The sequence below is a fragment of the Microbacterium sp. GXF7504 genome, from assembly GCF_054798235.1.
This window is the reverse complement of sequence record NZ_JBSJZI010000002.1, coordinates 1-111,991: the sequence shown is the minus strand read 5'-3', so window position 1 is coordinate 111,991 and position 111,991 is coordinate 1. Positions and strand designations below refer to the sequence as shown.

At 71.8% G+C, this 111,991-nt stretch carries 114 protein-coding genes, 1 tRNA gene and 1 rRNA gene (1 of these 116 cut by a window edge); 26 read left to right on the top strand and 90 right to left on the bottom strand.

Annotated features, from left to right (window positions below):
* Window positions 1–294, bottom strand: partial view of a nucleoside deaminase gene (locus ACWAUO_RS04615; RefSeq protein WP_460773470.1) — the 5' portion only. It extends 297 nt beyond the left edge of the window; 294 of the gene's 591 nt are visible here — the first part of the coding sequence; it begins with the start codon at window positions 292–294; its stop codon lies beyond the left edge, outside the window.
* A gap of 163 nt (window positions 295–457) precedes the next feature.
* Here ACWAUO_RS04615 and ACWAUO_RS04610 point away from each other — a divergent pair, with 163 nt between their 5' ends.
* Entirely contained in the window at window positions 458–973 is a 516-nt protein-coding gene (locus ACWAUO_RS04610; RefSeq protein WP_460773468.1) for a hypothetical protein, read from the top strand.
* A gap of 146 nt (window positions 974–1,119) precedes the next feature.
* On the opposite strand, the gene ACWAUO_RS04605 is transcribed toward ACWAUO_RS04610, so the two are convergent.
* Window positions 1,120–2,112, bottom strand: coding sequence for a PHP domain-containing protein (locus ACWAUO_RS04605; protein ID WP_460773467.1), 993 nt, complete (start codon window positions 2,110–2,112; stop codon window positions 1,120–1,122).
* Between the two features lie 45 nt (window positions 2,113–2,157).
* Here ACWAUO_RS04605 and ACWAUO_RS04600 point away from each other — a divergent pair, with 45 nt between their 5' ends.
* Entirely contained in the window at window positions 2,158–3,081 is a 924-nt protein-coding gene (locus ACWAUO_RS04600) for a 5'-3' exonuclease (RefSeq protein ID WP_460773465.1), read from the top strand.
* Window positions 3,082–3,142: 61 nt separating this feature from the next.
* Here the strand turns inward: ACWAUO_RS04600 and trpD are convergent, their stop codons facing one another.
* Window positions 3,143–4,204, bottom strand: a complete 1,062-nt coding sequence (gene trpD, locus ACWAUO_RS04595; RefSeq protein WP_460773464.1) for an anthranilate phosphoribosyltransferase — start codon at window positions 4,202–4,204, stop codon at window positions 3,143–3,145.
* A gap of 172 nt (window positions 4,205–4,376) precedes the next feature.
* On the opposite strand from trpD, the gene ctaE reads away from it, so the two are divergent.
* The 6 genes from ctaE (at window position 4,377) to ACWAUO_RS04565 (ending at window position 10,497) form a co-directional block, all read left to right on the top strand.
* Entirely contained in the window at window positions 4,377–5,003 is a 627-nt protein-coding gene (gene ctaE, locus ACWAUO_RS04590; protein WP_460773462.1) for an aa3-type cytochrome oxidase subunit III, read from the top strand.
* Between the two features lie 15 nt (window positions 5,004–5,018).
* On the top strand, window positions 5,019–5,822 hold the full coding sequence (gene qcrC / locus ACWAUO_RS04585; RefSeq protein WP_460773461.1) for a cytochrome bc1 complex diheme cytochrome c subunit: 804 nt from the start codon (window positions 5,019–5,021) through the stop codon (window positions 5,820–5,822).
* 39 nt (window positions 5,823–5,861) lie between these two features.
* Window positions 5,862–6,917, top strand: a complete 1,056-nt coding sequence (qcrA, locus tag ACWAUO_RS04580; protein ID WP_460773459.1) for a cytochrome bc1 complex Rieske iron-sulfur subunit — start codon at window positions 5,862–5,864, stop codon at window positions 6,915–6,917.
* The gene (gene qcrB, locus ACWAUO_RS04575; protein ID WP_460773458.1) at window positions 6,914–8,716 is read left to right on the top strand and encodes a cytochrome bc1 complex cytochrome b subunit; all 1,803 of its coding nucleotides are present in this window, start codon (window positions 6,914–6,916) and stop codon (window positions 8,714–8,716) included. The genes qcrA and qcrB overlap by 4 nt, the downstream gene beginning before the upstream one ends.
* Window positions 8,717–8,833: 117 nt before the next feature.
* Entirely contained in the window at window positions 8,834–10,015 is a 1,182-nt protein-coding gene (hpxO, locus tag ACWAUO_RS04570; protein WP_460773456.1) for an FAD-dependent urate hydroxylase HpxO, read from the top strand.
* Window positions 10,016–10,086: 71 nt separating this feature from the next.
* A complete protein-coding gene (locus tag ACWAUO_RS04565; RefSeq protein WP_460773454.1) occupies window positions 10,087–10,497 on the top strand; it encodes a rhodanese-like domain-containing protein in 411 nt (136 codons plus the stop codon).
* Window positions 10,498–10,508: 11 nt separating this feature from the next.
* Here the strand turns inward: ACWAUO_RS04565 and ACWAUO_RS04560 are convergent, their stop codons facing one another.
* The 6 genes from ACWAUO_RS04560 to ACWAUO_RS04535 all read right to left on the bottom strand — a co-directional run bounded on the left by ACWAUO_RS04560 (window position 10,509) and on the right by ACWAUO_RS04535 (window position 16,391).
* Window positions 10,509–11,306 carry a PP2C family protein-serine/threonine phosphatase gene (locus ACWAUO_RS04560; protein ID WP_460773453.1) on the bottom strand — a complete coding sequence of 266 codons (798 nt, stop codon included), beginning with the start codon at window positions 11,304–11,306 and terminating at the stop codon, window positions 10,509–10,511.
* A 5-nt stretch (window positions 11,307–11,311) separates the two neighbouring features.
* Window positions 11,312–11,746, bottom strand: coding sequence for a cytochrome c oxidase subunit 4 (locus tag ACWAUO_RS04555; RefSeq protein WP_460773451.1), 435 nt, complete (start codon window positions 11,744–11,746; stop codon window positions 11,312–11,314).
* Between the two features lie 3 nt (window positions 11,747–11,749).
* Complete coding sequence (ctaD, locus tag ACWAUO_RS04550) at window positions 11,750–13,507, bottom strand: aa3-type cytochrome oxidase subunit I (protein WP_460773449.1); 1,758 nt, start codon at window positions 13,505–13,507, stop codon at window positions 11,750–11,752.
* A 2-nt stretch (window positions 13,508–13,509) separates the two neighbouring features.
* Window positions 13,510–14,391 (bottom strand): aa3-type cytochrome oxidase subunit II, encoded by an 882-nt coding sequence (gene ctaC / locus ACWAUO_RS04545; RefSeq protein WP_460773448.1) that lies wholly within the window; start codon window positions 14,389–14,391, stop codon window positions 13,510–13,512.
* 158 nt (window positions 14,392–14,549) lie between these two features.
* The gene (locus ACWAUO_RS04540; RefSeq protein WP_460773446.1) at window positions 14,550–14,915 is read right to left on the bottom strand and encodes a HesB/IscA family protein; all 366 of its coding nucleotides are present in this window, start codon (window positions 14,913–14,915) and stop codon (window positions 14,550–14,552) included.
* Window positions 14,916–14,978: 63 nt separating this feature from the next.
* Window positions 14,979–16,391, bottom strand: a complete 1,413-nt coding sequence (locus ACWAUO_RS04535) for a M20/M25/M40 family metallo-hydrolase (protein ID WP_460773445.1) — start codon at window positions 16,389–16,391, stop codon at window positions 14,979–14,981.
* A 46-nt stretch (window positions 16,392–16,437) separates the two neighbouring features.
* Between ACWAUO_RS04535 and ACWAUO_RS04530 the strand changes: the two genes are divergently transcribed.
* Complete coding sequence (locus ACWAUO_RS04530) at window positions 16,438–17,007, top strand: DUF3043 domain-containing protein (protein WP_460773443.1); 570 nt, start codon at window positions 16,438–16,440, stop codon at window positions 17,005–17,007.
* Window positions 17,008–17,231: 224 nt separating this feature from the next.
* Here the strand turns inward: ACWAUO_RS04530 and ACWAUO_RS04525 are convergent, their stop codons facing one another.
* From ACWAUO_RS04525 to dnaE, 5 genes are all read right to left on the bottom strand, one after another.
* Window positions 17,232–18,266, bottom strand: a complete 1,035-nt coding sequence (locus ACWAUO_RS04525) for a quinone-dependent dihydroorotate dehydrogenase (protein ID WP_460773442.1) — start codon at window positions 18,264–18,266, stop codon at window positions 17,232–17,234.
* Window positions 18,267–18,294: 28 nt separating this feature from the next.
* Complete coding sequence (gene nrdR / locus ACWAUO_RS04520) at window positions 18,295–18,774, bottom strand: transcriptional regulator NrdR (RefSeq protein ID WP_460773441.1); 480 nt, start codon at window positions 18,772–18,774, stop codon at window positions 18,295–18,297.
* A gap of 12 nt (window positions 18,775–18,786) precedes the next feature.
* Complete coding sequence (gene hisD / locus ACWAUO_RS04515) at window positions 18,787–20,088, bottom strand: histidinol dehydrogenase (protein ID WP_460773439.1); 1,302 nt, start codon at window positions 20,086–20,088, stop codon at window positions 18,787–18,789.
* Window positions 20,089–20,152: 64 nt separating this feature from the next.
* Window positions 20,153–21,415 (bottom strand): hypothetical protein, encoded by a 1,263-nt coding sequence (locus tag ACWAUO_RS04510; RefSeq protein ID WP_460773437.1) that lies wholly within the window; start codon window positions 21,413–21,415, stop codon window positions 20,153–20,155.
* 86 nt (window positions 21,416–21,501) lie between these two features.
* Complete coding sequence (gene dnaE / locus ACWAUO_RS04505) at window positions 21,502–24,972, bottom strand: DNA polymerase III subunit alpha (protein WP_460774351.1); 3,471 nt, start codon at window positions 24,970–24,972, stop codon at window positions 21,502–21,504.
* 131 nt (window positions 24,973–25,103) lie between these two features.
* Here dnaE and ACWAUO_RS04500 point away from each other — a divergent pair, with 131 nt between their 5' ends.
* Window positions 25,104–25,577, top strand: coding sequence for an NUDIX hydrolase (locus ACWAUO_RS04500; RefSeq protein WP_460773435.1), 474 nt, complete (start codon window positions 25,104–25,106; stop codon window positions 25,575–25,577).
* Here ACWAUO_RS04500 and ACWAUO_RS04495 read toward each other — a convergent pair.
* The 20 genes from ACWAUO_RS04495 to ACWAUO_RS04400 form a co-directional block, all read right to left on the bottom strand.
* Window positions 25,574–26,146 (bottom strand): GNAT family N-acetyltransferase, encoded by a 573-nt coding sequence (locus tag ACWAUO_RS04495; protein ID WP_460773434.1) that lies wholly within the window; start codon window positions 26,144–26,146, stop codon window positions 25,574–25,576. The genes ACWAUO_RS04500 and ACWAUO_RS04495 overlap by 4 nt on opposite strands.
* 40 nt (window positions 26,147–26,186) lie before the next feature.
* Entirely contained in the window at window positions 26,187–27,107 is a 921-nt protein-coding gene (locus ACWAUO_RS04490; RefSeq protein WP_460773432.1) for an RluA family pseudouridine synthase, read from the bottom strand.
* 2 nt (window positions 27,108–27,109) lie between these two features.
* A complete protein-coding gene (gene lspA / locus ACWAUO_RS04485) occupies window positions 27,110–27,679 on the bottom strand; it encodes a signal peptidase II (protein ID WP_460773430.1) in 570 nt (189 codons plus the stop codon).
* A gap of 5 nt (window positions 27,680–27,684) precedes the next feature.
* On the bottom strand, window positions 27,685–28,287 hold the full coding sequence (locus ACWAUO_RS04480) for a DivIVA domain-containing protein (protein WP_460773429.1): 603 nt from the start codon (window positions 28,285–28,287) through the stop codon (window positions 27,685–27,687).
* Between the two features lie 104 nt (window positions 28,288–28,391).
* The gene (locus ACWAUO_RS04475) at window positions 28,392–28,694 is read right to left on the bottom strand and encodes a YggT family protein (protein WP_460773427.1); all 303 of its coding nucleotides are present in this window, start codon (window positions 28,692–28,694) and stop codon (window positions 28,392–28,394) included.
* 6 nt (window positions 28,695–28,700) lie between these two features.
* The gene (locus ACWAUO_RS04470; protein WP_460773426.1) at window positions 28,701–29,165 is read right to left on the bottom strand and encodes a cell division protein SepF; all 465 of its coding nucleotides are present in this window, start codon (window positions 29,163–29,165) and stop codon (window positions 28,701–28,703) included.
* 31 nt (window positions 29,166–29,196) lie between these two features.
* Window positions 29,197–29,904 (bottom strand): YggS family pyridoxal phosphate-dependent enzyme, encoded by a 708-nt coding sequence (locus ACWAUO_RS04465; RefSeq protein WP_460773425.1) that lies wholly within the window; start codon window positions 29,902–29,904, stop codon window positions 29,197–29,199.
* Window positions 29,901–31,058, bottom strand: a complete 1,158-nt coding sequence (gene ftsZ / locus ACWAUO_RS04460; RefSeq protein WP_460773423.1) for a cell division protein FtsZ — start codon at window positions 31,056–31,058, stop codon at window positions 29,901–29,903. The genes ACWAUO_RS04465 and ftsZ overlap by 4 nt, the downstream gene beginning before the upstream one ends.
* Before the next feature lie 218 nt (window positions 31,059–31,276).
* Window positions 31,277–32,266: a cell division protein FtsQ/DivIB gene (locus ACWAUO_RS04455; protein WP_460773421.1), complete on the bottom strand. Its 990-nt coding sequence runs from the start codon at window positions 32,264–32,266 to the stop codon at window positions 31,277–31,279.
* 4 nt (window positions 32,267–32,270) lie between these two features.
* Window positions 32,271–33,677, bottom strand: a complete 1,407-nt coding sequence (gene murC / locus ACWAUO_RS04450) for a UDP-N-acetylmuramate--L-alanine ligase (protein ID WP_460773420.1) — start codon at window positions 33,675–33,677, stop codon at window positions 32,271–32,273.
* A gap of 58 nt (window positions 33,678–33,735) precedes the next feature.
* Window positions 33,736–34,812, bottom strand: a complete 1,077-nt coding sequence (locus tag ACWAUO_RS04445) for a UDP-N-acetylglucosamine--N-acetylmuramyl-(pentapeptide) pyrophosphoryl-undecaprenol N-acetylglucosamine transferase (protein ID WP_460773418.1) — start codon at window positions 34,810–34,812, stop codon at window positions 33,736–33,738.
* Window positions 34,813–34,821: 9 nt separating this feature from the next.
* Entirely contained in the window at window positions 34,822–36,027 is a 1,206-nt protein-coding gene (locus ACWAUO_RS04440; protein WP_460773416.1) for a peptidoglycan glycosyltransferase FtsW, read from the bottom strand.
* Window positions 35,981–37,510, bottom strand: a complete 1,530-nt coding sequence (gene murD / locus ACWAUO_RS04435; RefSeq protein ID WP_460773415.1) for a UDP-N-acetylmuramoyl-L-alanine--D-glutamate ligase — start codon at window positions 37,508–37,510, stop codon at window positions 35,981–35,983. The genes ACWAUO_RS04440 and murD overlap by 47 nt, the downstream gene beginning before the upstream one ends.
* Window positions 37,507–38,616 (bottom strand): phospho-N-acetylmuramoyl-pentapeptide-transferase, encoded by a 1,110-nt coding sequence (gene mraY, locus ACWAUO_RS04430; RefSeq protein WP_460773413.1) that lies wholly within the window; start codon window positions 38,614–38,616, stop codon window positions 37,507–37,509. The genes murD and mraY overlap by 4 nt, the downstream gene beginning before the upstream one ends.
* Window positions 38,613–40,025 (bottom strand): UDP-N-acetylmuramoyl-tripeptide--D-alanyl-D-alanine ligase, encoded by a 1,413-nt coding sequence (locus tag ACWAUO_RS04425; RefSeq protein WP_460773411.1) that lies wholly within the window; start codon window positions 40,023–40,025, stop codon window positions 38,613–38,615. Before ACWAUO_RS04425 ends, mraY begins: the two co-directional genes overlap by 4 nt.
* Before the next feature lie 19 nt (window positions 40,026–40,044).
* The gene (locus ACWAUO_RS04420) at window positions 40,045–41,826 is read right to left on the bottom strand and encodes a peptidoglycan D,D-transpeptidase FtsI family protein (protein ID WP_460773409.1); all 1,782 of its coding nucleotides are present in this window, start codon (window positions 41,824–41,826) and stop codon (window positions 40,045–40,047) included.
* Between the two features lie 4 nt (window positions 41,827–41,830).
* Window positions 41,831–42,430: a hypothetical protein gene (locus tag ACWAUO_RS04415; RefSeq protein ID WP_460773407.1), complete on the bottom strand. Its 600-nt coding sequence runs from the start codon at window positions 42,428–42,430 to the stop codon at window positions 41,831–41,833.
* The gene (gene rsmH / locus ACWAUO_RS04410; protein ID WP_460773406.1) at window positions 42,427–43,380 is read right to left on the bottom strand and encodes a 16S rRNA (cytosine(1402)-N(4))-methyltransferase RsmH; all 954 of its coding nucleotides are present in this window, start codon (window positions 43,378–43,380) and stop codon (window positions 42,427–42,429) included. The genes ACWAUO_RS04415 and rsmH overlap by 4 nt, the downstream gene beginning before the upstream one ends.
* Before the next feature lie 102 nt (window positions 43,381–43,482).
* Window positions 43,483–43,914 carry a division/cell wall cluster transcriptional repressor MraZ gene (mraZ, locus tag ACWAUO_RS04405; RefSeq protein ID WP_460773404.1) on the bottom strand — a complete coding sequence of 144 codons (432 nt, stop codon included), beginning with the start codon at window positions 43,912–43,914 and terminating at the stop codon, window positions 43,483–43,485.
* Between the two features lie 231 nt (window positions 43,915–44,145).
* On the bottom strand, window positions 44,146–44,511 hold the full coding sequence (locus ACWAUO_RS04400; RefSeq protein ID WP_460773403.1) for a DUF3040 domain-containing protein: 366 nt from the start codon (window positions 44,509–44,511) through the stop codon (window positions 44,146–44,148).
* 65 nt (window positions 44,512–44,576) lie between these two features.
* Here ACWAUO_RS04400 and ACWAUO_RS04395 point away from each other — a divergent pair, with 65 nt between their 5' ends.
* A complete protein-coding gene (locus ACWAUO_RS04395) occupies window positions 44,577–45,671 on the top strand; it encodes a polyprenyl synthetase family protein (protein ID WP_460773401.1) in 1,095 nt (364 codons plus the stop codon).
* Window positions 45,672–45,713: 42 nt separating this feature from the next.
* On the opposite strand, the gene ACWAUO_RS04390 is transcribed toward ACWAUO_RS04395, so the two are convergent.
* Entirely contained in the window at window positions 45,714–46,061 is a 348-nt protein-coding gene (locus ACWAUO_RS04390) for an Rv2175c family DNA-binding protein (RefSeq protein WP_460773400.1), read from the bottom strand.
* 144 nt (window positions 46,062–46,205) lie between these two features.
* Here ACWAUO_RS04390 and ACWAUO_RS04385 point away from each other — a divergent pair, with 144 nt between their 5' ends.
* Together ACWAUO_RS04385 and pknB are read left to right on the top strand one after the other, a co-directional pair.
* Window positions 46,206–47,183 (top strand): LysM peptidoglycan-binding domain-containing protein, encoded by a 978-nt coding sequence (locus ACWAUO_RS04385; RefSeq protein ID WP_460773399.1) that lies wholly within the window; start codon window positions 46,206–46,208, stop codon window positions 47,181–47,183.
* 56 nt (window positions 47,184–47,239) lie between these two features.
* Window positions 47,240–49,195, top strand: a complete 1,956-nt coding sequence (gene pknB, locus ACWAUO_RS04380) for a Stk1 family PASTA domain-containing Ser/Thr kinase (RefSeq protein WP_460773397.1) — start codon at window positions 47,240–47,242, stop codon at window positions 49,193–49,195.
* 162 nt (window positions 49,196–49,357) lie between these two features.
* Here the strand turns inward: pknB and ACWAUO_RS04375 are convergent, their stop codons facing one another.
* The 3 genes from ACWAUO_RS04375 to ACWAUO_RS04365 are packed head-to-tail and all read right to left on the bottom strand — an operon-like array spanning window position 49,358 to window position 52,362.
* Window positions 49,358–50,695, bottom strand: a complete 1,338-nt coding sequence (locus tag ACWAUO_RS04375) for a class II 3-deoxy-7-phosphoheptulonate synthase (RefSeq protein ID WP_460773396.1) — start codon at window positions 50,693–50,695, stop codon at window positions 49,358–49,360.
* Between the two features lie 4 nt (window positions 50,696–50,699).
* Entirely contained in the window at window positions 50,700–51,407 is a 708-nt protein-coding gene (locus ACWAUO_RS04370; RefSeq protein WP_460773394.1) for a lysophospholipid acyltransferase family protein, read from the bottom strand.
* Window positions 51,408–51,411: 4 nt separating this feature from the next.
* On the bottom strand, window positions 51,412–52,362 hold the full coding sequence (locus ACWAUO_RS04365; protein ID WP_460774350.1) for an ROK family glucokinase: 951 nt from the start codon (window positions 52,360–52,362) through the stop codon (window positions 51,412–51,414).
* 147 nt (window positions 52,363–52,509) lie between these two features.
* Between ACWAUO_RS04365 and ACWAUO_RS04360 the strand changes: the two genes are divergently transcribed.
* Complete coding sequence (locus ACWAUO_RS04360) at window positions 52,510–54,342, top strand: AMP-dependent synthetase/ligase (RefSeq protein WP_460773393.1); 1,833 nt, start codon at window positions 52,510–52,512, stop codon at window positions 54,340–54,342.
* A 61-nt stretch (window positions 54,343–54,403) separates the two neighbouring features.
* On the opposite strand, the gene def is transcribed toward ACWAUO_RS04360, so the two are convergent.
* The 3 genes from def to ACWAUO_RS04345 are packed head-to-tail and all read right to left on the bottom strand — an operon-like array spanning window position 54,404 to window position 59,714.
* Window positions 54,404–54,895, bottom strand: coding sequence for a peptide deformylase (gene def, locus ACWAUO_RS04355; RefSeq protein ID WP_460773391.1), 492 nt, complete (start codon window positions 54,893–54,895; stop codon window positions 54,404–54,406).
* A gap of 7 nt (window positions 54,896–54,902) precedes the next feature.
* Window positions 54,903–56,267 (bottom strand): MinD/ParA family ATP-binding protein, encoded by a 1,365-nt coding sequence (locus ACWAUO_RS04350; protein ID WP_460773389.1) that lies wholly within the window; start codon window positions 56,265–56,267, stop codon window positions 54,903–54,905.
* A 39-nt stretch (window positions 56,268–56,306) separates the two neighbouring features.
* On the bottom strand, window positions 56,307–59,714 hold the full coding sequence (locus ACWAUO_RS04345; RefSeq protein WP_460773387.1) for a pyruvate carboxylase: 3,408 nt from the start codon (window positions 59,712–59,714) through the stop codon (window positions 56,307–56,309).
* Window positions 59,715–59,816: 102 nt separating this feature from the next.
* On the opposite strand from ACWAUO_RS04345, the gene ACWAUO_RS04340 reads away from it, so the two are divergent.
* Window positions 59,817–60,632, top strand: a complete 816-nt coding sequence (locus ACWAUO_RS04340; RefSeq protein ID WP_460773385.1) for a ParA family protein — start codon at window positions 59,817–59,819, stop codon at window positions 60,630–60,632.
* Between the two features lie 151 nt (window positions 60,633–60,783).
* Here ACWAUO_RS04340 and ACWAUO_RS04335 read toward each other — a convergent pair whose 3' ends face one another.
* From ACWAUO_RS04335 to ACWAUO_RS04325, 3 genes are all read right to left on the bottom strand, one after another.
* Complete coding sequence (locus ACWAUO_RS04335; RefSeq protein ID WP_460773383.1) at window positions 60,784–61,329, bottom strand: MerR family transcriptional regulator; 546 nt, start codon at window positions 61,327–61,329, stop codon at window positions 60,784–60,786.
* Window positions 61,330–61,426: 97 nt separating this feature from the next.
* Entirely contained in the window at window positions 61,427–62,116 is a 690-nt protein-coding gene (ftsR, locus tag ACWAUO_RS04330; RefSeq protein ID WP_460773381.1) for a transcriptional regulator FtsR, read from the bottom strand.
* A complete protein-coding gene (locus ACWAUO_RS04325; protein WP_460774348.1) occupies window positions 62,116–62,568 on the bottom strand; it encodes an FHA domain-containing protein in 453 nt (150 codons plus the stop codon). Before ACWAUO_RS04325 ends, ftsR begins: the two co-directional genes overlap by 1 nt.
* Before the next feature lie 196 nt (window positions 62,569–62,764).
* Between ACWAUO_RS04325 and ACWAUO_RS04320 the strand changes: the two genes are divergently transcribed.
* A complete protein-coding gene (locus tag ACWAUO_RS04320) occupies window positions 62,765–63,118 on the top strand; it encodes a hypothetical protein (protein ID WP_460773380.1) in 354 nt (117 codons plus the stop codon).
* A 2-nt stretch (window positions 63,119–63,120) separates the two neighbouring features.
* On the opposite strand, the gene ACWAUO_RS04315 is transcribed toward ACWAUO_RS04320, so the two are convergent.
* Entirely contained in the window at window positions 63,121–63,282 is a 162-nt protein-coding gene (locus ACWAUO_RS04315) for a hypothetical protein (protein WP_460773378.1), read from the bottom strand.
* On the opposite strand from ACWAUO_RS04315, the gene ACWAUO_RS04310 reads away from it, so the two are divergent.
* The 3 genes from ACWAUO_RS04310 to lpdA are packed head-to-tail and all read left to right on the top strand — an operon-like array spanning window position 63,275 to window position 65,671.
* A complete protein-coding gene (locus tag ACWAUO_RS04310) occupies window positions 63,275–63,562 on the top strand; it encodes a hypothetical protein (protein ID WP_460773376.1) in 288 nt (95 codons plus the stop codon). The two genes, ACWAUO_RS04315 and ACWAUO_RS04310, sit on opposite strands and share 8 nt — an antisense overlap.
* Window positions 63,563–63,604: 42 nt before the next feature.
* On the top strand, window positions 63,605–64,261 hold the full coding sequence (locus ACWAUO_RS04305; protein WP_460773375.1) for a copper resistance CopC family protein: 657 nt from the start codon (window positions 63,605–63,607) through the stop codon (window positions 64,259–64,261).
* Window positions 64,262–64,270: 9 nt separating this feature from the next.
* The gene (lpdA, locus tag ACWAUO_RS04300; protein WP_460773374.1) at window positions 64,271–65,671 is read left to right on the top strand and encodes a dihydrolipoyl dehydrogenase; all 1,401 of its coding nucleotides are present in this window, start codon (window positions 64,271–64,273) and stop codon (window positions 65,669–65,671) included.
* Between the two features lie 61 nt (window positions 65,672–65,732).
* On the opposite strand, the gene ACWAUO_RS04295 is transcribed toward lpdA, so the two are convergent.
* Window positions 65,733–66,353, bottom strand: coding sequence for a CYTH domain-containing protein (locus tag ACWAUO_RS04295; protein ID WP_460773372.1), 621 nt, complete (start codon window positions 66,351–66,353; stop codon window positions 65,733–65,735).
* A complete protein-coding gene (locus ACWAUO_RS04290) occupies window positions 66,350–66,589 on the bottom strand; it encodes a response regulator (protein ID WP_460773370.1) in 240 nt (79 codons plus the stop codon). The genes ACWAUO_RS04295 and ACWAUO_RS04290 overlap by 4 nt, the downstream gene beginning before the upstream one ends.
* Before the next feature lie 56 nt (window positions 66,590–66,645).
* On the opposite strand from ACWAUO_RS04290, the gene ACWAUO_RS04285 reads away from it, so the two are divergent.
* Window positions 66,646–67,377 (top strand): glutamine amidotransferase, encoded by a 732-nt coding sequence (locus ACWAUO_RS04285; protein WP_460773369.1) that lies wholly within the window; start codon window positions 66,646–66,648, stop codon window positions 67,375–67,377.
* Here the strand turns inward: ACWAUO_RS04285 and ACWAUO_RS04280 are convergent.
* The 7 genes from ACWAUO_RS04280 to ACWAUO_RS04250 form a co-directional block, all read right to left on the bottom strand.
* On the bottom strand, window positions 67,336–68,064 hold the full coding sequence (locus ACWAUO_RS04280; RefSeq protein ID WP_460773367.1) for an NAD(P)H-hydrate epimerase: 729 nt from the start codon (window positions 68,062–68,064) through the stop codon (window positions 67,336–67,338). The two genes, ACWAUO_RS04285 and ACWAUO_RS04280, sit on opposite strands and share 42 nt — an antisense overlap.
* Entirely contained in the window at window positions 68,061–69,089 is a 1,029-nt protein-coding gene (locus tag ACWAUO_RS04275) for a YhjD/YihY/BrkB family envelope integrity protein (RefSeq protein ID WP_460773366.1), read from the bottom strand. The genes ACWAUO_RS04280 and ACWAUO_RS04275 overlap by 4 nt, the downstream gene beginning before the upstream one ends.
* A 61-nt stretch (window positions 69,090–69,150) precedes the next feature.
* Window positions 69,151–69,636 (bottom strand): prepilin peptidase, encoded by a 486-nt coding sequence (locus tag ACWAUO_RS04270; RefSeq protein ID WP_460773364.1) that lies wholly within the window; start codon window positions 69,634–69,636, stop codon window positions 69,151–69,153.
* 3 nt (window positions 69,637–69,639) lie between these two features.
* Window positions 69,640–70,428, bottom strand: coding sequence for a glycosyltransferase family 2 protein (locus ACWAUO_RS04265; protein WP_460773362.1), 789 nt, complete (start codon window positions 70,426–70,428; stop codon window positions 69,640–69,642).
* Window positions 70,429–70,475: 47 nt separating this feature from the next.
* Complete coding sequence (locus ACWAUO_RS04260; RefSeq protein ID WP_460773361.1) at window positions 70,476–71,378, bottom strand: L,D-transpeptidase; 903 nt, start codon at window positions 71,376–71,378, stop codon at window positions 70,476–70,478.
* A gap of 47 nt (window positions 71,379–71,425) precedes the next feature.
* Window positions 71,426–72,421 (bottom strand): aldo/keto reductase, encoded by a 996-nt coding sequence (locus ACWAUO_RS04255; protein ID WP_460773359.1) that lies wholly within the window; start codon window positions 72,419–72,421, stop codon window positions 71,426–71,428.
* A 79-nt stretch (window positions 72,422–72,500) separates the two neighbouring features.
* Entirely contained in the window at window positions 72,501–73,523 is a 1,023-nt protein-coding gene (locus ACWAUO_RS04250; RefSeq protein ID WP_460773358.1) for an FUSC family protein, read from the bottom strand.
* A gap of 31 nt (window positions 73,524–73,554) precedes the next feature.
* Between ACWAUO_RS04250 and ACWAUO_RS04245 the strand changes: the two genes are divergently transcribed.
* The gene (locus ACWAUO_RS04245) at window positions 73,555–73,854 is read left to right on the top strand and encodes a hypothetical protein (RefSeq protein ID WP_460773356.1); all 300 of its coding nucleotides are present in this window, start codon (window positions 73,555–73,557) and stop codon (window positions 73,852–73,854) included.
* Here ACWAUO_RS04245 and ACWAUO_RS04240 read toward each other — a convergent pair whose 3' ends face one another.
* From ACWAUO_RS04240 to ACWAUO_RS04230, 3 genes are read right to left on the bottom strand one after another with little or no spacing between them, the layout of a single operon-like run.
* Window positions 73,855–74,934, bottom strand: coding sequence for a hypothetical protein (locus ACWAUO_RS04240; protein ID WP_460773355.1), 1,080 nt, complete (start codon window positions 74,932–74,934; stop codon window positions 73,855–73,857).
* 9 nt (window positions 74,935–74,943) lie between these two features.
* Window positions 74,944–76,677 (bottom strand): DEAD/DEAH box helicase, encoded by a 1,734-nt coding sequence (locus ACWAUO_RS04235; protein WP_460773353.1) that lies wholly within the window; start codon window positions 76,675–76,677, stop codon window positions 74,944–74,946.
* 31 nt (window positions 76,678–76,708) lie between these two features.
* Entirely contained in the window at window positions 76,709–77,230 is a 522-nt protein-coding gene (locus tag ACWAUO_RS04230; RefSeq protein ID WP_460773351.1) for a hypothetical protein, read from the bottom strand.
* 199 nt (window positions 77,231–77,429) lie between these two features.
* Here ACWAUO_RS04230 and ACWAUO_RS04225 point away from each other — a divergent pair, with 199 nt between their 5' ends.
* The gene (locus ACWAUO_RS04225; protein ID WP_460773350.1) at window positions 77,430–78,332 is read left to right on the top strand and encodes an oxygenase MpaB family protein; all 903 of its coding nucleotides are present in this window, start codon (window positions 77,430–77,432) and stop codon (window positions 78,330–78,332) included.
* Here ACWAUO_RS04225 and ACWAUO_RS04220 read toward each other — a convergent pair.
* The 16 genes from ACWAUO_RS04220 to ACWAUO_RS04145 all read right to left on the bottom strand — a co-directional run bounded on the left by ACWAUO_RS04220 (window position 78,292) and on the right by ACWAUO_RS04145 (window position 93,634).
* The gene (locus ACWAUO_RS04220; protein WP_460773348.1) at window positions 78,292–79,512 is read right to left on the bottom strand and encodes an NAD(P)/FAD-dependent oxidoreductase; all 1,221 of its coding nucleotides are present in this window, start codon (window positions 79,510–79,512) and stop codon (window positions 78,292–78,294) included. The genes ACWAUO_RS04225 and ACWAUO_RS04220 overlap by 41 nt on opposite strands.
* Complete coding sequence (locus tag ACWAUO_RS04215) at window positions 79,509–79,847, bottom strand: non-heme iron oxygenase ferredoxin subunit (RefSeq protein WP_460773346.1); 339 nt, start codon at window positions 79,845–79,847, stop codon at window positions 79,509–79,511. Before ACWAUO_RS04215 ends, ACWAUO_RS04220 begins: the two co-directional genes overlap by 4 nt.
* A 192-nt stretch (window positions 79,848–80,039) precedes the next feature.
* Window positions 80,040–80,717 (bottom strand): SDR family NAD(P)-dependent oxidoreductase, encoded by a 678-nt coding sequence (locus ACWAUO_RS04210; RefSeq protein WP_460773344.1) that lies wholly within the window; start codon window positions 80,715–80,717, stop codon window positions 80,040–80,042.
* A gap of 104 nt (window positions 80,718–80,821) precedes the next feature.
* Window positions 80,822–82,438 (bottom strand): AMP-binding protein, encoded by a 1,617-nt coding sequence (locus tag ACWAUO_RS04205; protein ID WP_460773343.1) that lies wholly within the window; start codon window positions 82,436–82,438, stop codon window positions 80,822–80,824.
* A 116-nt stretch (window positions 82,439–82,554) separates the two neighbouring features.
* Window positions 82,555–83,865, bottom strand: coding sequence for an alpha/beta fold hydrolase (locus tag ACWAUO_RS04200; RefSeq protein WP_460773341.1), 1,311 nt, complete (start codon window positions 83,863–83,865; stop codon window positions 82,555–82,557).
* Between the two features lie 106 nt (window positions 83,866–83,971).
* Entirely contained in the window at window positions 83,972–84,466 is a 495-nt protein-coding gene (locus ACWAUO_RS04195) for a MarR family winged helix-turn-helix transcriptional regulator (RefSeq protein WP_460773340.1), read from the bottom strand.
* Window positions 84,463–84,948 carry a glutathione peroxidase gene (locus ACWAUO_RS04190; protein WP_460773338.1) on the bottom strand — a complete coding sequence of 162 codons (486 nt, stop codon included), beginning with the start codon at window positions 84,946–84,948 and terminating at the stop codon, window positions 84,463–84,465. Before ACWAUO_RS04190 ends, ACWAUO_RS04195 begins: the two co-directional genes overlap by 4 nt.
* A gap of 220 nt (window positions 84,949–85,168) precedes the next feature.
* On the bottom strand, window positions 85,169–85,891 hold the full coding sequence (locus tag ACWAUO_RS04185) for an ABC transporter ATP-binding protein (protein WP_460773337.1): 723 nt from the start codon (window positions 85,889–85,891) through the stop codon (window positions 85,169–85,171).
* Window positions 85,888–86,646 (bottom strand): ABC transporter ATP-binding protein, encoded by a 759-nt coding sequence (locus ACWAUO_RS04180; RefSeq protein WP_460773335.1) that lies wholly within the window; start codon window positions 86,644–86,646, stop codon window positions 85,888–85,890. Before ACWAUO_RS04180 ends, ACWAUO_RS04185 begins: the two co-directional genes overlap by 4 nt.
* Complete coding sequence (locus tag ACWAUO_RS04175) at window positions 86,643–88,640, bottom strand: ABC transporter permease (protein WP_460773334.1); 1,998 nt, start codon at window positions 88,638–88,640, stop codon at window positions 86,643–86,645. The genes ACWAUO_RS04180 and ACWAUO_RS04175 overlap by 4 nt, the downstream gene beginning before the upstream one ends.
* Before the next feature lie 47 nt (window positions 88,641–88,687).
* A complete protein-coding gene (locus ACWAUO_RS04170; protein ID WP_460773332.1) occupies window positions 88,688–89,977 on the bottom strand; it encodes an ABC transporter substrate-binding protein in 1,290 nt (429 codons plus the stop codon).
* Between the two features lie 50 nt (window positions 89,978–90,027).
* Window positions 90,028–90,327 (bottom strand): hypothetical protein, encoded by a 300-nt coding sequence (locus tag ACWAUO_RS04165; RefSeq protein ID WP_460773331.1) that lies wholly within the window; start codon window positions 90,325–90,327, stop codon window positions 90,028–90,030.
* 31 nt (window positions 90,328–90,358) lie between these two features.
* A complete protein-coding gene (locus tag ACWAUO_RS04160; RefSeq protein WP_460773329.1) occupies window positions 90,359–90,907 on the bottom strand; it encodes a flavin reductase family protein in 549 nt (182 codons plus the stop codon).
* Between the two features lie 5 nt (window positions 90,908–90,912).
* The gene (locus ACWAUO_RS04155; RefSeq protein WP_460773328.1) at window positions 90,913–91,926 is read right to left on the bottom strand and encodes an amidohydrolase family protein; all 1,014 of its coding nucleotides are present in this window, start codon (window positions 91,924–91,926) and stop codon (window positions 90,913–90,915) included.
* Window positions 91,923–92,522: a TetR/AcrR family transcriptional regulator gene (locus ACWAUO_RS04150; protein ID WP_460773326.1), complete on the bottom strand. Its 600-nt coding sequence runs from the start codon at window positions 92,520–92,522 to the stop codon at window positions 91,923–91,925. The genes ACWAUO_RS04155 and ACWAUO_RS04150 overlap by 4 nt, the downstream gene beginning before the upstream one ends.
* The gene (locus ACWAUO_RS04145) at window positions 92,519–93,634 is read right to left on the bottom strand and encodes an LLM class flavin-dependent oxidoreductase (protein WP_460773325.1); all 1,116 of its coding nucleotides are present in this window, start codon (window positions 93,632–93,634) and stop codon (window positions 92,519–92,521) included. The genes ACWAUO_RS04150 and ACWAUO_RS04145 overlap by 4 nt, the downstream gene beginning before the upstream one ends.
* Window positions 93,635–93,946: 312 nt before the next feature.
* Here ACWAUO_RS04145 and ACWAUO_RS04140 point away from each other — a divergent pair, with 312 nt between their 5' ends.
* Window positions 93,947–95,239, top strand: a complete 1,293-nt coding sequence (locus tag ACWAUO_RS04140) for a glycosyltransferase (RefSeq protein ID WP_460773322.1) — start codon at window positions 93,947–93,949, stop codon at window positions 95,237–95,239.
* A gap of 55 nt (window positions 95,240–95,294) precedes the next feature.
* Here the strand turns inward: ACWAUO_RS04140 and ACWAUO_RS04135 are convergent.
* Window positions 95,295–95,368: transfer RNA gene (locus tag ACWAUO_RS04135), tRNA-Pro, on the bottom strand.
* A 197-nt stretch (window positions 95,369–95,565) separates the two neighbouring features.
* Between ACWAUO_RS04135 and ACWAUO_RS04130 the strand changes: the two genes are divergently transcribed.
* Genes ACWAUO_RS04130 through ACWAUO_RS04120 form a run of 3 tightly spaced genes read left to right on the top strand, consistent with a single transcriptional unit; the run spans window position 95,566 to window position 97,261 of the window.
* Entirely contained in the window at window positions 95,566–96,171 is a 606-nt protein-coding gene (locus ACWAUO_RS04130; protein ID WP_460773321.1) for a GNAT family N-acetyltransferase, read from the top strand.
* The gene (locus ACWAUO_RS04125) at window positions 96,168–96,884 is read left to right on the top strand and encodes a lysoplasmalogenase family protein (RefSeq protein WP_460773320.1); all 717 of its coding nucleotides are present in this window, start codon (window positions 96,168–96,170) and stop codon (window positions 96,882–96,884) included. Before ACWAUO_RS04130 ends, ACWAUO_RS04125 begins: the two co-directional genes overlap by 4 nt.
* A complete protein-coding gene (locus ACWAUO_RS04120; protein ID WP_460773318.1) occupies window positions 96,881–97,261 on the top strand; it encodes an RNA-binding S4 domain-containing protein in 381 nt (126 codons plus the stop codon). The genes ACWAUO_RS04125 and ACWAUO_RS04120 overlap by 4 nt, the downstream gene beginning before the upstream one ends.
* A gap of 266 nt (window positions 97,262–97,527) precedes the next feature.
* Here the strand turns inward: ACWAUO_RS04120 and ACWAUO_RS04115 are convergent, their stop codons facing one another.
* The 16 genes from ACWAUO_RS04115 to rrf form a co-directional block, all read right to left on the bottom strand.
* A complete protein-coding gene (locus tag ACWAUO_RS04115; protein WP_460773316.1) occupies window positions 97,528–98,427 on the bottom strand; it encodes an NUDIX domain-containing protein in 900 nt (299 codons plus the stop codon).
* A 50-nt stretch (window positions 98,428–98,477) separates the two neighbouring features.
* The gene (der, locus tag ACWAUO_RS04110; RefSeq protein ID WP_460773314.1) at window positions 98,478–100,001 is read right to left on the bottom strand and encodes a ribosome biogenesis GTPase Der; all 1,524 of its coding nucleotides are present in this window, start codon (window positions 99,999–100,001) and stop codon (window positions 98,478–98,480) included.
* A complete protein-coding gene (gene cmk, locus ACWAUO_RS04105; protein ID WP_460773313.1) occupies window positions 99,991–100,689 on the bottom strand; it encodes a (d)CMP kinase in 699 nt (232 codons plus the stop codon). The genes der and cmk overlap by 11 nt, the downstream gene beginning before the upstream one ends.
* Window positions 100,682–101,803 (bottom strand): prephenate dehydrogenase, encoded by a 1,122-nt coding sequence (locus tag ACWAUO_RS04100; RefSeq protein WP_460773311.1) that lies wholly within the window; start codon window positions 101,801–101,803, stop codon window positions 100,682–100,684. Before ACWAUO_RS04100 ends, cmk begins: the two co-directional genes overlap by 8 nt.
* A gap of 8 nt (window positions 101,804–101,811) precedes the next feature.
* Window positions 101,812–102,588 carry a pseudouridine synthase gene (locus ACWAUO_RS04095; protein WP_460773310.1) on the bottom strand — a complete coding sequence of 259 codons (777 nt, stop codon included), beginning with the start codon at window positions 102,586–102,588 and terminating at the stop codon, window positions 101,812–101,814.
* The gene (gene scpB, locus ACWAUO_RS04090; RefSeq protein WP_460773308.1) at window positions 102,585–103,157 is read right to left on the bottom strand and encodes an SMC-Scp complex subunit ScpB; all 573 of its coding nucleotides are present in this window, start codon (window positions 103,155–103,157) and stop codon (window positions 102,585–102,587) included. The genes ACWAUO_RS04095 and scpB overlap by 4 nt, the downstream gene beginning before the upstream one ends.
* Window positions 103,147–104,007, bottom strand: coding sequence for a segregation and condensation protein A (locus ACWAUO_RS04085; RefSeq protein WP_460773307.1), 861 nt, complete (start codon window positions 104,005–104,007; stop codon window positions 103,147–103,149). Before ACWAUO_RS04085 ends, scpB begins: the two co-directional genes overlap by 11 nt.
* Window positions 103,991–104,824, bottom strand: coding sequence for a ParA family protein (locus ACWAUO_RS04080; RefSeq protein WP_460774347.1), 834 nt, complete (start codon window positions 104,822–104,824; stop codon window positions 103,991–103,993). The genes ACWAUO_RS04085 and ACWAUO_RS04080 overlap by 17 nt, the downstream gene beginning before the upstream one ends.
* A gap of 161 nt (window positions 104,825–104,985) precedes the next feature.
* Window positions 104,986–105,909 (bottom strand): site-specific tyrosine recombinase XerD, encoded by a 924-nt coding sequence (gene xerD / locus ACWAUO_RS04075; protein WP_460773305.1) that lies wholly within the window; start codon window positions 105,907–105,909, stop codon window positions 104,986–104,988.
* Between the two features lies 1 nt (window position 105,910).
* Window positions 105,911–106,501: an NUDIX domain-containing protein gene (locus ACWAUO_RS04070; protein ID WP_460773304.1), complete on the bottom strand. Its 591-nt coding sequence runs from the start codon at window positions 106,499–106,501 to the stop codon at window positions 105,911–105,913.
* On the bottom strand, window positions 106,498–108,207 hold the full coding sequence (locus tag ACWAUO_RS04065) for a CTP synthase (RefSeq protein WP_460773302.1): 1,710 nt from the start codon (window positions 108,205–108,207) through the stop codon (window positions 106,498–106,500). The genes ACWAUO_RS04070 and ACWAUO_RS04065 overlap by 4 nt, the downstream gene beginning before the upstream one ends.
* A 14-nt stretch (window positions 108,208–108,221) precedes the next feature.
* Window positions 108,222–109,913 (bottom strand): DNA repair protein RecN, encoded by a 1,692-nt coding sequence (gene recN / locus ACWAUO_RS04060; RefSeq protein ID WP_460773301.1) that lies wholly within the window; start codon window positions 109,911–109,913, stop codon window positions 108,222–108,224.
* Window positions 109,910–110,845: an NAD kinase gene (locus tag ACWAUO_RS04055; RefSeq protein WP_460773299.1), complete on the bottom strand. Its 936-nt coding sequence runs from the start codon at window positions 110,843–110,845 to the stop codon at window positions 109,910–109,912. The genes recN and ACWAUO_RS04055 overlap by 4 nt, the downstream gene beginning before the upstream one ends.
* Window positions 110,842–111,642: a TlyA family RNA methyltransferase gene (locus ACWAUO_RS04050; RefSeq protein WP_460773298.1), complete on the bottom strand. Its 801-nt coding sequence runs from the start codon at window positions 111,640–111,642 to the stop codon at window positions 110,842–110,844. Before ACWAUO_RS04050 ends, ACWAUO_RS04055 begins: the two co-directional genes overlap by 4 nt.
* Window positions 111,639–111,815, bottom strand: a complete 177-nt coding sequence (locus tag ACWAUO_RS04045) for a hypothetical protein (RefSeq protein ID WP_460773296.1) — start codon at window positions 111,813–111,815, stop codon at window positions 111,639–111,641. Before ACWAUO_RS04045 ends, ACWAUO_RS04050 begins: the two co-directional genes overlap by 4 nt.
* Window positions 111,816–111,911: 96 nt before the next feature.
* A 5S ribosomal RNA gene (gene rrf / locus ACWAUO_RS04040) occupies window positions 111,912–111,991 on the bottom strand; the annotation flags it as partial.

Here is a 111,991-nt window from a genome sequence, read left to right as displayed (position 1 = left end):
GTCCCATCGGCCGAGCGCCGTCTGCGCGAGACTCAGGGTCGTCACCTCGGCGTGCATCGACGTGATGCCGGTCGCGAGGACGACGTTCACCCCCGCCGAGACGAGTTCCCCGGTCGCCGCGTCCACCACGATCGCCGCGAACGGCCCGCCGCTGCCCTCACGCCAGTTGCGGTCGGCGAGCGCGTTGACGAGGTCCATCCGCTCCTCCAGGGTCGGCAGGACCGTGGGGAGCGTGTCCAGCTCGGCAGTGAGCCAGGCGGGCAGGGATGCGGAGAAACCGGTGACGAGTGACATGGGCAGCATCCTGACCGACCCACGTGTCGGGACTGTTACGGCGTCGTGGCGCGCGCGCCCGCCGTCCGGAGCGCCCCGGTGTGGCCGGATCGGTGCGCGCCCGGTCAACCGGCGGGCGCGCACGGTCACGGCGCCGGCGACCCCGCGCACCACCATGGGGACCGTGACGGAGATCCTGCACCTCTGGGCGCTCGCACCGGCGGCCGTCGGGGCATGCTGCCTGGCCGCGGACCGACGCCGCGTGCGCATGCCGGAGCTGGCCGCATCGACCGTCATGCTCCTGGCCATGCTGGACATGGCGACGATGCGGCTGGTCGCCCCCGTGTTCGGCGCGGCGGCGCTGTTGACCACGGCGATGGCGCTCGCCGCGGTGCGGAGCGCGCGTCGCCGCGGCCGGGCGCACCGGGCGGACGCGATGACCCTGCACACCGGGCTGGGGATCGTCGTCATGGCGGTGCTGCTGCTCGTCCCGCATGCCGGCACGGCGGCCTCCGGCGGTGGCCATGCGCACGGCGGGGACCCTGCAGCGTTGACGGCCTCGGTGGCACTGGCCGCCCTCGTCTACGCCGGGTGGTCCGGGGTCGCGGCGATCCGTCGGCATCCGCCGCTCGACCGGGTGCAGTATGCCGCGATGGGCGCCTCCGTGCTGGCGATGATCCTCGCCGTCGGGGTCGGCTGAGACGCCGGGCGACGTTCCGTCAAGCCCTTGGGCGCGGGACGGATGCGGTGTGGGGTCGACGCATGAGCACCGCAGATCCGCACCCCGCCCCCGACGACCCCACCCTCCCGCCGATCCACGAGCCCGCCGAGGACGACGAGGACTGATCACCGGTCCCGGTCGAGCCAGTCCCGCAGCCGCGACAGCGGCCAGGTCGTGACGATCCGCTCGGCCGGGATACCGGCCGCCTCGGCCCGCGCGGCGCCGTGGTCGAGGAGCGACAACTGTCCGGGCGCGTGCGCGTCGCTGTCGATCGAGAACAGGCATCCCGCGTCCAGTGCGATCCGGATGAGGTCGTCCGGCGGATCCTGCCGCTCCGGCCGCGAGTTGACCTCGACCGCGACACCGTGACGTGCGCACGCGGCGAACACCGCCTCCGCGTCGAACTCCGACTGCGGCCGGGTCCCGCGGCTCCCCTCCACGAGCCGCCCGGTGCAATGCCCCAGGACGTCGGTGTGCGGATGCTGGACCGCTCGCAGCATCCGTGCGGTCATCGGCCGCCGGTCCATCCGCAGCTTCGAGTGGACGCTCGCGACCACGACGTCCACGCGCTCCAGCAGGGCGTCCTCCTGGTCCAGCGCACCGTCTTCGAGGATGTCCACCTCGATCCCGCCGAGCAGGGTGAACCCGTCGCCGGTGAACCCGGGGACGAGCTCCAGCTGTTCGGCGAGCCGCTCGGCGCTCAGCCCGTTCGCCACCCGCAGCCGCGGCGAATGGTCGGTGAGCGCGAGGTATTCGTGGCCGAGCCCACGGGCCGCGCCCACCATGTCGGCGATCGGGGTGAGTCCGTCCGACCAGTCGCTGTGCGCGTGCAGGTCGCCCTTCAGCTCCGCCCGCAGTCCGCTCGCCACCGCACCGGTGCGGGCGCGGAGGTCGACGAGGTACGCCGGCACCTCCCCCGCGAGCGCCTCCTCGATGACGGTCAGTGTGCGATCGCCGATCCCCGGCGTGCGTCGCAGCCGGTCACGGTCACGCAGCTGTGCCGGCGTCATCCCGGCGATCGCATCCGCCGCGGCGCGGAACGCCTTCGACCGGTAGCGCGAGGCACGCTCCCGCTCCAGCAGCGTCACGATCTCGGTGAGCGCCTCGAGGGGGTCCATCGACTCAGTCTGCCCCCGCGGACGCCGTCGTGACAGGATGAGCCCGTGACCGACCGTCTCATGCTCCTCGACTCCGCGTCGCTGTACTTCCGGGCGTTCTACGGCGTGCCCGACTCGATCAAGGCCCCGGACGGCACGGCCGTGAACGCGGTGCGCGGGATGCTGGACATCGTTGCGAAGCTGGTCTCCACGTACCGGCCGACGCACCTGGTCGCGTGCTGGGACGACGACTGGCGCCCGCAGTGGCGCGTCGACCTCATCCCCTCGTACAAGGCGCACCGGGTCGTCGAGGTCGTGGCTGCGGGGCCCGACGTCGAGGAGGTGCCCGACCCGCTCGAGGCGCAGGTGCCGATCATCCGCGAATCGCTGGAGCTGCTCGGCATCCCGGTCGTCGGGGTCGCCGAGCACGAGGCGGACGACGTCATCGGTACGCTCGCGACCGGTGCCGGCATGCCGGTCGACGTCGTCACCGGCGACCGCGACCTGTTCCAGCTCGTCGACGACGACGCCGAGGTGTCGGTCGTCTACACCGCACGCGGCATGAGCAAGCTCGAGACCGTCACGGATGCGACCGTCCTCGCGAAGTACGGCGTGCACGCCGCGCAGTACGCCGACTTCGCCGCGCTCCGCGGCGACCCCTCCGACGGGCTCCCCGGCGTCGCCGGCATCGGCGAGAAGACCGCCGCGACCCTGCTCGCCGCGCACGGCGACCTCGCCGGCATCATCGCCGCCGCCGAGGCGGGTGAGGGCATGTCCTCCGGGATGCGGGCGAAGCTCACCGCCGCCGCGGACTACCTCGCGGTGGCGCCGAAGGTGGTCGCCGTCGTCCGCGACCTTCCGATCGAGCGGCCCGAGGCGCGCCTGCGCCCGCTCGCCGACGAAGCCGCGGCGGAGGCGTTCGCGGACCGCTGGGGCGTCGGCTCCGCGTTCGACCGCGCCGCGCTCGCGATCGCCGGCATCGCCGCCTGAGCCCGCGACCGCGACCGGTGTCGCCTGCGGACGGCGACGTGACCGGCCGCGACGGCCGTCGTCAGGCCGCGAAGGAGCGGGTGGTCTCCACCCACTGCGAGAGCTTCGCCTCGGCCGCGCCGGAGTCGATCGCCTCGGCGGCCGCATCCTTCGCCTCGGCGAGACGCTCGAGGATCGGGCGCTGCGACTGCGTCGGCTCCTGGAAGAGCCGGTAGGCAACGAGGCCCGCGGCCGTGTTCAGCAGGACGATGTCGCGCACCGGCCCCGGTTCGCCGGCGAGCACCCGCCGCACCACGCCGGCGTTGTGCTCCGGGTCGCCGCCGATGAGGTCGGCCATGTCCGCGAGCGGGATGCCCAGGTCCCGCGGGTCGATGTCGTGCTCGTGCACGTCGCCGAGCGAGACCTCCCACACGCGGCTGTGACCGGTCGTGGTGAGCTCGTCCAGGCCATCATCGCCGCGGAACACGAGCGCCGTCGCGCCGCGGGTGCGGAACACGCCCGTGATGAGCGGCACCCGGTCGAGCTGCGCGACGCCCACCGCGTTCGCCTCCGCACGCGCCGGGTTGCAGAGGGGGCCGAGGAAGTTGAAGACGGTCGGGATGCCGAGCTCGGCGCGCGTCGGACCGGCGTGCCGGAACCCGGGGTGGAACGCGGACGCGAACGCGAACGTGATGCCGGCGCGCGACAGGGTCTCGGCGACCGCCTCGGGCGACAGGGCGAGGTCCACGCCGAGGGCGCGGAGCACGTCGGACGACCCGGATGCAGAGCTGGCGGCCTTGTTGCCGTGCTTGACGACCGGCACCCCCGCCGCGGCCGCCACGATCGCGGACATCGAGGAGATGTTCACCGTGCCGAACCGGTCGCCGCCGGTGCCGACGATGTCGAGCACGTGCGAGTCGACCGGCAGCGGGAGGGCCGACTCGAGGATGGCGTCGCGGAAGCCGACGATCTCGTCGACCGTCTCCCCCTTCGCCCGCAGCGCGACCAGGAACGCCGCCAGCTGCGACGGGGTCGCCTCCCCGGCCATGACCTGCCGCATCGCCCACGTCGACTCCGACACACTGAGGTCGTCCCCCTCGAGGAGGGAGGTCAGGAGCGCGGGCCAGCTGTACAGGTCGGTCATGACCGCAATCCTAGTGAGCGCGGGCACGCCGACTTCCGCGGCCCGGCACACGAAACGCCCGACCTCGCCTTCCCCGTGATTCCGCGGCGGGACCGGTCACGCACGCTCGGGGCGACCCGTTTTCGGCGTCCGGATGCAAGAAGCACAGGCAACTATCAGCCATAATGAAAGGGTGACGACCCCAGCGACGTATTCCCAAGCCCTGCGCACGGTCAAACGGCCTGACCCGGTGGCCGTTGGCACGATCGTCTGGCTCGGCAGTGAAGTCATGTTCTTCGCCGGCCTGTTCGCGATCTACTTCACCCTGCGCAGCACCTCCCCGGAGCTGTGGGCGGAGGAGTCCTCGCTGCTGAACATCCCGTTCGCGACCGTGAACACGATCATCCTCGTGCTCTCGTCCGTGACCTGCCAGATGGGTGTGTTCGCCGCGGAGCGCTTCCAGCCCTACCGCACCGGCAAGAGCCCCCTGAAGTGGGGCATGACGGGGTGGTTCTTCCTCACCTTCGCCCTGGGCGCGATCTTCGTGACCGGTCAGGTGTGGGAGTACGCGCAGCTCGTCGCGGAGGGCATGCCGATCAGTGCGAACGCCTACGCCTCGGCCTTCTACCTGACCACGGGCTTCCACGCCCTGCACGTCACCGGTGGTCTCGTCGCGTTCCTCTTCGTGATCGGTCGCGCGTTCGCCGTCAAGAACTTCGGGCGCAAGGAGATGACGACCTCCATCGTCGTGTCGTACTACTGGCACTTCGTCGACGTCGTCTGGATCGCCCTGTTCCTCGTCATCTACTTCCTGCGATAAGTCCGGAGCTCCCTCATGGCACGTTTCAAGAAGCACCGGCAGTCCGGTCGGCGCAGCCCCCTCGCCGCGGCGGCCCTCATCGGGATCGGTCTGCTCATCACCGGCGGCGTCTACGCCGGCGCGTCCGCGGCCGTGGCCGCGACGACCGAGACCGAGCCCACCGCCTCGACCCTCACGGTCGAGGACGGCCAGAAGCTCTTCCAGGCCAACTGCGCCACCTGCCACGGGCTCGACCTGCAGGGCACCGAGTCCGGCCCGTCGCTCTACGGCGTGGGCGAGCTCGCGGTGCACTTCCAGGTCTCCACCGGCCGCATGCCGCTGCAGGCCCAGGCCCCGCAGGCGCCGCAGAAGCCGGTGCAGTTCACGGACGAGCAGATCGAGGCCATCGCGTCCTACGTCCAGGCCGTCGCCCCCGGCCCGTCCTACCCCTCCGAGGAGGTCCTGGACGGTCAGGGCGACGTCGCGGCGGGCGCCGAGCTCTTCCGCATCAACTGCGCCATGTGCCACAACGTCGCCGGCGCGGGCGGTGCGCTCACCGAGGGCAAGTACGCCCCCAACCTGCACCACACCTCCGCACTGAACATGTACGCGGCGATGGTCACGGGCCCGCAGAACATGCCCGTCTTCAACGACATGAACCTCACCCTCGAGGACAAGCGCGACGTCATCTCGGCACTCCTGTGGATGCAGGAGAACCCCTCCCCCGGCGGGTACGCGCTGGGCTCACTGGGTCCCGTCGCGGAGGGCCTGTTCATCTGGATCTTCGGCATCGGCACGCTCATCGCGGTGACGGTGTGGATCACCGCGAAGTCCAACTGACGAACTTTTCACAGACATACGGAACGTACGAGGAGCACCATGGCACACGATGTCGACCCGCTCGAGCATGAGAGGGCTTCCTGGAAGCCGTCGAGCGGTCTTGCCGTGGAGGCGTCCGACCCGGCGGTGAACCCCGGTCTGCCGCCGCATCGGGAGCGCATCACCGACAAGGACCCCGCCGCCATGCAGCGCGCGGTCCGCACCGTCTACACGCTGTTCTACCTGTCGGTCGCAGCGTCCATCTGGGCCGTCGTGGCCTACATGGTCTTCCCGCTGGACGGCACGCTCGCCGCGGTCCACAACAACTCGATGTTCGTGGGTCTCGGCATCGCGTTCGCCCTCCTGGCGATCGGTATCGGCGCGATCCACTGGTCCAAGGCCGTCATGGTCGACAAGGAGTACATCGAGCCGCGTCACGCGACGCGCGGTCGTGACACGACCCGTGAGGGTGCGGTCGCCGCGTTCGCCGCCGCGAACGAGGAGTCGGGCTTCGGCCGCCGCACGATGATCCGCAACTCGCTGTTCGCGGCCGTCGCGGCATCCGTGGTCCCCGGCATCGTCCTCTTCCGCGGCCTCGCCCCCGAGGACGAGAACCCGGTCGAGCTGCTGCAGCACACGATGTGGAAGAAGGGCTCGCGCCTCGCGATCGACCCCACCGGCCGCCCGATCAAGGCGTCCGAGGTCACGCTCGGCTCTGCGTTCCACGTCATCCCCGAGGAGCTCGCGCAGCTGTCGCACCACGAGGGCTACCTCGACGAGAAGGCCAAGGCCATCGTCCTGCTCATGCGCCTGCCGCAGGAGGACCTCATCGAGGCCGAGGACCGCAAGGACTGGTCCTACGACGGCATCGTCGCCTACTCCAAGGTGTGCACGCACGTCGGCTGCCCCGTCGCGCTGTACGAGCAGCTCACCCACCACCTCCTCTGCCCCTGCCACCAGTCGCAGTTCGACGTCGCCGACGGCGCGAAGGTCATCTTCGGCCCGGCCGCCCGTCCGCTGCCGCAGCTGCCCATCACGGTGGACGACGAGGGCTACCTCGTCGCGCAGAGCGACTTCACCGAACCCGTCGGCCCGAGCTTCTGGGAGCGTCATTGAGTACCGCAACCGCCACCTCCGCTCCTGAGCAGAAGAAGGACGCCCCGCTCGGCGGACGCTTCGTCGGAGCGGCCGCGAACTACATCGACGAGCGCACGAGCGTCTCCGGGCTCGTCAAGGAGCTCGGGCGCAAGATCTTCCCGGACCACTGGTCCTTCATGCTCGGTGAGATCGCCCTGTGGAGCTTCGTCGTCGTGCTGCTCTCCGGCACGTACCTGACGTTCTTCTTCCAGGCGTCGATGGCCGAGGTCCACTACGACGGCTCGTACCCGCTCATGCGCGGTGTCGCGATGTCCGCGGCGCTGGATTCGACGCTGCACATCTCCTTCGACCTCCGCGGTGGTCTCCTGGTCCGCCAGATCCACCACTGGGCCGCGCTCGTGTTCGTCGCCGGCATCGGCGTGCACATGCTGCGCGTCTTCTTCACCGGCGCGTTCCGCAAGCCGCGCGAGCTCAACTGGGTCATCGGCTTCGTGCTGTTCGTCCTGGCCATGGGCGAGGGCTTCACCGGCTACTCGCTCCCCGACGACCTGCTCTCGGGCAACGGCCTGCGCATCATCGACGGCATGATCAAGGGCATCCCGCTCATCGGCACCTGGACCTCGTTCCTGCTCTTCGGCGGCGAGTTCCCCGGTGACGCGATCGTCGGCCGCCTCTACACGCTGCACATCCTGCTGCTGCCCGCGATCCTGGTCGCGCTGCTGGCGCTGCACCTCGTGCTGATGATCATCAACAAGCACACGCAGTTCGCCGGTCCCGCCCGCACGAACAGCAACGTCGTCGGCTACCCGATGCTCCCGGTGTACGCCTCGAAGATGGGTGGGTTCTTCTTCCTCACCTTCGGTGTGATCGTCCTCATCGCGTCGCTGTTCACGATCAACCCGATCTGGAACTACGGCCCGTACGACCCGTCCCCCGTCTCCGCGGGTACCCAGCCCGACTGGTACATCGGCTTCGCCGACGGCGCCCTGCGTCTCGTGCCGCCGCACCTGGAGTCGGTGTTCTGGAACCACACCTGGTCGTGGAACATCATCATCCCGCTCGTCGTGCTGGTGCTCTTCATCCTGCTCGTCGCCGTCTACCCCTTCATCGAGGCGTGGATCACCGGCGACAAGCGCGAGCACCACATCGCGCAGCGCCCCCGCAACGCGGCCACCCGCACCGCCATCGGCGCCGCCGGCGTCATCTTCTACGCGGTGCTGTGGGCGGCGGCCTCGTCGGACATCATCGCCACGCACTTCATGCTGTCGATGGAAGGGGTCATCCACTTCCTGCAGTTCAGCCTCATCCTGGGCCCGATCATCGGCTACTTCGTCACCAAGCGCATCTGCATCGCGCTGCAGAAGAAGGACCGCGAGATCGTGCTGCACGGCTACGAGTCCGGTCGCATCGTCCGCCTCCCCGGCGGCGAGTACATCGAGGTGCACCAGCCCGTCGACGAGTACGACCGCTGGAAGCTCATCGACTACGAGACCAACGCCCCGCTGGTCGTGCGGCCGAACGCCAAGGGCAACATCCCGTGGCACGAGAACCTCCGCGCGTCGCTCTCGCGCTGGTTCTTCGAGGACCGCCTGACCCCGCTCACCCAGGCCGAGATCGCCGCCGCCGATGCGCACCAGCACCACGAGCTGTCGCACATGGACGAGGCGGAGCAGGCCGAGATCGAGGGTGCCGCCCAGCGGGCCGCCGAGGACGGCCACCCGACCAACGCGGTCGGCGAGAAGGCCAGCGCCGAGTGGCCCTCCCCCAAGGGGCTGAACGCGGCCAACGACACCGAGGGCGACGCTCCCCGCAGCTGATCCCCGCACGACGAAGGGCGGTCCGGTTCATTCCGGACCGCCCTTCGTCGTTCCCGCGTTTCCGTCGATGTTGATGGCTGTAACATTCCCGGAATGCGTGCCCACTAGCGTGGGGCCGTGCGTTTCATCATCATCGGAGCAGGTATCGGCGGGACCAGTGCGGGCATCGCACTGCAGCGGTTGGGCCACGAGGTCGTCATCTACGACCAGATCAAGGAGAACAAGCCGGTCGGCGCCGCGCTCTCCCTCTGGCCGAACGGCGTCAAGGTGCTGAACTGGCTCGGGCTCCACGACGACATGGTGGCCCTCGGCGGTGTCATGGACACCATGGCGTACGTCGACGGCCACACCGGCGAGGACATGTGCCGGTTCAGCCTGGCACCGGTCACGGCGCGCACCGGCCAGCGTCCCTACCCCGTCGCACGCGCCGACCTCCAGGCGCTCCTCATGGAGCGGTTCGGCATGGACCGCATCCGGCTCGGGATGCGCATGACCGGCGTGTCGCAGACGGAGGACGCCGTCACGGTCACGTTCGAGAACGGCGAGTCCGACACCGCGGACGTGCTCATCGGCGCGGACGGTGCACGCTCGCTCGTGCGCGAGCACGTCCTCGGCGAGCAGCTGGAGCGGGTGTACTCGGGCTACACGAACTTCAACGGCCTCGTCCCGATCGACACGGCGGTGGGCCCCGCCGACCAGTGGACCACCTACGTCGCGGAGGGCAAGCGCGTCTCGGTGATGCCCGTGGCCGGCGACCGGTTCTACTTCTTCTTCGACGTCCCGCAGCCGGCCGGCCTCCCCTACGACCGCTCGGAGGGCACCGCCCCGCTGCGCGCCGCGTTCGACGGCTGGGCCGACGGCGTGCACCGGCTCATCGACGCGATCGATCCCGCGACCTCCCTGAACCGCGTGGAGATCTTCGACATCGACCCGTTCCACACCTGGGTGCGCGGACGCGTCGCGCTCCTCGGGGACTCCGCGCACAACACCGCTCCGGACATCGGACAGGGCGCCTGCTCGGCGCTCGAGGACAGCTTCGTGCTCGGCCTCGTGTTCGCACTGAACACGCTCGGGCCGCAGGACGCACTGCAGCGCTACCAGCGGATCCGCACCGAGCGGGCCGGCGAGCTCGTCCTGAAGGCGCGCAAACGCGGCTGGGAGACGCACGGGTTCGATCCTGCGACCACCGACGCCTGGTACGCCGGGCTGCGCGTCGAGACCGGTGAACACGTCATCGGCGGCATCCTGGGCAACATCGTCGACAGTCCGGTCAACCTCGGCGGCGGCCTCCTCGACTGACGTCCGTTTTCGACGCGTCCGTGTCCGTCCGGCTCCTCGTGGCCGGGCGGACACGCCCGTACCGTGGGGGCATGATCGACGCGCTGCAGTACTTCGAGACCAAACTCGCCTGCGAGACCGACGCTTCCGACGTGTACGCCGCGCAGCGTGCCGGTGAGCGGTTCGCGCTGCTGGACGTGCGCTCCGCGGACGCGTGGGCGCAGGGGCGGGTGCGCGGTGCACGCCACATGCCCTACCGGGAGATCGCGGCCCGCGCGGCGGAGGAGCTCGACCCCGCCGTCGACGTCGTCGTCTACTGCTGGAGCCCCGGCTGCAACGCCGGCGCCAAGGCCGGACGCGAACTCGCCGCCCTCGGCTACCGGGTGCGCGAGATGATCGGCGGCTACGAGTACTGGCGCCGGGAGGGATACCCGGCGGAGACGGATGCGGGTCCGCTCCCCCGCATCCAGGACCCCCTCGTTGGGGTCGTGGCGGGCGACTGAGCGGTGCGCCGTCAGGACGCGCTGACCTCCAGGTCCTCCTGGAACCACTCGTCGGCCGAACCGTGGAACGCAGGCGCCGCCCACGCGTCGTACGCCCCCTCGACGACGTCGCAGACCACGGCGGTCACGTTGTCGCGCGAACCGGCCTCGAGCGCCTCGGCGACGAGTGCACGGGCGGCCGCCTGCGGGCTGCGGTTCCGCAGCAGGGCCAGGCCGAGCTCCTCGTCGTCCAGGTAGTCGCTCACGCCGTCGCTGCACAGCAGCCACCGGTCGCCGGGCACGACGTCGCGCTCGGCCACGGTCACCGGGTCGGCCTCCCCGCCTGCGAACGACGCCGTGATGATGTTGCGTCGCGGGTGGACCGCGGCGGCCTGCGGATCGAGGAGCCCCCGGTCGACGAGCGTCTGCACGTACGAGTCGTCCCGCGTCTGCCGCTCGAGCTGCGCATGCCGCAGCCGGTAGCCGCGCGAATCGCCGACGTGGGCGAGCAGCAGACGGTCGCCGTCGGCGAGGAACAGGCCGGTGAACGTCGTCGCCATGCCGGCGAGCTCCGGGTCGCGACGGACGTGCGCTCCGAGGTCCCAATTCGCCTCGCGCAGGCGCACGGCGAGGTCGTCGACGTCACGGACGCGCAGACCGCCCGCGACGAGCCGGTGGACGAACGCCGCGGACGCGAGGTCCCCGGAGGGCCCACCGCCCACGCCGTCGGCGACGGCGGCACCCCAGGGCGCGCTGAAGGCCGCATCCTGATTCGAGGCACGGATGTGCCCCGTCTCGGAGGATGCGGCCGTCAGAAGCCGGAATCCCATGGACCTCAGCGCGCGAAGTTCCCGCGGTAGTACTCGAAGACCCACCCGACGATGGCCACGACGAAGACGCCGAGTCCGATCGGGACCATCCAGCTGCCGACCGCGAGACCGATCGCGCCGATGGCGACCGAGAAGGCCAGCACGATGGGCCACCAGGACCAGGGGCTGAACTCACCGATCTCCGGGTCGCCGTCGTCGATGTCGGCGGTCAGGCTGTCCTCGGGCAGCAGGCCACCGGCCGCCTTGGCGACACGGGACACGTACCAGCCGATCATCGCGGACATGAACGCACCGAACAGGAGCGCCACGGTGCCGACCCACTCGATCGCGTCGGGCCACGCCATCTCGGGGTTCGCGAGGATGTTCCAGCCCGTGTAGACGATGTCGATGAAGAGGAAGAACCCGAGCAGGAGCCACCAGATACCGATGTTGCTACGCATGGATCACTTGACCTTTCCGTCGGCCGCGTCGACGACCGGGGCATCGGGGGCGTCCTTCGCCGGGCCCACGCCCACCGGCACGGAGGCCTCGGGGTGGTTGAGGTCGAAGGCCGGCCGCTCGCTGCGGATGCGAGGGATGGACGTGAAGTTGTGGCGCGGCGGGGGGCAGCTGGTCGCCCACTCGAGCGAACCGCCGTAGCCCCACGGGTCGTTGACGGTGACCTTGGGCGCCTTCCGCGCGGTGATCCAGACGTTCAGGATGAACGGGATCATCGAGGCGGCGAGGATCATCGAACCGATCGTGGAGACCTGGTTCTCCCAGGTCCAGCCGTCCGCCTCCGAGTAGTCGGCGTAGCGGCGGACCATGCCGTCCACGCCCAGCCAGTGCTGGATGAGGAACGTCATGTGGAAGCCCACGAACAGGATCCAGAAGTGCACGTAGCCGAGACGCTCGTTGAGCATCTTGCCGGTCCACTTCGGCCACCAGAAGTAGAAGCCCGCGAACATCGCGAACACGACGGTGCCGAACACGACGTAGTGGAAGTGCGCCACGACGAAGTAGGAGTCCGAGAGCATGAAGTCCAGCGCCGGCGAGGCGAGGATCACACCGGTGAGGCCACCGAAGACGAAGGTCACCAGGAAGCCGAGCGAGAACACGATCGGCGTCTCGAACGTGACCGAGCCACGCCACATGGTGCCGATCCAGTTGAAGATCTTCACACCGGTCGGGACCGCGATGAGCATCGTCATGAAGGCGAAGAACGGGAGCAGCACGCCACCGGTGACGTACATGTGGTGCGCCCACACCGACACCGACAGGACGGCGATCGCGATCGTCGCGTAGACGAGGGTCTTGTACCCGAAGATCGGCTTGCGGCTGAACACCGGGAAGATCTCCGAGACGATGCCGAAGAACGGCAGCGCGATGATGTACACCTCGGGGTGGCCGAAGAACCAGAACAGGTGCTGCCAGAGGAGCACGCCGCCGTTCTGCGGGTCGTAGATGTGCGCACCGAGCACGCGGTCGGCGGCGGCGGCGAGGATGGCGGCGGCCAGCACCGGGAACGCGATGAGGATCAGGATGCTGGTGATCAGCGTGTTCCACGAGAAGATCGGCATGCGCCACATGGTCATGCCGGGGGCGCGCATCGTGATGATCGTGGTGATGAAGTTCACCGCGCCGAAGATCGTGCCGAAACCGCTGATGCCGAGGCCCAGCATCCAGAGGTTGCCGCCGACGCCGGGTGTGAACGTCGTGCTCGCGAGGGGCTGATACGCGAACCAGCCGAACGAGGCCGCACCCGACGGGGTGAGGAAGCCGGCGACCGCGATGATCGAGCCGAAGAGGAACAGCCAGAACGCGAAGGCGTTCAGACGCGGGAACGCCACGTCGGGGGCACCGAGCTGCAGCGGCAGGATCGCGTTCGCGAAGCCCGCGAACAGCGGCGTCGCGAACATGAGCAGCATGATCGTGCCGTGCATCGTGAACAGCTGGTTGTACTGCTCCTTGGTGGGCACGATCTGCATGCCGGGCTCGAAGAGCTCGGCACGGATGATCAGTGCCATCACGCCGCCCAGGAGGAAGAACAGGAACGACGCGATCAGGTACATGTAGCCGATCGTCTTGTGGTCGGTCGAGGTGACCCACTTGACGATGACGTTGCCCTTGGACTCGACGCGCGAGGAACTGAGCAGGGCCGCCTGACGGGGCGGGAGGGTCGTCGGAGCGCTCGTCTCCTGAGGCGGAAGCGTGGTCGCCATAATCACTCGTCTCCCTTGGAAGAAGCGTCGGTGCCCGGCAGGTTCTGGAGCCGGTCGTACGCGTCCTGGATGTTGCCGGTCTGGCCCTTGTCCCGGAGCGTGTCGAGGTAGTCCTCGTACTCGTCCTCGCTGACGACCTCGACGTTGAAGAGCATCATCGAGTGGTACTCGCCGCAGAGCTCGGCGCACTTGCCGGCGAAGGTGCCCTCACGGGTCGGGGTGAACGACCAGGAGTTGTCCTTGCCGATGTAGAGGTCCTTCTTGTAGAGGAAGTCGATGACCCAGAAGGAGTGGATGACGTCACGCGAGGCGAGGTCGATGCGGACCTTCTTGTCGACGGGCAGGACCAGCGTCGGCAGCGCCTCCTGGTCGATGTTGCCGGCACGGTCGGGCTGCGCCTGGACGCCCATGGTCCAGACCGCGTCGTCGTCCTCGCCGTACTGGAAGTCCCAGGCCCACTGCTTCCCGATGGCCGAGATCGTGACGTCCGGGTCGTCGTACTGCGTCTCGAGGATCGTCTGGTCACGCGCCGTGAAGGCGAAGAAGCCGACGACCAGGATCAGCGGGACGATCGTGTAGAAGATCTCGATCGGCATGTTGTACCGCAGCTGGACGGGCAGGCCGGTCTGGCCCTTGCGCCGGCGGTACATCGCCATCGCCCAGAGCATGAGCGCCCAGGTGATGACGCCCACGGCGAGCAGCACGATCCAGGAGTTGACCCAGAGGGCGGCCACCATGTCGGTGTGGTTGGTCGCGGGCTGGCTCGTCTCCTCGAAGCCCGGCAGGAAGCCGTGCTCTTGGGTGGGAGTGCAGCCGGCGAGGATCACCGCCGCCGCTGCCCCGGTGGGGAGGGCGGCCCAACGCAGTCGACGTTTCGAAGGCACGGTGCACCTTTCAGGGGTCACGGATGAAGCTCCTTCAGTCTAGAGCAAGCTCACACCGGGTTCTGGCCATTCGTTCAGGCCGGACACGCGCGTCGGCGCGGCCGACCCCGGAAGAACCGGGGTCCGACCGCGCCGATGACCGGTGCGCGCCGGGCGCGTCAGTGGAAGCTGTCGCCGCACGCGCAGGACCCCTGCGCGTTGGGGTTGTCGATCGTGAAGCCCTGCTCCGAGATCGTGTCCTTGAAGTCGATGACGGCACCGTCCAGGTACGGGACGCTCATGTCGTCGACGATGACCTCCACGCCGTCGAAATCCACGACCTTGTCGCCGTCCAGGCGGCGCTCGTCGAAGTAGAGCTGGTAGATCAGGCCGCTGCAGCCGCCGGGCTGCACGGCGACACGCAGGCGCAGGTCGTCACGGCCCTCCTGGCCGAGCAGGCGCTGCACCTTCTCGGCGGCCGCTGCGGTGAGCTGCACGCCGTGCTCGCGCGCGGTCTGGTCGACGGTCAGGGTGGTGTCGGTCATGGCTCTCCTCGGGGACGACCGGACGGATGCTGGTCACAACCGATTCTACGCGCGATCGGCGTGTCAGGGCCGGTGGCGATCGATGTTCTCCAGCAGCAGCGCCTCGCTGAGCACCGCACGACGGAAGGTCTCCAGGTGCAGCGACTCGTTGGGGCTGTGTGCCCGGGTGTGCGGGTCCTCGATGCCGGTCACCAGGATCTGCGCGCCGGGGAACGTGCGCACGAGGTCGGCGATGAACGGGATCGAACCGCCCACGCCCACGTCGACGGCCTCCCGGCCGTAGCCCTCGGTGAGGCTCTCCCGTGCGATCGCGGCGGCCCACCCCTCGGTGTCGACGAGGAACGCGTCGCCGCAGTCCACGTCGGAGAACTCCAGCCGCGCACCGAACGGGGCGTGGGCGCGCAGGTGCGCGGCGATCGCCTCGTAGGCCTCGCGGGCGGGCTGTCCCGGCGCGACGCGCGCGCTGACGACGACACGCACCTCGGGCGAGAGCGTGTTGGAGGCCGTCGCCACGGTCGGCGCGTCGATCCCGGTCACGGTGATGGAGGGCTTGTTCCAGATGCGTCCGAGGATCGTCCCGGTGCCGACGGGGTCGACACCCTCGGGCAGACCGGCCTCGGCGCGGAGGGCGGCCTCGTCGTAGGGCGGCGGCGTCGGCGCGTCGCGCTCGGTGAGGCCGGCGACGGCCACGGAGCCGTCCGCATCCCACAGGGTCGCCAGCAGGCGGATGGTCGCCATCATCGCGTCGGGGACCGCACCGCCGAACATGCCGGAGTGGGAGGCGTGGTCGAGGGTGCGGACGGTGAGGGTGAAGCGGGCGTTGCCGCGGAGCGAGACGGTCAGCGCGGGCGTGTCGGTGTCGAGGTTGCCGGAGTCGGCGACGACGATGACGTCGCCCCGGAGCGCCTCGCGGTTGTCGGCGAGGAACTGCGCGAACGAACGGGAGCCGTACTCCTCCTCCCCCTCGATGAACATCGCGAGCCCCAGGTCGAAGTCGTCGCCGAGCGCGTCGCGGAGTGCACGGATCGCGGCGATGTGCACCATGACGCCGGCCTTGTCGTCGGCCGCGCCGCGGCCGTACAGGCGACCGTCGCGGACGGTCGGCTCGAACGGCGGCGAGTCCCACAGCGCCTCGTCGCCGACCGGCTGCACGTCGTGGTGGGCGTACAGCAGCACGGTGGGGGCGCCGTTCCGAGCAGCACGCGTGGCCAGCACGGCGGGCTGCCCGAGTTCGGCGGCGCCGTCGGGCAGCGTCTCGCCGGTGGCGGCGCGCAGCACCCGCACCTCATCGAACACCCCGGTGCCCTCCGCGAGGGCCGCGACCGCCTCGGCGCTGCGCTGCAGCTGCGTCTGGTCGAAGGCGGGCCAGGCGATGGAGGGGATGCGCACGAGCGCCCCCAGGTCGGCGAGGGCGGTGGGGATGCCGGCGGCCGCGGCCTCGTGGACCGCATCCTTCCGGGTGTTCTCGGATGTCATGCGGGTAATCTTAGGAGGCACCCCGACCCGACTTCCGAGGATCCCCGTGGCCAAGACCTCCGCCGAATCCGCATCCGACGACGCCGCCGCCCCGGCACCGGCGAACGGCAAGGGCCGGCCGACGCCGACCCGCGCCGAGCGCGAGGCCGCGCGCAAGCGGCCGCTCGTGCCCGACACCAAGGAGGCCAAGGCGCGCGCGAAGGCGCAGCTCGCCGAGCAGCGCGAGAAGGCGCGGCTCGGCATGGCCGCGGGTGACGACCGCTACCTGACCGCCCGCGACAAGGGCCCCCAGCGCCGGTTCGTGCGCGACTGGGTCGACGGCGGCTGGAACGTCGGCGAGTGGGTCATGCCGATCATGGTCGCGGTCCTGCTGCTGATGTTCGTGAACATCCCGCTCGTGCAGGTCTACGCCTACGCCGTCCTGTGGGCCTTCGTGATCCTCACCGTCATCGACATGGTGATCACCTCCATCCGCGTGAAGAAGGCCGCGCGCCGCAAGTTCGGCGACAACATGGAGAAGGGCCTCGGCTGGTATGCCGCGATGCGCACCGTGCAGATGCGCTTCATGCGCCTGCCGAAGCCGCAGGTCAAGCGCGGCGCCCGCCGCTCCCTCTGACCCGCCGCTCCCCCGCCGTCCCTCCGGGACCGCGAGACAGCAACTGCGCCACGAGACTGCCGACAATGGCAGCAGTCTCGTGGCGCAGTTGCAGTTTCGGCGAGGACGCGTGAGCGGCGGCGGTGGGATGCGGCGGCGACGCGTGAGCGGCGGGATGCGGCGGCGACGCGTCAGCGGCGGGATGCGGCGGCGACGCGTCAGCGGCGGGATGCGGCGGCGACGCGTCAGCGGCGGGATGCGGCGGCGAGCCCGCGGTTCAGCTGCCGCGCCCAGAGCGGGCCGCGGTACAGGAACGCGGTGTAGCCCTGCACGAGCGTCGCACCGGCGGCGAGGCGCTCCTGGACGTCCGCCGAGGTCTCGACCCCGCCGACGGAGATCACGCAGAAGTCCGGGTCCGGCACGGCCTCGCGCACGATCCGCAGCGCCTGCAGTGCACGCTCCTTCAGGGGGGCGCCGCTCAGGCCGCCCTCCCCCGCCGCGGCGACGACGGCCGGATCGGTGCGCAGCCCCGTCCGCGAGATCGTCGTGTTGGTGGCGATGACGCCGGCGAGCCCCAGATCGACCGCGAGCATCGCGACCGCGGCGATCTCGTCGTCGGGCAGGTCGGGCGCGAACTTCACCAGCAACGGGGTCGAGCCGGCGGCGTCGCGGACCGACTCGAGCAGCGGACGCAGCGTCTCGACGGCCTGCAGGCCGCGCAGGCCGGGCGTGTTCGGCGACGACACGTTCACCACGAGGTAGTCGGCGAGCGGGGCGAGCAGCACGGCGCTGCGCACGTAGTCGGTGGTCGCGTCGGCGACGTCGACCACGCGGCTCTTGCCGATGTTCACGCCGAGCACGGGGCGGTTCCGACGCCGGCGCAGCTTCGCGAGGCGCCTCGCCGCGGCGTGCGCGCCCTTGTTGTTGAAGCCCATGCGGTTCACGACCGCGCGGTCCGGGACGAGGCGGAACAGGCGTGGTCGCGGGTTGCCGTCCTGCGGCAGCGCCGTGACCGTGCCGACCTCCACGTGACCGAACCCGAGCGCGTGGAGCCCGGCGGCGCCCTTCACGTCCTTGTCGAACCCGGCTGCGACGCCGAACGGCGAGTCGAACTCCAGGCCGAGCGCACGGGTGCGCAGCGACGGGTCGGGGCGGGTGAGGGCGCGGGCGGCCGCGGAGAACGGCGGGACGCCCAGCATCCGGATCACCGCCATCGCGAGGTGGTGCGCGGACTCGGGGTCCATGCGCGAGAGGACGGTGCGGAAGAGCAGCGGATACATCGTCTGCCAGGCTACCCGCCCGCGGCGCTCACTCCTGCGCGCCGGGCTGGCTGAGCCGGGCGGCACGGTCGGCGCGCAGCTCGGCGATCGAGGATTCGAAGTCCTCGAGCGACTCGAACGCACGGTAGACGCTCGCGAACCGGAGGTACGCGACCTCGTCGAGCTCGCGGAGCGGGCCGAGGATGGCGAGGCCGATCTCGTTCGTGTCGATCTGCGACGACCCGGTCTGACGGACGGCCTCCTCGACCTTCTGGGCGAGGATCGCGAGGTCGGCCTCGGTGACGGGCCGACCCTGGCAGGCCTTGCGGACGCCGGACATGACCTTCTCGCGGCTGAACGGCTCGATGACGCCGGAACGCTTGATCACGTTCAGGCTCGCGGTCTCGATGGTCGAGAACCGACCGCCGCATTCGGGGCATTGGCGACGGCGACGGATGCTGAGTCCGTCGTCGCTGGTGCGGGAGTCGATGACGCGGGAGTCGGGGTGACGGCAGAAGGGGCAATGCATGACAGCGCCAGGTTATCCCTCGAAGCGGGCTTCGACGGCCTCGCCGTGCGCGGGCAGCGCCTCGGCCTGGGCGAGGGTGACGATGTCGTGCCGGACGGCGGCGAGGGCGTCGCGGTCGTACTCGATGACCTGCTGCGGCCGGAGGAACGTCGCCGCGGACAGGCCCGCGGCGTAGCGGGCCTGACCCCCGGTGGGCAGCACGTGGTTGCTGCCCGCGAGGTAGTCGCCGAGGCTGACCGGGGTGTGGTCGCCGACGAACACGGCGCCGGCGTTCACGAACGCCGCGGGGTCGGGGTCGGCGAGGTGGAGTTCGAGGTGCTCGGGCGCGTACGCGTTGCTGAACGCGGTCGCCTGTGCGAGGTCGTCGACGAGCACGATCGCGGACTGCGGGCCGTCGAGGGCCACCGCGACCCGCTCGGCGTGCCGGGTGCGGGGTGCACGGATCGTGATCTCGGCGGTCACCTGCTGCGCGAGCTGCTCCGAGGCGGTGACCAGGACGGCGGACGCCTGCTCGTCGTGCTCGGCCTGGCTGATGAGGTCGGCGGCCACCAGGCGCGGGTCGGCGTGCTCGTCGGCGACGATGAGGATCTCGGTGGCGCCCGCCTCGGAGTCGGTGCCGACGAGCCCGGCGACGGCCCGCTTGGCGGCGGCGACGAAGTTGTTGCCGGGGCCGGTCACGACGTCGACCGGGTCGAGGCCGATGCTCTCGACGCCGTAGGCGAGTGCGCCGATCGCACCGGCGCCGCCCATGGCGTAGACCTCCGTGACACCGAGCAGGTGCGCGGCGGCGAGGATCACCGGGTGCACCCGGCCGTCGAACTCCCGCTGCGGCGGCGACGCGAGCGCGACGACCTCGACACCGGCGACCTGGGCCGGGACGACGTTCATGACCACGCTGGAGGGGTAGACGGCCTTGCCGCCGGGCACGTACACGCCCACCCGCCGGACCGGCTGCCACCGCTGGGTGACGCGGGCACCCGCACCGAGTTCGGTCACGACCGGGCCGGGGACCTGGGCGGCGGATGCGGTGCGCACCCGCGCGATGGCCTCCTCGAGCGCGGCGCGCACCTGCGGGGCGAGCCCCGCGACGGCCTCCTCGAGGTGTGCGGCCGGGACGCGGATGGCGTGCCCGGACGCGCCGTCGAACCGCTCGGCCTGCTCGCGGAGCGCCTCCTCGCCGCGGGCGGCGACGTCGTGGACGATCTGCGCGGCGGTGGTGAGCGCGCTCTCGCGTGCCACGTCGGCACGGGGGACGGCGGCCAGCAGCTCGGCCGGGGACAGGGCCCGACCTCTCAGATCGATGGTGCGCAGCATCCCTCCAGGCTACCGCGCGCGGGCTGGGCGCCCGGTGCGCGCAGCAGCCGCACCGGGCGCGGGATCAGCCGCGGGTGACCCCGGACACGTCGTGGAGGTAGCCGATGCGGCCGTCCTCGTGACGCATCACGAAGACCTCGCCGCGATCCTCGATGACGAGCGCCCACGCGGTGGGGCCGATGCGGAAGATCGGCGCGCCGGACGCGTCCAGCACGTCGCGCTCCTCCGGCGCGAGCACCCAGAACGCCTGCGGCGCGGGCTGCTCCGCCGCCGGCTCGTCCTGCACGGGCTCGGCCTGCACGGGCTCGTCCTGCACGGGCTCGGCCTGCACGGGCTCGTCCTGCACGGGCTGGTCCTGCACGGGCTCGGCCGCGACGTCGTACACGGCGGTCACCGGCTCCGGCTCGAACGCGGACTCGCGCTCGGCCACCGCCTCGGACTCCGCCACGGGTTCGGGCGTCGCATCCGGCTCGAACACCGCGAGCGGGTCGTCCTGCGGGGCGGTCGCCGGCTCGTCCGCGGCGACCGCGGCCGGCTCCGCGTGCGCGGTCGGATCGAGGCGGTCGAGCACGGTGGTCTCGGCCTCCTCCGCGGGGGCGGGCTGCGCCGTCGGAGCCGCGGCGTACGCGGGCTGCTGCCGTCCGTCCCACGCGGGGACCTGCTGCTGGAACCCGGGGCCGGGCTGCTGGAACGCGGGGGCCGGCTGCCCGGACGCGTGCGCACCGGCGCCGGCCGGGGCGGGCGCCGCCGGACGCGGCGGGCGCTTCGCGATCGGGCGCAGCCGGCGCGCGGCCGGGTGCGCGACCGACTCCGGGCGGTGCCGGAAGTCCTCGCGGAGCACCGGCAGCAGCGGCGCGAACACGGTGCAGGCGACGCCGCCGAGCATGAGGATGAACTCGATCCAGATGAGCCAGCTGCCGGCGCCGGTGACGCCGGTGACGATCGCGATCGAGACCTGCTGCCAGACGAACGCGAGCCAGGAGACGGCGGCGACCGAGAACGCGACGGACGCGAACTGGTCGATCCCGAGCGAGCCGACCCGACGGATGCCGTCCGGCGAGAGCCGGCGCAGGACGAGCAGGAAGACCGCCACGGTGGGCACACCGATGGTGAGCACCCAGGAGAGGCCGAGGCCCCACAGCGACGTGCCGCCGCCGAAGACCGGGATGAACGAGAGGACGAAGGCGACGAGCCAGATGCCGCCGATCGCCGTCTCACGGATGGAGAAGGGGCCGACGCCGTACTGCGGGTCGGCCGCGGGGGCGTCCGCGACGACCGGCTCCTCGGTCACCGGCGCGGGGCCGTCCGTGTGCATGTCGTCCGTCATGTCGATTCCTTCCGGGATGCGGGAGACCGGGGCCTCGAAGACCTTCGATCCTAACCGTGCGGGTTCTCCGCCGCCTCAGGCTCTCCTCAGCCGAGGCAGGACGGGCCGAGCAGGCCCTTGAGCTCGCCGTAGAGGTCGGCCGACAGCCGCACCGGGTGCGGGACCTCGAAGACCTTCGCCGTCCCACCGCGGTGCAGCTTCAGCGTCACCTCTGTGTCGCCCCGATGCCGGTGCAGCACGGCCGCGAGTTCGCCCACGACGGTCTCGCTCGCGCGCTGCTCCGGGATCATGAGCACGAGGGGGCCCGATTCGTCCACGGCGCCGAGATCGGGCGCGAACGCGCTCTGCGCGTGCAGGTTCATGCCGTCGTCACGTCGCGAGACGCGGCCGCGCACGGCGAGGATCGAGTCCGCGACGAGCATGGACGCGAACTCGGTGTAGGTCTTGCCCATGAACATCACGGTGATCTCGCCGTTGAAGTCCTCGACGGTGATCATGCCGTACGGGTTGCCGCTCGACTTCGCGACCCGGTGCTGGACGCTGGTCACGAGTCCCGCGATCGTCACCTGCTCGCCGTCCGCGATGTCGTCGGACGCGAGCAGGTCGTGGATGCCGATCGAGGCGTGCTTGGCGAGCGGGATCTCGAGGCCCGCGAGCGGGTGGTCCGACACGTAGAGACCGAGCATCTCGCGCTCGAACGCGAGCTTGTCCTTCTTCGTCCACTCCGGACGGGGCTCCACCTTCGGCGGCGCCGCCTGCTCCTCCGCCTCCCACAGGCTGTCGAAGTCGAACGCGACCGCTCCGGTCGCCTCCTTGCGCTTGAGGTCGACGGCGGCCTCGACCGCTTCCTCGTGGATCTCGTGCAGGGCACGGCGGGTGTCGCCCAGCGAGTCGAAGGCGCCGGCCTTGATGAGCGACTCCACGGTGCGCTTGTTGGCCACGTGCGGCGGCACCTTGTCGAGGAAGTCGTGGAAGGAGCTGAACGGCTCCTTCTCGCGCGCCTGGATGATGCCGTCGACGACGTTCGAGCCGACGTTGCGGACCGCGCCGAGGCCGAACCGGATGTCCTCCCCGACGGCGGCGAAGAAGTTGATCGACGCGCCGACGTCCGGCGGCAGCACCTTGATGCCCATCCGGCGGCACTCGTTGAGGTACACCGCCATCTTGTCCTTGGAGTCGCCGACGCTCGTCAGCAGCGCGGCCATGTACTCCGCCGGGTAGTGGGCCTTCAGGTAGGCGGTCCAGTACGACACCAGGCCGTACGCGGCCGAGTGCGCCTTGTTGAACGCGTAGTCCGAGAACGGCAGCAGGATGTCCCACAGCGCCTTGATGGCGCCTTCGCCGAACCCGCGTTCGACCATGCCGCCGTGGAAGCCCTCGTACTGCTTGTCGAGCTCCGACTTCTTCTTCTTGCCCATCGCGCGGCGGAGGATGTCGGCCTGACCGAGCGAGAAGCCGGCGACGCGCTGCGCGATGGCCATGACCTGCTCCTGGTAGATGATCAGGCCGTAGGTCGTCTCGAGGATGTCCTTCAGGGGCTCCTCGAGCTCGGGGTGGATCGGGGTGATCTCCTGCTGCCCGTTCTTGCGCAGCGCGTAGTTGATGTGCGAGTTCGCGCCCATCGGACCGGGGCGGTAGAGCGCGATGACGGCCGAGATGTCCTCGAAGTTGTCGGGGCGCATGAGGCGCAGGAGCGACCGCATCGGGCCGCCGTCGAGCTGGAACACGCCGAGGGTGTCACCGCGGCTGAGCAGGTCGTAGGACTCGCGGTCGTCGAGCGGGAGGTCCTCGAGCACGAGGGGCTCGCCGCGGTTGGCGGCGATGTTGTCGAGCGCGTCGGAGATGATCGTGAGGTTCCGCAGCCCCAGGAAGTCCATCTTGATCAGGCCGAGCGACTCGCACGCCGGGTAGTCGAACTGGGTGACGATCTGCCCGTCCTGCTCCCGCTTCATGATCGGGATGATGTCGAGCAGCGGATGGCTGGACATGATCACACCCGCGGCGTGCACACCCCACTGCCGCTTCAGGTTCTCCAACCCCAGCGCCGTGTCGAACACGGTCTTCGCCTCGGGGTCGGTCTCGACCACCGCGCGGAACTCGCTCGCCTCCTTGTACCGGGGGTGCGAGGGGTCGAACATGCCGGTGAGCGGCATGTCCTTGCCCATGACCGCCGGCGGCATCGCCTTGGTGAGCTTCTCCCCCATGCTGAACGGGAAGCCGAGCACGCGCCCGGCGTCCTTCAGCGCCTGCTTGGCCTTGATCGTGCCGTAGGTGACGATCTGCGCCACGCGCTCGTCGCCGTACTTCTCGGTCACGTACTGGATGACCTCGGAGCGCCGACGGTCGTCGAAGTCGACGTCGAAGTCGGGCATGGAGACGCGGTCCGGGTTGAGGAACCGCTCGAAGATGAGGCCGTGCTGGAGCGGGTCCAGGTCGGTGATGCGCATGGCGTACGCGGCCATGGAACCCGCACCCGACCCACGACCGGGCCCCACCCGGATGCCGTTGCGCTTGGCCCAGTTGATGAAGTCGGCGACGACGAGGAAGTACCCCGGGAACTTCATCTGCGTGATGACGCCGACCTCGTACTCGGCCTGCTTGCGCACGTCGTCGGGGATGCCGTTCGGGTAACGCTCGTGGAGGCCCTTCTCGACCTCCTTGATGAACCAGGACTCCTCGGTCTCCCCCTCCGGGACCGGGAAGCGCGGCATGTAGTTCGCGCTCGTGTCGAACTCCACCTCGCAGCGCTCTGCGATGAGCAGCGTGTTGTCGCACGCCTCCGGGTGGTCGCGGAAGATCTGCCGCATCTCGGAGGCGGACTTCACGTAGTACCCGTCGCCGTCGAACTTGAACCGCTTCGGGTCGTCGAGGGTCGAGCCGGACTGCACGCACAGGAGCGCGGCGTGCGAGGTGGCGTCGTGCTGGTGCGTGTAGTGCAGGTCGTTGGTGGCGACGAGCGGGATCGAGAGGTCCTTGGAGATCCGGAGGAGGTCGGTCATCACGCGGCGCTCGATCGAGAGCCCGTGGTCCATGATCTCGGCGAAGTAGTTCTCCTTGCCGAAGATGTCCTGGAACTCCGCGGCGGCGGCGCGTGCGGCGTCGTACTGGCCGAGCCGGAGACGCGTCTGCACCTCGCCCGACGGGCATCCGGTGGTGGCGATGAGCCCTTTCGCGTACTTCTGCAGCAGCTCGCGGTCCATCCGGGGCTTGAAGTAGTAGCCCTCGATGCTCGACAGCGACGACAGCCGGAACAGGTTGTGCATGCCCTCGGTGCTCTGCGAGAGCAGCGTCATGTGCGTGTACGCGCCACCACCCGAGACGTCGTCGTCGTTCTGCTCGGGCGACCCCCACCGCACGCGGGACTTGTCGGAACGGTGCGTCCCCGGCGTGACGTACGCCTCGATGCCGATGATCGGCTTGATGCCCTCGGCCTTCGCGGTCTTGTAGAACTCGAACGCGGCGAAGGTGTTGCCGTGGTCGGTGACGGCGATCGCCGGCATCCCCAGCTTCTTCGCCTCCTGCACCATCGGCCCGATCCGGGCCGCCCCGTCGAGCATCGAGTACTCGCTGTGCACGTGGAGGTGAACGAAGGAGTCGGCTGCCACGTGTCGAGTCTACGTTCCGCCCCCGACAGGCGGCCCGGGCCGTGTCGCGCGTCGGCCGGACCGGGCGCCATAGTGTGGGACGCATGGCGACACCCGACTTCATCCTGGAACTGCGCCGGTTCGTCGGCACCCGGCCGCTGTTCCTCACCGGTGTCACGGCCGTGATCGTGCGCGGCGACGAGGTGCTGCTCGGCCGGCGCAGCGACACCGGCGCGCTCACCCCGATCACCGGGATCGTGGACCCCGGCGAGGAGCCCGCCGACGCGGCCGTGCGGGAGGCGCTCGAGGAGGCCGGGGTCGTGGTCCGCGCCGATCGGCTGGCCTGGGTGCACCAGATCCCGCGGGTCACCTACGCCAACGGCGACCAGACCGACTACCTCGACCTCACCTTCCGGTGCAGCTGGGTCTCGGGTGAGCCGCGCCCCGTGGACGGCGAGATGACGGAGGTCGGATGGGCGCCGCTCGCCGACCTGTCGGGCCTGGGCGCCGAGATGCGCGCCCGGGTGCTCGCAGCGCTCGAGGACGGCCCCGCGGCCCGCTTCGAGGGCGGGCGCTAGCGCAGGTCCAGCCGCATCAGGACGCGCGGGAAGCCGTTCAGCACCGACGAGGTGTCGGCGGCCTTCTCGAACCCGGCGCGCTCGAACAGCGCGCGCGTGCCCACATAGGCCATCGTGAGGTCGACCTTCCGGCCGCCGTTGTCGACCGGGTACGCCTCCACCGCCGGTGCACCGAGGTCGCGGGCGGCCTCGACCGCACCCGCCACGAGCGTGTGCGCGATGCCCTGCTTGCGGTGGCCGGGGCGCACCCGCACGCACCAGAGCGACCAGACGTCGAGGTCGTCCACGTGCGGGATGCGCCGGTTCGTCGCGAACGTGGTGTTCGCGCGCGGCTGGAGCGCCGCCCAACCGACCGGCTCGTCGCCGTCGTAGGCGAGGACCCCGGGCGGCGGATCCTCGGCGCACAGCGCGCGCACCCGCTCGCCGCGGGCGGGCCCCGCCAGCGACTGGTTCTCCTTCGACGGGATCCGGTAGGTCAGGCAGAAGCAGACGTTCGACGTGGGGTTGCGCGGCCCCAGCACCGCGGCGACGTCCTCGAACACGGTCGCCGGTCGCACCTCGATGCCCATCGCTCCATGGTGCCGCCGCATCCGCCCGGAGGGAAGCGGTTCAGTCCTCGCGGAGGATGTCGAGCGCCCGTTGCAGGTCGGCCGGGTACGCCGAATGGAACGTCACCCAGTCGCCGGTGAGCGGGTGGGCGAACGACAGCTCGTGCGCGTGCAGCCACTGCCGGATGAGCCCGAGCCGGGCGGAGAGGGTGGGGTCGGCGCCGTACAGCGGGTCGCCGACGCACGGATGCCGGTGGGCGGCCATGTGCACGCGGATCTGGTGCGTGCGCCCGGTCTCCAGGTGCACCTCCAGGAGCGACGCGCCCCGGAAGGCCTCCAGCGTCTCGTAATGCGTGACGGAGTCCTTGCCGTCGGGGGTGACCGCGAACTTCCACGAGTGGTTCGGGTGCCGCCCGATCGGCGCGTCGATGGTCCCGACGAGCGGGTCGGGATGGCCCTGCACCACGGTGTGGTAGATCTTCTCGACTTCCCGCTCCTTGAACGCGCGCTTGAGCGCGGTGTAGGCGCGCTCCGACTTCGCGACGACCATGAGCCCGCTCGTCCCCACGTCCAGCCGGTGCACGACGCCCTGCCGTTCGGCGGCGCCCGAGGTGGCGATGCGGTATCCGCCGGCGGCGAGGGCGCCGAGCACGGTCGGGCCCTCCCAGCCGAGTGAGGGGTGCGCCGCCACGCCGGAGGGCTTGTCGACCACGACGATGTCGTCGTCGTCGTACACGATGCCGAGGTCGGGCACCTCGACCGGGACGACCTCGGGGCCGCGCTTGGGGGTCCAGCCCACCTCGAGCCAGCCGCCGGCGCGGAGCCGGTCGGACTTGCCGAGCACGCGCCCGTCGAGGCTCACCCCGCCGGCGTCCGCGACCTCAGCGGCGAACGTGCGCGAGAACCCGAGGAGCTTCGCGAGCGCGGCGTCGACCCTCGTGCCGTCGAGCCCGTCCGGCACGGGCAGCGCGCGGGACTCCATGCTCAGGCCTCGGGTCCCTGCTCGCCGGCGGTCGCCGTGCGCGACTCGCGCGTCTCGCGCGTGCCGTCCAGGCGCAGCCCGACGAGCACGAGCACGGCGACGGCGATCATCATCGTCACGATGAACATGTCGGCGACGTTGTAGATCGCCGGGGTCGTCCAGAACCACATCCAGGGGGTGGAGATGAAGTCCACCACGTGGCCGACCGCGAACCCGGGTTCGCGGAACAGACGGTCGGTCAGGTTGCCGAGCACACCGCCGAGGAGCAGTCCGAGCACGATCGCCCAGGCACGCGAGCGCACCCGGCGCACGAGCACGACGATGACGACCGCCACCGCTGCGAGGGCGATCGTGAAGACCCAGGTGAACCCGGCGCCGAACGAGAACGCCGCACCGGAGTTGCGGATCAGGTAGAGACCGAAGAAGTCACCCAGCACCGGGACGAGCGTCTCGGAGGGCAGGGTGGAGATTGCGAGGAACTTCGTGAACTGGTCGACGGCCAGCACCGCCACCGCGAGGATCGCGATGAGGGTGCCGGCCGTCGAGAGTCGAAGCGGGCGCCGGGCCGACAACGGGCCTACAGGCCGATCGCCGAGACCGGCGTGCTGCCCGAGGCGTTCGAGCTGGCGTCGAGCTCGCGGAGCTTGCCCTCGATGAGGTCGCGCAGCTGCGAGCGGTAGTCGCGCTCGAACTGGCGGAGCTCGGTGATCCGGCCCTCCAGGACGGTGCGCTCCTTCTCGAGGCGGGCGAGCTCGTCGCGGCCCTTCGCCTCGGCTTCGGCGACGATCGAGGCGGCCTGCGCCTTGGCGTCGGAGATGAGCTGGTCGCGCTGCGCCTTGCCCTCGGCCACGTGCTCGTCGTGCAGACGCTGGGCGAGCTCGATGATGCCGGCGGCGTCGGTGGTCGCGGCGGCGGTGGGCGCCTCGGCGGAGGCGGCGGCCGGAGCCTCCGCGGCGGGCTCAGCTGCGGCCGGCTCCTCGGCGGGCGCTGCGGCGGCCGGGGTCTCACCGGACTCGTACGCGGCGAGCTTGGCCTTGAGCTCCTCGTTCTCGGCGATCGTCTTCCGCCACTCGACGACGATCTCGTCGAGGAAGTCGTCGACCTCGTCGGGGTCGAACCCCTCCTTGAACCGGACGTGCTGGAACTGCTTGGTGACGACGTCATCCGGAGTCAATGCCATGGTGTTCCTCTCGGGGCGTGGCGGCGTGTGCCAGGGGGATGGTGCCCGCAGTACGGGCCGCTTCACGACAGCATAGCCGCGCCGCGGCGACGCTGTCGAAGGGGTCAGAGCGCCGCGAGGGTGCGCGTGACCGACAGCAGCATGAAGCAGAGCAGCATCGTGAGGGCGAATCCGAGGTCGATCGCGACGGGCCCCAGGCGCAGCGGCGGGATGAGACGACGGAACAACCGGATGGGCGGGTCGGTCACGGTGTAGACGAGCTCCGCGGCGACCAGCCCGGCACCCTTCGGGCGCCAGTCACGGTTGAAGATCGGGATGTATTCCAGGACCAGACGCACCAGCAGCACCATCACGTAGATGAGCAGCAGGAGGTTCGCGATCCAGGCGACGGTGCGGACGACCTCCACAGCGGACTACTGCTGCGGGAAGCCTGCGGCTTCCGGGTCCGCCTGGGCGACGGCGCCGTCGCCGGAGACGGCGACGTTCTCGGGCGAGAGCAGGAAGACCTTGCTGGTGACGCGCTCGATGCGGCCGTAGAGACCCAGCGAGAGACCGCTCGCGAAGTCGATGAGGCGGCGCGCGTCGGCGTCGCTCATCTGCGAGAGGTTGATGATCACCGGGATGCCCTCACGGAAGTTCTCGGCGATGATCTGCGCGTCGCGGTACTGCTTGGGGTGGACGGTGAGGATCTCGCTGACCGAACCCACACTCGGCTGGTGCACGACGGCCGGACGGTGCAGCGGCGTGACCGGCGCGGCGGGCTTCTCCACCTGCTCGGTCTTGCGCGACGCACGGGTGGCGGGCTGCTGCTCCTCGAAGGTCTCCTCCTCGTCGGCGAGGCCGAGGTAGACCATGGTCTTCTTCAGGGGGTTCGACATCGCATCCTCCGTTTGCTCGTCTGTTGGAAGGCTATCCGTGGTCGGGGCGCGGACCGGTGATTGCCGAACCGATCCGCAGGTGTGTCGCGCCGGCCGCGACGGCCTCCGCGAAATCGCCGGTCATACCGGCCGAGAGCCAGGTCGCCTCCGGCGCGATCCGGCGCAGTCGCTCGGCGTACCCGTGCAGTCGGGAGAACGCCGAGGCGGGCTCCTCGTCGAGCGGCGCGACGGCCATGAGACCGCGCAGACGCAGCGTGGCGCACGCGCCGAGCACGTGCTCGGCGAGCGGTTCGAGCGCGTCCGGCGCGACCCCGCCGCGACCCGGGTCGTCGGTGAGGTTCACCTGGATGAGCACGTCGAGCGGGCCGCGCGCGTCGTCGACGCCGGCACGCTCGAACGCGTCCGCCACCTTGACCCGGTCGACCGAGTGGACGACGGATGCGGCCTGACGCACCGCGCGCGCCTTGTTCGTCTGCGCCTGCCCGATGAAGTGCCAGCGCAGGCCGAGGCCCGCGAGCTCCGCCGCCTTCGCGGAGAGCTCCTGCTGCCGGTTCTCCCCCACATCCGTCACGCCGAGGGCGGCGAGCCGCTCCACGAGCGACGCCGGATGGAACTTCGTCACCACGATGCGGGTGATCTCCTCGGGGGCACGACCGACCGCCCGGGCCGCCGTGGCGATCCGGGCGTCGATGTCGGCCAGCCGGGCCGCGAGGTCGTCGCCCACGGGCTCCGTGCTCACTTCAGGAAGTCGGGGATGTCCAGGTCGTCGTCACCGAACGCGGAGTCGTAGGACGCCGGCTCGGAGATGCCCGCGGACACCGGGACGACGGGCTTCACGGGCTCCTCCACGGGCGCCTCGGCGGCGGGCTCGTCGGTCTCCACCGGGAGCGGGACGGCGGGCGCGACCGGGCGCGACGCGACGACCGGCTCGATGCGCGGCGAGGGCTCGCCGCCGTCGAAGCCCGCGGCGATGACCGTGACGCGCACCTCGTCGCCGAGGGTGTCGTCGATGACCGTGCCGAAGATGATGTTGGCCTCGGGGTGCGCGGCCTCCTTCACCAGCTGCGCGGCGTCGTTGATCTCGAAGATGCCGAGGTTCGACCCGCCCTGGATCGAGAGCAGCACACCGTGCGCGCCCTCGATCGACGCCTCGAGCAGCGGCGACTCGACGGCGAGCTCCGCCGCCTTGATCGCGCGGTCGGCGCCGCGCGCGGAGCCGATGCCCATGAGCGCCGAGCCCGCACCCTGCATGACCGACTTCACGTCGGCGAAGTCGAGGTTGATGAGGCCCGGGGTGGTGATGAGGTCGGTGATGCCCTGCACACCGGCAAGGAGCACCTGGTCGGCCGTCGCGAACGCCTCGATCATCGAGATGCCGCGATCGCTGATCTCGAGCAGGCGGTCGTTCGGCACGACGATGAGGGTGTCGACCTCTTCCTTGAGCTTCGCGACACCCGCCTCGGCCTGGCTCTGGCGGCGGCGACCCTCGAACGAGAAGGGCTTGGTGACGACACCGATCGTCAGCGCGCCGATGGACTTCGCGATCCGTGCGACGACGGGCGCGCCACCGGTGCCGGTGCCGCCGCCTTCACCCGCGGTGACGAAGACCATGTCGGCACCCGCGAGCGCCTCCTCGATCTCCTCCGCGTGGTCCTCCGCCGCGCGGCGGCCGACCTCGGGGTCGGCGCCCGCGCCGAGGCCACGGGTCAGCTCCCGCCCGACGTCGAGCTTCACGTCGGCGTCGCTCATCAGCAGGGCCTGCGCGTCGGTGTTCACCGCGATGAACTCCACACCCCGCAGCCCCAGCTCGATCATGCGGTTCACGGCGTTGACGCCGCCGCCGCCGACACCGACGACCTTGATCACCGCGAGGTAGTTCTGGTTCTGGCTCATGCCGGCCTCCGTCTCGTCCCGAACCGCTCCGTCACCCGGACCCTGAACCCTCACCCTCAAGTGGAAGGTTAAAGTGTTGCCCGGTATGCAATTCCTTGTTTGAAGGTATGGGCCGCACGCACGGATGCCGGGATGCGGGCGGCGTGTCGCGGAAGAGTTTTCCGCGCGGGTCGCGCCGGGGTCCGAACGCCCCCGGGGCGGCGGGTCTCAGGCGCGGCTCAGCGCACGACGACGGCGCTGGGCGACGACACGTCGTAGGCGCTCGCGCCGGGACGGCCGGCCATGATCCGCTGCAGCACGAGGGCCTTCGTGGCGGAGTCGTCGCCGCTGCCCCACACCACCTCCGCGCCGGCCAGCGTGAGCCGCACGTCGTCCGGGGACGACGCGGTCACAGCGGTGACCTGCGCCCGCAGGTCGGCCGGGAGCGCCCGCATCACCTGCCCCGCCGCGGTGAACGCGTCGGAGGAGAGCCCTCCGGACGCCTCGACCACGGGGTACCCGGCGGGCGGCTCCGGGGTCGTCGCGAGCACCACCCCGGCAGCATCCACCAACGCGTACCCGGCGGGGGTCGCGACGGCGCCGATCGGGGTGCGCTCCACGATGCGCACGACGAGGTCGTGCGGAGGGACCGCTTCGAGGGTGTACGACTCCACGAGCGGGAAGCCGACGAGCGCCGCCTTGATCTCGGACTCGTCGATCGCGGCGAGCGGCGTGCCGATCTGGCCGGACAGCGCCGCCGCGACCTCGTCGGCCGAGAGCTGCGCGGTGCCGACGACCTCGATGCGCTGCAGGGCGAACAGCGGGCTGTACGCGACGCCGACCGTGCCGGCCACGAGCAGCAGCGCGCCCAGCACCCCGACGAGCCACGCCGTGCGGCGCCGACGCTGGCGGGCGGTGAACCGCCGCACCTCTGCGCGCAGCGCACGCCGGCGCGCGCGGCGGGCGCGCCACAGGTCGCGGAGCCCCAGCCGGCGCTCGTCGGACTCCCCCGCGTCGACCGGCGCCGCCTGCGCCCCGGCCTCCGGCGTGCCCGGGACCGCGGCCCCCGGCTCGGGCATCGGGATGAGCGGGGCGATCGGCGCGGTCTCGGTCAGATCGGACGACGCGTCCGCATCCGGGCCCTGCCCCGTCGGGATGATCGGGACGGCCGGCGCCGGGACGTCGTCGCGCCGTCCGCCCGTCGGCGGCAGCGGCGTGGGGCGGCGCATCGGTTCAGCGGCCCGCCGGGGTCGTGCGCGCGAGCGCCTCGAGCACCTGCGGGATGATGCGGTAGACGTCGCCGCAGCCGAGGGTGATGACGAAGTCGCCCTCGCGCGCGACGGATGCGGTGTAGTCGGCCGCCTCCTGCCAGTCCGCGACGAACCGTACGCGGTCGGCGTCGGTGAACGCCTCGCTCACGAGTGCGCCCGTCACGCCCGGGATGGGGTCCTCGCGGGCGCCGTAGACGTCGAGGACCACGGTCTGGTCGGCGAGCCGTTCGAGCACCTCGGCGAACCGGGGCGACATGAGCTGCGTGCGCGAGTACGTGTGCGGCTGGTGCACGGCGATGAGCCGGCCGTTCCCGAGCACGGTGCGCGCCGCCGTGAGCGCGGCCTCGACCTCGGTCGGGTGGTGGGCGTAGTCGTCGTAGACGCTGACCCCGCGCTCGACCCCGTGCAGTTCGAACCGGCGGACGGTCCCGGCGAACCCGGACACCGCGGCCGCCGACGCGGCGAGGCCGTACCCGAGGGTGCGCAGGACGGCGATCGCACCGGCCGCGTTGACGGCGTTGTGCGCGCCCGGGACGCCGAGACGCACCGCGGCGGACTCGCCGCCGGCGGCCACGGTGAACACGACCGGGCCGTCGGTGTCGATGTCGGTGACGCGGACGTCGGCGTCGGCCGCCGTCCCGAAGGTGATGACGTTCGGGTGGCGGAGCGCGCGGTGCACCTCGACGGCGCCCGGGTCGTCCGCGGAGACGACGACGGCCTCGGACGCGGCGTCCGCGAAGCGGACGAACCCGTCGAAGAACGCCTCGCGGGAGCCCCAGTGGTCGAGATGGTCGGGGTCGACGTTGGTGATGAGGGCGACCGCGGTGTCGTACAGCAGGAAGGTGCCGTCGGACTCGTCGGCCTCGATGACGAAGAGGTCGTCGGCGCCGCTGCCGCTGGAGACGCCGAGATCGGCGACCACACCGCCGTTGACGAAGCCGGGGTCTGCGTCGAGGCGGCGCAGCGCGGTGACGATCATGCCGGTCGAGGTGGTCTTGCCGTGCGCGCCCGCGACGGAGACGAGGCGCCGGCCGCGGGTGAGCCAGTGCAGCGCCTGCGAGCGGTGGATGACGTGCAGCCCGCGTTCCTTCGCGGTGACGTACTCGGGGTTCTCCGGCCAGATCGCGCCGGTGTGGACGACCGTGTCGGCGTCGCCGAGCTGTGCCGCGTCGTGCCCGACGTACACCGTCGCGCCCGCCTCCGCGAGCGCACGCAGGGCGGCGCTGTCGGCGCGGTCGGAGCCGGACACGCGGATGCCGCGGTCGAGGAACATGCGGGCGAGTCCCGACATGCCGGATCCGCCGATGCCGATGAAGTGGGCGGCCTCGATGGTCTCGGGGATGGGGAGCGACAGGTCGGGTGTGATCATGACCCGTCAAGTCTAGGTTCGACCGGGTCGCCCCCGGTCCGCCCACGCCGGGGCCCGGTCAGCTGCCCGCGAGCGCCCGGTCGATGAGCGCGACGACGGCCTCGGCGCCGGTGCGGGAGCCCACGGACGCGGCGGCGGACCGCATCCGCTCCAGTCTCGACGCGTCCTGCAGCAGCGGCACCACCTGGGTCCGCACCCGCTCGGCGGTGAACTCGGCGTCGGGGATGAGCTCTGCCGCGCCCGCGGCGACGGCGGACCGGGCGTTCAGCGCCTGCTCGCCGTTGCCGACCGCGTACGGCACGTAGACGGCCGGGATGCCGAGGGCGCTGATCTCGGACACGGTCGCAGCCCCCGACCGGGAGACGATGACGTCGGCGATCGCGAACGCGAGGTCCATGCGGTCCTCGTACGGCCGCTGGACGTACCCGTCGAGGCCGGGGTCCTGCCCCTGCCAGCGGGCACCCGTGAGGTGGACGAGCTGGTGTCCGGCGGCGACCACGTCCGCAGCGGCACCGGTGAAGGCCTCGTTCAGCCGCTGCGCGCCGAGCGATCCGCCGAAGACGAGGAGCGTGGGACGTGCCGGGTCGAGCCCGTAGTGCGCGGCCGCCTCGGGGCGGAGTGCGGCCGGGTCGAGGTCGACGATCTCGCGGCGCAGCGGCATGCCGACCGGCTCGGCGCCGCGCAGCGGCGTGCCCGGGAACGCCACGCCGACCGCGGCGGCGCGGCGGGCGCCGAGCACGTTCGCGAGTCCCGGCTTCGCGTTCGCCTCGTGGACGACGACGGGCACCCGTTCGCGGCGTGCCGCGACGTACGCCGGCGCGGCCGCGTAGCCGCCGAACCCGACGACGACGTCGACGCGGCGGTCGCGGATGTGCCCGCGCACCTGGCCGACCGCCCGCCGGAACGCACCCGGGAAGCGCAGCGCCGCGCCGTTCGGACGGCGCGGGAAGGGCACCTTGTCCACGAAGAGCAGTTCGTACCCGCGGTCCGGCACGAGCCGCGCCTCGAGCCCCTCGCGGGTGCCGAGCACGAGCACCTCGGCGTCGGGTTCACGGGCGCGCAGCACGTCGGCGACGGCCAGCAGCGGGTTGACGTGGCCGGCGGTCCCGCCCCCGGCCAGCAGGTACGTGGTCATCCGTCGAGCCTAACCTCGCGCGGGCACCCGCGTTCGCACCGGCAGCGTGCGCGCGAACGACAGCAGCACGCCCGAGGCGAGCAGCACCGAGACGAGCGAGGTGCCGCCCTGCGACATGAACGGCAGCGGCACGCCGAACACCGGCAGCAGCCGCAGCACGACGCCGACGTTCAGCAGCGCCTGGCCGACGATCCAGATGGTGATCGCCCCGGCGGTGATGCGGATGAACGTGTCGTCGGTCTTGCGGATGATGTGGAACGCGCCCACCGCGTACAGCGCGAACAGCACCAGCACGACGAGGCAGCCGACGAGCCCCAGCTCCTCCCCCACGATCGCGAAGATGTAGTCGTTCGCGGCGGCCGGGAGCCAGGAGTACTTCTCCTTGGAGTTGCCGAGGCCCAGCCCGAAGATCCCGCCGCCGGCAAGGCCCCAGATCCCGTGCAGCGGCTGATAGCAGTCGCCGTAATAGTCGGCGAGGCAGTCCTCGTTGAGGAAGCTGAGGTAGCGCCGCATCCGGTCGGGGCTGGCGATCGCGAAGTACGCCACCCCGAGGCTCACCAGGATCACCGGGAGGATGAAGATGCGCAGCTTCACGCCCGAGAAGAAGAGCGCCGCGAACAGGATCAGCACCAGGATCAGCACCGTGCCGAGGTCGTGCCCGGCGATGACCGTGCCCATCACCGCGACCGCGATGGGCACCGCCGGGATGAACACGTGCTTCCAGTTCGCCAGCAGGGTGCGCTTGCGCGCGAGCACGAAGCCGAGCCAGAGTGCGAGGCTGAGCTTCAGGAACTCCGACGGCTGCGCCTGGAGCCCGGCGATGCTGATCCAGTTGCGGTTGCCGTCGTTGGAGATGCCGAGCGGGGTGAACACCAGCAGCTGGAAGAGGGTCGCCCCGATGAGGACGGGCCACGCCGCCTTCTTCCAGAACGTCACCGGCATCCGGGAGGCGAGGAACATCAGCGGGACCCCGAGCAGCGCGAACAGGCCCTGCTTGACCACGGCGTCGTAGGGGTCCTGCGAGGTGGCCGAGGTCGCGGAGAGGATCATGACCAGGCCGAAGCCGGTCAGCAGCAGCGCGGTCGACGCGATCAGCAGGAACTCGCTGGGGACGGGCGCGAACACCCGGCCGAGCGAGACGCGGGCCGCGAGGCCCCCGCGCTGCGGCTCAGTCCCCGGACCGGGTCGGGTCGGTGTCGTGCTCGCCACCGGCATCCCTCCCGAGTCGTTCCTGCACGGCCCGCGCGAACGAGCGGCCGCGGTCGGCGTAGGACGAGAACTGGTCGAAGGATGCGGCGGCGGGGGCGAGCAGGACCACGTCCCCGGCCACGGCCACCCCGAGCGCCAGCTCGACGACCTGCGCCATGACGTCTTCAGTCTCCGTGTCGTCCACCTCGAACAGCGGGACGTCGGGCGCGTGTCGCGCGAACGCCGCGGTGATGGGGTCGCGGTCGACGCCGATGACGACGGCCGCCTTCGCCGACGGGCCGCGCGCGGCGACGAGCTCGGCGATGTCGACGCCCTTGAGGAGGCCTCCGACGACCCAGATCGCGCCCGGGTAGGCGGTCAGCGACGACGCCGCGGCGTGCGGGTTCGTCGCCTTGGAGTCGTCGACCCACGTGATCCCGTCGGTGACGGCCACGACCTCGATGCGGTGCGCGTCCAGGCGGAACGTGCGCAGCGCCTCACGGATGGCGGCGGGCTCGACCCCGGCGGCGCGGGCGAGGGCGCTCGCGGCGAGGATGTTCGAGACGACGTGCGGGGCGGCGAGCCCGACCGATGCGAGGTCGTCGACGGTCGTCAGCTCGAGCGCCGAGGTGCGCCGCTCCTCGAGGAACGCGCGGTCGACCAGGATGCCCTCGACGATCCCGACCTCGCTCGGGCCGGGCACGCCGAGGTCGAAGCCGATGGCCCGCGCCCCATCGACGACGTCCGCGTCCTCGACCATGCGGAGGGTCGCCGCGTCGGCCTTGTTGTAGACGGCGGCGACGCGGGTGTTGCGGTAGACCGCGGCCTTCGCGTCGCGGTACGCCTCGAAGCTCCCGTGCCACTGCAGGTGGTCGGGCGCGAGGTTCAGGCAGACGCTCGCGAGCGGCGAGACCGCCGCGTCGCTCTGGGCGAGGTACCACAGCTGGTGGCTGGAGATCTCGACCACGAGCACGTCGAACCCGGCGGGGTCGCGGACCGCGTCGAGCACCGGCACGCCGATGTTGCCGCAGGGCGCGGCGCGCAGTCCGCCGGCCACGAGCATCGTGGCGGTGAGCTGGGTCGTCGTGGTCTTGCCGTTCGTGCCGGTGATGAGGATCCACTCGGCGGGCGTCCCGTCGGCGCGGACGACCTTGTCGCGGACGCGCCAGGCGAGTTCGATGTCGCCCCACAGCGGCACGCCCGCATCCGTCGCCCAGGCGATCACCGGGTGCGTGGGCGGGAACCCGGGCGAGGCGATGACGACCTCGGGGTCGTGCGCGAGGAGTTCCGCCGGCACCGCGTCGAGCGGGCCGGTGTGCAGGCGCGCGCCGATGACCGGCAGCAGGCGCTCGTACTCCTCCTCCGACCGCTCGGTCACCACGAGCACGTCCGCACCCAGCTCGGTGAGCGTGTCGGCGACCGAGAACCCGGTCACGCCGAGCCCGAGCACGGCGACCCGCAGGCCCTTCCAGTCGGCGTGCCAGCTGGTCAGCTCGTCGGTCCGGCTCATGCGCGCACGAGCCATTCGACGTAGAACAGGCCGACGCCGGCGAGGGCGAGCAGCCCCGCGATGATCCACATCCGCACGACGATCGTGATCTCCGGCCAGCCGCGCATCTCCAGGTGGTGGTGGAGCGGGCTCATCAGGAACAGTCGCTTGCCGCGGGTGAGCTTGAAGTACCCGCGCTGCAGGATCACCGACCCGGACGCGATGACGTAGACGCCGGCGATGACCGCGAGGAGGATCTCGGTGCGGGTGAGGATCGCGAGCGCCGCAATGACGCCGCCGATCGCCATGGACCCCACGTCGCCCATGAAGACCTGGGCCTTCGGGGCGTTCCACCACAGGAACCCGACGAGCGCACCGATGAAGGATGCGGCGATGATCGCGAGGTCGAACGGGTCGCGGGTCTGGTAGCACGCGGCCTGCAGCCCCTGTTCCAGCGCGGCGAGGTCGCACGGCTGCTTGAACTGCCAGAACGCGATGAGCGCGAGCGCGCTGGTGACGAAGATCGCGGAGCCGGCGGCGAGGCCGTCGAGTCCGTCTGCGACGTTCACCGAGTTCGAGGAGGCGACGCCGATGAAGGCGATCCAGGCGAGGTAGAGGATCCAGCCGATGATCGCGCCGAAGGCCATGAAGGACAGCGCCGGGATGTCGCGGAACAGCGACACGTAGGGGCTCGCCGGGGTCTGCGCGTCGGCGTTCGGGAAGTTCAGCGCGACGATGCCGAAGAGGATGACGACGACGATCTGGCCGAACACCTTGCGCCAGCCGCTGAGGCCGAGGCTGTTCTGCCGCCGCACCTTCATGAAGTCGTCGATGAACCCGACGAGGCCGAAGCCGACCATCATCCAGATGACGAGGAGCCCCGACACGGTCGGCGGGTTGCCGCCGGCGTAGGTGCCGATGAAGTAGCCGACGAGCGAGCCGACGATGAAGATCGTCCCGCCCATGGTCGGGGTGCCGCGTTTGGCGCCGTGGCTCGGATTGTGGATGTCCTCCGGGGTGCGGATGACCTGTCCCCAGCCCCACTTTCGGAACAGGCGCAGGAACACCGGGGTGAGGAAGAGCGTGAACGCCAGCGAGATCGCCGCGGCAGTCAGGAGGGATCTCACGAGAACGATTCTCCCAGACGGTCGCCGAGGAACCGCAGCCCCACGGAGTTGGAGGACTTCACCAGCACACGGTCACCGTCGCGCAGCTCGCCCATGAGGTAGTCGTACGCCTCGTCGGCGGTCGCGAAGAACACGGCCTCGTCGTTCCAGGATCCTTCGGCGACGGCGGCGAGGTACATCCGCCGCGCCTCCTGGCCGACGATGACGATGCGCGGGATCCGCAGCCGGACGGCGAGCTCGCCGATCCGGTCGTGCTCCTCCCCCGCCTGCTCGCCGAGTTCGCTCATGGCGCCGAGCACGGCGACGGCGCGCTGGTCCGGCGCGGTGATCTGCGCGAGGGTGCGCAGGGCCGCCGCCATGGAGTCGGGGCTCGCGTTGTAGGCGTCGTTGATGATGCGCACGCGGTCGGATCCGAGGGGCTGCATACGCCAGCGCTCGGCGAGTTCGACCGACTCGAGCCGCGCGACGGCGGCCGCGGGGTCCACGCCGAGTGCGGTCGCGGCGGCGAGGGCGGCGAGGGCGTTCATCACGTGGTGTGCGCCGAGCACCTGCAGACGGACGGGCAGTCGAACCCCGTCGACGGTCGCGGTGAACGAGGTGCCGGATGCGGTCACCTCGATGTCGTCGGCGCGGACCGCGGCGTCGGCGGCGCGACCGAACCAGCGCACGTCGCAGCCGTGGTCGGCGGCGATCGGCGCCATCTGCCGGACCCGCGGGTCGTCGGCGTTCAGGACGGCGAGCCCGCCCGGGCGCAGTGCCTTCACGAGCTCGGACTTGGCGTGGAAGGTCGCCTCGATGCCGCCGAAGCCGCCCGCGTGGGCGAGACCCACCATGAGGACCACGCCGACGTCGGGGTTCACGAGACCGGCGAGCCGGGCGATCTCGCCCGGCGCACTGGCACCGAACTCGCTGACGAGGAAGCGGGTGTCGCGGGTGACACGCAGCATCGTCAGCGGCGCGCCGACCTCGTTGTTGAACGACGCCCGCGGGGCGACCGTCCCACCCTCGTCCGAGAGGATGCGGGCAAGGAGGTTCTTGGTGGTCGTCTTGCCGTTGGACCCGGTGATGCCCACGATCCGCAGCCGTCCCTCGGCGCGGACCAGGCCGACGACCTCGCGGGCGAGGTCGGCGAGGGCCTGGACGACGTCGGGTACGACGATCTGGGTGACGGGCTCGTCGACCGGGTGCTCGACGACCGCGAGGACCGCACCGTTCGCGACGGCGGCGCCGACGAAGAGGTGGCCGTCGGTCTCCGCACCGGGCTTGGCGAAGAAGACGCCGCCCGGGCCGAGCTGTCGGGAGTCCGTGTCGACGGGGCCGTCGACGAGGGTCTCGGGGGTGTCGGAACCTGCGAGCCGGAGCTCGCCGCCGAGGGTGCGCGCGATGTGGGAGAGGGAGAGTTCGATCATGAGAGCGGTGCCGAACGCATCAACCGGTCTTGGGCAGCAGTTCCGCCACGGAGGTCGACGGGGTGACCCGGAAGGTCTTCAGCACCTGCGTCATGGCCTTCTGGAAAGCCGGTGCGTTGGCCGAAGAAGAGCGTACCGCAGTCGGCTGATCGAGCGTCACGGCGACCACGTACTGCGGGTCGTCGGCGGGGGCGAACCCGATGAGGGTGGTGAAGTACACGCCCTGCTTGTAGGTGCCGTTCTCGGCGATCTCGCCCGTGCCGGTCTTGCCCGCCACGCGGTAGCCGGAGATCTCCACCGACTTCGCGAGGGAGCCCTGGACGAGCACGTTCTCGAGCATCTGCTGCGTCTGGATCGCCGTCTGCGCGCTGAGCACCTGGACCGGGTCGCCGGCGTCGGTCTCCTCGACGGTGCCGTCGGCGAGCGTGCACGAGTCGATGAGGCTCAGCGGCACGCGCAGGCCGTCGTTCGCGATCGTCTGGTAGGCGCCGACGAGTTCCGGCAGCGTCGTGGTGACACCCTGCCCGAAGGCGATGTTGTAGGTGGTCTGGGCGTCCCAGTCGTCGGGGTCGCCGAGGTACCCGGTGACCTCGCCGGGGAAGCCGATGTCGCTGCCCTGCGAGATGCCGAAGGCCTTGAGGTAGTCGTAGCGGGTCTGCTTCGGGAGCTGGACGGAGAGCTTGGAGATGCCGACGTTCGAGGAGTCGATGAGCACGCCCGTCAGCGTGTACAGCGTGTCCGGGTGGTTCGTGGAGTCGGTGACGCGGACGCCCCCGTCGAAGCTCTCCCGGCTCGCCGCCTGGACCGTCGTGTACGGGGTCGCGATGCCGGCGTCGATCGCGATCGCGGCGGAGAGCGCCTTGAACGTCGAACCGGGCTCGAAGGACTCCTTGAAGATGCGGCTGCCGCGGTCCTCCGGGGCGGTCGCGTCGACGTCGTTGGGGTCGACCGTCGGATACTCCGCGGCGGCCCTGACCTCGCCGGTGGCGACGTCGGCGACCATGATCTGCCCGTGCAACGCGCCGAGGTTCTGCGTCTGCTCGGAGATGAGCTGCTGCATGTACCACTGCAGGTCGCGGTCGATCGTGAGCGTGAGGGTGCCGCCGTCGACCGCGGGGGTCTCCCGTTCGGTGCCGGGGATGATCGTGCCGTCGACGCCCTGCTCGTAGGTGACCGAGCCGGAGGTCGCCGTGAGGCACTCGTTCTCGGAGAGCTCGAGTCCGGCGAGCGGCTCGCCGTCCGAGCCCATGAACCCGATGAGGTTGCCGGCGACGGCGCCGTCCGGGTAGGTGCGGGCCGGATGCGAGTACATCGCCAGGAACGGGAGCTTCAACGCGGCGAGGGCCCGGTACTGCTCGGTGGACAGGCCCGTCACGAGCCGGGCGTAGCGCGAGTCCGGGTTCGCCGCGAGGGCGTCGGCGACGATCTGCTGGATCTCCTCGGCGCTCTGCCCGGTGATGGCGGCGATCTCGCCGGCGAGGACCGGCCACTCGACCGTCTCGCGCTCTCCGTCCGGGCGGGTGCGCTCGACCGGGCCGACGAGCATGGGGTCCAGCTGCGCGTCGTACTCGAGGACGCTGCCGGCGAGCGTGCTGCCGTGGACGTCGACGATCGAACCCCGGGTCCCGTACGTCTCCCTGGTGACGCCGATGCCCATCGAGAGCGAGTCGGCGACGTGGTCGTCGGCGTTCACCACCTGGATGTCGATGAGCCGGACCGTGAACACGACCAGGACGGCGAGGACCACGGCCAGTGCGACGACGGTGCGGCGGCGGGGGCTGCGGGTGCTTCTCGTCGTCATGCGTTCAGTGTGTGGCAGGGGTGGGCAGGCCGTCGGTCAGCGGCGGGGGTGTCGCCGGATCGGTCTCGACGACGGCATCCGTCGCCGGGACCGGAAGGCCCTCGACGGTGGCCTGCGGCGCGGTGACCAGCGGCGTCCCGGTGACGAGCGTGTTGGAGACGAGGTTCCGGCCGAGCGCGTCGACGGAGGACGACGCCTCCGACGGCAGCTGCGCGCCCAGGATCGCGCCGTCGCTGAGGCGCAGGTAGCTCGGCGACTCGTTGATGACCATCCCGAGCGCCGCCGCGTTCGCGGCGAGGTACTGCGGCGAGCTGAGTCCGGCGACCTCGTCGTAGAGGATCTGCTTCTGCCAGGTGAGCTCCTTCTGCTGCTGGGTCAGCGAGGAGATCTCGAAGGAGCTCTGGGTGGACAGCACCGACAGCAGCATCTGGGCCGCGGCGATCGCGACCGCGCCGGCCACGGCGAGGATGCCGTAGGCGAGGCGGGGGCGGCGCCGGCGGGCGGGACGTTCGAGCGGCGTGAGGCGGCGGCGCGGGAGGTCCGCGCCCACCTCCGCCGGCAGCGTCCGCGTGTCGTGTGCGAGTGTGCCGGTCACGGCGCTCATGCCGCCTCCCTGATCCGTTCGGCGGCTCGCAGCCGCACCGGCGTGGCCCGCGGGTTGCGGGCGCGTTCCTCGTCGGAGGCGAGCTCGGCGCCCTTCACCAGCAGGCGGAAGGCGGGGGCGTGCTCGGGCAGTTCGACCGGCAGCCCTGCGGGCGCGGTCGAGCTGGACGCGGCGGCGAGCACCCGCTTGACGAGGCGGTCCTCGAGCGACTGGTACGACATGACCACGATGCGACCGCCCGTCGAGAGCAGATCGAGGGCGGCCGGGACCGCGCGCTCGAGCGCCTGCAGCTCGCCGTTGACCTCGATCCGCAGCGCCTGGAAGACCCGCTTGGCCGGGTGCCCGGCGTGCGAGAGCTTGGCCGGCGTCGCGTCGTCGAGGATGCGCACGAGGTCGGCGGAGCGGACGATCGGCGCCGTCGCGCGGGCGGCGATGATGGCGCGGGCGTAGCGGCCGGCGAGCTTCTCCTCGCCGTAGCGCTCGAAGATGCGGCGCAGGTCGCCCTCGCCGTAGGTCGCGAGCACGTCGGCGGCGGTGACACCGGCGGTCTGGTCCATGCGCATGTCGAGCGGCGCGTCCTTGGCGTACGCGAATCCCCGGTCGGCCTCGTCGAGCTGGAGCGAGGAGACGCCGAGGTCGAAGAGCACGCCGTCGACCCGGTCGAAGCCGGCGCCGGCGACCGCGTCGGCGATGCCGTCGTACACCGTGTGCACGAGGGTGACGCGGTCGCCGAAGCGGGCGAGCCGCTCCCCCGCGATCCGCAGCGCGTCGGTGTCGCGGTCCAGGCCGATGACGTGGAGGCCCGGGAACCGCTCGAGCATGGCCTCGGTGTGGCCGCCCATGCCGAGCGTGCCGTCGACCATGACCGCACCGTCGCGGGCGACGGCGGGCGCCAGCAGCTCGACGCAGCGGTCGAGCATGACGGGGATGTGGATGTCGCGGGGATCCATGATGTGTCGGGCTGGCCCTCGGTCCCGATCCCCCTCCGCTTCCGACCTGGCGCCGGGGAAGTGACGTCAGGGTGGAGGCGGCGGGGAGTCGCGACCGAGGGATCAGAACAGGCCCGGGATCACCTCCTGCTCCATCTCCGAATAGATCGACTCGTTGCTCTCGGCGTATGCGTTCCAGGCCGCCGCGTCCCAGATCTCGGCGTGCGCGCCGACGCCCGTCACGACGAGCTCGCGCTCGAGACCGGCGTACGTCCGCAGCATCGGCGGGATCGTGATGCGACTCTGGCCGTCGGGCGTCTCGGCGCTGGCGCCGGAGAGGAACATGCGCAGGAAGTCGCGTGCCTGCTTGTTGGTCAGGGGCGCTTCCCGGATCCGCTCGTGCACCCGCTCGAACTCGGCGGTGCTGAAGACGTAGAGGCAGCGCTCCTGACCGCGGGTGATCACGACACCGTCACCGAGGTCGTCGCGGAACTTGGCCGGGAGGATGACCCGGCCCTTGTCGTCGAGCTTGGGCGTGTGCGTACCCAGAAGCATCCGAGCATCACCCGCCCTCCTTCGTCCGGCCCCGCGAGGTTTCCTCCACTTTACTCCACTTGCCTCCACTTCACTACACAAATGTGCGGTGAATCCCCTCTTCCGCAGGGATACGTCCGCGCGCAGCCGGCGTCGCGCGGATCGCAGACCGATCCATGAACGCCGGGTCAGCGCACGAAAAAGGCGCCGACCCTGTCGGGTCGGCGCCTGAGTGGAGCGGAGTGGAGGGGGTCAGCGCCCCTGCTGCCTGCGATCCCACCGGTCGTTCATGCGGTCCATGAAGGAGGACTGCCGGGGCTTGGCGGTGCGCTGCGCCGGGTCGGTGGCGACGGGGACGTCGCGGCGGGACGGGGTGACGGCGAAGACGACGCCGACGAGCATGACCACGAAGCCGATGACGCTGATGACGATGAGCTGGGTCGAGAGGCCGGCGACGAGACCGCCGAGGCCGGCGAGGACCAGGAGGGAGCCGATGACGATGTTGCGGTAGCTCAGGGCGCGCGTCGAACCACCCGCGCTGACGACGTCGGCGTCGTTGCCCATGAGATGGCGCTCCATCTCGTCGAGCAGTCGCTGCTCTTGTTCGGAGAGTGGCATGCATCCCCCTCGGATGTGGAAAGTGTTCGAATTCTACGCGTCGCCGCCATGACTAGGCTAGGGCCGTGTCGAGCTCCCCGGATGCGATCGAAGCGGTTTCCCAGCGAGTGGACACGTTCTTCGCGTCCGAACGGGCGGCCACGGCCGACTGGGGCCCGGAGGCCGCCGGGTTCCTCGCGGCCGCGCGCGACGGTCTGCAGGGCGGCAAGCGGCTCCGCGCCCGCTTCTGTCTGACCGGCTGGGAGGCCGTCGCCGAGACCCGGGGCCGCACCGACGCCGTGCCGGACGCGGTCGTCGCCGCCGCGGCGTCGCTCGAGGTGTTCCATGCCGCCGCGCTCGTGCACGACGACATCATCGACAACTCCGACACCCGCCGCGGCCGCCCCGCCGCGCACCGGGCGCTGGAGGCCTCGCACGCCGCATCCGGGTGGGCGGGCGACGGCGCCGCGTTCGGCCGCTCCGCCGCCGTGCTCCTCGGCGACCTGCTCGTCGCGTGGAGCGACGACCTGTTCGAGTCCGGACTCGTGGACGAGCCCGCCGCGATCGCCCGGGCCGCACGCGCGGAGTATGCGCGGATGCGACGGGACGTCACGGTGGGTCAGTACCTCGACATCGCCGAGGAGTCGGCGTTCCTCACCTCCCCCGACGAGGAGCACGCCGAGCGGGCACTCCGGGTGGCGTCGCTGAAGTCGGCGCGGTACAGCGTCGAGCAGCCGCTCGTGATCGGTGCCGCGCTCGCGGGAGGGTCCGACGCGCAGCTGGCGGCGCTCCGCGGCTTCGGTCACCCGATCGGCATGGCCTTCCAGCTGCGCGACGACGTGCTGGGCGTCTTCGGCGACGAGTCGGTGACCGGGAAGCCGTCCGGCGACGACCTGCGCGAGGGCAAGCGGACGGTCCTCGTCGCGTACGCCCGCGAGGCGGTCCCGGTCGGGGTGCGGCGGACGCTCGACGAACTCATCGGCGACCCGCGGCTGGACGCGGCGCAGATCCGCTCGCTGCAGCAGACCATCGTGGACTCCGGCGCGCTGGCCCGCGTCGAGGCGCTCATCACCGGCTACGCGAAGGAGGCCGACCGGGCGCTCGCGGGCGCACCGCTCGGCACGCACGCGGTCGGGCGGCTGCGGGATCTCGCGCTGGCTGCGACCGACCGCCGCGCCTGATCGCGGCATCCGCCGTCCGGTGCGGGGCAGCGCGGACGCGGGTCAGATGAGGGTGCGGGCGACCCGGCGGACCTCGCTCTTGCGGCCGGCCAGCAGCGCCGTCAGCGGCGCCGCGCCGATCGTGTCGTCGTAGGCGAGCAGCCAGTCGATCGCCTCGTCGTCGCTGAGCCCGACGTCGCGCAACGCGAACACGGTTCCGCGGAGGGAACCGAGCGGGTGACCGTCGACGACGAACACGGCGGGCACGGCGAACGGGCCGTTCCGGCGCGAGCCGATGAGCTGAGCGTCGTCGATCCGGCGCCGGACGCGGCCGAGCGGTTCCCTGAGCGCCTCCACCAGGTCGGGCATCGTCAGCCAGGTGGTCTCCACGGTCGTGCTGTCTTCGCTCACGCTGCAATCATCCCACGACCGGATGCGGCGGGCACGGAGCCGGTATTCACATCAGCAACATGAGCCACTTCCTTGACATGTCTTCTCGGACCGTGGAAGGGTTGCCGGACCCCCGGAAGGACGCTCCACCACAGGAGGACGCCCATGTTCACGCACGCCCGAAACCGTCTCACCGGCGTCGGCCTCGGCGCCGCCGCCGGCTCCTTGGCACTCACCCTGGCGGGCCCGCCCGCACACGCGGCCGAACCCGCCCCGGCCCTCGCCCGCACCGCCGAGCCGCGCCAGGCGGCACCCCGACCCGCATCCGAGCTCCCACCGCCCGAGGTCACCGTCGTCGACGGCGACACGGTGAGCGCGATCGCCGGCCGCTTCGGACTGCGCACCCAGGACGTCCTCGACGCGAACGGCCTCGGCTGGTCGTCGATCATCCGTCCCGGTCAGGTCCTCCGGCTGGCCGCCACGGCGCCGACCGCCGTCGCACCGCAGTCCGCACCCGCCCCCGCCACGGCCACGGCCACGGCCACCCACACGGTGGTCGCGGGCGACACGGTCAGCGCGATCGCGGCACGGGCGGGCACGACCGTCCCGGCCGTCCTCGCCGCCAACGGACTCGCGTGGGACTCGATCATCTACCCGGGCCAGGTGCTGGCCGTCCCGGCGTCCGCGCCCGCTGCGGCCTCCCCCGCCGCCGAGCCCGCCGCATCCGCGCCGCTCGAGCTCGACGCGGAACAGGTCGGGAACGCGCAGGTGATCATCGCGGTCGGCCGCGAACTCGGCGTCCCCGACCGCGGCATCGCGATCGCGCTCGGCACCGCCATGCAGGAGTCGTGGCTGCGCAACCTCGACTGGGGCGACCGGGACTCGCTGGGACTCTTCCAGCAGCGCCCGTCGACCGGCTGGGGCACGCCCGAGCAGGTGCGGGACCCGTGGCGGGCCGCACGGGCCTTCTACGGCGGACCCGCCGACCCCAACGGCACGGCGACCCGGGGTCTGCTCGACATCCCCGGCTGGGAGTCGATGTCGTTCGCGGACGCCGCGCAAGCGGTGCAGATCTCCGCCTACCCGGACCGGTACGCGGCATGGGAGGCCCCCGCGACGCGGTGGCTCTCGGTGCTCGGCTGACCGCAACGGGCGAGCCGCTCCGCAAGCTCACGGCAGAGGCTCCGTAGACTCTGAGCGTGAACACGAGCCAGCGCGCGGATCCGCTGATCGGCCGCCTGGTCGACGGCCGGTACCGCGTGCGCGCCAGGATCGCCCGCGGCGGGATGGCGACGGTGTACGTCGCCACCGACCTGCGCCTCGAGCGCCGGGTGGCGCTGAAGGTGATGCACGGGCACCTGTCGGACGACACCGTGTTCCAGAGCAGGTTCATCCAGGAGGCCCGGGCGGCCGCCCGCCTCGCCGACCCGCACGTGGTCAACGTCTTCGACCAGGGTCAGGACGACGACATGGCGTACCTGGTCATGGAGTACCTTCCGGGCATCACACTGCGCGAGCTCATGCGCGAGCAGAAGCGGCTCACCGTGCCGCAGACGATCACGATCATGGACGCGATCCTCTCCGGACTCGCCGCCGCCCACCGAGCCGGCATCGTGCACCGCGACGTGAAGCCGGAGAACGTGCTCCTCGCCGAGGACGGCCGCATCAAGATCGGCGACTTCGGACTCGCCCGCGCCACCACGGCGAACACCGCGAGCGGGCAGATGCTCCTCGGCACGATCGCGTACCTCGCGCCCGAGCTCGTCACCCGGGGCAGCGCCGACGCGCGCAGCGACATCTACGCGCTCGGCATCATGCTCTACGAGATGCTCACCGGCGAGCAGCCGTACAAGGGCGAACAGCCCATGCAGATCGCCTATCAGCACGCCACCGACTCGGTACCGCGTCCGAGCGCCAAGAACCCCGGCGTCCCCGAGCAGCTCGACGAGCTGGTGCTGTGGGCGACCGAGCGCTCCCCCGATGCCCGCCCCACCGACGCCGACGAGATGCTGCGGCGTCTTCGCGACATCGAAGCCGAGCTCGGCGTCGCCCCGCAGGTCGCCCGCACGCTCGCGGTCGGCACGGCGGTCGTCGACGACGTCCTCGATTCCGGCGAGCTCACGAAGGCCCTGCCCGCACCGACCGTCACGGGGGTGGTGCCGACCGGCGGCACGGACGTCGACAACGCCGCGCTCCTGCGCACCGCGACCAAGCGCCGGTCCCGCCGCGGCGGGTGGCTCCTCGCGCTCGTGCTCATCCTCGCGGTCGTCGCCGGCGGCACCGGCTGGTACTTCGGCTCCGGTCCAGGCTCGCTGGTCGGCGTGCCCGCCGTCGCCGGGGCCACGTTCGAGGACGCGCAGGCTGCGCTCGGCGAGGTCGGCCTCGTCGCGGAACGCGCCGAGGAGTACCACCTCGACGTGCCCGCGGGCACCGTCATCCGCACCGAACCCGACGGCGGGGCACGCGTGGACAAGGAGTCGACGGTCCGGGTCGTCGTCTCGCTCGGTCCGGCGCCGCACGACCTGCCCGCGCTCGGCGGGCTCCCCCTCGCCGACGCCACCGCAGCACTGCGCGCCGCCGTCGTCACGGTCGGTGAGCCCGACTACGTCTTCACCGACGCCGCGCCCGACACGGTGGTCGCCGCATCCGTCACCCCTCGCGCCGGGGGCGAGGCCGCCGACTGCACCGAGGGGTGCACCGTGCACGAGGGCGACGGCGCATCGCTCACGGTGTCGAAGGGCCCGTTGCCCGACGTCGCCGGGATGAGCGTGACCGAGGCCACCTCCGTGTTGAACGACGCGGGGATGAAGGTCGACGCCGTCGAGGAGTTCAGCGACGGGGTCGCCAAGGGCGACGTCATCGGCATCGCGGACCGCGCCGACGGCGGGAACTGGCGCCCCGGCGAGACGGTCACCCTCCGCGTCTCGAAGGGCCCGGAACCCGTCGAGGTACCGGACGTCCGTGGCAAGAGCGTGCGCGAGGCCGTGACCGCCTTGCAGCGGCTCGGGTTCAAGGTGAACGCCGGGATCGAGGACCGCGATCTTCCGCTTGGCGGCAAGTACTGGGACATCTACCGAGTCGCGGCGACCAACCCGACCGGGGGTACCAGCGCACCGAAGGGCAGCACCATCACCCTCACTCCCACGCTCTTCTGACCCGCCCACACAGCGCCGCGCACGCACGGCTCCGGATGCGGCGACGCCCCCACCGCCGACCCACCCCTGTATCAGCGAGCCACCCCTGTATCCGCGGTGGGAACAGGGGTGGCTCGATGAAAGAGGGGTGGCTCGGCGAGGGGGCGCCGCGCCGGGCCCGGCTCAGCGCTTCTCGAGCTCCTCGGCGACGAGGAACGCGAGCTCCAGGCTCTGCATGTGGTTCAGGCGCGGGTCGCACAGACTCTCGTAGCGGGTCGCGAGGGTCGCCTCGTCGATCTGCTCCGAACCGCCCAGGCACTCCGTCACGTCGTCGCCGGTGAGCTCCACGTGGATGCCGCCTGGGAACGTGCCGACGGCGCGGTGCGCCTCGAAGAAGCCGCGGACCTCGTCCACGACGTCGTCGAAGCGGCGCGTCTTGTACCCGTTCTGCGAGGTGATGCCGTTGCCGTGCATCGGGTCCGTGACCCACAGCGGGGTCGCGCCCGAGTCCTTCACGGCCTCCAGGAGCGGCGGCAGCGCGTCGCGGATCTTCCCGGCGCCCATGCGCGTGATGAAGGTGAGGCGGCCGGGCTCGCGCTCGGGGTCGAGCTTGTCGATGAGCGCCAGCGCGGTCTCGGGGGTCGTGGTCGGCCCGAGCTTCACCCCGATGGGGTTCCGGATCTTGGAGAAGTAGTCGACGTGCGCGCCGTCGAGCTCGCGCGTGCGCTCCCCGATCCACAGGAAGTGGGCCGAGGTGTTGTACGGCGTGCCGGTGCGCGAGTCGATGCGCGTGAGCGGCCGCTCGTAGTCCATGAGCAGGCCCTCGTGCCCGGTGTAGAACTCCACGCGGCGCAGCTCGTCGAAGTCCGCGCCGGCGGCCTCCATGAACTTGATGGCCCGGTCGATCTCGGTCGCGAGGCGCTCGTACCGCTGGTTGGCGGGGTTCGATGCGAAGCCCTTGTTCCAGCTGTGCACCTCGCGGAGGTCCGCGAAGCCGCCCTGCGTGAACGCGCGGATGAGGTTCAGCGTCGAGGCGGCCGTGTGGTAGGCCTGCAGCATCCGGTTCGGGTCGGCCGTGCGGGATGCCTCGGTGAAGTCGTAGCCGTTGACGATGTCGCCGCGGTACGCGGGCAGGGTGACCTCGCCGCGCGTCTCGGTGTCGCTGGAGCGGGGCTTCGCGAACTGCCCCGCCATGCGGCCCATCTTCACGACCGGCATGGATGCGCCGTAGGTGAGCACGACCGCCATCTGCAGCACCGTCTTGATGCGGTTGCGGATCTGCTCGGCGGTGGCGCCGGCGAACGTCTCGGCGCAGTCACCCCCCTGCAGCAGGAAGGCCTGCCCGGATGCGGCGGCGGCGAGCCGGTCGCGGAGGTTGTCCACCTCACCGGCGAACACGAGCGGGGGGACGATGGACAGTTCAGCCGACACGGCGGCGACGGCGGCGTCGTCCTGCCATTGCGGCTGCTGCTTGATGGGAAGGGAACGCCAGTGGTCGAGCGCGTCGAGCAGCGATTGCATCCGCTCAGTCTAGCGGCGCGGCGGAGGCCGGCTGTCCCGCGAGACGGTCCTTCACGGTGCTGGCGTAGACGTCCTCGTACTCCTGGGCGCCCAGGCGCTGCAGTGCGACCATGATCTCGTCCACGACCGAGCGCAGGACGAAGCGGTCGCCCTCGAAGCCGGCGTACCGGGAGAAGTCGAGCGGTTCGCCGATGATCATGCCCACGCGGCCGATGCGCGGCAGCGTGCTGCCGATCGGCATGATCTCGTCGGTGTCGACCATGACGACGGGGATCACGGGCACCTTCGCCTCGAGCGCCATGCGCGCGATGCCGGTCCGCCCGCGGTAGAGCTTGCCGTCGGGGCTGCGGGTGCCCTCCGGGTAGATGCCGAGGAGGTCGCCGCGGCCGAGCGCCTGCAGGCCCGTGTTCAGCGCCGCCTCGGACGCCTTGCCGCCGGAGCGGTCGATGGGGATCTGCCCGGTGGCCTTCATGAACACGCGGGTCGCCCAGCCCTTGAGGCCCCGCCCGGTGAAGTAGTCGCTCTTGGCGAGGAAGGTCATCGGCCGGTCGAGCATGAGCGGCAGGAACACCGAGTCCGAGACGGACAGGTGGTTGCTGGCGATGATCGCGGCCCCACTGGCGGGCACGTTCCGACGGCCCACGATCCACGGCCGGAACACGGCCTTCAGGATCGGGCCGACCAGCACGTACTTCATCAGCCAGTAGAACACCGCATCATCCTCCCGCGGTGAGGGTGCGGCGCGCCAGGTCCGCGGCGCCGATCACGCCCGCGTCGTTCGTGAGCCGCGCGACCGCGAAGTCGGCGACGGGTCGCGAGCCGTACGCGGGCATGTGCGCCGCGAACGCCTCCCGCATGGGGCCCAGCAGGATGTCGCCGAGCTGCGACACCCCGCCGCCGATGACGAAGCGCTGCGGGTCGAGCACGGCGGCGAGGCTGCCGCAGGCGGTGCCGACGGCGACCGCGATCCGGCGGAGCGCCTCACGGGCGCCGGGGTCGCCCTCGGTGACGAGCCGGGAAATCTCCTCCCCCGGGATGCTGCCGTGCGCGTCCTTGACGGCGCGCAGCGCCGCCCCGATGCCGAACGACGCATCCGTGGCGATCTCCTCGGCCTCGTGCTGCAGCGCACGGCCCGAGCCGTACACCTCGAGGCAGCCGCGCTGCCCGCAGCCGCAGGTGCGGCCGTCGGCGACCAGGCGCATGTGCCCGAGCTCGGCGCCGATCCCGTGACCGCCGCGCAGCAGCGTCCCGTCGATGACGACGGCGCCGCCGACGCCGGTGCCGAGGGTGAGCATGACGACGTCGGAGAGGTCCTCCCCCGCGCCGTAGACGTATTCGGCCCAGCCGGCGGCGTTGGCGTCGTTCTCGACGAGCACGGGCACGCCGGTGAGCTGCTGCAGGTGGTCGCGGAGCGGCTCGTCGCGCCAGGCGATGTTCGGCGCGAAGTAGACCTTGGACCGGTCGCGGTCGATGAAGCCCGCCGCGGCGACGCCCGCGACGGCGTCCTCGCCACCGGCGAGGGAGGTGATCATGTCGGCGACGACGTGCTGGATCCCGCTCACGGCCGACGGGGTCGCGACCCGCGCCCGCTCGACGATGCGGCCGTCCTCGTCGACCACGGCGCCGGCGATCTTCGTCCCGCCGATGTCGATCCCTACTGCACGCACCACGTCACCTTTCGTTCGACCAACCCACCTAGCGTAGTCGGCCACCCTCCACGGAAACTCGTGCCACGATGGAGTGGGACTCAGTTCCACCCCATGGCTAGACTCAGGCAGACCACCTGCCCGCCCGGTACCGAAGGAGCTGCCGTCATGAGCGTCGTAGAGTTCGACATCCCCGCAATCGTCCCCGCCGCACCGGACGACAACATCACCGACCTGCTCGAGCAGCGGGTGGCCGCGACGCCGAACGGCGCCCTGTTCGCCGTCCCCGACGGCGACGGCTGGCGCGACATCACCGCCGCCGAGTTCCGGAGCCAGGTGATCACCCTCGCGAAGGGCTTCGTCGCCGCGGGCATCCAGCCCGGCGAGAAGGTCGGGTTCCTCGCGCGCACCACGTACGACTGGACGCTCGTCGACTTCGCCCTCTTCTACGCCGGCGCCGTGATGGTGCCGATCTACGAGACGAGCTCGGCCAGTCAGATCGAGTGGATCCTCACCGACTCCGGCGCGATCGCGTGCCTCGTGGAGACCGCGGCGCACGCCGAGCGCCTCGCCGAGGTGCGGGACAACCTGCCGCTCATCCGCGAGACCTGGCAGATGCAGGCGGGCGACCTCGACCGCATCTCGGCCGCGGGCGCCGAGGTCACCGACGAGGAGATCGAGCGTCGCCGCAACCTCGCCAAGGGTTCCGACATCGCGACCCTCATCTACACCTCCGGTTCCACCGGTCGCCCGAAGGGCTGCGTGCTCGTGCACAGCAACTTCGTCGAGCTCGCCCGCAACTCCGCGCAGGCACTGCACGAGGTCGTGGAGGTGCCCGGCGCGTCGACCGTGCTGTTCCTGCCGACCGCGCACGTCTTCGCCCGCTTCATCGCGATCCTGAACATCCACGCCGGCGTGAAGACCGGTCACGAGCCCGACACCTCGAAGCTGCTCGCCGCGCTCGGTTCGTTCAAGCCGACCTACCTGCTGGCTGTCCCCCGCGTGTTCGAGAAGGTCTACAACTCGGCCGAGCAGAAGGCCGAGGCCGGCGGCAAGGGCAAGATCTTCCGCGCCGCCGCCGCGGTCGCGGTCGAGCACTCCCGTCGGCTGCAGGACGGCGAGAAGATCCCGCTCGGGATGAAGATCAAGTTCGCACTGTTCGACAAGCTCGTCTACGCCAAGCTGCGCACCGCGATGGGCGGCAACGTGAAGTACGCCGTGTCCGGCTCCGCACCGCTGGGCCCGCGCCTCGGGCACTTCTTCCACAGCCTGGGCGTCCACATCCTGGAGGGCTACGGCCTCACCGAGACCACCGCGCCGGCCACCGTGAACCTCGCCACCCGCTCGAAGATCGGCACGGTCGGCCCGGCGATCCCCGGCGTCGGCGTGCGCCTGGCCGAGGACGGCGAGATCGAGGTCCGCGGGGTCAACGTCTTCAAGGAGTACTGGCGCAACCCCGAGGCGACCGCCGAGGCGTTCGACGGCGAGTGGTTCCGCACCGGCGACCTCGGCACGTTCGACAGCGAGGGCTTCCTCACCATCACGGGCCGCAAGAAGGAGATCCTCGTCACCGCCGGCGGCAAGAACGTCGCCCCGGCCGCCCTCGAGGACCCGGTGCGCGCGAACCCGATCGTCGGCCAGGTCGTCGTGGTCGGCGACCGGAAGCCCTTCATCGCCGCGCTCATCACGCTCGACCCGGAGATGCTGCCCACGTGGCTCGCCAACAACGGGCTGGACGGATCCATGTCGCTTGAGGATGCGGCCAAGCACCCGGCCGTGCACGCCGAGGTGCAGCGTGCGATCGACACCGCGAACAAGACGGTGTCCCGCGCCGAGTCCATCCGCAAGTTCACGATCCTGCCCACGCAGTGGACCGAGGCGAGCGGGCACCTGACCCCGAAGATGAGCATCAAGCGCAACGTGATCCTGCAGGACCACGCCGCCGACGTCGAGGCGATCTACGAGGTGCCGGTGAACACCACGAACGTGTCGCTGTCCTGACCGACCGGCAGACGGCGAAGGCCCGGCACCATCGGTGCCGGGCCTTCGCCGTGTGCCGGTGTCAGAACCAGTCGCTCTCGCGCACCTGACGGAGCGCGACGCGGCGGCGCTCCTTGTCGAGACGGTCGAGGTACAGCATCCCGTCGAGATGGTCGGTCTCATGCTGCAGCGCCTGCGCCAGCAGGCCCGCGCCCTCGAGGACGACCTCGTTCCCGTCGACGTCGACGCCGACGACCTTCGCGTACGGGTACCGCATGACCTCGTGCCACAGGCCGGGGACCGAGAGACACCCCTCGCCGGTGAGCCGGGGCTCCCCCGACACCTCGACGAGGACCGGGTTGAGCACGTAGCCGATGTCACCGTCGATGTTGTAGCTGAAGGCGCGCAGGCCCACGCCGATCTGCGGCGCGGCGACGCCGGCTCGGCCGGGGAGTTCGACGGTGTCGACGAGGTCCCGCGCGAGGGCGCGGACACCCTCGTCGAGCTCGGTGATCTCGGCGCTCGGGCTCTTCAGGACGGGGTCGCCGAACAGGCGGATGGGGCGGACGGTCATCGCGCGCTCACGCCGCCGTCGCGGAGGTATCCTGGAGGCCCTCGACCACGGTGGCGGCGAGTTCCCGCGCCGCCTGCCGCGTCTCGCGCTCGAGCTCGGAGAAGACGATGGCGCCGCCCGCCGCGACGAGCGCGTCGTACGGGAGGCGCACGACCGCGCGCACCCGGCTGCGGAAGTGCTCCTCGACCTCGTTCGCGCGCACGAGCGGCGTGCCCGGGCGCGAGGTGTTCAGCACCACGACCGCGCGGCGCGCGAGGTCGGCGTAGCCGTTGGTCTCGAGCCAGGTGAGCGTCTCGGACGCGAGCCGCGCCTCGTCGACGCTCAGGCCCGCGACGATGACGATCGAGTCCGCGGCGTCGAGCGTCGCGTCCATGACCGAGTGCACGATGCCGGTGCCGGTGTCGGTGAGCACGATCGAGTAGTAGTGCGCGGCGAGTTCGGCGACGTCGCGGTAGTCCTCGTCGCTGAACGCGTCGGAGACCCGCGGGTCGGCATCGGAGGCGAGCACGTCCAGGCGCGTCTGGTCGCGGGCCACCATGCCGGAGAGCTCGTTGAAGCCGTGCACGTGGGCGCGCGAACGCGACAGGTCGCGGACGGTCTTGCCGGGGGCGCCGCCGACGCGGTCGGCCAGGGTGCCGCGGTCGGGGTTCGCGTCGACCGCGATGACCCGGTCCTCGCGCGCGTCGGCGAGGGCCATGCCGAGGAGCGTGGTGACCGTCGTCTTGCCGACGCCGCCCTTGCGCGAGAGCACGGCGACGAACCGGGCGCGGCCGTCGAGCGGCGCGGCGATGCGGGCGTCGAGCGCCTTCCGTTCCCGGGCGCGGCGGCTGTCGCCGAGGTTGATGCGGCGGCCGCTGAGCGTGTAGACGAGGCTCGGCCACAGCCCCGACGGTTCGGCCTTGGGCAGGCGCGCCTGCTCGACGAGGCGGCCGTCGGTGAGGAGGTCGGCGCTCTCGCGCTCTGCGTCCCGTTCCCCCACGCGCACGGCGGCGAGGGTGACGGGGGTGGTCTCCGGGTGGTGCCGGCGCAGGGCCGGTGCCGGGGCGGGAGGCTGTTCCGGCGTCGTGGCCGCCGCGGCGGGCTCCGGCTCCGGGGCGGGCACAGCGGGGGCCGGCTCGTCCTCGACGACCTCGGCGTCGTGGACGTCCTCGTCGGGGTGGTGGCGGGTCAGCGACGGCGTGTCGAGGGACGCCGGGGCGTCCAGCACGACGCCGTCGTCCTCGACGAGGTCGTCGTCCTCCGGCTCGGCCGGGAGCACGACCTTCACCTGCGCGGTGTGGGTGCCGAGCAGCGGGATGCCGGCGGCGTCGACGGGCGCCGTCGGCATGTCGTCGGCGCCGTCCTGGGCGGTCGGATCGGGGCGATCAGGCATGCGTGTGTAACTCCAAACGGGCAGAGGGCCCGGTCAAGGCTACTCGGCGCGCCGGACGACGACCAAAAGGTCGCCCGCCTCCACCTGTGCCGTGCCCGGGACGACGAGCCGCTCCACGACCCCCGCGGCGGGGCTCGTGATGGCGGCCTCCATCTTCATCGCCTCGATCGTCGCGACCGGCTGCCCGGCCGCCACGGTGTCGCCGACGGCGACCTTGAGGGTGACCACGCCCGAGAACGGAGCCGCCACGTGCCCGGGGTTCGCCGCATCCGCCTTCTCCGCCTGTCGCGTCTCGACGGCGATGCTGCGGTCGCGCACGAACACCGGGCGCAGCTGCCCGTTCAGCGTCGTCATGACGGTCCGCATGCCCTTCTCGTCCGGCTCGCCGACCGCCTCGAGCCCGACCCACAGCTGCACGCCGCGTTCGATCTCGACGACGTGCTCGGCGCCGGCCGTGAGGCCGTAGAGGTAGTCGGCGGTGTCGAGCACGCTGAGGTCGCCGTAGGCGTCCCGCGCCTCCTGGAAGGCGCGCGTGGGTGCCGGGAAGAGCAGACGGTTCAGGGTGGCGCGCCGGGTGCCGGCGTCGGCGTCGAGCGCGGCCGCATCCTCCTCGGCCAGCGGCGCGACCTCGATGGAGACGTCGCGGCCGGCGAGCACCTTGGACCGGAACGGCTCCGGCCAGCCACCCGGCAGGTCGCCGAGCTCACCCGCCATGAACCCGACCACCGAGTCGGGGATGTCGTAGCGCTGCGGGTGCTCGGCGAAGTCGTCGGGGTCGGCCCGGACCGCGGCGAGGTGGAGGGCCAGGTCGCCGACCACCTTCGACGACGGCGTCACCTTCGGGATGCGGCCGAGGATGCGGTTCGCGGCCGCGTACATGTCCTCGATGAGCTCGAAGTCGTCGGCGAGGCCCAGCGCGATCGCCTGCTGGCGCAGGTTCGAGAGCTGCCCGCCGGGGATCTCGTGGCGGTAGACGCGGCCGGTGGGACCGGGCAGGCCCGACTCGAACGGCCGGTACATGCGCCGCACGGCCTCCCAGTACGGCTCCAGGTCCTCCGCCGCCTGCAACGGGATGCCGGTGTCGCGCTCGGTGTGCGCGAGGGCCGCGACGAGGGCCGACAGGGACGGCTGGCTCGTGGTGCCGGCCATCGGCGCGGCCGCGACGTCGACCGCATCCGCGCCCGCGGCGCTGACCGCGAGGAGCGTCGCGAGCTGCCCGCCGGCGGTGTCGTGCGTGTGGACGTGCACCGGGAGGTCGAACCGCGATCGGAGCGCCTCGACGAGCTTCGCGCCGGCCGCCGGGCGGAGCAGGCCCGCCATGTCCTTGATCGCGAGGATGTGCGCGCCGGCATCCACCATCTGCTCCGCCAGGCGCAGGTAGTAGTCGAGCGTGTACAGCTGCTCCGACGGGTCGAGCAGGTCGGCGGTGTAGCAGAGCGCCGCCTCGGCGACCGCGGTGCCGGTCTCCAGCACCGCGTCGATCGCGGGCCGCATCTGCGAGACGTCGTTCAGCGCGTCGAAGATGCGGAACACGTCGACCCCGGATGCGGCGGCCTCGCGCACGAACGCGTCGGTCACCTTCGTCGGGTAGGGCGTGTAGCCGACCGTGTTGCGCCCGCGCAGCAGCATCTGGATGGCGACGTTCGGGAGCGCCTGGCGCAGCGCGTCGAGCCGCTCCCACGGGTCCTCGCCGAGGAAGCGGAGGGCGACGTCGTAGGTCGCGCCGCCCCAGGCCTCCACCGACAGCAGCTGGGGCGTGAGCCGAGCCACGTACGGGGCGACCGTCACGAGGTCCTTGGTTCGCACGCGGGTGGCCAGCAGCGACTGGTGCGCGTCGCGGAAGGTGGTGTCGGTGACCGCCAGCTCGGTGCGCGCGCGGAGGTCCGCGGCGAAGCCGGCCGGGCCGAGCTCCTGCAGCCGCTGCCTCGACCCGGCGGGGGCCGGCGCCAGCAGGTCGACCGACGGCAGCTTCTCCCGGGGGTCACCGACCTGCGGGTTCGTCCCGTTCGGGGTGTTCACCGTCACGTCGACCAGCCAGTTGAGGATCTTCGAGCCGCGGTCCTTCGACTCGCGGCCGGCGAACAGCCCGGGCCGCTCCTCGATGAACGAGGTGCTGACGTCGCCGGCGACGAAGTCCGGGTCGTCGAGCACGGCCTGCAGGAACGGGATGTTCGTCGAGACGCCGCGGATGCGGAACTCGGCGAGGGCGCGACGGGCGCGGCCCACGGCTGCGCCGAAGTCGCGGCCGCGGCAGGTGAGCTTGGCCAGCATGGAGTCGAAGTGCGGGCTGATCTGCGAGCCGGCGGCGGTCGTACCGCCGTCCAGTCGCACCCCGGCGCCGCCGGGCGACCGGTACGTCGTGATCTTGCCGGTGTCGGGCCGGAACCCCTGCGTCGGGTCCTCCGTCGTGATCCGGCACTGCAGGGCGGCGCCGCGCAGACGGATGGCGTCCTGGGTGAGCCCGAGGTCCGCGAGGCGCTCCCCCGCGGCGATCCGCATCTGCGACTGCACGAGGTCGACGTCGGTGACCTCCTCGGTGACCGTGTGCTCGACCTGGATGCGGGGGTTCATCTCGATGAACACGACCTCGCCCGTTCGGGGGCCCGACGTCTCGAGCAGGAACTCCACGGTGCCGGCGTTCACGTACCCGATCGACTCGGCGAAGGCGACCGCGTAGCGGTGCAGCGACCGCCGGACGTCGTCGTCGAGGTTCGGTGCCGGGGCGATCTCGATGACCTTCTGGTGCCGACGCTGCACGGAGCAGTCGCGCTCGAACAGGTGGACGGTGTGCCCGTCGACGTCGGCGAGCACCTGCACCTCGATGTGCCGCGGGCGCAGCACCGCCTGCTCCAGGAACACGCGCGGGTCGCCGAAGGCGCTCCGGGCCTCACGCATGGCCGCGCCCAGCGCCTCGGCGAGGTCGGCCTTCGCCTCGACCCGCCGCATCCCGCGCCCGCCGCCGCCGGCGACCGCCTTGACGAAGATCGGGAAGCCGATCTCGTCGGACTGGGCGACGAGGGCGTCGACGTCGTCGGACGCCTCCGTGGAGCGCAGCACCGGCACGCCGGCCGCGATCGCGTGCTCCTTGGCCGTCACCTTGTTGCCGGCCATCTCCAGCACGTTCGAGGGCGGTCCGATGAACGTGATGCCGTTCGCCGCCGCCTTCGCCGCGAGCTCCGGGTTCTCCGACAGGAAGCCGTACCCGGGGTAGATCGCGTCGGCACCGCTCTCGACCGCGACGCGGACGATCTCGTCGACGTCGAGGTAGGCGCGGACCGGGTGCCCCTTCTCACCGATCGGATACGCCTCGTCCGCCTTCAGCCGGTGCAGGGAGAACCGGTCCTCCCACGGGTACACCGCGACGGTGCGGGCTCCGAGCTCGTACGCCGCGCGGAACGCACGGATGGCGATCTCGCCTCGATTGGCGACCAGGATCTTGCGGAACATAGACGTGCCTCGCATCCGTCGTTCATTGGCGGAGACCCGCGCTCGACATCGGCGCGCGGGCAGAGTGTGCTCACAGCCTAGGGGAAGGTAACGTGGACTCTCGTGCATGTCCTTTCCGTCAGCTCGCTCAAGGGCGGCGTCGGCAAGACGACCGTGACACTCGGCCTCGCCTCTGCGGCATTCGCCCGAGGTGTGCGGACTCTCGTCGTCGACCTCGACCCGCAGTCCGACGTGTCCACTGGGATGGACATCCAGGTGGCCGGGCGGCTCAACGTCGCCGACGTCCTGGCCAATCCCAAGGAGAAGGTGGTCCGGCAGGCGATCACCGCCAGCGGGTGGACGAAGGTCCACCCCGGCACGATCGACGTGCTCATCGGCAGCCCGTCCGCCATCAACTTCGACGGCCCGCATCCGTCGGTCCGCGACGTGTGGAAGCTCGAGGAGGCCCTCGCCACGGTCGAGGCCGACTACGACCTCGTGCTCATCGACTGCGCCCCGTCGCTGAACGCCCTCACGCGCACCGCGTGGGCGGCGAGCGACCGCGTCGTCGTGGTGACCGAGCCCGGGCTCTTCTCCGTCGCCGCCGCCGACCGGGCGCTGCGTGCGATCGAGGAGATCCGCCGCGGCCTGTCCCCGCGTCTGCAACCGCTCGGCATCGTCGTGAACCGCGTGCGGCCCCAGTCGATCGAGCACCAGTTCCGCATCAAGGAGCTGCGCGACATGTTCGGCCCGCTGGTGCTGTCGCCGCAGCTGCCCGAGCGCACGTCGCTGCAGCAGGCGCAGGGCGCCGCGAAGCCGCTGCACGTGTGGCCGGGCGACTCCGCGCAGGAGCTCGCCGCGGACTTCGACGCGCTGCTCGAGCGCATCATGCGCACCGGCCGGATCGCCCTCCCCGAGGATTCCACCCCCGCATCCTGACCGCCCGCGGCTCGGCCGCCGCCGTGGACCGCGAGACTGCATCCGACCGCCGAGACTGCGGGGTGACCCCGCTGTTTCGGCGACCCGTTGCAGTCTCGCGGTTCAGGCGTGAGCGACCAGCGGACGCCGGAGCGGCGGCGGATGCGGCGGCTCAGGCGGTGCGCTTGGCGCGGCGCGTGGCCAGCTCGTCGGCGGCGTCGGGAGCCTGCGGGTCGACCTCGACGAGCGTCGACTCCACCTCGCGGAGCACCTTGCCGACCGCGATGCCGAACACGCCCTGGCCGCGGCTGACGAGGTCGATGACCTCGTCGTTCGAGGTGCACAGGTACACCGAGGCGCCGTCGCTCATCAGGGTCGTGCCGGCGAGGTCACGGATGCCGGCGGCACGCAGCTGGTCGACCGCGGTGCGGATCTGCTGCAGCGAGATGCCGGTGTCGAGCAGGCGCTTGACGAGCTTGAGCACGAGGATGTCGCGGAAGCCGTAGAGACGCTGCGAACCGGAGCCGTTGGCGCCGCGGACGGTGGGGACCACGAGTTCGGTGCGGGCCCAGTAGTCCAGCTGACGGTAGGTGATGCCGGCGGCGCGGGCGGCCACCGCACCGCGGTAGCCCATCTCGTCGTCCATCTCCGGAAGACCATCGGTGAACAGGAGGTCGGCCGTGAAGACCGGTTCGCCGATCGGTTCGCCTGCGTTCATGCCGGCGGCCTCCCTTTCCAGAGTGTTTCCTCCACGCTAGAGGAGGGTCGGGGGTGGGGCAACGACATCCGCTCCACCGATTCGGCGTGTCGCCCGTTCACCCCTCGAGCCGGTCCAGCGCGGAGCGCACGAGCGCCTCACGCACCTCGGCGAGTCGCCGGGCGAGTTCGGGTGCCACCTCCGCGGCACGGCCGCGCGACGTGGCGTCGGCGCGCCGCCGGAGCGGCGCGACCGCGGACTCGATGAGCGACACGTCGCGCTCCGCGCTCTGCCGGAGCGAGCGCAGGTGACGCGGCTCGATGCCGTGGCGGTCGAGGGCGACCAGTGAGCGGAGCATGGTCAACGCCCGCTCGTCGTATGTGTCGCCTCCGGCGATGAGTCCGAGGCCGATGGCGTCGTTCAGCACCTGGGGCGCGGCACCGGCCTCGCGGAGCAGATCCTCGCGCCGGTACCGCCGCGCGGGCGGCACGATGGAGCGCGGGACGCCGACAGGGGGCGAGGCCGGGGCCTTGCCGGTCTCGAGGTCGTCGAGGTACTCGCGGATCACCTGCAGCGGCAGGTAGTGGTCGCGCTGCAGGGTCAGCGCGAGGCGGAGCCGTTCGAGGTCCTCCGGCGCGAACTTGCGGTACCCGGACTCGGTGCGCCGCGGCTGGACGATCCCCTGCACCTCGAGGAAACGCAGCTTGCTCGAGGTGAGCGACGGGAACTCCGGCGCGAGTCGCGCCAGCACCTGCCCGATGCTCAGCAGTCCCTGCGCGCCGCTGCCCCGCGCGGGAGCCGCCGCCATCAGCCGTCGGCCCGCAGGTCGGCCGGCGAGACGAGGAAGATGAGGCGGAACTTGCCGATCCGCACCTCGGCGCCGTTCTGCAGCGCGGCGCGGTCGACCCGCTCGCCGTTCACGTAGGTGCCGTTGAGCGACCGCTGGTCGACGATCTCGAACGCGGAGCCGACCCGGGTGACCTCGGCGTGACGGCGCGAGACCGTGACGTCGTCGAAGAAGATGTCGGCGTCGGGATGCCGGCCGACCGTCGTCACGTCGGCGTCGAGGAGGTACCGGGCGCCCGCGGTGGGACCGGACCGGACGATGAGGAGTGCGGAGCCGGAGGGCAGCGCCTCGATCGCCTCCATCTCGGCGTCGGTCAGCTCGCTGCCGAAGGGCACGAACGACAGGTCGGAATCGTGCCCGAACGTCTGGGTGGTGTCGTGCGTCGGCACCCGCCCGCCGGGCTCGCGACGGATGTCGGCCGCCGGGGTGTCACGCTGCTCGTCCACGTCGTCCTCCTTTCCTCCAGCCTAACCGATCCGGCGGCCGCGGAAGGAGCCGCGCTCCGGCTCCGGGGACGGGAATGTTGCCGTCTGTGTCGGCGACCGTGCGCGCCGGGGGCGGCGGACGTAGCGTTGCCGACGACCGATCCGAACGAACAGAGAGTCAGCCGTGTTCCACTCCTCCCGCCCCATCCGCCCCGTTCCGGTGCGATCGGCCGCGGAGTGCATGTGCCACGACGGCGGACGCTGCACCTCGTACGATCCGGGCCACGCCCTGCACCTCATCCAGGCGCGGCTGGCCGCGGCGACGCCGTCCGAGTGGACGGACGGGATCGTCGTCGCGACCGACCCGGAACGCGGCACCGTGACGGTGCGCGGGTGGGACGACGCCGTCGAGACGGTGTACGCGAACTCGGCCGGCGCGGCCGACGCGGCATCCGTCGGCACGCCCGTCGCGGTGCACGCCCGCTACCGCGTGCTGGCCGTCGGCAGGTCGCGGTTCAACGTCCGCGAGACCGCCTGAGTTCAGCCGGCCATCGCCGCCTTCATGGCGGTGCAGGCCTCCATGCACGCCTGGCACGCCTGCGCGCACATCATGCAGACGGCGTCGTCGCTGTGCTCCATGCACTCGTCCATGCACTGGCGGCACATCGCGATGCACGCGTCGAGCATGGCCGTCATGGACATCGGCGTCATCCCCTGCATCCGCAGCATCGCGCGCATCATCATGTTGCACATGTCGGCGCAGTTCATGCACGCCGGTGCGCACGACATGAGTTCGGTGGCGCACACGGTGCACGCCTGCTCGCATGCCGCGCACGCGTCGATGCACGCCTGCATCACCGCCATGTCGACCGCCGGCGCGCCGCGCATGGTCATCTGGTCCGACATCGCGTCCATCATCATCGAGTCCATCGCCCGCCCTTTCGTCTGCGCGGGCAGGGGTGCCCGCCTGCGATCAGCGTAGGCGCACGGCATCCGTCCGGGAAGACCACCTAGGCTCCTGCCCGTGATCGTCCGTCATCGTCGTCAGTCCCGTCCGATCCCGTTGCTCGCAGCGCTCCTGTTGGCCGCCGTCGCGGTGCTCGTGCCGCTCCAGCCCGCCGCCGCGCACGACACCCTGCTCGGTTCCGACCCGGCCGCGGGGTCCGTGCTCGAGTCGCTGCCCGCACAGGTGCGGCTCGATTTCAGCGCGGCGCTCCTCTCCGACGGTGGAAGCACCGTGGTCGAGGTGACGGATGCGGCGGGGGCCTCCCTCACCGACGGCGACCCGGTGGTCGAGCAGAACACGGTGACGCAGGCGCTCGAGGGCGACGCGGCCGGGGCCGTCACGGTGCGGTGGCGCGTGGTCTCCAGCGACGGGCATCCGATCTCCGACGAGTTCACGTTCAGCGTCGACGCCCCGGTCGAACCCGCGCCGACGCCCGAGGCGACCGCGCAGGCCCCGGAGCCGACGGATGCGGTGACCGCCGCCCCGAGCGAGACCCCGCTCGTGACCACCACCGCCGGCGACGACGCGGCGAGCCCGCTGCCCTGGCTCATCGGCGGCGGCATCGCCGTGGTCGTGATCGCCGTCGTGGTCGGGCTCCTCGCCGCCCGCGCACGCCAGAGCAGGGACGTCACCGGCGGTCCCGGGGCGGGACGAGCGGGTTCCGGCGGGCGATAGGCTGAGGGCATGCCTCATTACGACGTCGTCATCCTCGGCGCGGGCCCCGGCGGGTATGTCGCAGCGGTCCGCAGTGCACAGCTCGGCCTGTCCACCGCGATCATCGAAGAGAAGTACTGGGGCGGTGTCTGCCTCAACGTGGGCTGCATCCCCTCCAAGGCGCTTCTGAAGAACGCGGAGCTCGCGCACACGTTCGCCCACAAGGCGAAGCTCTTCGGCATGTCGGGCGAGGTCACGTTCGACTACGGCGTGGCCTGGGACCGGAGCCGCGAGGTCGCGGAGGGTCGCGTCAAGGGCATCCACTACCTGATGAAGAAGAACAAGGTCACGGAGTACCAGGGCCGCGGCACGTTCGTCGACGACCACTCCATCGACGTCGCGAAGTCGGACGGCTCGACCGAGCGCGTGACCTTCGACAACGTCATCATCGCCACCGGTTCGACCGTGCGCCTGCTCCCGGGCGTCACCCTGAGCGAGAACGTCGTCACCTACGAGGAGCAGATCCTCTCCCGTGAGCTGCCGGGCTCGATCGTCATCGTCGGCGCCGGCGCCATCGGCATGGAGTTCGCCTACGTCATGTCGAACTACGGCGTGAAGGTGACGATCATCGAGTTCCTCGACCGGGCCCTCCCGAACGAGGATGCGGACGTCTCCAAGGAGATCCAGAAGCAGTACCGCAACTACGGCATCGACATCCTCACCTCCACCAAGGTCGAGTCGGTCGTCGACGGCGGCTCCTCGGTGACGGTCACCTACACCGACAACAAGTCCGGCCAGCAGGGCTCGATCGAGGCCGACAAGGTGCTCATGTCGATCGGCTTCGCACCCCGTGTCGAGGGCTTCGGCCTGGAGAAGACCGGTGTGCATCTCACCGACCGCGGCGCGATCGCGATCGACGACCACATGCGCACGAACGTCCCGCACATCTACGCGATCGGCGACGTCACCGCGAAGCTGCAGCTCGCGCACGTCGCGGAGGCGCAGGCGGTCGTCGCCGCCGAGACCATCGGCGACGCCGAGACCATGACGCTCGGCGACTACCGCATGATGCCGCGTGCCACCTTCTGCTCCCCCCAGGTCGCCTCGTTCGGCCTCACCGAGCAGCAGGCGAAGGACGCCGGCCACGAGATCAAGGTCGCGACCTTCCCGTTCATGGCGAACGGCAAGGCGCACGGCCTCGGCGAACCGGTCGGGTTCGTCAAGCTGATCGCGGACGCGGAACACCTCGAGCTCCTCGGCGGCCACATGATCGGCCCGGACGTCTCCGAGCTCCTGCCCGAGCTGACGCTGGCTCAGAAGTGGGACCTCACCGCGCTCGAGCTCGCCCGCAACGTGCACACGCACCCGACCCTGTCGGAGGCGCTGCAGGAGGCCTTCCACGGTCTCGCGGGCCACATGATCAACTTCTGATCGTCCACACGACGAAGGGGCGGTGCCGGTTTCCGGTACCGCCCCTTCGTCGTGTGCGGGCTCAGCCGCCGAGGGCGCGGGCGAGCTTCGAACCGGATGCGGCGGGGGCACCGCCGGCGGCGACCACAAGCTCGGTGACGGCGGCGAAGAACGCGGCGCGCCAGGCGGGGTCGGCGGGAGCTGAGGGCCCGAGCTCGACCTCCCACTCGCGCCAGGAGTCGACGGCGCCGGTGCGTTCGGCGGTGGCGGTGACGTGGTCGTCCACGACCTCCGCGACGATCCCGCCGTCGGCGTCGGTGAGCGCGTACGCGACACGGCTGTTGCGGATGCGGGCGAGCGGGGTGAACGGCGGCGTCGCCCACTGCGCGATCGCCGTCGCCACTGCATCCGGGACGTCCTCGGTCTCGCCGAGCGGCCAGTGCCATTCGTGCTTGCCGTCCGCGGCGGAGATCTTCACGTGCCAGCCCTCGTCCGGACCGCCCGTGCGGCGCCGCAGCGCGACCCGGGCGCGACCGAGTGCGAGATCGTCGGTGTCCAGGTAGCGGGCGTCGAGCTCGCGCTGCTCCGCCTCCCCCACCGCCGCGATCCCGGGAAGGGTCGTCCAGTCGGGCAGCACGGCCGCGTCGTCGACGTCGAACTTCTCCTCGACCTCGACGGCGCGGGTCGGTGCGCCCTCGCTCACGCGTCGGGGACGTCGTCGATGTCGGCCGCGGTCGGCTCGAGGGGTTCGGTCGACTCGACGTACTGGAACCGTGCCTCGGTCGGGCCGTCGCCGGTGCCGGTGTTGACGTCGTCGCCGACGCGCCGGTAGACGATCTGCCCCTCCCCGTAGGAGGCGATGTACGCGTCGTCCACGGTCTCGTCGAGCGGGATGACCTGCCCGTCGAGCGGGCCTCCGGAAAGTCGTGCGATTGTCATGGCCTCAGCCTAACCACCGGGTCGCGAGCGGGGACCGGCCGTGTACGATTCGGCTCGTGCGACCATTCGTGCTGCTGGCGACCCGTGCCGAGGACGGCCCCGCCGACGAGGAGTACGAGCTGTTCCTGCGCTTCACCGGGCTGGCGCCGCGGGAACTGCGCCGCATCCGCCTGGAGGCGGAGCCGATGCCGCCGCTCGACCTCGACGGGATCTCCGGGGTCTTCGTCGGCGGCGGACCGTTCAACGCGTCGGACCCGCCGGAGCGCAAGTCCCCCGTGCAGCACCGCGTGGAAGCCGAGATCCAGGCGCTGCTCGACCGGGTCGTCGCAGCGGACTTCCCGTTCCTCGGCTGCTGCTACGGGGTCGGCACGCTCGGCGTGCACCAGGGCGCGACGATCGACCGGGCGCATCCGGAGCCGATCTCGATCACCACGGTGACCCTCACCGAGGCCGGACGCGCCGATCCGCTGTTCACGGGCGTGCCGGACGCCTTCGACGCGTTCGTCGGCCACAAGGAGGCGGTCGGCGTGCTGCCCCCGCACCTCACGCTCCTCGCGTCGTCGGCGGCGTGCCCGGTGCAGGCGTTCCGTGCCGGCGCGAACGTCTACGCGACCCAGTTCCATCCCGAATGCGACGCGGACGGCATGACCACCCGCGTGCGCGCGTACGCCGGCTACGGCTACTTCGGGCCGGACGAACTCGGCCTCACACTCGACGCCGTCCGGCGCACCCCCGTCACCGAGCCGTCACGGATGCTGCGGACGTTCGTCGAACGGTACGCGCGCTGACGGTTCGCGGGCGAGCACGATCTCGTCCACCGTCGCGGACCCCGCCGCGGGGACGCCCGTCATGTCGAGGCCGATGTCGACGAGCACCACGATGCCGGCGAACTCCGGACCGCGACCCTCGGCGAGACCGGCCTTGACCGCGCCGAACGTGGCCGTGACGGTCGCCGGCAGCACGAGCTCGTCCGAGACGGCGCCGGTGTCGGGGTGGACGCCGCTCGGCAGGTCGACGGCGACGACGTGGGCACGGCCGACCCGCACGGCGGGCAGCACGGCGGAGACGACTGTCCGCGCGTCGCCCCGGAGCACCGGGTCGCCGGTCGTGCCGATCCCGAGGATGCCGTCGATGACGACCGAGTGCTCCCCCGGGTGCACGTCCCCCGGCTCGCGGAGCCGGACCCCCTGCGACACGGCGGTGTCGATGGCGTGCTGCCGCGCCGCCCCGGCGGTGAGCACGGCGTCGACGCGGTAGCCGGATGCGGCGAGATGCCCGCCGGCCAGGAGCGCGTCGGCACCGTTGTCCCCGCGGCCCGCGAGCACGAGCACACCGCGGTCCGCGGTGATCCCCTCCTCCCGCGCGATGCGGGCGAGGGCGAGGGCGGCGCGGGCCATGAGCGGCTCCCCCGCATCGAGGAGGGGACGCTCGGCCGCCGCGACCTGCGCGGCCGTGTAGCTCGGGACGGTGATCATCCGGCACGCTCCTCGGCCTCAGCCTCGCGGGCGGCGCGCAGCTCGTCGGTCGCCGCCTGCACGGCGATCTCGGCGCGGCGCACGCGTCGCTGCGTCATCGTCGCCGCGCCGTGCCGGGCGTGGACGCGATCCGCCGCGTCCTCGACACCCGTGATGATGTAGGCCGCGGCGATGAGGATCACCTGCGCCGAGAGGTTCAGCCACAGCAGCAGCGCGATGAGCGACGCGAACGTGGCGAGCAGCGGGTTCGACGCCGCACCGCCGACGAACAGGCCCGACAGCGCCTGCAGGACCGTGAGTCCGACGCCGCCGAGGAGGGCGCCCGGCCAGAGGGCGCGGGCCGGCGCCCGCACGCCGGACAGCAGGCGGAAGGCGAGCAGGATCGCCGCGACGTCGAGCGCGAATGTGACCACGAGGGTGACCGTCGTCGTCGCGGCCTGGGCGAGCCACGACAGGGTCGTGAGTCCGAGCCAGCCGAGGAGGGCGTCGACCGACGCGGTGCCGACCACGGTCGCCGCGGCGGACGCGGCGAGGAGGCCGCCGATGAGGAGGGCGAGCAGCAGGTTCCGCAGCAGCACCCACACGAAGAACGTGTCGTCGTGCAGCTGCCCGGACAGGGTCCGCAGTGCCACCCGGAGCGAGCCGATCGCGCCGATCGCGGCGCCCACGAGCCCGACGAGCGAGACGATGCCGGCGAAGGAGAGTCCGACCGGGTGGATGTCGTCGAAGTCGACGATGTCGCCGATGCCGGGCACGGCGGCCTCCACCGCACCGACGAGCGCCTGCCAGGCGTCCGGGTTGCCGGCGAGCCACAGCGCCGCGATCGAGAACCCGAGCAGCACGCCCGCGAACACGCTGAACAGCGTGCGATAGGTGATCCCGTCCGCGAGGGACGGACCGCGGTGGTCGCTGTAGAGCAGGAAGGCGCGGACGAGCTTGCGTTCGAGCGCCCACGCCGTGGCGCGCGCGATGAGGCCGGGGGTGGCGGCGGTCCCGGGGCGGTCGCGGGCGTCTGCTGCGCTCATGCCGTCAGGCTAACCCCCGCCGGAGGGCGGGCGGCGCGGTTGACACGTCCGCGGGCAGGCCCTATCCGAGCGTGGCGTGGAACGCGATGCCGATCCATGCGCCGATCAGCATCCACGGGCCGAACGGGATCGCCGTCCGGCGGTCGGCCCGGCGCACGACGATCGCCACCAGGCTGAACAGCCCGCCGGTGAGGAACCCGGCGAACGCACCCACGAGGAACGGGTCCCAGCCGAGGAAGGCGAGGAGGAAGCCGATGAGGCCTGCGAGCGTCACGTCTCCCCCGCCGAGGCCGCCGGGCTGCACCAGCCGCAGCACCGCGTAGGCGAGGAAGAGCGCCAGCATCCCGAGGCAGGCGCGCAGGAACGCTCCGCCGTCGGACCGCCCGATCGCGGCGATGCCCAGGAGCACCCAGGCCACCGGGTAGGACGGCAGCACGATCGCATGCGGCAGCCGGTGGGAGCGCAGGTCGATGACGGCGAGCACGACGCTCACGGCTGCGAAGGCCCCGTAGGCCGCGAGGAACGCGATGTCGGCGACCGTCGGCATCCGTCACCGCCCGTAGCGGGGCGCGACCCCGTCGCCCCCGTCCCACGCGGCCGGGCCCGATGCCGGTGCGTCGTCGCGGACGGCCGCGCGGAACCTGCCGTCGGGCCAGCTCGCCGCGAAGGTCGGGACGACCCGCCAGACGCGTCGCAGGAGCCCTCGGACCGAGGTGAGGGGTCGCGCGGACACCGGCATCGTGAGCGTGCGGTCCCAGCGGACACCGTCCGACGCGCGCAGGTGGATCGTGAGGTCGAGGTCGTCGTGGATGCGCGGGTGGTCGCGGCGCACGTGCGTGCGCGCCCGACGCCAGATCGCCGTCCGCATGGCGAAGTTCGAGCCGAACACGAGCGGGATGCCGAGCCAGGCACCGACCCACACCCGGCCACCGCCGATGTACCAGCGCGCGCCGAGGTGGGCGCCGATCCGGCCGATGCCGTAGAACTCCGCGCCTCCCGTGAGCACGCCGAGCGACGGGTCGTCGGCGAAGGCGCGTTCGATCCGCTCCAGCCAGTCCGGGTGCGGCCGCGAGTCGGCGTCCAGCCTGGCGATGAGGTCGCCGTCGGCGAGGTCGTAGCCGTGGGCGGCGGCCGGCCAGATCCCGACCTTCGGCTCGTGCGCGACCGTGGCACCGGCGGCGCGGGCGACGGCGGCGCTGTCGTCGGTGCTGCCGTTGTCGACGACGACCACCTCGTCGGCGGGGCGCGTCTGCCCAGCGAGCGCATCCAGGCACGCCGAGAGCATGGTGGCGTCGTCGCGGCACGGGATCACGACGACGATGCGCGGTCGGGTCGTCACAGCGACACTGTAACGAACCGCGCCGCGTGCCGACGCGATCCCCCGGGTCAGCCGACGATGTACACCGGGGTGCCGACCGGAAGCTGCGCGAGCCGGTCGACGGCCGCGCCGTCCAGGCGCAGGCACCCGTTGGAGATGGGGCCGGACCGCGCGTCGTGGTAGTGGAACGCGGTCACCGCCGTCGACGAGCCGTCGAAGCCGGCGAGCGTGGGCGACTGCACGCCGAGGTAGATGAGCGGGTGTCCGCGGGTGTAGCCGTAGGGCATCACCTCCGCGTGCATGATGAACGTGCGTCCGCGCGGGGTCGGGGTCGCATCCGTCCCCCACCCGAGGTCGGTCGCGAGCACCTCGGCGCCGCCGGGGCCGACGATCGCGACGGTGCGCGCGGCCAGGTTCACCTCCACGTGGCTGTCGATGCCGGAGAGGGCGACGTCCGCGGCCCGGAGCCAGCCGGTGAGCTGTGCCGGGTTCCCCTCCGGCGGCGTGCCCTGGCGGCCGGCGAGCAGCACCTTCACCCAGTCGCCGTCCTGCGCGACGACGGGGACCGTCGACCCGCCCCAGCGGAGGTCGGCGGGGAGGGTGGCCACCGGCGGGGTGCCGGGCGCCGCGAACACCGGGACCATCGGTTGCACCGGGGTGGCGAGCAGCCCGGTGGGGGCTCCTGCCGGATCGTCGTCGACCGGCAGCGCGGGGAGCAGGCTGAACACGTCGGCGGACGGCAGGCCGGCGAGGTCGTACACCGTGGTGTCGGCGGGCGGGCCCGTCGGGGTGGGTTCGGTCGTCGGCGTCGCGATCCGCGAGGGTACCGGCGTCCAGGTGGGTGCGGGCTCCGCGGCGGGCGCGCCGCCGCGGCTCAGCCACACGCCGAGGCCGACCGCGATCGCAGCCACGACCAGCACGCAGGCGGCGATGACGAGCGGCAGCCGCCGGGGGCCGGATGCGTCGGTCATGCCCACCATCCTCACCCCGGCCGGCCGCCGCTGCAATCCGCGCCGGGTCACCAGTTGGGGTGGATGTCCGCCCGCAGGTACCGGTCGTAGACCTCGTGCACGGCGCGGTCGAACGCCGCCATGTCGAACGCGTCGTCGTAGAGCAGGGCGGCGGCGCGGGCGTTGCCCTCCGCCTGCGCGGTGTTGCGGGCCCCCGGGATGACGGTGGTGACGCCGGGCCGCGCGGCGACCCAGGCGAGCGCCGCCTGCGGGAGCGACACGCCCTCGGGCAGCGCGGCGGAGAGCTCGGCGACGGCGGTGAGCCCGGTCTCGTAGTCGACGCCGGAGAACGTCTCGCCACGGTCGAACGCCTCACCGTGACGGTTGAAGCTGCGATGGTCGTCGGGCGCGAACGAGGTCTGCGCGGTGTACCGGCCGGAGAGGAGGCCCGACGCGAGCGGGACGCGGGCGAAGATCGCGACGCCGGCGGCGGACGCGGCCGGCAGCACCTCGTCGAGCGGCTTCAGCCGGAAGGCGTTGAGGATGATCTGCACGTTGGCGACGTTCGGGCGGGCGATCGCGGCGAGGGCCTGCTCGCAGGTCTCGACGGAGACGCCGTAGGCGGCGATCACGCCGTCGGCGACGAGCTCGTCGAGCGCGTCGTAGGTGGCGTCGTCGGTGATGACGGCGGTCGGCGGGCAGTGCAGCTGCACCAGGTCGAGGGTGTCGACGCCGAGGTTGCGGCGCGAGCGCTCGGTCCAGGCGCGGAAGTGCTCGGGGGTGTAGTTCTCCGGCTCCTGCGGCAGCCGACGCCCCATCTTCGTGGCGACGGTGATCCCGTGGCCCGGACGCTCGGCGAGGAACCGGCCGATGATCGACTCGGAGCGGCCGTCACCGTAGACGTCGGCCGTGTCGAAGAGGGTCACGCCGGCATCGGCGGATGCGGCGAGCACCGCGAGCGCGTCGGCCTCGTCGACGTCGCCCCAGTCGGCGCCGAGCTGCCAGGTGCCGAGGCCGATGGCGGAGGCCTCGCGGCCGGCGCGGGGAAGCGGACGTGTCTGCACAGCGACTCCAAGGGGGTGTGACGGATGCGGGCGGGTGCCCTCGGTCCCACGCTAGAGGACGGCGCGGCGCGGCTCCGAATCAGTGGGCGAGACGGCGCCGCAGCGCCGCGGACACGACGGCCACGACGGTGCCGATGACCACGCCGATGAGCGTGTCCAGGACGCGGTCCTGGAGGAGCACCGCGGGGTCGGACGGCACCGCGAGGTCGATCATGAGCAGCGCGAGCGGGGTGACGAAGATCATCGCGAGGCCGTAGTTGCGGCCGATGAAGAGCTCTGCACCGGCCTGGCACAGCACCGCGACCGCGATCGTCGCGATCGGCGGCAGCTGCAACGCGAGCACGCCCGCGGCGATGAGCACGCCCACCAGCGTGCCGCCGAGGCGCTGGAGCCCCCGGACGAGCCGCGCCGTGAGCTGCGTGCCGCCGAGCGCCGCGACCGCGGCGACCATCGCCCAGTACCAGTGGCTGCCGACGAGGGCGAGCCCGGCGAGGCCCGCCGCCAGCGCCCCGATGCCGACGCCCGCCGCGGCGAGCAGGTCGGGACGCTGCCACTGCGGCGGACGCAGCGGCAGCACGCCCCGCGGGCCGCGTCGGACGAGCGCGATGACCGAGGTCACCGCGAGGCTCCAGAGGACCGTGGCGGCGCCCACGACGAGCAGCGCCGCGAACGACGTGCCGTCGGCCGGGATGGTGGCGGTCGCGCCGGTCGCGAACACCGCGAAGAGGGCACCGGGCGGATGCCACCGCGCCGCCTGCGCGAGCACGCTCACCGCGAACGCGACGACCGCGACGACGAGCACGCTCACCACGACGTGCACGCCGGCGGCCGAACACAGCGTGCCGATGAGCATGACGCCGAGGAAGAGCGCCCCCGCCGCCGTCTGCATCCGGAGGCGGACGGGATACGGGTCGTGCCGGCCGTACAGCGATGCGAACGCGCCGAAGGCGGCGTAGACGCTCAGGTCGAGGCGTCCGATCGCCCACAGCACGAGGAGGGGGACGGCGATGCTGACCGCCGCCCGCAGCGCCACGCGGTGGGCCCCGCGGTGCGGGCCGAGTGCGACGAGGTCCCGCCCGAAGCGGCGCGACGTCTCACCCATCCCCCGATCCTACGCGCGGTAGGTTGAGGGCATGGGTGAACTGGACCGGGCGACCGAGCAGCTCGAACGGCTGCTGCACGACCCGATGGCGACGGCGGTGCGCGGGATGGTGGAACTCACCGCGGTGTCCGCGCCGCAGGGTCGCGGACGCTTCCAGGAGGCGACGATCGATCTGCTCGCCTCGGCGCCGGGGCTGGCCCCCACCCCGGTCACGGTCGCGGTGGTGCTGCCGGTGCGGCACTGGCCGGAACCCGGGATGCGGCTGCCCGCACGGATCCCGCCGGCCGAGCCCCAGTCGCTCGAGGTCGATTGGGAGCCGCTCGCCCGCTAGTCAGCCGAGGACCCGGCAGTCCCAGCCGCTGGCGACCGGGTACACCTCGACGTACGCCGGCTGCGATGCCCACCGTGTGTCCGCGTACCGGGCCCCGACACGGAACACCTCGGTCGGCGCCGCCCCCAACGCGGCGTCGAGGTCGCCCGAGTCGAAGTAGAAGTAGCGCTCGGCGCCCGCGACCCACGTCCCGTGGATGGCCGACGGCGCGATCGCCACGTCCCGCGACCCCGTCTCCACCGACCAGGTGAACCCGGTCACCCCGTCCGAGCCCGACGGTCGCGACCCGTACACCCGCACGTACGGCCAGTGGCGGTCGAGGCGCGTGGCCTCGCAGTAGGCGATGACCGGCATCGGCACCGTGAGCGCACTGAACGAACCGCTCCCCCGCTCCTCATCGACCCAGCCGGTGGCGGTGGCCACCGGCGTCGCGGCGGCATCCGATGCGGAGACGGCGCGGAACACCCAGGTGACCGCGCCGGTCGTGCCCTGCAGCGCACTCGAGGCACCGGCGGCGATGCGCACGTCGACGCACGCCCGGTGCACCTCGGCGCCGCCCGCGGCGAGCGGCCACGCCACCGCCGGGTCGGGCACGGTGCCCGCGGCCAGATATGCGTCGGGGCCGCCCGCGGTCCAGTCGGCCGCGCCCCCGAACGCCGCGGCGTCGCACGTGGTCCCGACCGGAACCCGCACCATGCGGTACTCCAGCACCGTGGCCAGCGGACCGGATGCGGTCGCCTCGCCGAGCACGACCCTGCCCGCCTCGGTGGTGTCCGTCGTCGTCCGCAGGTCGATCGCGGCGAACCGGGAGTCCCCCGGCCACATCGCGTCCACGGCGAACCGCAGCGCGGCACCGGTGGCGGTGTCGTCCGCACGCCACCCGTCGCCCGCATCCGACTCGGTGCGGAACACGCCCGTCCCGATCGACGCGTGCGTGAGCTCACGGTCGGTCCAGGCGGCGGCCGTCGCCGTCGCACCGATGCCGAGCAGCAGCGCGCCGGCCATGACCGCGCGCAGGAGGCGCGAGCGCACGACGCGGCGGACGACGCGGGCGGGGCTCATCCCCCGGGGCGGCACCACGGTCGCGCCTCAGTGGTGGCGGGGGGCGCGCTCACGGTCGCGCCGGCCGCCGGGGGCACCGCGGTCGAGGCGGAGGGCGATGAGCCGGCCGCTGATGCGGGTCTCGCGCAGCCGGTCGAACGTGCCCTGCGGCAGGTCCGCGGGCAGCTCGACGAGGGAGAAGTCCGGGCGGATGTCGATCTGGCCGAAGTCCTCGCGCTTGAGCCCGCCCTCGTTCGCGAGCGCACCGACGATCTGGCGCGGCTCCACCCGGTGACGACGGCCGACGTCGATGCGGTACTTCACCAGCGGCGTCCCCGACTCGCGACGGCGACGCTCCGGGCGGTCCTTGCCGCCGCGATCACGGTCGCGGTCCTCGAACCGTGCCGCCGGACGGTCGTCCTCCTCCGACAGCAGCAGCGGCGTCTCCCCCTGGGCGACGACCGCGAGCGCGGCCGCGACGTCGACCTCGGGCACGTCGTGGTGCTCGACGTAGTGGGCGATGATGTCGCGGAACCGGTCGATCCGCTCGGTCTGCTCGAGCGCCGCGGTGATGGCGTCGTCGAAGCGGGTGAGCCGGGTCGCGTTCACGTCCTCGACGCTCGGCAGCTGCATCTGCGTGAGGGGCTGGCGCGTCGCACGCTCGATCGCGGTCAGCATCCGGCGCTCACGGGGCGTCACGAAGCTGATCGCGTCGCCCGTGCGGCCGGCGCGGCCGGTGCGGCCGATGCGGTGCACGTACGACTCGGTGTCGATCGGGAGGTCGTAGTTCACCACGTGGCTGATGCGCTCCACGTCGAGGCCGCGGGCGGCGACGTCGGTCGCGACGAGGATGTCGAGCTTGCCGGACTTCAGCTGGTTGACCGTGCGCTCCCGCTGGGCCTGCGCCACGTCGCCGCTGATGGCGGCCGCCGTGTAGCCACGGGCCCGGAGCTTCTCGGCGAGCGTCTCGGTCTCGTTCTTCGTGCGGACGAACACGATCATCCCGTCGAAGTTCTCGACCTCGAGGATGCGGGTGAGCGCGTCGACCTTCTGCGGGTAGGAGACCACCAGGTAGCGCTGGGTGATGTTCGCGCTCGTGGCGGTCTTCGCCTTGACCGTGATCTCCTCGGGGTCGCGCAGGTACTGCTGTGAGATGCGGCGGATCTGCGCCGGCATCGTGGCGGAGAAGAGCGCGACCTGCTTCTCGGCGGGGGTCTCGGCGAGGATCGTCTCGACATCCTCCGCGAAGCCCATCCGCAGCATCTCGTCGGCCTCGTCGAGCACGAGGAACCGCAGCTCGGAGAGGTCCAGCGTGCCCTTGTCGAGGTGGTCCATGATCCGGCCGGGCGTGCCGACCACGACCTGGACGCCGCGCCGGAGCGCGGACAGCTGCGTGCCGTAGCCCTGGCCGCCGTAGATCGGCAGCACGCGGACGCCCTTCAGGTGCGAGGCGTAGCTCTCGAACGCCTCGCACACCTGCAGGGCGAGCTCGCGGGTCGGGGCGAGCACGAGCGCCTGCGGCTTCGCCGCGCCCGGGTCGAGCTGCGACAGCACCGGGAGTGCGAACGCCGCGGTCTTGCCCGTGCCCGTCTGCGCCATGCCGATCACGTCGCGGCCCGCCATCAGCAGCGGGATGGTGGCGGCCTGGATCGCCGACGGGGTCTCGTAGCCGACCTCCTTCAGCGCCTTGAGGACGGCGGCGTCGAGTCCCAGATCGGAGAAGGTGGGCTGGGCGTCGGTCGTTTCGGGCGCTTCGGGCTCGGGGGCATCAAGAGTGGACACCACTCAACGGTAGTCCCCTCTTCCTGTGGATTCAGGCGGTGCCGGCGATCGGACCATCCGCCGCGCGGTCCTTGCGGACGTGGATGCGGTGCATCACGAGGTGCGCGACCGGGTGCGCGATGAGGGCCTCCACCGCGAACGCCACGGCGAAGTTGCGCGGCCACAGCAGGAAGAAGTCCGTGATCGGATCCCAGCTGATGCGCCACTCCCCGATCCAGGTGCCGATGACGGTGAGGAAGATCGACATGAGCAGGACGTTGCACAGGAGCTCGATCACGATGTGCGCGTTGAAGCTGTCGGTCGGCGCGACGATCTTGTTCGCGAGCCACCGGGCGGGCTTGTTGGTGAGGATGACGAACACCACCACGGCCAGCCAGATCACCGGCAGCACGCGCAGCACGTTGCCCCACACCTCCAGGCTGAACCCCGCCGTGAACATGGCGGCCAGCGGCGCGATGATGTTCACCGAGATCAGCGACACCACCAGCAGGAAGATCGGGAACTCCTTCCCGTTGCGCGGCAGACGCATGTGGAACTTGTGGTGATCGCTCACGAATCCTCTTTCATCTGGGGAGATATATATCTCATTATATCCAAATCCGGCGCCCGGTCCGGCCGCGCCTTCCGAAGGGTCCACCGCCGGATCGCTAGGCTCGGGTCGTCGCACCAGGGGGCTCGACCCCTCATCCCCCCAGAACGAGCCCGTCATGGCACGAGCGTGCCCGGTGCCGTATCCGAGAGGGGAATTCCACATGACGGACGAACACCCGAGCCGTTCACTGGCCGACGCGCCACGCGCCGACGAGGGGTACTACGGCCCGGACAGCGTGTCCTGGCGCATCTTCGCCGACCCGGGCTCCGCGCTGGGCGCCAAGAACGCGGTCTTCCTGCAGATGCTCGACGCGGGGATGATGCAGCACTTCGAGCGCGTGTCGGTGACCTCCGAGGGGCCCGAGGAGATGGCCGCGCGCTTCGACCGCACCTCCGCGTACCTGCGCGACTCGATCTACGCCGACCGGGCGCACGCCGACGCCGCCTCCGCGCACGTCGACCGTCTGCATGAACGCGCCTCCTGGACGAACCCGGAGACCGGCGAGGTCGTGAGCGCCAAGCAGCCCGAGTGGCAGCGGTGGACCTGGTGGACCTACATCTGGTCGGCGCTGCGCGGCTATCAGGAGTTCGGCCCGGCGCCGCTCACGGCCGCGGAGACCGACCGGGTCGTCGTCGAGTCGCACATCGGCGCGAAGAAGCTCTTCGTGCCGGGTCCCTACTTCGAGACGTTCGCCGAGCTCGACGACTACATCAACGAGGGGTTGAAGACCAAGTCGCTGACCCTCTTCGCCGCACTGGCCGGCCACGAGCTTCGGCATCCGCCGGTGAAGGGCCTCGTCGCGAAGTGGGCGACCCGCCGCGTGCTCAACGGCGTGCTGTCGCTCCTCCCGGAGACCGCGCGCTACTTCTTCGCGGTCGAGGACCGCAGCGAGAAGGAGCTGGCGAAGGGCGCGAAGTTCACCAAGTGGGTCGCGAAGCTCGCCCGGAAGAACCGCTCGGCCGAGGAGCTCATCTCGCAGGCGATCGGCGAGACGATCGCGAAGCCGTACCAGAAGGTGCGGGTCAAGAAGGGTGCCGCGCAGGCTTCGGCAGCAGCGTCCTGACCGCGACGTCCGGGTCGGCGAGCAGCCGCGCGTCGACCCGGACGCCCTGGTCGATCAGCCGCCGCGCGGCGCGGACCGTCAGGGGATCGTCGACCGCGGCGGCGCCGCGCAGCATCCCGTCGTCCACCCGGAAGACGGTCGGATGCGGCCCCGGTCGCACGATCTCCTCGCCCGGCCCGGTGAGCTCGCCCACGACCTCGACGTGGAGCCCGTAGCGGTCGGACCAGAACCACGGCGCACCGCGCGTGGGCACCGGCAGCCCGAGGATCGCGGCGGCGACGGCCTGCCCGTCCAGCTGCGCCGCCTCCCAGTGCCCCGCGGGCGCGAACGAGCCGTCGGCACCGCGGCGCCCGGCCGCATCCCCCACCGCGAAGATCCCGGGCGCGCTCGTCCGGCCGGCCCTGTCGACGAGGACGCCGCCGTCGACGGCGAGTCCCGCAGCCTGTGCGAGCGCGGTCTCGGGCACGACGCCGGTCGCGAGCAGCACGCCGTCGGTCTCGATCGCGGCGCCGCCGGCGAGCTGGACGCGCAGGCGCTCCCCCACCTCGGTCACCGCGGCGACCGTCTCGGTGTGCACCCGCACCCCGTGAGCGGTGTGGAGGTCGTGCAGGTGCGCGGCGAGCGTGCCGCCGAACGCGTGCACGCCCGGGAGCGGTTCGGGTTCGACGAGGTCGACGGCGGTTCCGGCGTCGCGGAGGGATGCTGCGACCTCGGCGCCGATGAAGCCGCCGCCGACGACCGTGACGTGACCGCCCGACAGCGCGCGCAGCCGCTCGGCGTCGGCGAACACGGCGAGCGTCTGCACGCCGGGAAGGTCGCTGCCCGGGAACGCGGGGCGGTGCGGGGCGGCGCCGGTCGCGAGCACGACCGCGTCCGCCCCGAGGACGGCGCCGTCGTCGAGCGTGACGGTCATCGCGGCCGGGTCGATCGAGGTCGCGACGCGGCCGTCGCGCACCTCGATGCGCTGCTGCGCGAGCGATGCCGGGTCGGCGAAGGCGAGGGACGCGAGCGTCACCGGCCCGGCGAGGACGGTCTTGGACAGCGGAGGCCGGTCGTAACAGGCCGGTTCGCGTTCGACGACGACGATCGGGCCGTCGTGCCCGCCGGCGCGGAGCGCACTCGCGACGGACCAGCCGGCGATGCCGCCACCGATGATGACGACGCGGCCGAGGCCGCTCACGCCAGGCGCTCGGGGTTCGGGGTCAGCACGAGGTCGTCGCCGACCACCTCGATCGTGTGCACGGCGACGCCGCGGGGTGCGGGCAGGCACAGCGCCGCCCCGTCGGAGAGGCGGAACTGAGCCGAGTGCAGCGGGCACTCCACGCAGCCGTCCTCGATCCAGCCCTCGGCCAGTGAGGCGCGCTCATGGGTGCAGGTGTCGTCGATCGCGAAGTACCGGCCGGCGCTGAACACGACCGCGATGTCGTCCTGGGTGCCGACGGTGTCGCGCGGGACGACGAACGCCTCGTCCTCGTCGATGTCGCCGACCTTGCCAACGGTGTACGAGTTCCCCACACCGTCAACGTAGCAGCGCGCGCCAGGTCGCCCCCGCGCCCGCCGCGGCGCGCTCACCCGTCGCGAATCGCGGGTGCGGGCGCGCAGCATCCGTCATTCGCGACGGGTGAAGCGGCGTCGGAGCCGCTCGCCTGTCGCGAAGTGCTGCCGCGCGCCGCAGTTCGCGACAGGTGAGCGACTGCGGCGGCTCGGTCAGAGGCCGGTCGCGCCACGCAGCCGGTGCCCGACGGCGATCGACTCCCCCGAGATCGCCCGGGCGAGCGGAGAGAGCAGGAACGCGATGAGGTCGGCCGTCTCCGCCGGGGTCGACTCGCCGCCGCGCGCGGGGGCGACCTCCGCCGACGGCGTCTCGGTCACGATGCCGGGACTCACGGCGTTGACGGTCACGCCCGTACCGGCGAGCGCGTCGGCGAGGTTCTTCGCGATGAGGATGAGCGCCGCGTTCCGCACCGACCCGGTGACGTTGCCGGTCTGGAACGCGTTCTGCCCGCTCACCCCGACGATCCGGCCGCGGCCGCGCTCCCGCATCCCGGGGATGACGGCGTTCGCGGCGCGCAGGAACGCGAGCGCCTTGCGGTCGACCGCCTCGAGGACCTGCTCCGGATGCGAGTTGCGCGCCGGGTCGAGGGTGCGCGCGCTGGGCGCCGCGCAGACCACGAGTCCGTCGATGCGGCCGTGCTCGTCGAGCACCCGCGCGACACCCGTCTCGACGGAGGCGTCGTCGGTCGCGTCGATCCGCAGCCGGTCGGAGCTGCGCGACGCCGGGATCGCGACCGCCCCTTCGGCCTCGAGGCGCGCCACGACGGCGCTGCCGATGAGGCCGTGCCCGCCGATCACGAGGACGACGTTCCGTTCCAGCTGCAGGTCCATGGTGTCCTTCCCGGCCGCGTCGGTCTTCGGAGGATGCGGCCGCCCTCGGAGAACGATAGGCAATTCCTCCGACGTCCGCGCGATCCTCCGGCGTTCGCGCGCCCTCACGCCTCGGTGAGCGCAGCCACCTCGTCGTCCGTGAGGTTCCGCAGCACGAACCGCTGCATCTTGCCGCTCGGCGTCTTCGGCAGCGACCCGACGACGTGCACCCGGCGCGGGTAGCCGTGCGCGCCGTAGCCCTGCCGCACGGCCAGCTGCAGTCGCGCGGTGAGGGTGTCGCGGTCGACCTCCCCCGCGAGCACGACGAAGGCCTCGATGCGTTCACCCGACAGCGGATCGGGCCGGCCCACGACTGCGGCCTCGGCGACCAGCGGGTCCTGCACGAGGATGCGTTCGAGCTCGAACGGCGAGATGCGGTAACCCGAGGCGAGGATGACGTCGTCGTCGCGGGCGGCGAAGTGGAAGAAGCCGTCCTCGTCCACCCGCGCGAGGTCGCCCGACCGGTACCAGACCCCGTCCGGGGTGTAGCGGCGCGCGGACTGCTCGGGGGCGTCGACGTAGCCGGCAAACCACATGAGCGGGCTCTCCGGCACCGACAGGACGAGTTCGCCGTCGCGGATGGCTGCCGAGAACCCGGGCAGCGGCAGGCCCATGGACCCGTCGCGGAGGGGCGTGCGCAGCGGCTCGCGCCACGCGTTGACCACGGCCATGCCGTGCTCGGTCTGTCCCCAGTGGTCGCGCACATCGGCGCCGAGTGCGGTGGGCGCCCATGCGGTGACGTCGGGGGTGAGCGGCTCGCCGGCGGAGGATGCGGCACGCAGCGACGCGCGGAGGTCCGGCGCGTCCTGCATGATCGCCCGGTACACGGTGGGCGCGCCGCCGAGGTTCGTGACCGAGAACGTCCCGATCACCCGGACCGCCATCGGCACCGAGAACCGCACGGTCACCAGGATGTTGGGGCGGCCGATGACGAGCGGCCCGACGATCCCGTAGTAGAGCCCGTACGCCCAGCCCGGGTCGGCGACGTTCCAGAAGACGTCGTCGTCGCGGACGTCGAGGCCATAGGTCATGTACGACCAGAAGGCGGCGAGCGCGAACGCCGGGACGCCGACGCCCTTCGGCGCGCCGGTCGTGCCGGACGTGTAGATCTGGATGAAGAGCCCGTCCGGACCGACCGCGGTGCGCTCCGCGAGCGGCTCGTGCGCGGCGATGAGCGCCTCCACCTCGTCACCCGACGCGATGGTGCGCACGCCGAGCCCCGAGAGCTTGGGCACCTGGTCGGGGTCGGCGATGACGAGCGGCGCACCGGCGCTCGAGACCCGCAGCTCGATCGCGGGCGGCGCGAACGCCGTGAACAGCGGGACGTGCACGGCGCCCAGGCGCCAGATCGCCAGCAGGATCACCGGCAGCTGCGCGTGCTTGCCCATGAGCACGGCCACCCGGGTGCCGCGACCCACGCCCTCCTCGCGCAAAGCCGCGGCGAGCCGCTTCGACCGGTCCGCGAGCTCGCCGTACGTGAGCGGGACGGCTGCGCAGTCGCCGTCGACGACGGTGAACGCCACGGCCTCGGGCGGATGCGTGTCGCACAGCTCGTGCGCGACGTCGAGGCCCGGCGCCCGGAACCGGCGCCGCAACGCCGCGATCTCCCGGGCGATGTGCGGGTCGGTCCGCCACGGCGGCACCCCGACGGGTGCGATCTCGTCGTCGTGACCACTGGGCATGCGCATCCTCCGAATCCCGACGGCGCGCGAAGGAGCCGCCCGCCGCCGGTATGTCGAGTCTCCCCCGGAGCGGGCGCCGGCGGCACCCCCGTTCGATGGGGGGTGGCGGCCGGCGCCTACCCGCGGAACGTCGCGACGAACGCGCTGAACTCCGCGGCGAACACGGCCGAGTACGGGTACGCGAGCTGGTCGGCGATGTTCGGCACGTCGGCGTCGCCCACGTCGCGCAGGATGTGCACGGTGTCGGGCAGGGTCACGAAGCGCGCGACCCCCGGGGTGAACGCCTGCGACAGCGCGATCACGCCGGAGCCGGGGGTGCCGTCGCCGCAGGGGGTGTTGAAGTCCTTCGTCCCGCAGGTGATGAGCGTCGGGATGCCGATCGCAGGGACGAGGTCGGCCGGATCGACCGCGTCGTAGCCCTTGCCGTAGAGGGTGCGGTAGGCGTGGGTGATCACCATCTGCGCCGGGTCCGACCCGTAGATGTTGTCCTGGATGGTCGTCTGCATGAGCGCGGTGAAGTCCGTGGCGCCGGGCAGCGGCACGGGTCCCGGCACCGGGTACGGCGGGGTGCCGCCGCGGATCTCCGCCACGCCCGCATCCAGCCACGTCTTCAGTGTGGCGACGTCGGCGGGGTCCATGGCGCCGCCGGTCGCGGCCGCATCCATCTGGTCGGCGAACTGGCGCGAGACGATGTCGAGGATGTGCGTGTATGCGGGTTCGACGAGCGCGAGCCCCGCGGCCGCCGGCGCACCCTTCGGCTCGGTCACGACGAGCGTCGCCACGGCGCCGCCCTCGCTGTGGCCGATGACGATGAGCCGGTTCGGGTCGACCCCGGGCACGGCCGCGAGGGAGGTCAGGGCGTCGCGGGCGGGCTGGACGCGCAGCTGCTCGTAGGTGAGCGGCAGCATGGCCGAGGGGTCGGCGGCGTACGGGCCGAGCCCGGTGGCGCCGGTGCCGAGCTTGTCGTAGCGGAGGGACGCGATGCCCTGGGCGCTGAGCAGGTCGGCGATCCAGCGGTACTGGTCCATCTCGAGCCCGGCGCCGTTGCCGTCGCGGTCGACCGCGCCGGTGCCGCCGATGATGATCGCGGCGGGGACGCCGGTGCGCCCTGGCGCCGGTGCCCGGAGACTCGCGGCGAAGGCGACGCCGCCGCTGATGAACGACACGTCCTGGTCCGGCAGGATCACGGACGACACCGGCGTCTCGTCGCACGGATCGGATGCCGCCTGCGCCGGGCCTGCGGATCCGATCACCGCGACCCCGGAGACGGCGAGCGCGGCGACCACCAGCAGCGCTCCCCCGCGGACGCCCCGTCGCCGACCGGTCCGATGCAGCACCACCGCGCCGACACCGGCGAGCAGCGCGAGCAGTCCCAGGATCAGCGGCCCGGCGACATCCGTCCCCGTCGCAGCAAGACACTCGACCATGGTTCCCCCAACCGCCGGCGATTCCCCTGCGCGGGAGTCTGCCCCAATCGGGGGTTTCCGCGCGACGAATCGGCGCGAAGTCGTGACTGGTGTGGCTGATGTGGTGTCAGGCGGTGGTCGGGTCGAGCGCGCCCGGGTCGGGTCGGTCGAATGCGGCGATCCGGTCCCGGATGCCACGCAGCCGTGTGACGAGGTCCCGGGCGGCGGCCTCGTCCAGGTCGAGCGCCTGCGTGAGGCAGTCCTCGAGCCATCCGATCTCCGCGCGGATCGCCTCGCTGCGCTCGGTCGGTGCGACCCGCACGCGACGGCGGTCGTCGGGGTCGACGTCGCGGACGATCAGCTCGCGCTGCTCCATCCGGCGCAGGAGCCCCGCGACGCTGCTCGAGTCGAGCCAGAGCGCGTCCGCGATGGCACCGGGGGTCTGCTCGCCGGCCTCCCACAACAGTCCCAGCACCATCAGTTGCTGGTAGCTCAGCCCCCACGGCGCGAGCAGGTCGCGGTAGAGCTGCAGGGTCGCGTGCGTCGTCGAGTACAGCGCGAGGCACACCGCCTCGTTCAGCCTCGTGGAGGTTGCGGCATCGACCGCGGTCGGTCCGTTCATCGGGGCAGCGCCGCCTCGATCGCGGCGATGACCTGCGGGGCGTCGGGCTTCGTCCGCGGGCTGAAGCGGGCGACATCCCCGCGCGGGCTGATGACGAACTTCTCGAAGTTCCAGCTGATCGGCCCGCTCTCACCGCTCTCCCCGGGCACCGTCGTCAGCTCGCGGTACAGCGGGTGCGCCTTTTTTCCGCGGAGCCTCGCCTTCTCTGTCATCGGAAAGGTCACTCCCCAGGTCGCCGAGCAGTATTCGGCGATCTTCTCCTCGGAACCGAGCTCCTGGAGGAAGTCGTTGCTCGGGACGCCGATCACTGTGAACCCGCGGTCGGCGTACTGCTTGTGCAGCGCTTCCAGGGCCTCGTACTGACCGGCCAATCCGCAGCGCGAGGCCACGTTCACCACGAGCGCGGCGCGCCCGTCGGTCAACGCGCCGAAGGTGGTCTGCTCCCCCTGGAGCGTCGTCAGCGGGATGTCGGTGAGGTCCATGGTCGAGCCTTCCTGTTCGGGGTGGGATGCGGGAATGCTCGCACACAAGTATCTTGTACACAAGGGTTTGCACGCTGCGCCGCAGGTCGCCCACCGCACGGGCGACGGACGGGCAACTTCGCAGTTTCGCGCGGACTCCGCAGGATCTCGGGCGAATCGTGCGAAGTCCGCGCGATTCTGCGGAGTTCGGCGCCCGAGGCAGTGGGTGCGGGCGGGCGGCTCAGGCCGCAGGCGCGTCGCCGAGGTAGCTCGCGGCGATGAGGTCCTGGTCGGCGCGCAGCCGCTCGGCGGTGTCCGTCATCGTGATCCGGCCGCGGTCCATGACGTAGCCGCGGTCGGCGATGCTGAGCGCGAGCGGCACGTGCTGTTCGACGAGCAGCACCCCGGCCCCGGTCACGTCCGCGAATTCGCGAACCCGGGGCGTCAACCGCTCCACGATCACCGGCGCGAGTCCCAGGCTGAGCTCGTCGATCATCAGCAGCCGCGGCCCACGGGCCATCGCGCGGGCGAGCGCCAGCATCTGCTGCTCACCGCCGGACAGCTGCCCCGCGAGCCGGTCCTTCAGTCGCTCGAGCTCCGGGAAGAACTGCAGGGCCTGCGCGAACGACAGCCGGCGCTCACCCCGGTGCGTGAGCGAGAAGTGCTCGGCCACCGTGAGGGAGAAGAACAGGCCGCGCCCCTCGGGCAGATGGCCGAGCCCCCGCCGCGCCAACCGGAACGCCGGTTCCTTGGCGGTCGAGACGCCCATGAAGCGCACGTCGCCGGACGTGATCGGGATGAGCCGGGAGAGGGCGCGCAGCGTCGTGGTCTTCCCCGCGCCGTTCGGCCCCAGCAGCACGATCACCTCGCCGGCGGCCACCCGGAGCGACACCTCCTTCAGAATGCCGGACTGCCCGTATCCGGCGCTGACGTCCTCGACGTCCAGCAGTGCGTGCTCGCTCATGCCGCTCCCTCCTCGCTGCCGACGCCGAGGTACGCGGCGATCACGGCAGGGTCCTTCCTCACCTCGGCGGGCGTGCCCCGCGCGATGACGCGCCCGAAGTCGACCACGACGATGTGGTCGCACACCGACATGACCAGGCTCATGTCGTGATCGACCAGGAGCATCGACGTGCCGCGGTCGACGACCTCTCGGAGGATGCGGCCGAGCGCGGCGCTCTCGGTCGGATCCAGCCCGGCGGCCGGCTCGTCCAACAGCACGAGTTCCGGCCGGGGCGCCAACGCCCGCCCGACGCCGACGAGCTTGCGCTGGCCCTCCGTGAGCTCGCTCGCGGGGCGCTCCGCGAGCGCCTCGAGGCCGAGGATCCGGATCGTCTCGTCGACCGCATCCGGGGTGTCGGATCGACCGCGGAGGAGGTCGCGGGTGGTGGTGAGGAGCCGGGCGTCGCCGCACGCGACGGACAGGTTCTCCCTGACGGTGAGGTCTTCGAACAGTTCGCTGTGCTGCCAGGTGCGCCGGAGTCCCCGCCGGGCACGGCGGTGGGCGGGCAGCCCGTGCAGCGACCGGCCGGCGAGCCGAACGGCGCCCTCCGCCCTCGTGAAGCCCGTGACGGCGTCGATGAGGGTGGTCTTCCCGGCACCGTTCGGACCGATCAGCCCGACGAGGGTGCCCCGCGGCACGGCGAAGCTCACGTGGTCGAGCGCGACGACCCCGCCGTAGCGGACGGTGAGGTCTTCCAGTTCCAGCGCGGCGGTCACAGCGTCGCCCCTTCCATCAGTGCCGGGGCGGCGGTCTCTTCCCGCCGCGTGCGCCGCCGCTTCCGCTCTTTGACGGGGCCGCCGGCGATGCCCTCGGGCTTGAACACGATCGTGAGGATGAGCGCGATGCCGCCGACGAGCTGCAGCAGTTCGTACGGGAGGTCGATGCGCTCCAGGACGAGGAAGCCGCCGACGGCGCCGACCATCATGGTGCCCGCGATCACGGCGCCGCGGACGGTGGTGATACCGGCGATGTAGACGAACGCGACCGCGCTCATCGCGATCGCGACGCTGAACCGCCCCGCGGTGACCGAGCCGAAGTTGTAGGCGTACATCACGCCCGCCACACCGGCGATCGCCGAGGACAGCGCGAACGCGGTCAGTTTCGTGTCGCGGACCGAGATGCCCGCGGCAGCGGCGGCGCGCTCGTTGGAGCGGACCGCGAGGAATCGATGACCGAGGTCGACGCGACGCAGGCTCGAGGTGAACAGGCACGCGAGAACGGCGACGATCGCGATGAGGATGCCGAACAGCGGGCTCGGGATGCCGCCGATCCCGAGGAACGAGGCGTCGGGACCGATGCTCACCCCGAACAGGTCGGGAGAGGGCACCTTCGCGCCGGTGGCTCCGCCACCCCACACCGGGTTGCGGAAGATGAACTGCTCGATCGCGACCGCGGCGGCGAGGGTCACGATGAAGAGGTTGACACCCCTGACACGCAACGCGGAGAAGGCGACCACGATGCCGACGACGACGGCCGCGGCGATACCGAGGAGCGGTCCGAGCGGGAACCCGATCCCCCACCCGACCGCGACCTTCGAGACCACGAACCCGGCGAGGCCCGCGGCGGCGACCTGCAGGATGGAGGACTGCCCCATGTAGCCGATGATGACCACGAACGAGAGCGCGAGCACGACGCCGATGAGGGTGTTGATCCCGGCCTGGCGGAAGTCGTAGGGCAGGAGCAGGAAGTACAGCACGCTGGCGACGGCGACGATGACGGTCGGTCGCAGCATCCGCACCGGCACGGGCACGGGCGGGAGCCGCTTCTCGATGAGGCTCTCCCGGCGGGGCAGGGAGGAGCCGCGGAGGAAGAGGGCGATCACGACCACGACGAAGAAGAGGAGGTCGTCGACACCGGTCAGCGCGGCACCGTCGACGGTCGGGAACCACGGCTGCGCCTGGGCGAGGGTGAGCAGCGACGTCGCGATCCCCATCGCCAGCCCGGCGGCCACGGCGATGCCGAACGAGGTGAACCCGGCGAGCAGCGCCGCGGCGAGCGCGGGGACGACGACGTTCGGGATCGTGACCGGGTCGAGTCCGGTCGTCGGCGAGGCGAGCACGCCGAACAGGCCGGCGAGCGTCGCCGAGAGCACGACGTTGATCAGCGAGAGCGAGTTCACATCGAGTCCGGCGAGGGTGGCGTTGGTGTCGTTCTCCGCGGCCGCGCGCGTGGCGAGGCCGAACCGGGTGAACCGGTACAGCGCGGCGAGCAGGACGGCGACCACCACGACGATGCCGGCGAGGATGAGGCCTTCGAGCCGGATCGGAATGTCGAAGACTCGCACGGTCAGACCCGGGCCGAGGACGGATGCGGGCGCCTGCCCGTCCGAACCGAAGCACAGGAAGATGAACGAGCCGATCGTCAGGTAGACGCCGAGGGTGGCGAGCAGCTTCGTGAGCGGCGCGGCTTGACGCAACGGCCGCACCACGACCACTTCGAGGACCACGCCGAGCGATGCGCTGACGACGAGGGCCGCCACGAGGGCTGCGACCGGAGGCCACGGGCCGGGACCCAGCCGGAGCCACGTGGCGTAGAGGTAGCCGCCGTCGGTGAGCCCGTAGTAGGCGTACGCGCCCATGAGGGCGATCGAGCCGGTGGCGATGTTGATGACGTTGGCGCCGCGATAGGTGAGCACGAGCCCGAGGGCGATGGCCGCGATGAGCGCACCGGGCACGAGTCCGATGACGGTGAACAGCAGGACGGATTGCATACGACCTCCAGTGCGGGGGCCGGTCGGACCGGCCCCCGCACCCGTAGTTAGTTGATGCCGAGCCAGGCGCCGTCGGTGACGTCCGTCCACGCAGACCCGTCGAACGCGTACGCGCGGGTGGCGAGGGAGGGCAGCGCCGGCAGCGGCATCTGCGTCTGCACCGAGCCGTACGCGACGACCGGCGAGCCGAGGAAGATCGGTCCGGTCCACGCCTTCGCCGCTGCGGCGATCGCCTCCGGCGTGATCTCGGTCGCCGCGTTGAGGTGGTGCTGGAGCGTCAGCGCGGCCTGGAGCGCGACGATGCCGTCCATGTCGGACTCGTCGAGCGTCGCATACCACTCGAGGTAGGCGTCCATCTGCGCCTGCGACTCCGGGTCGCCCGTCGGCACCTCCGGGTTCGGGTAGGCGGACAGGTACGTCCAGGCCGGGTACGCCCCGAGTGCCTGCTCGACTGCCGACGAATGGCATGCCGACAGCGCGAGCACGGTCGCGTCGGTGCCGAGGGCGGTGATGGCGCTGTCGACCGCGATGCACTGCTGGGGCAGGATCACGAGCGGGATGATGAGGTCGGCGTCCTGCACGCCCGCGGCGACGAGCGGCGCGGTGACGTCGGTGGCGGACAGTTCGACCGCCGCCTGCTTGACGTCCTTGCCGCTGCCGCGCAGCGCACCGGCGAGCGCGGTGCCGATCGTGCTGGAGACGGCTTCACCCTCCACGGTGATCACGGCGACCGAGGCGGGCCGCAGGTAGCGGTTCACGAGCTCCATGACGGCGGGGATGGTGCTGAACGAGCCGGGTGCGGTGTAGAACCCGTTGGGCGCCATGCCGTCTTCGGGCGTCAGCGGGAGCGCGCCGATGATGGGGATGCCGGAGGGGTCCATGATCGAGTGGAACGAGGCGGATCCGGCCGAGATGTTCCCCTGGATCACCGCGACGACCTCGTCGTCGTTCACGAACTGCTGCGCGCACGACAGGCCGCTCTCCTCGCTCGTGATCTCGCATGCCTCGAGCACGATCGTGGCGCCGCCGGCGCCGCCGAGCTGGGCGTTGATGAGCTCGATCGCGGCGTTGGTCTGAGCGGTGAGTTCAGGGGTGCTGCCGGGACCGGAATCCGCGTTGACCCAGCCGACCGTGACGGTGTCCTCCCCGGCCGCGTCGGCGGTGCCGCCGCCTGCGGCGAGGAACGCGTCGATCGTCGCCTCGGAGAGACCGGCGGCCGCCGTCTCGGTGGGCTCGGCGGTGGGGTCGGCGGCGACGCTGCTTCCGCATCCGCTCACGGTGAGCATGGCGGTCATGCCGAGCGCCAGGAGTGCTGTGGTTCTCGTGCTCTTCTTCATTGAGGAGCTCCCTTCTTCTTGGGTCGGGTGGTGCGTTCGAGGAGGAACGGTCAGGCGCGTTCGCCGCTGACGGTGGAGGGCGGGAACTGGCCCGCTTTGGAGGTGCCGGCGAGCCGATCGCCGTCCACGGTCAGGGTGAACGCGAGCGTGAGCGGGAACGGCCCCTGCACCGCGGCGGTGAACGTGAGGTCATCGCCGTCCACGACGCCGTCGGCGATCTCGGAGGTGCCGTTGTTGTTCGTCGCGGTGCCGGTGAGCCGGTCACCGTCGCGGAGGAGGTGCAACGTGAACCGCTGCACGCCCATCGGGGTGTCGATCGCCAGCTTCCACTCGCCGTCGACTGTGGACATGGGGACTCCTTCTGGTCGGAGAGTGCGCCGGTCAGGCCGGCGGGTCGGTCGGGGTGAGGGTGCGGTACCCGGAGCGGTAGAACAGCAACGGGCTCGGCTCCGCACCGGCCTCGGCGAGGGCGGAGGCGAGCTTCCGCACCCGCCCCACGGCGATGTAGTGGTCGCCCCCGGGGTGGACCACCTCGAGATCGCACTCGATGTGGGCGATCGCGCCGTCGATCAGCGGCGCACCGTACTCGCCCCAGGACCACCTCAGCCCCGAGAACTTGTCGCCGCCGCTCCGGGCGAACCGGCGGCTGAGCTCCGCCTGGTCGGCGGAGAGCACGTTCACCGCGAACCGATGCGTCGCCCCGATGCGGGGCCAGCTCGTGGACGTGCGCGACGGGCACACCATCACCAGCGGCGGATCGAGCGAGAGCGCGCTGAACGACTGCGCGGTCATCCCGAGCGGCGTGCCGTCGGCGGCGCCGCCGGTGACGACGACGACCCCGGTGGCGAAGTGGGACATGACGGCTCTGAACTCGGCCTCGTCGACCGGGTCGACACGGCCCTTCTTGAGGAAGGGGCGGGGATCGGTCATGATGCTCACCGCGCCAGCCACCGGTCGACCGCGGTGCCGAGCAGCTCGTACGCGTTGACATCGAGGATGCGGTGCTTCTCGTCGTCGGTGAGGTCGGGGTTCTGCTGCAGCACCTCGACCGCTTCGGTGAGCGAGGCGAAGATCGCGTCGCTGCCGAGCAGCATCCGGTCGACCCCGTAGGTCTCCTTGCCGAGCCGGAGGGCGGCCGGGATGTCCTGCACCGAGGTGTCGAACCAGAGGTTGCGCCGGAACAGCGACATCGGGTCGGCGGGGTCCAGGTCGAGGTCGGCGATCCAGGAGAACATGCCGGTGCCGACCGCGGCGACCGCGCTCATCTCGATGCCGCGGCGGAGGTTCCGCTCGTACCGCTGCCACAGGTACGGCAGCACGCCGCCGCAGAGGGCGAAGATGAACCGGATCCGCGGATACCGCCTGGTGAGTCCGGACAGCGCCACGCGCATCGGGGCCATGGCGATCTGCATCGTCGAGCCGAGGCCCATCTCCAGCCCGAACTCGGTCAGGCCGGGGTGGCAGCGGGAGTCGGCCCCGACCGGGTGGACGTACACGAACACGTCGTCGTCGCGGTCGCCGAGCGCCTGCCAGAAGGGCTCGTAGTCCGGGTGGTCGAGCGGGCGGCCGCCGATCACGCACGGGAGCGCGATCCCGACGAGTCCGAGCTCGTCGAGCGCCCGCGCCGCCTCGGCGATCGCCTCGTCGACATGGGGCAGCGGCACGCTCGCGAACCCGCCGAACCGCCCGGCGAACCGGTCCCCCAGCTCGACGTACAGATCGTTGATGTGGCGGGCCGCGCCCGCGGCCGAATCGGCTTCCGCGACCTCGGTGTTCAGCCCGACGGCCGACAGCAGTTGCACGTCGACCCCGACCCGGTCCATCTCAGCCAGGCGTTCGTCGAGGTCGTCGCGTTGCCGGCCGGCGAACCGCAGGTCGTCCCGGCCGGTCTCGACGAGGAGGTCGATGTAGCTCGCCGGCCAGTAGTGGGCGTGGACGTCGATCCTCATCGCTCCCCCTCCGGGCTCAGCAGCGCCGCGGTGAAGTCGTCGAACGCACCCCGGACGTCGGTGCCCGGGTCGACGAGGTTGATCGCCTGCAGGCCGTTGACGAGCCCGACGAGGGCGGTGGTCGCGCTCTCCACGGTCCAGCCCCTGGCCAATCGGCCGGCGTCCGCGACGACGCGCACGCGTCCCCGCGTCTGCTCGAGGATGACCTTCGTGCGCAGCCCGATGAACTCCTGCGCCACCGGATCGCCGGCGATCGCCTCGCCCTGGAGCACATGCTGGAGTCGGATCCGTTGACGGCCGTGGTCGTCCAGGCCCAGGAACTGTGCGAGCGGCGAGAACGGGTCCGTGACGTCGGTGCCCTCCTCGAACCGCAGCGATGCCCGGATCGCCCAGGCACGCTCGGCTTCCAGCACGCCGCGGAACAGGTCCTGCTTCGTGGAGAAGTGATGGAGGATCGCCTGCCGCGTCACACCGATCCGGCGTGCGACCTCGTCGAGCGTGGTGCCGGCGTAGCCGCGCGTGGCGAAGACCTCCGCAGCGACCTCGACGACCGCGGCGGGATCGAGTGCGTGCCCCTTCTTGGGCCGTGCCATCATGCCCGCACCCCCAGGTGGACCGGCTCGACCTCGTCATCGGTGAGCGCCGGGAAGAACTCGTGCCCCACGTTGGGGAGCACCTCCCGGACGAAGAGGTCGAACGACTCCGTGACGACCGCCGGGTCGGACAGTCCTGCGGTGAACCGGATGTTGACGTGTTCGACACCGTTGTCGGCGTACCGGCGGAGCTGCGCGACGAGGGAGTCGGGTGTGCCGGCCGAGATCCACTCCTGCACGAACTTCGCATTGCGCGGATACTCGTCGGTCGACAGGTCGGCCTGAGCGAGCTCGCGCAGGCTCCGGCGGTCGCTGGTCCGGTCCATCATCGGGTTCATCCCGGTGAGCAGCTCCGCCATCTCCCAGGCCCGGTCCTCGGTCGGTCCGCAGAACACGTGCCGGGTGACGAGCGACTTGCGGGACGCGTCGCGCTGCTGCCGTTCGTCGATCCCGGCCGCCGCCATCGCAGCGCGGTGGCGTGCGAGCTTCGCAGCGGCCGCATCCGGCAGGCACGGGCCGAGGAAGACCGGCCATCCCCGCGCGCCGACCTCGTCGATCTTCGCGTCGGTGTTCGTGCCGATCGCCTTCTGCGCGCCGCCGCGGCGCCACGACACCGGCATCATCCGGCCGAGCAGGCGGCCCTGGTCCCACTGCGAGTCCATGACGATCGGCGGATCGTCGAACTTCTGCCGCTGTGCGCGTACGAGGTAGTCGAGCTTGGAAGCGAAGATCTCCTCGCGGCGCTCAGGGTCGAGGCCGAAATTCTCGAAATCGGGAGAGAAACCCACGCGGCCGGCGCTCAGCCCCAGGATGAACCGGCCCTCGGTGAGGAGGTCCACGACGCTCGCGTCCTCCGCGAGGCGGAGGGGATGGTGCAGCACGAGCGGCACGATCGTCGTCCCGAACCAGGTGTCGCCCAGATGCGGAGCGAGCCGGGCGCCCATGAGGAACGGGTTCGAGTACGGCTCGTAGTTGTTGAAGTGCTGCTCGCCGAACGTCACCATCGCGAAGCCGGCATCGGCGGCGGCGATGGCCTGATCGATGCAGAGGTCGATCATGGGCTTGTCCCTGGCCTCACCCAGTGCCACGGGTCCCATGAACACGGACAGGTGCATGGTGGTCCTTTCCGCGACGCCGAACGGCGTCGTCGCCTCATCACCGAAGTGCAGGGTCCTCGGATGTGGAGGGTTCACCGGGATCGCAGGATGATCCCGGTGAACCCACCGCCCCCGATGTCGCTGTGCTCGGGCAACCTCGCCCGGCGAGTCGTCATCGACCCCAAAACTTCCTTACAGGTAAGTAAGTTTCCAGATCCAGGACGCCCACGCAACCCCTCCGCGAGGAATACGACGCATCGACGAGCGCGATGCTGCCCGAACGCGGCGCAGCCGTAGCCGAGGCCGACACTGTGCGGCATCCTTGGTCGCATGGCGCGCTTCGTGCTCTCGGCGATGCCGTTCACCGGCCACGTCAACCCCTTCCGTGCCGTCGCGACGGCACTGATCGCACGCGGACACGACGTGCGGGTCTATTCGGGTGCCGCGTTCCGCGACGCGGTCGAGTCGACGGGCGCGCGGCTCGTGCCCTGGCACCGTGCGCCGGATTTCGATGAGAACGACCTCGCCGCCACGTTCCCGCGGCTGCAGGGCAGGAAGGGGATCCGTCAGCTCCTCGTCAACGTCGAAGACGTCTTCATCGACACCGCTGCTGCGCAGGTGCAGGACCTGCGGGACGAATGGGCGAATGAACCGTGGGATCTCCTCGCCGGCGACGACGTCTCGATCGGCGCGGCGCTGTACGCCGCGCAGCACGGCGGGCCCTGGGCGACGATCTCGGTGACCCCGCTCAACCTCTTCGGCCCCCAGGGGCCACCCTCCGGACTCGGCCTCCGGCCGGGCAGGAACCCCATCACCAAGGCGAGGGATGCTGCGCTCCGCGCGACCGCACCGCTGTTCGCCAGACCGCTCGGAAAGGCGATCGCACGGGCGGAGGAGGCGATCGGCCTCCGGCCGCGGGGACTCACGATGGAGCAGGTCACGTTCTCCCGGCAGCTCATCGTGGCGAGCGGGTCGCCCCTGCTGGACTTCGAGCGCACGGACCGGCCCGGCTTCGTGCACTTCGTCGGCGAGCTCGGCGTGCCGCCGCCCGCGGCGCAGGCGCTGCCGGAGTGGTGGGACGACCTCGACGGCCGCCGGGTCGTCCACGTCACCCAAGGGACGCTGAACATCGATCCGGCCGACCTCATCGCACCCACGCTCGAGGCCCTGGCCGACCGGGACGACCTGCTCGTGGTCGTGGCGACGGGCATCGCCGGAGTCGACGAGCTGCCCGTTCCGGTCCCGTCCAACGCTCGTGTCGCAGGACTCCTGCCGTATGCCGAGCTTCTTCCGCGGGTGGATGTCGCCATCACGAACGGCGGATGGGGCGGCACGCTCGCGATGCTCGCCCGCGGTATCCCCCTCGTCATCGCGGGAGGCGATCTCGACAAGCCGGAGACCGCCTCCCGCGTCGCGTGGACCGGCGCAGCCGTCAACCTGAAGACCGGCACGCCCACCCCGGCCCAGGTCGCAGCGGGATTCGACACGCTTTCGACGGACGCTTCCTACCGGGATGCCGCAGCCCGCGTCGGCGCACAGCTCCGGTCGCTCGGCGGGGCCGCCCGAGCAGCCGAACTGCTCGAGCGCGCGCTCCCGCGACGCGGCCTTCCTCCGGCAGCGTGACCGGTTGATGCGCGAAGAGGGCCCGCCATGTCGGCGGACCCTCTTCGCTTCCCGGTCGGGATGACAGGATTTGAACCTGCGACCCCTTGACCCCCAGTCAAGTGCGCTACCAAGCTGCGCCACATCCCGGAAGTCGCCCGCTGCGCGGGCAACTCCACAATCCTACCTGCTCCGGCGCGTGCCCGCGAACGCGGCAGGGCGCACCGCGCGTGTCGCGTCCGGCTCGGGTGGCGGATGCTGCCGCATCGCGGCGCAGCATCCCACCGTTCCCGCCACGTCGACGCAGCCCCCTCCCGGATGTCCGAGCGCGCGCGTACCCTCACGGCATGCAACGGATCGAACTGCGCCCCGCAGGCCCGGGCACCGAGGCCGACGTCGAGCACACGTTCACGGGCGGGGGCGACGCCGCCGGCTGCCAATGCCAGTGGTGGACGATCCCGCTCCGCGAGTTCCGCACCACGACCCGCGACGAGAAGACGCGGATGCTGCACGACGAGATGGCCGCATCCCCTCCCCCGGGACTCATCGCGCTCGTCGACGGCGAACCAGCCGGGTGGGTGCGGGTTGGCCCACGCATCCGCCAGCCACGACTGCTCGCCACCCGCGCATGGGCCGCGTCGCCCGATCCGAAGGACGCAGCCGACGTGTGGGCCATCAGCTGCTTCTCCATCCGCCGAGAGCACCGGGGCTCCGGGCTCATGCGCACCCTCATCGACGGGGCGGTCGCGCTCGCGCGGGAGCACGGCGCACGGGTCGTCGAGGCGTATCCGTACGACCTCGAGATGAAGCGGGTGCCGGTGAACGATCTCTACGTCGGCGTGCTCGGCCCGTTCCTCGAAGCCGGGTTCACCGAGGTCGGGCGCCGGGTGCCGCACCGGCCCGTCGTGTCCCTCACACTCACCGAGGCCGGGGGCGATACCGTGAGCGGGTGAGCATCGACGCCGATCACGCGCCCGTCCGCACCCGACAGACGCCCGCACGGTTGTGGGCGTTCCTGCCCTTCGTCGCACTGACCGTGGTGCACGTCTCCGCCCTCGCGGTCGGCGACCCGACCGTCGCCGCACCCACCAAGCTCGGGCTCATGCCGCTCCTCGCACTCGGCGTCGTGCTCAGCGCGTGGGGCATGCGGTGGGGCGCACCGCTCGTCCTCCTCGTCGTCGCGATCGCCTTCTCGTGGCTCGGTGACGGCGCCGCCACGTTCTTCCCGTTCGCCGACGAGCTCGCGATGATGCTCACCTGCTTCGGGCTCGCGCACGTCTGCTACATCGTGCTGTTCACGAAGTACCTCGCGCGAGGACGCCTGCCGCTCTGGGCGGCCGTCTACGTCGTGTGGTGGGTCGCGCTCCTCGTGATCCTCGCGCCGTCGGTGCTCGCCGGCGACGACGGCATCGTGTGGCTCGTGGCGATCGGGGCGTACGGCATCCTCCTCGGGTTCACCGCCGCATCCGCCGCCCGCGCCACCCCCGCGGTCGCGCTCGGCGGCGCGCTCTTCCTCACCTCGGACTCGATCCTTGCGTTCCGCATCTTCACCCCCGACGCGGTGCCGGACTGGACGAGCCCGGCCGTCATGATCACGTACTGCGCCGGCCAGGGCCTCATCGCGGCGGGCGCGGTCGTGCTGCTGCGCGCGAAGGCGGCCCGATGACGGATGCCGGGAGCAGCGTCCGCGTCGACGTGTGGCTCTGGGCGATCCGCGTCTACAAGACCCGGTCCGCCGCGACGACTGCGTGCCGGGCAGGGCACGTACGCGTGAACGGCGACCGCGCGAAGGCCGCGCAGCCGGTGCGCGCGGGCGATGAGCTGCGGGTGCGGATCCAGGGGTTCGATCGCATCCTCGTCGTGCGGCAACTGCTCACCAAGCGCGTCGGGGCGCAGGCCGCGGCGCCCGCGTACGAGGACCGCACACCTCCCCCGCCGCCGAAGGAACTCACCGCGTTCGTGCCGGTGCGGGACCGCGGCGCGGGCCGACCCACCAAGCGCGAACGCCGCGACATCGACCGCCTCCGCGGCCGCGACGGCTGACGGCTACCGGCGGTCACGCCGTCGGCCCGGCGTCACGGGATTCGGGGTCTCACGGGATTCGGGATGTCACGAGATCCGGGATGTCACGGGATTCGGGGATCTCACGAGATTCGGCGCCGTCCGCGCCGAATCATCCGAGTCTCGTCACATCTCCGAATGCGGTGACGCTCCGATTCCGGTGACATCTCCCGATGCGGTGACGCTCCGATTCCCGCGACATCTCCGGATGCGGTGACGGCGCGAATCCACACCCACCGCACCGTCCGCTACGCGAGGCGGTCGAGCAGCCAGCGGGTACCGCGGACGGCGGCGCCGGCCGCCTCGACCCGCGCGGCGAGGCCGCGGTCGCTCGTCACGACGGTGACGGGAGCACCGGATGCGGCGGCACGCTCGGCCTGCGCGACGATCTCGTCGTCGCCGGCACCCTCGGCGCGGACCACCGTCAGCGGAGCATCCGTCGCCGCATCCTTCGCCTGCCCCTCGAGCACCACGACGGTCTCGGGGTACCAGGTGCGCTCGGGGAGACCGAGCGCCTCGCCGTCGACACCCGCCGCGCTCCAGGCGCCGACCCGGTCGAGCAGGCGTCCGGCGGCACCGGCGCGGTCGCGCCACCAGCCGTCGGGCACCGAGCCGACGACGTTCGCCGCGTCGACGACCACCACGGGCCGCACCTCGAGGAGCGGGCGGAGTACCCGCCACGACTCGGCGAACGCGGGATGCAGCGGGTACCCGTCGACCTCGTCCACCGGCACCCACGCGAGTTCCAGGCTCTCCGGGTCGCTGATCACGGGTTCGAACGGGGCGACGACCTCGGCGACGACGGTGGCGTACGACCAGTAGCCGAGGTCGAACACGCTCTGCAGCACCGGGCGCACGGCGGCCGCGGGCACGCCCGCCTCCTCGGCGGATTCGCGGAGCGCGCCGTCGACGGCGGATTCGCCCTCGTGCCGGGCGCCGCCGGGCAGCGCCCAGGTGCCGCCGAAGTGACTCCAGGCGACGCGGTGCTGCAGCAGCACGCCGCGGGCGGGGTCGTACGCGAGCAGCCCCGCCGCCCCGAACCGGCCCCAGTACCGCTCCCCGGTGGGGGCGACGACCCACGCGTCGCCCGGGTTCCGGGGGCCGTCGGGTCGCCGGGGTTCGCCCGGGACAGGTGGTTCGATCGTCACGTCGTCAGCCTTCCACACCGTGTGTGACGGGCGCATGTCGCCCGTCACACTCAGCGCTGGCGGCGCTCCCGCACGCGCATGTTGACCACGATGGGCGATCCCTCGAAGCCGTAGATCTCACGGAGGCGCCGCTGGATGAACCGGCGGTAACCCGGGTCGAGGAACCCGGTGGTGAACAGCACGAAGGTCGGCGGGCGGGTGCCAGCCTGGGTGCCGAACAGGATGCGGGGCTGCTTGCCGCCGCGGAGCGGGTGCGGGTGCTCTGCGACGAGCTCCGAGAGGAACGCGTTGAGCTTGCCGGTCGGGATGCGCTGGTCCCAGGACTCGAGCGCGGTCTCGAGGGCGGGCACGAGCTTGTCCAGGTGCCGGCCGGTGCGGGCGGAGATGTTCACGCGCGGCGCCCACGACACGTGCGCGAGGTCCTGCTCGATCTCCCGCTCGAGGTAGCGGCGCCGGTCGGCGTCCTCCAGCTCGGGGGTGTTCAGCAGGTCCCACTTGTTGAACGCGAGCACGAGCGCGCGTCCCGACTCGAGCACCATGTCGATGATCCGCACGTCCTGCTCGCTGAGCGGCTGCGACACGTCGAGCACGACGACGGCGACCTCCGCCTTCTCCAGCGCGGCAGAGGTGCGCAGCGACGCGTAGAAGTCCGCGCCCTGCTGCAGGTGCACGCGGCGGCGGATGCCGGCGGTGTCGACGAGGCGCCAGAGCTTGCCGCCGAGCTCCACGATCTCGTCCACCGGGTCGCGGGTGGTGCCGGCGAGGTCGTTGACGACGACGCGCTCCTCCCCCGCGGCCTTGTTCAGCAGAGAAGACTTGCCGACGTTCGGCCGGCCGAGGATCGCGACGCGGCGCGGACCGCCGATCTCGTGCTTGGCGACCGCCGAGACCTCCGGCAGCACCGTCATGATCTTGTCGAGGAGGTCCGCGACGCCGCGGCCGTGGATGGCCGAGACCGGATGCGGCTCGCCGAGGCCGAGGTTCCACAGCGCCGCCGCCTCGGGCTCCTGCCGCGCGTCGTCGATCTTGTTGGCGACCAGCAGCACGGGCTTGCCGCTGCGGCGGAGCATCTTCACGACGTGCTCGTCGGTGGAGGTCGCACCGACCATCGCGTCGACGACGAACAGCACGACGTCGGCGAGGTCGACGGCCACCTCGGCCTGCGCGGCCACGGACTTGTCGATGCCGCGGGCGTCGGGCTCCCAGCCGCCGGTGTCGACGAGCGAGAAGCGCCGGTCGAGCCATTCGGCCTTGTAGGTGACGCGGTCGCGGGTCACGCCGGGGGTGTCCTCGACGACCGCCTCGCGGCGGCCGAGGATGCGGTTCACGAGCGCGGACTTGCCCACGTTCGGCCGTCCCACGATCGCGACGACCGGGAGCGCCGGCAGGAACTCCACCACGCCGTCGCCGGCGGTGAGTCCGGCGAGCAGCTCGGCGTCCTCCGGGTCGAGGTCGTAGTCCTCGAGCCCGGCGCGCAGGGCCTGCGCCCGCTGTTCGGCCTGGGCCTCGTCGATGCCTGCGAGCTTCTCGGCGAGCTGGTCCGGCCCGCCTTCGTATTCGTCCTCAGCGCCCATCGCGCACCTCCAGGGCGGTCGTGATCACGGCGAGTACCGCCGCGACCGTGCCGTCGAAGTCGAGGTCGGTCGAGTCGACCACCTGCACTCCGTCGGCGGCTGTCATGAATTCGGAGACCGTCGCGTCGGCGGCGTCACGGCGCTGCAGCGAGGCGGCGACGGTCGCGGCATCCTGTCCGCCCGTCTCGGCGTGGCGGCGCGCGGCCCGCACCTCCTCGGCGGCGGTGAGCAGGATCCGCACGGGCGCGTCCGGCGCGACCACGGTCGTGATGTCGCGGCCCTCGACGACGACGCCGGGCCTGCCCGACTCGGCCATGAGGCTCCGGAAGAGCGCGGTGGCGGCCTGACGCACGAACGGGATGCGGGCGACGCCGCTGACCGCGTCGGTCACGCGGGGCTCACGGATCGCGGCGGTCACGTCGGTGCCGCCGACGTGCACCCAGAAGTCGTCGGGGTCGAGGGAGACCCGGTAGTCGAAGTCGCCGAGGATCTCGACGACGGCGCTCGCGTCGGACGTGTCGACGCCGCGGTCGAGCGCGTGCCAGGCGAGCGCCCGGTAGGCGGCGCCGGTGTCGAGGTAGCCGTAACCGAGGGTGCGTGCCACCGCCTTCGAGACGGACGACTTGCCGCTGCCGGCGGGTCCGTCGACGGCGACGACGGTCGTCCCGTCGGGGCGTGGGTCAGTCATTCGTGGTGCTCGCAATCTTCCATCCGCGTGCGGTCAGGCCCTCGGCGGCGGGCTGCGCGGCAGCCGGCACGACGCTGATCTCGGCGAGACCGAACTGGGCGCCCGGCGAGTGCTCGAGGCGCAGGTCCTCCACGTTCACGCCGAGCTCGCCCAGTTCGCCGAAGAGGCGTCCGAGCTGGCCGGGGGTGTCGTCGACGAGGACGATCACGGTCTCGAACCGACGGTTCTGACCGTGCTTGCCGGGGAGGCGTTCGACGCCCTGGTTGCCGCGACGGATGGTGTCGGCCACGGCCCGGCGTGCGCCGGGGGCGTCGGGGGCGCGCAGCGCGTCGGCGACGGCTGCGAGGTCTTCGGCGAGGGCGTCGAGCACCTCGACGACGGGGGCGGCGTTCGCCCCGAGGATCTGCACCCAGAGTTCGGGTGCGGATGCGGCGATGCGGGTCGTGTCGCGCACGCCCTGGCCGGCCAGGCCGAGGGCCTGTTCGGGTGCGCCGACGAAGCGGCCGGCGAGGAGGCTCGCGACCAGCTGCGGCACGTGCGAGACGAGCGCGACCGAGCGGTCGTGCTCCTCGGGGCCCATCTCGATCGGGGTGGCGCCGAGGTCAAGGGCGAGCCCCTCCACGCGGGCGAGGTCGGCCGCGGAGGTCTCGCCGTCGCGGCACACCACCCAGGGGCGGCCGACGAACAGGTCGGCGCGGGCGGCGATCGCGCCACCGCGCTCGCGGCCGGCGAGCGGGTGCGAGCCGATGTACCGGCGGAGGTCCGCACCGCGTTCGCGCAGGCGCAGGTAGGGCTCGAGTTTGACACTGGCGACGTCGGTGACGACGGCCTCCGGGTACGCGCGCAGCTCCCGCTCGACGACGTCGGCGACGACGTCCGGCGGCACGGCCACCACGATGAGTCCCGGCTCGTCGCCGTCGCGGGCCGTCCGGCCGGCGCCGTAGTCGACGGCCAGCCGCAGCTGTGCAGGCGAGGTGTCGGCGAGCGCCACGTCGACACCGAGTGCGCTCAGGGCGTGACCGATGCTGGCGCCGAGCAGGCCGGCGCCGACGATGCGGACCGTGCCCGAGGTACGGGCGACGCCCCGCTCATGCGCGATCGTGGTCTGGCTCACAGGGTCTCCTAGCCGGCGGGCGGAGTCTGCTCCGCATCGCGGCGCGCGAGAGTCAGCAGCGCGCCCCGCTCCATCGTAGTCAACTCGCGTGCCCGCCCCGCCGGGAGGGTTCCCAGGTGGAGCGGACCGAACTGGCGCCGGACGAGCTCCTGCACCGGGTGACCGACGGCTGCCATCATGCGGCGCACGATCCGGTTGCGCCCGGAGTGCAGGGTGAGTTCGACCAGGCTCGACCCGGCGCCCGAGTCGAGCAGGCGAGCCTTGTCCGCGGCGATCGGGCCGTCCTCCAGTTCGATCCCGCGGGTGAGCTTCGCGATGGTCTGCGGCTGCACGCGGCCGGTCACCCGGGCGATGTACACCTTGGTCACCCCGAACGAGGGATGCGCGAGCACGTGCGCGAGTTCCCCGTCGTTCGTGAGGACGAGCAGGCCCGAGGTCTCGGCATCCAGCCGCCCGACGTTGTACAGGCGTTCCGGCCAGTCCTTCGTGAACCGGCGGAGATCGGGCCGGCCCTGTTCGTCCTTCATGGTGCTGACCACGCCGGTGGGCTTGTTCAGCATGACGTAGCGCTTGCTCTGGTCGAGCTGCACGGCCACGCCGTCGACGTCGACGAGGTCACGGTCGGGGTGGATGCGGCTGCCGAGCTCGGTGACGGTCACGCCGTTCACCCGGATGCGGCCGGCGACGATCATGTCCTCCACGACCCGTCGCGAGGCCACACCCGCGTTCGCGAGCACCTTCTGCAGTCGGACGCCCTCAGGCTGCGGCGTCTGCGCGTCGCTCATCGGATCCCTTCCTCGAAGCCGTCGGCGCCGTCGTCGAGCAACGGCGAGATCGGCGGCAGTTCGTCCAGTGAGTTGATGCCCAGGTGGGCGAGCAGCGCATCCGTGGTGCCGTACAGGATGGCGCCGGTCTCGGCGTCCTGTCCGACCTCGGTGATGAGGCCGCGCGCGACGAGCGTGCGGACCACCGAGTCGACGTTCACGGCGCGGATCGAGGCGACCTGACCGCGGGTGACGGGCTGCTTGTACGCGATGACCGCGAGCGTCTCGAGCGCCGCCTGCGACAGGCGCGACGGCGTCTGCGCGTTCACGAAGTCGGCCACGAGCTGGTCGTGGTCCTCCCGGACGTAGAGCCGCCAGCCGCCGCCGACCTCACGCAGTTCGAACCCGCGACGGGGGCCGCCGGTCTCACCGTCGTAGTCGGCGACGAGTCCCTCGACGGCCTGGCGGACGGCGGGGACGGGCGCCGAGACGGCGGTGGCGAGACTCACGAGGCTCTGCGGCTCGTCGACCACGAAGAGGATGGCCTCGAGGCGGCGGGCGAGCTCGGTCTGGGGTGCGTCATCGGTCATAGTCGGCTCCGAGGGTGGCGAGGTTCTCGTCGGACCAGCGCTGCGCGCTCCAGCGCAGCGTCAGCTCGCCGAGCGGTTCGAGTTGCTCGAACGAGAGCGCCGCGTGGCGGTACAGCTCCAGGATGGACAGGAAGCGGGCGACGACGACGCCCGGGGCGGTGACCCCGGCGATGAGCTCGCGGAAGGTGAGGGTGCCGCGCTCGCGCAGCAGGGTCACCACGACGGCCGCCTGCTCGCGGATGCTGACGAGGGGCGCGTGCAGGTGGTCGAGCCCGACGTGCGGGATCTCCTTCGGCGCAGTCGCGACCATCGCGAGTGCGGCGAAGTCCTGCGGCGTGAGCGTCCAGACGAGTTCGGGCACCTGTCGGCGGTGCTTGTCGTCGATGCGGACGTCGCGGGTGTGCCGGCGTCCCTCCCGGTCGAGGCATCGGGCGAACCAGGCGGAGACCTCCTTGAACGCCCGGTACTGCAGGAGCCGGGCGAACAGCAGGTCGCGCGCTTCGAGGATCGCGACCGACTCGGCGTCGACGAGCTCACCCTGCGGCAGGAGTCCGGCGACCTTCATGTCGAGCAGGGTCGCGGCGACCACGAGGAACTCGGACGCCTCGTCGAGGTCGGACTCGGGGCCGAGCTCGCGCAGGTAGGCGATGAACTCGTCCGTCACCTTGCTGAGCGAGACCTCGGTGATGTCGAGTTCGTGCTTGCTGATGAGGCTCAGCAGCAGGTCGAAGGGCCCGTCGAACACCTCCAGCGAGACGCGAAAGCCCGCCTCCTGCTGCGCTTCGCCGTCGGGCGCGGCTTCCATCGCCGCCTCCGGCGGGGTTCCGCCTTCGTCAGGCGACGGCGCCACGGGCGACCAGCTCCCGCGCCAGGCGCAGGTAGGCCTGCGCGGCCGCGTGCTCGGGCGCGAACTGGGTGATGGGCATGCCCGACACCGACGCGTCGGGGAACTTCACGGTGCGGCCGATGACGGTCTCGAGCACGTCGTCGCCGAACGCCTCGACCACCCGTTCCAGCACCTCGCGGGAATGGAGCGTGCGCGGGTCATACATCGTCGCGAGCACGCCGTCCAGGGTGATGGCGGGGTTCAGCCGGTCGCGCACCTTGTCGATCGTCTCGATGAGGAGGGCGACGCCGCGGAGGGCGAAGAACTCACACTCGAGCGGGATGAGCACGCCGTGGCTCGCGGTGAGCGCGTTCACGGTGAGCAGGCCCAGCGAGGGCTGGCAGTCGATGAGGATGACGTCGTACTCCCCCGCCACCTGCCGGAGCACGCGGGCGAGGATCGTCTCGCGGGCGACCTCGTTGACCAGGTGCACCTCGGCGGCGGAGAGGTCGATGTTGGCCGGCAGCACGTCGAGGTTCTCGACCGCGCTGTGCACGATGGCCTCGTGCGCGTCGCGCTTGGTGTCCAGCAGCAGGTCGTACACCGTGGGGATGTCGTGGGTCGGGATGCCGAGACCCGCCGACAGCGCGCCCTGCGGGTCGAAGTCGACCGCGAGCACCTTGCGCCCGTACTCGGCGAGCGATGCGGCGAGGTTGATGGTGGTCGTCGTCTTGCCGACGCCGCCCTTCTGGTTGCAGAGGGCGATGATGCGGGCGGGACCGTGGGAGGCGAGCGTCGGCGGGGTCGGGAAGCCGTGGTACGGGCGTCCGGTCGGCCCCATCGGGGTGTCGTCCTTCCGGGACGCCGTCCCTGTGCCCTTGCCTGCGCGCTCCGCCACCGTGCTCCTGCTCTCCCGGGTCGTTCCATCGATTCTAGCCAGGCCAGGGCCCGGAACGCGGATGCCGTGCCGCGCCCGGGCGTGCCCGCATCCGTCCCGGGGGCTCAGCGCGCCCGCGGATGGGCGGACGCGTACACGTCGCGGAGTGCGTCGACGCTGACGTGCGTGTAGATCTGCGTGGTCGCGACCGAGGAGTGACCGAGCAGTTCCTGCACGACGCGCACGTCGGCGCCGCCCTGCAGCAGGTGGGTCGCAAAGGAGTGGCGGAGGGTGTGCGGCGACACGTGCGCGGTGAGGTCGGCGACCTCCGCGGCACGCTGGATGACCGCCCAGGCGCTCTGGCGCGACAGCGGCGCGCCGCGCACGCCGAGGAAGAGCCGGGGACCTCCCTTGCCGCGGAGCGCGAGGGCGGGCCGCGCCCGGTGCAGGTAGGCGTCGACCGCGGCGCGGGCGTACGAGCCGACCGGGACGATGCGCTCCTTCGAGCCCTTGCCCCGCACGCGCAGGACGTCGCCGTGGGCGAGATCGTCGACGTCGAGCTGCACGACCTCGGAGACGCGTGCGCCGGTCGCGTACAGCAGTTCGACGAGCGCCCGGTCGCGCAGCGCGGCGGGGTCGCCCGGCGCGTCGGTGCCGGGCTCCGGCCCGGCCGCGTCGAGCAGCGCCTGCACCTGCTCGATCGTCAGCGCCTTCGGCAGTCGCTGCGGCAGCTTCGGCGGGCGCAGCCGCGCGGTGGGGTCGACATCGGTGATGCCCTCGCGCACGAGGAACCGGTGCAGCCCCCGCACCGAGGACTGCAGCCGGGCGATGCTGGAGGCCGCCGGCGGCGGGGACGCGGACGCGCGCTCCGCCGCGAACCCGGTGACGTGCGCGGGCGTCACCGCGCCGGTGTCCTCGACACCCTGCGCGGTGAGCCAGTCGAGGTAGCCGGCGAGGTCGCGACGGTACGCGTCGACCGTGTGGTCGGCGAGCCCGCGCTCGATCGCGACGTGACGCAGGTACACGTCCACGGCACGGTCGAGCCGCACGTCAGGCCTCCGCGTCGCGCCTCAGCCGCTCCGCCACGGCCAGCACGCCGGTCGCGAGGATGCCGTTGCGCATCCGTCCCGCCATCACCGCGTCGACCGCGTCGGCCAGCGGCACCCACTCGAGCCGCATGTCGGCCTCCTCGTCCTCGCGCGCGAACGCCTCCCCCACCGGGTGGAGCCCACGGGCGAGGAAGATGTGCACGACCTCGTCGTTGCCACCGGGCGTGGTGAACACGCTCACCAGTTCGTCCCACCGGTCGGCCGACAGGTCGGCCTCCTCGGCGAGCTCACGGCGGGCGGTGTCCAGGGGCGACTCGCCGTCGACGTCGAGGAGCCCGGCGGGCACCTCCCAGTCGCGGTGGCGGATCGGGTGGCGGTACTGCTGGATGAGCAGCACCCGCCCGTCCGCGTCGAGCGCGATCACCGCGGCGGCACCCGGGTGGGCGACGTACTGCCGCCGGATGCTGCCGCCGTTGTAGCGCACCGTGTCGTCGCGGACCTCCCACACCGCACCGGTGTACACGAGTTCGCTGGAGACGACGTCGGCGACGACCGGCTCGTCCCGCAGCTGCTCGGCGGGCGCGTCGGTCACTGCGCCGCGGCTTCCTCGACCTCGAACAGCTCGCTCGAGCGGTGACGCTCCAGCGCCGCCCCGATGAGCCCGCGGAACAGCGGGTGGGCCGAGGTCGGGCGCGAGCGGAGCTCAGGGTGGGCCTGCGTGGCGATGTAGTACGGGTGCACGTCGCGAGGCAGCTCGACGTACTCGACGAGGTCGAGGTCGGGGTTGATGCCAGAGAACACGAGCCCCGCGTCCGCGATCTGCGCACGGTAGGCGTTGTTCACCTCGTAGCGGTGACGGTGCCGTTCCGAGGCGCGATCGGCGCCGTAGACCTCGGCGGCGATCGAGCCCTCAGCGAGCGCGGCCTCGTACAGGCCGAGCCGCATGGTGCCGCCCAGGTCGCCGCCGGCGAGGATGTCGACCTGCTCGGCCATCGTGGCGATGACCGGGAACTCGGTGTCGGGGTCGAACTCGCTCGACGAGGCGCCCGGGAGCCCCGCGACGTTCCGCGCGTACTCGATGACCATGCACTGCAGGCCGAGGCAGATGCCGAGCGTCGGGATGCCCTGCTCGCGCGCGAACTTCAGCGCGCCGAGCTTGCCCTCGATGCCGCGGATGCCGAAGCCGCCCGGCACGATGATGCCGTCGACGTCGGCCAGCGCCTTCGCAGCGCCTTCCGGGGTCTCGCAGGTGTCGGACGGGATCCACGTGATCTTCACGTGGGTCTCCTGCGCGAAGCCGCCGGCCTTCAGCGCCTCGGTCACCGACAGGTAGGCGTCGGGGAGGTCGATGTACTTGCCGACCAGGCCGATGGTGACCTCGTGCTTCGGGTTGTGGACGGCGTTCAGCACCTTCTGCCAGCGCGACCAGTCGACCGCGGCCGCCTTGCCGAGGCCGAGCGCGCGGACGATGTAGTCGTCCAGGCCCTGCTCGTTCAGCATGGTCGGGATGTCGTAGATCGAGGGGACGTCCACCGCGTTCACCACCGCGGCCTCGTCGACGTCGCACATGAGCGCGATCTTGCGCTTGTTCGACTCGGTGACGGGGCGGTCGCTGCGCAGCACGAGCGCGTCGGGCTGGATGCCGATCTGGCGCAGCGCCTGCACCGAGTGCTGGGTGGGCTTGGTCTTCTGCTCGCCGGAGGCGCCCATGAACGGCACGAGCGAGACGTGCACGAAGAACACGTTGTTCCGGCCGAGTTCGTGACGGATCTGGCGCGCCGACTCGATGAACGGCTGCGACTCGATGTCACCGACCGTGCCGCCGATCTCGGTGATGATGACGTCGGGGCGAGGCTGCTCGTCGGCCTGCAGCCGCATCCGTCGCTTGATCTCGTCGGTGATGTGCGGGATGACCTGCACGGTGTCGCCGAGGTACTCGCCCCGGCGCTCCTTGGCGATGACCTGCGAGTAGATCTGCCCGGTGGTGACGTTGGCCGCCTGGCTCAGCTCGATGTCGAGGAAGCGCTCGTAGTGGCCGATGTCGAGGTCGGTCTCAGCGCCGTCGTCCGTGACGAAGACCTCGCCGTGCTGGAACGGGTTCATCGTCCCGGGGTCGACGTTCAGGTAGGGGTCAAGCTTCTGCATGACCACGCGCAGACCGCGCGCGGTGAGCAGGTTGCCGAGACTGGCGGCGGTCAATCCCTTGCCCAACGAAGAGACGACACCTCCGGTCACGAAGATGTGCTTGGTGGTGTCGTCGAGGTTGCCGTGGAGACCTGATCCAGAAGAGTTCGTCACGGGCTTCCATCCTATCAGTGGCCGGGGTGGGCGAGCGCGAGGAGTTCCCGCGCGTGTTCGAGGGCGGCGTCGGAGTCGGGAAGACCCGACAGCAGCCGCGCCATCTCCGCCTCGCGGTCGGCACCCGTGAGGGCACGGACGCTGGAGGCGGTGACCGAGCCGTCGCTCTGCTTCAGCACGGTGAGGTGGTTGTCGGCGAAGGCCGCGACCTGCGCGAGATGGGTCACGGCGATGACCTGGGCGTTGCGGGCGAGGGTCGACAGGCGCCGGCCGACCTCGATGGCGGCCTTGCCGCCGATGCCGGCGTCGACCTCGTCGAAGACGAACGTCGGCACCGGGTCGGTGCCGGCGATGACGACCTCGATCGCGAGCATGACACGGCTGAGCTCACCGCCCGACGCGGTCTTCGCCACGGGTCTGAGCTCGGCACCCGGATGCGGAGCGAGGAGGATCGCGACGTCGTCCCGGCCCGCGGCGGTTTCGGCGGCGGGGGTGACCGCCACCTCGACACGCGCGTCGGGCAGTGCGAGCGCGTGGAGTTCCGCGCTCACCGCCGCCCCGAGCCGATGGGCGGCCTCGGTGCGCGCCGCGGTGAGCGCGTCGGCTGCACGGTCGAGCCGCTCGCGCGCCTCGGTCAGCTCGGCCTCGAGCCGTTCCACGCGGGAGCCGTCGTCCTCGAGTTCCGCGAGGCGGAGCGCGCCGTCGCGGGCGAGCTCGAGGGCGGCGTCGATGCTGCCGTGCGCGCGGATGAGCGCACCGAGTGCGGCCTGCCGCTCCTGGACGGCGGCGAGTTCGTGCGGCCCGGCGTCGTCGAGGTCGGCGAGGTAGCCGGCCAGGGCCGTGGCGAGGTCGGTCGCGCGGTAGCCGAGTTCGGCGACCTGATCGGAGAGCTCCGCGAGGGCCGGGTCGGTGAGCCGTTCGAGGGCTCGGCGCGCCTCGGCGAGGAGGGTCACGACGTCGGGCGCGTCGTCCTCGGCGGACAGCGCAGCATGGGCGAGAGCCGCCCCGGCACGGAGCTCCTCGACGTTCGCGAGACGCTCGGCCCGCGCGGCGAGCTCCTCGTCCTCCCCTGGCTGCGGGTCGGCCGCCTCGATGAGCTCGAGTGCCTCGCGCAGCTCCTGCGCCTCCCGCATCCGGTCGTCCCGCGTCCGGGTGAGTTCGTCGAGTTCGGCGGCGATCGCCCGGGCGCGGTCGAAGGCCTCGCGGTACAGCGCGGCGGCGGATGCCACCGGCTCCCCCGCGAACCGGTCGAGCGCGTCGCGCTGCGCGCCGGCGGAACGCAGGCGGAGCTGGTCGGACTGCCCGTGGACGACGACGAGGTGGTCGGCGAGGTCGGCGAGCACCCCCGCGGGCGCGGCGCGGCCGCCGACGGACGCACGGCTGCGGCCCTCGGCGGTGAGGGTGCGCCCGAGGAGCAGTTCGGCGCGACCGTCGCCGATGGGGTCGAGATCTCCCCCGGCCTCGGCCACGCGGTCGGCGACCGGACCCTCCTCGGGGACGACCCAGACGCCGTCGACGACCGCCTGCGCAGCGCCGGAGCGCACCGCGCCGGAGTCCGCACGCTGACCGAGCAGCAGCCCGAGGCCGGCGACGACCATGGTCTTGCCTGCACCGGTCTCACCCGTGATGGCCGTGAAGCCGGGGCCGATCGGCAGGGTGGCCTCGGCGATCACCCCGAGGTCGCGGAGCCGCATCTCCTCGATCACGGGCGGGCACCTCCGGGCGTGGTGTCGGGGCCGCGCCACCCCGCGACGGGCAGGTGGAACTTCTGCACGAGCCGCTCGGTGAACGCGGACGGGTGGAGCCGGGCCAGCCGCACCGGCTGCGCTGAGCGACGCACGACCACACGCGCACCGGGCGGCAGCTCGTGCGAGCGGCGGCCGTCGCACCAGAGGATGCCGGTGCCGTCCGTCCGCGCGAGGAGCTCGATCGCGACCGCGGCCTCCGGACCGACGACGAGGGGCTTCGCGAACAGCGCGTGCGCCGACAGCGGCACGACCGCGATCGCCTCCACGGTGGGCCAGATGACCGGCCCTCCGGCGGAGAAGTTGTACGCGGTGGACCCGGTGGGGGTCGCGACCACGACGCCGTCGCAGCCGAAGCTCGAAAGCGGCCGGGCGTCGATCTCGATGACCACCTCCAGCATCCGCTCGCGGCTCGCCTTCTCGACGGTGGCCTCGTTCAGCGCCCAGGTCTCGTAGATGACGTTACCTGCGGCGTCCTTCACCCGCACCGACAGCGCGAGCCGCTCCTCCACGCGGTAGTCCCTGGCGACGGCGCGGGCCACGGCCTCGTCCATGTCGTCGCGTTCGCTCTCGGCGAGGAAGCCGACGTGCCCCATGTTGATGCCGAGCACGGGCGCGGAGCCGGGGCGGACGAGTTCGGCGGCGCGGAGGATCGTGCCGTCGCCGCCGAGCACGATCGCGAGTTCGATGTCGGTCGGGTCGACGTCGACGCCGAGCGCCGGCAGCGCCGCGTACTCCGGCACGAAGGCGCTGAGCTCGTCCCGGTCGTCCGCGGCGAGGACGGGCAGTGCGCCCGCCGCCTGGAGGGCGGTGATCACCCGCTGCGCGGCGTCGACGGTGTCATCGCGGCGCGCGTGCGCCACCACGAGGATGTGCCGCTCGTCGCCGTTCATTCCGTTCCCGTCACTCGTCGGACCGTCGCCATCCATTCTGTCGGACTGCTCCCCTGGTCCACGCCGAACCAGGCCAGGTATTCCACGTTCCCGTGGGTGCCCGGCAGCGGGGAGCCGCAGACACCGCGCGTACGCAGGCCCTGATCCCAGGCGGACCACAGCACGGTCTCGACCGCCTCCGCCCGGAGCACCGGGTCGGTGACGAGCCCACCGCGCACGGCCGTGCGACCGACCTCGAACTGGGGCTTGATCAGCAGCACGACGTCGGCGTCGTCGGATACGACCGCGCGGACGGCGGGCAGCACGTGCTGCAGCGAGATGAACGAGAGGTCCCCCGTGATGACGGCGGGCCGTTCGGCGACGCCGGTGGCGCCGCGCAGCGACTCCGGCGTCATGAAGCGGACGTTGAAGCCCTCGACCGGGACCACGCCGGGGTCCTCGGCGATCGCCGGCGCGAGCTGGCCATGACCGACGTCGACGGCGAGGACGCGCTCCGCACCGCGTTCCCGGAGCACCTGGGTGAACCCGCCCGTCGAGGCACCCATGTCCAGGGCGAGGCGGCCGGCGACGTCGATCCCGAAGGCGTCGAGGGCGGCGAGCAGCTTGTGGGCCCCACGGCTGACGTAGTGGTCGGCCCCGGCGACCAGCAGTTCGTCGTCAGGGGCGACGGATGCGGAGGCTTTGACGACGGAGCGGCCGTTCACCGTGACGAGGCCGTCGGCGATCAGCGTGGACGCGTGGGTCCGGGATCGCGCGAGACCCCGTGCCGCGAGTTCGGCGTCGAGGCGCGGCGTCATGCCTGCGCGGGCGACGAGTCGAGGCGCTGCGTGAGTTCGTCCAGCAGGGCGGCGTAACCGGCGGCGCGCTGGGCCAGCGGCTGCTGCTCGATCACCTCGAGCGCCGGCAGCAGGCCGTCGGCTGCGGACTGGCCGGGTGCGCCGGGCGCGGGCTCGGGGGCGTCGCTGGACATGCCCTCCAGGATACGCGAGGGGCCCGACGCCCGGCGGCGTAGCGCGTTAACGAGAAAGAGCCATCCCAGCGTTGGGATGGCTCTTTCACGAAAGAAGTTCGGCGGTGTCCTACTCTCCCACAGGGTCCCCCCTGCAGTACCATCGGCGCTGAGAGGCTTAGCTTCCGGGTTCGGAA

Bases quoted from the DNA above. Each gene is read 5' to 3' on its own strand.
- ACWAUO_RS04605 (WP_460773467.1), bottom strand. From the start codon at position 2,112: ATGGACCCCCTCGAGGCGCTCACCGAGATCGTGACGCTGCTGGAGCGG.
- trpD (WP_460773464.1), bottom strand. From the start codon at position 4,204: ATGACCGACCTGTACAGCTGGCCCGCGCTCCTGACCTCCCTCCTCGAG.
- qcrC (WP_460773461.1), top strand. From the start codon at position 5,019: ATGGCACGTTTCAAGAAGCACCGGCAGTCCGGTCGGCGCAGCCCCCTC.
- qcrA (WP_460773459.1), top strand. From the start codon at position 5,862: ATGGCACACGATGTCGACCCGCTCGAGCATGAGAGGGCTTCCTGGAAG.
- ACWAUO_RS04565 (WP_460773454.1), top strand. From the start codon at position 10,087: ATGATCGACGCGCTGCAGTACTTCGAGACCAAACTCGCCTGCGAGACC.
- ACWAUO_RS04560 (WP_460773453.1), bottom strand. From the start codon at position 11,306: ATGGGATTCCGGCTTCTGACGGCCGCATCCTCCGAGACGGGGCACATC.
- ACWAUO_RS04555 (WP_460773451.1), bottom strand. From the start codon at position 11,746: ATGCGTAGCAACATCGGTATCTGGTGGCTCCTGCTCGGGTTCTTCCTC.
- ctaD (WP_460773449.1), bottom strand. From the start codon at position 13,507: ATGGCGACCACGCTTCCGCCTCAGGAGACGAGCGCTCCGACGACCCTC.
- ACWAUO_RS04540 (WP_460773446.1), bottom strand. From the start codon at position 14,915: ATGACCGACACCACCCTGACCGTCGACCAGACCGCGCGCGAGCACGGC.
- ACWAUO_RS04535 (WP_460773445.1), bottom strand. From the start codon at position 16,391: ATGACATCCGAGAACACCCGGAAGGATGCGGTCCACGAGGCCGCGGCC.
- ACWAUO_RS04525 (WP_460773442.1), bottom strand. From the start codon at position 18,266: ATGTATCCGCTGCTCTTCCGCACCGTCCTCTCGCGCATGGACCCCGAG.
- nrdR (WP_460773441.1), bottom strand. From the start codon at position 18,774: ATGCATTGCCCCTTCTGCCGTCACCCCGACTCCCGCGTCATCGACTCC.
- hisD (WP_460773439.1), bottom strand. From the start codon at position 20,088: ATGCTGCGCACCATCGATCTGAGAGGTCGGGCCCTGTCCCCGGCCGAG.
- ACWAUO_RS04510 (WP_460773437.1), bottom strand. From the start codon at position 21,415: ATGACGGACGACATGCACACGGACGGCCCCGCGCCGGTGACCGAGGAG.
- dnaE (WP_460774351.1), bottom strand. From the start codon at position 24,972: ATGCTCGACGGGGCGGCCCGGATCGGGCCGATGGTGCAGGAGGCGAAG.
- ACWAUO_RS04500 (WP_460773435.1), top strand. From the start codon at position 25,104: ATGGCGACACCCGACTTCATCCTGGAACTGCGCCGGTTCGTCGGCACC.
- ACWAUO_RS04495 (WP_460773434.1), bottom strand. From the start codon at position 26,146: ATGGGCATCGAGGTGCGACCGGCGACCGTGTTCGAGGACGTCGCCGCG.
- ACWAUO_RS04490 (WP_460773432.1), bottom strand. From the start codon at position 27,107: ATGGAGTCCCGCGCGCTGCCCGTGCCGGACGGGCTCGACGGCACGAGG.
- ACWAUO_RS04480 (WP_460773429.1), bottom strand. From the start codon at position 28,287: ATGGCATTGACTCCGGATGACGTCGTCACCAAGCAGTTCCAGCACGTC.
- ACWAUO_RS04470 (WP_460773426.1), bottom strand. From the start codon at position 29,165: ATGTCGAACCCCCTGAAGAAGACCATGGTCTACCTCGGCCTCGCCGAC.
- ftsZ (WP_460773423.1), bottom strand. From the start codon at position 31,058: ATGAGCCAGAACCAGAACTACCTCGCGGTGATCAAGGTCGTCGGTGTC.
- ACWAUO_RS04455 (WP_460773421.1), bottom strand. From the start codon at position 32,266: ATGCGCCGCCCCACGCCGCTGCCGCCGACGGGCGGACGGCGCGACGAC.
- murC (WP_460773420.1), bottom strand. From the start codon at position 33,677: ATGATCACACCCGACCTGTCGCTCCCCATCCCCGAGACCATCGAGGCC.
- ACWAUO_RS04445 (WP_460773418.1), bottom strand. From the start codon at position 34,812: ATGACCACGTACCTGCTGGCCGGGGGCGGGACCGCCGGCCACGTCAAC.
- ACWAUO_RS04440 (WP_460773416.1), bottom strand. From the start codon at position 36,027: ATGCCGGTGGCGAGCACGACACCGACCCGACCCGGTCCGGGGACTGAG.
- murD (WP_460773415.1), bottom strand. From the start codon at position 37,510: ATGAGCCGGACCGACGAGCTGACCAGCTGGCACGCCGACTGGAAGGGC.
- ACWAUO_RS04425 (WP_460773411.1), bottom strand. From the start codon at position 40,025: ATGATCGAACTCTCCCTCTCCCACATCGCGCGCACCCTCGGCGGCGAG.
- ACWAUO_RS04420 (WP_460773409.1), bottom strand. From the start codon at position 41,826: ATGACGACGAGAAGCACCCGCAGCCCCCGCCGCCGCACCGTCGTCGCA.
- ACWAUO_RS04415 (WP_460773407.1), bottom strand. From the start codon at position 42,430: ATGAGCGCCGTGACCGGCACACTCGCACACGACACGCGGACGCTGCCG.
- rsmH (WP_460773406.1), bottom strand. From the start codon at position 43,380: ATGGATCCCCGCGACATCCACATCCCCGTCATGCTCGACCGCTGCGTC.
- mraZ (WP_460773404.1), bottom strand. From the start codon at position 43,914: ATGCTTCTGGGTACGCACACGCCCAAGCTCGACGACAAGGGCCGGGTC.
- ACWAUO_RS04400 (WP_460773403.1), bottom strand. From the start codon at position 44,511: ATGCCACTCTCCGAACAAGAGCAGCGACTGCTCGACGAGATGGAGCGC.
- ACWAUO_RS04385 (WP_460773399.1), top strand. From the start codon at position 46,206: ATGTTCACGCACGCCCGAAACCGTCTCACCGGCGTCGGCCTCGGCGCC.
- ACWAUO_RS04375 (WP_460773396.1), bottom strand. From the start codon at position 50,695: ATGCAATCGCTGCTCGACGCGCTCGACCACTGGCGTTCCCTTCCCATC.
- ACWAUO_RS04360 (WP_460773393.1), top strand. From the start codon at position 52,510: ATGAGCGTCGTAGAGTTCGACATCCCCGCAATCGTCCCCGCCGCACCG.
- def (WP_460773391.1), bottom strand. From the start codon at position 54,895: ATGACCGTCCGCCCCATCCGCCTGTTCGGCGACCCCGTCCTGAAGAGC.
- ACWAUO_RS04350 (WP_460773389.1), bottom strand. From the start codon at position 56,267: ATGCCTGATCGCCCCGATCCGACCGCCCAGGACGGCGCCGACGACATG.
- ACWAUO_RS04345 (WP_460773387.1), bottom strand. From the start codon at position 59,714: ATGTTCCGCAAGATCCTGGTCGCCAATCGAGGCGAGATCGCCATCCGT.
- ACWAUO_RS04335 (WP_460773383.1), bottom strand. From the start codon at position 61,329: ATGAACGCAGGCGAACCGATCGGCGAACCGGTCTTCACGGCCGACCTC.
- ftsR (WP_460773381.1), bottom strand. From the start codon at position 62,116: ATGGCGGCGGCTCCCGCGCGGGGCAGCGGCGCGCAGGGACTGCTGAGC.
- ACWAUO_RS04310 (WP_460773376.1), top strand. From the start codon at position 63,275: ATGGACATCGGCGTCATCCCCTGCATCCGCAGCATCGCGCGCATCATC.
- ACWAUO_RS04315 (WP_460773378.1), bottom strand. From the start codon at position 63,282: ATGTCCATGACGGCCATGCTCGACGCGTGCATCGCGATGTGCCGCCAG.
- lpdA (WP_460773374.1), top strand. From the start codon at position 64,271: ATGCCTCATTACGACGTCGTCATCCTCGGCGCGGGCCCCGGCGGGTAT.
- ACWAUO_RS04290 (WP_460773370.1), bottom strand. From the start codon at position 66,589: ATGACAATCGCACGACTTTCCGGAGGCCCGCTCGACGGGCAGGTCATC.
- ACWAUO_RS04280 (WP_460773367.1), bottom strand. From the start codon at position 68,064: ATGATCACCGTCCCGAGCTACACGGCCGCGCAGGTCGCGGCGGCCGAG.
- ACWAUO_RS04275 (WP_460773366.1), bottom strand. From the start codon at position 69,089: ATGAGCGCAGCAGACGCCCGCGACCGCCCCGGGACCGCCGCCACCCCC.
- ACWAUO_RS04270 (WP_460773364.1), bottom strand. From the start codon at position 69,636: ATGCCGACGGTCGCCGACATCGCGTTCCTCGCGGCCTACGGGGCCTTC.
- ACWAUO_RS04260 (WP_460773361.1), bottom strand. From the start codon at position 71,378: ATGACCGACGCATCCGGCCCCCGGCGGCTGCCGCTCGTCATCGCCGCC.
- ACWAUO_RS04250 (WP_460773358.1), bottom strand. From the start codon at position 73,523: ATGGGTGAGACGTCGCGCCGCTTCGGGCGGGACCTCGTCGCACTCGGC.
- ACWAUO_RS04245 (WP_460773356.1), top strand. From the start codon at position 73,555: ATGGGTGAACTGGACCGGGCGACCGAGCAGCTCGAACGGCTGCTGCAC.
- ACWAUO_RS04225 (WP_460773350.1), top strand. From the start codon at position 77,430: ATGACGGACGAACACCCGAGCCGTTCACTGGCCGACGCGCCACGCGCC.
- ACWAUO_RS04210 (WP_460773344.1), bottom strand. From the start codon at position 80,717: ATGGACCTGCAGCTGGAACGGAACGTCGTCCTCGTGATCGGCGGGCAC.
- ACWAUO_RS04205 (WP_460773343.1), bottom strand. From the start codon at position 82,438: ATGCCCAGTGGTCACGACGACGAGATCGCACCCGTCGGGGTGCCGCCG.
- ACWAUO_RS04200 (WP_460773341.1), bottom strand. From the start codon at position 83,865: ATGGTCGAGTGTCTTGCTGCGACGGGGACGGATGTCGCCGGGCCGCTG.
- ACWAUO_RS04195 (WP_460773340.1), bottom strand. From the start codon at position 84,466: ATGAACGGACCGACCGCGGTCGATGCCGCAACCTCCACGAGGCTGAAC.
- ACWAUO_RS04190 (WP_460773338.1), bottom strand. From the start codon at position 84,948: ATGGACCTCACCGACATCCCGCTGACGACGCTCCAGGGGGAGCAGACC.
- ACWAUO_RS04185 (WP_460773337.1), bottom strand. From the start codon at position 85,891: ATGAGCGAGCACGCACTGCTGGACGTCGAGGACGTCAGCGCCGGATAC.
- ACWAUO_RS04175 (WP_460773334.1), bottom strand. From the start codon at position 88,640: ATGCAATCCGTCCTGCTGTTCACCGTCATCGGACTCGTGCCCGGTGCG.
- ACWAUO_RS04170 (WP_460773332.1), bottom strand. From the start codon at position 89,977: ATGAAGAAGAGCACGAGAACCACAGCACTCCTGGCGCTCGGCATGACC.
- ACWAUO_RS04165 (WP_460773331.1), bottom strand. From the start codon at position 90,327: ATGTCCACAGTCGACGGCGAGTGGAAGCTGGCGATCGACACCCCGATG.
- ACWAUO_RS04160 (WP_460773329.1), bottom strand. From the start codon at position 90,907: ATGACCGATCCCCGCCCCTTCCTCAAGAAGGGCCGTGTCGACCCGGTC.
- ACWAUO_RS04155 (WP_460773328.1), bottom strand. From the start codon at position 91,926: ATGAGGATCGACGTCCACGCCCACTACTGGCCGGCGAGCTACATCGAC.
- ACWAUO_RS04150 (WP_460773326.1), bottom strand. From the start codon at position 92,522: ATGATGGCACGGCCCAAGAAGGGGCACGCACTCGATCCCGCCGCGGTC.
- ACWAUO_RS04145 (WP_460773325.1), bottom strand. From the start codon at position 93,634: ATGCACCTGTCCGTGTTCATGGGACCCGTGGCACTGGGTGAGGCCAGG.
- ACWAUO_RS04140 (WP_460773322.1), top strand. From the start codon at position 93,947: ATGGCGCGCTTCGTGCTCTCGGCGATGCCGTTCACCGGCCACGTCAAC.
- ACWAUO_RS04130 (WP_460773321.1), top strand. From the start codon at position 95,566: ATGCAACGGATCGAACTGCGCCCCGCAGGCCCGGGCACCGAGGCCGAC.
- ACWAUO_RS04120 (WP_460773318.1), top strand. From the start codon at position 96,881: ATGACGGATGCCGGGAGCAGCGTCCGCGTCGACGTGTGGCTCTGGGCG.
- der (WP_460773314.1), bottom strand. From the start codon at position 100,001: ATGGGCGCTGAGGACGAATACGAAGGCGGGCCGGACCAGCTCGCCGAG.
- cmk (WP_460773313.1), bottom strand. From the start codon at position 100,689: ATGACTGACCCACGCCCCGACGGGACGACCGTCGTCGCCGTCGACGGA.
- ACWAUO_RS04095 (WP_460773310.1), bottom strand. From the start codon at position 102,588: ATGAGCGACGCGCAGACGCCGCAGCCTGAGGGCGTCCGACTGCAGAAG.
- scpB (WP_460773308.1), bottom strand. From the start codon at position 103,157: ATGACCGATGACGCACCCCAGACCGAGCTCGCCCGCCGCCTCGAGGCC.
- ACWAUO_RS04080 (WP_460774347.1), bottom strand. From the start codon at position 104,824: ATGGGGCCGACCGGACGCCCGTACCACGGCTTCCCGACCCCGCCGACG.
- ACWAUO_RS04055 (WP_460773299.1), bottom strand. From the start codon at position 110,845: ATGAACGGCGACGAGCGGCACATCCTCGTGGTGGCGCACGCGCGCCGC.
- ACWAUO_RS04050 (WP_460773298.1), bottom strand. From the start codon at position 111,642: ATGACGCCGCGCCTCGACGCCGAACTCGCGGCACGGGGTCTCGCGCGA.
- ACWAUO_RS04045 (WP_460773296.1), bottom strand. From the start codon at position 111,815: ATGTCCAGCGACGCCCCCGAGCCCGCGCCCGGCGCACCCGGCCAGTCC.